General features: G+C 66.3%; 67 protein-coding genes and 8 pseudogenes. 33 read left to right on the top strand and 42 right to left on the bottom strand.

All coding sequences use genetic code 11. The features are described 5' to 3' along the window. From OR16_RS05635 to OR16_RS05615, 5 genes and pseudogenes are all read right to left on the bottom strand, one after another. Positions 1–1,090 (bottom strand): annotated as a pseudogene (locus tag OR16_RS05635) (Hpt domain-containing protein); the annotation flags it as partial. After that, on the bottom strand, positions 1,087–1,737 hold the full coding sequence (locus OR16_RS05630) for a chemotaxis protein CheW (RefSeq protein WP_006157000.1): 651 nt from the start codon (positions 1,735–1,737) through the stop codon (positions 1,087–1,089). The gene OR16_RS05630 and the pseudogene OR16_RS05635, both read right to left, overlap by 4 nt. A 99-nt stretch (positions 1,738–1,836) precedes the next feature. Next, complete coding sequence (locus tag OR16_RS05625; protein WP_006156999.1) at positions 1,837–3,183, bottom strand: CheR family methyltransferase; 1,347 nt, start codon at positions 3,181–3,183, stop codon at positions 1,837–1,839. Next, the gene (locus OR16_RS05620) at positions 3,180–3,662 is read right to left on the bottom strand and encodes a chemotaxis protein CheW (RefSeq protein WP_006156998.1); all 483 of its coding nucleotides are present in this window, start codon (positions 3,660–3,662) and stop codon (positions 3,180–3,182) included. The genes OR16_RS05625 and OR16_RS05620 overlap by 4 nt, the downstream gene beginning before the upstream one ends. A 25-nt stretch (positions 3,663–3,687) precedes the next feature. Next, positions 3,688–5,304, bottom strand: coding sequence for a methyl-accepting chemotaxis protein (locus tag OR16_RS05615; protein ID WP_006156997.1), 1,617 nt, complete (start codon positions 5,302–5,304; stop codon positions 3,688–3,690). 290 nt (positions 5,305–5,594) lie between these two features. Between OR16_RS05615 and OR16_RS05610 the strand changes: the two genes are divergently transcribed. Continuing rightward, positions 5,595–6,920: a putative bifunctional diguanylate cyclase/phosphodiesterase gene (locus OR16_RS05610; RefSeq protein ID WP_006156996.1), complete on the top strand. Its 1,326-nt coding sequence runs from the start codon at positions 5,595–5,597 to the stop codon at positions 6,918–6,920. 295 nt (positions 6,921–7,215) lie between these two features. After that, entirely contained in the window at positions 7,216–9,696 is a 2,481-nt protein-coding gene (locus tag OR16_RS44450; RefSeq protein WP_192816405.1) for a DUF6600 domain-containing protein, read from the top strand. 49 nt (positions 9,697–9,745) lie between these two features. On the opposite strand, the gene OR16_RS05600 is transcribed toward OR16_RS44450, so the two are convergent. From OR16_RS05600 to OR16_RS05580, 5 genes are read right to left on the bottom strand one after another with little or no spacing between them, the layout of a single operon-like run. Continuing rightward, positions 9,746–10,900 carry an ABC transporter substrate-binding protein gene (locus OR16_RS05600; protein ID WP_006156994.1) on the bottom strand — a complete coding sequence of 385 codons (1,155 nt, stop codon included), beginning with the start codon at positions 10,898–10,900 and terminating at the stop codon, positions 9,746–9,748. Between the two features lie 52 nt (positions 10,901–10,952). After that, entirely contained in the window at positions 10,953–11,660 is a 708-nt protein-coding gene (locus tag OR16_RS05595) for an ABC transporter ATP-binding protein (RefSeq protein ID WP_006156993.1), read from the bottom strand. Next, positions 11,647–12,411 (bottom strand): ABC transporter ATP-binding protein, encoded by a 765-nt coding sequence (locus OR16_RS05590; RefSeq protein ID WP_006156992.1) that lies wholly within the window; start codon positions 12,409–12,411, stop codon positions 11,647–11,649. The genes OR16_RS05595 and OR16_RS05590 overlap by 14 nt, the downstream gene beginning before the upstream one ends. Continuing rightward, a complete protein-coding gene (locus OR16_RS05585) occupies positions 12,404–13,450 on the bottom strand; it encodes a branched-chain amino acid ABC transporter permease (RefSeq protein ID WP_006156991.1) in 1,047 nt (348 codons plus the stop codon). The genes OR16_RS05590 and OR16_RS05585 overlap by 8 nt, the downstream gene beginning before the upstream one ends. Positions 13,451–13,460: 10 nt before the next feature. Beyond that, positions 13,461–14,324 carry a branched-chain amino acid ABC transporter permease gene (locus OR16_RS05580; protein WP_006156990.1) on the bottom strand — a complete coding sequence of 288 codons (864 nt, stop codon included), beginning with the start codon at positions 14,322–14,324 and terminating at the stop codon, positions 13,461–13,463. Between the two features lie 439 nt (positions 14,325–14,763). On the opposite strand from OR16_RS05580, the gene OR16_RS05575 reads away from it, so the two are divergent. From OR16_RS05575 to OR16_RS05565, 3 genes and pseudogenes are all read left to right on the top strand, one after another. Continuing rightward, positions 14,764–15,648: an IclR family transcriptional regulator gene (locus OR16_RS05575; protein ID WP_006156989.1), complete on the top strand. Its 885-nt coding sequence runs from the start codon at positions 14,764–14,766 to the stop codon at positions 15,646–15,648. A 97-nt stretch (positions 15,649–15,745) separates the two neighbouring features. Further along, positions 15,746–16,566 (top strand): annotated as a pseudogene (locus OR16_RS05570) (SDR family oxidoreductase). 201 nt (positions 16,567–16,767) lie between these two features. Continuing rightward, on the top strand, positions 16,768–17,655 hold the full coding sequence (locus OR16_RS05565) for a Bug family tripartite tricarboxylate transporter substrate binding protein (protein WP_006156987.1): 888 nt from the start codon (positions 16,768–16,770) through the stop codon (positions 17,653–17,655). Between the two features lie 224 nt (positions 17,656–17,879). Here OR16_RS05565 and OR16_RS05560 read toward each other — a convergent pair whose 3' ends face one another. Beyond that, entirely contained in the window at positions 17,880–19,280 is a 1,401-nt protein-coding gene (locus tag OR16_RS05560) for an MFS transporter (RefSeq protein ID WP_006156986.1), read from the bottom strand. Positions 19,281–19,560: 280 nt separating this feature from the next. Here OR16_RS05560 and OR16_RS05555 point away from each other — a divergent pair, with 280 nt between their 5' ends. The 7 genes from OR16_RS05555 (at position 19,561) to OR16_RS39555 (ending at position 30,160) form a co-directional block, all read left to right on the top strand. Beyond that, positions 19,561–21,099 carry a pyridoxal phosphate-dependent decarboxylase family protein gene (locus tag OR16_RS05555; RefSeq protein WP_050982895.1) on the top strand — a complete coding sequence of 513 codons (1,539 nt, stop codon included), beginning with the start codon at positions 19,561–19,563 and terminating at the stop codon, positions 21,097–21,099. After that, positions 21,096–22,223, top strand: a complete 1,128-nt coding sequence (locus OR16_RS05550; RefSeq protein ID WP_006156984.1) for an ATP-grasp domain-containing protein — start codon at positions 21,096–21,098, stop codon at positions 22,221–22,223. Before OR16_RS05555 ends, OR16_RS05550 begins: the two co-directional genes overlap by 4 nt. Then, positions 22,201–23,637, top strand: coding sequence for a hypothetical protein (locus OR16_RS05545; protein WP_006156983.1), 1,437 nt, complete (start codon positions 22,201–22,203; stop codon positions 23,635–23,637). Before OR16_RS05550 ends, OR16_RS05545 begins: the two co-directional genes overlap by 23 nt. Next, entirely contained in the window at positions 23,634–23,792 is a 159-nt protein-coding gene (locus tag OR16_RS43960; protein WP_158001333.1) for a hypothetical protein, read from the top strand. The genes OR16_RS05545 and OR16_RS43960 overlap by 4 nt, the downstream gene beginning before the upstream one ends. 337 nt (positions 23,793–24,129) lie before the next feature. After that, positions 24,130–25,767 (top strand): methyl-accepting chemotaxis protein, encoded by a 1,638-nt coding sequence (locus tag OR16_RS05540; protein WP_006156982.1) that lies wholly within the window; start codon positions 24,130–24,132, stop codon positions 25,765–25,767. 456 nt (positions 25,768–26,223) lie between these two features. Beyond that, positions 26,224–26,841, top strand: coding sequence for a response regulator transcription factor (locus OR16_RS05535; protein ID WP_237716940.1), 618 nt, complete (start codon positions 26,224–26,226; stop codon positions 26,839–26,841). A 292-nt stretch (positions 26,842–27,133) separates the two neighbouring features. Further along, positions 27,134–30,160, top strand: a complete 3,027-nt coding sequence (locus OR16_RS39555; RefSeq protein WP_237716941.1) for an ATP-binding protein — start codon at positions 27,134–27,136, stop codon at positions 30,158–30,160. A 180-nt stretch (positions 30,161–30,340) separates the two neighbouring features. Here OR16_RS39555 and OR16_RS05525 read toward each other — a convergent pair whose 3' ends face one another. Beyond that, a complete protein-coding gene (locus OR16_RS05525) occupies positions 30,341–30,760 on the bottom strand; it encodes a hypothetical protein (RefSeq protein WP_006156979.1) in 420 nt (139 codons plus the stop codon). A 666-nt stretch (positions 30,761–31,426) separates the two neighbouring features. Here OR16_RS05525 and OR16_RS05520 point away from each other — a divergent pair. From OR16_RS05520 to OR16_RS05510, 3 genes are all read left to right on the top strand, one after another. After that, on the top strand, positions 31,427–32,575 hold the full coding sequence (locus tag OR16_RS05520; RefSeq protein WP_237716939.1) for a response regulator: 1,149 nt from the start codon (positions 31,427–31,429) through the stop codon (positions 32,573–32,575). A 2-nt stretch (positions 32,576–32,577) separates the two neighbouring features. Then, entirely contained in the window at positions 32,578–33,912 is a 1,335-nt protein-coding gene (locus OR16_RS05515) for a cache domain-containing protein (RefSeq protein ID WP_006156977.1), read from the top strand. A gap of 70 nt (positions 33,913–33,982) precedes the next feature. After that, complete coding sequence (locus OR16_RS05510) at positions 33,983–36,424, top strand: hybrid sensor histidine kinase/response regulator (protein ID WP_006156976.1); 2,442 nt, start codon at positions 33,983–33,985, stop codon at positions 36,422–36,424. Positions 36,425–36,460: 36 nt separating this feature from the next. On the opposite strand, the gene OR16_RS05505 is transcribed toward OR16_RS05510, so the two are convergent. Then, the gene (locus OR16_RS05505) at positions 36,461–37,510 is read right to left on the bottom strand and encodes a DMT family transporter (RefSeq protein ID WP_006156975.1); all 1,050 of its coding nucleotides are present in this window, start codon (positions 37,508–37,510) and stop codon (positions 36,461–36,463) included. 119 nt (positions 37,511–37,629) lie between these two features. Between OR16_RS05505 and OR16_RS05500 the strand changes: the two genes are divergently transcribed. After that, positions 37,630–38,157, top strand: coding sequence for a hypothetical protein (locus OR16_RS05500; RefSeq protein ID WP_043418593.1), 528 nt, complete (start codon positions 37,630–37,632; stop codon positions 38,155–38,157). 221 nt (positions 38,158–38,378) lie between these two features. On the opposite strand, the gene OR16_RS05495 is transcribed toward OR16_RS05500, so the two are convergent. Further along, positions 38,379–38,819, bottom strand: a complete 441-nt coding sequence (locus tag OR16_RS05495; protein WP_006156973.1) for a GFA family protein — start codon at positions 38,817–38,819, stop codon at positions 38,379–38,381. Positions 38,820–39,059: 240 nt separating this feature from the next. On the opposite strand from OR16_RS05495, the gene OR16_RS05490 reads away from it, so the two are divergent. Then, positions 39,060–39,737: an alpha/beta hydrolase gene (locus OR16_RS05490; RefSeq protein WP_006156972.1), complete on the top strand. Its 678-nt coding sequence runs from the start codon at positions 39,060–39,062 to the stop codon at positions 39,735–39,737. Between the two features lie 18 nt (positions 39,738–39,755). On the opposite strand, the gene OR16_RS05485 is transcribed toward OR16_RS05490, so the two are convergent. Continuing rightward, on the bottom strand, positions 39,756–41,294 hold the full coding sequence (locus OR16_RS05485) for a DHA2 family efflux MFS transporter permease subunit (RefSeq protein ID WP_043418591.1): 1,539 nt from the start codon (positions 41,292–41,294) through the stop codon (positions 39,756–39,758). A gap of 141 nt (positions 41,295–41,435) precedes the next feature. Between OR16_RS05485 and OR16_RS05480 the strand changes: the two genes are divergently transcribed. Further along, positions 41,436–41,879: a MarR family winged helix-turn-helix transcriptional regulator gene (locus OR16_RS05480; protein WP_043418619.1), complete on the top strand. Its 444-nt coding sequence runs from the start codon at positions 41,436–41,438 to the stop codon at positions 41,877–41,879. A 75-nt stretch (positions 41,880–41,954) separates the two neighbouring features. On the opposite strand, the gene OR16_RS05475 is transcribed toward OR16_RS05480, so the two are convergent. From OR16_RS05475 to OR16_RS47635, 6 genes and pseudogenes are all read right to left on the bottom strand, one after another. Next, positions 41,955–42,308, bottom strand: coding sequence for a DUF1484 family protein (locus OR16_RS05475; RefSeq protein WP_006156969.1), 354 nt, complete (start codon positions 42,306–42,308; stop codon positions 41,955–41,957). A 138-nt stretch (positions 42,309–42,446) separates the two neighbouring features. Next, positions 42,447–43,637: a glycerate kinase gene (locus OR16_RS05470; protein WP_006156968.1), complete on the bottom strand. Its 1,191-nt coding sequence runs from the start codon at positions 43,635–43,637 to the stop codon at positions 42,447–42,449. A 122-nt stretch (positions 43,638–43,759) separates the two neighbouring features. Beyond that, positions 43,760–44,650: a 2-hydroxy-3-oxopropionate reductase gene (gene glxR, locus OR16_RS05465; protein WP_006156967.1), complete on the bottom strand. Its 891-nt coding sequence runs from the start codon at positions 44,648–44,650 to the stop codon at positions 43,760–43,762. A 101-nt stretch (positions 44,651–44,751) separates the two neighbouring features. After that, entirely contained in the window at positions 44,752–45,543 is a 792-nt protein-coding gene (locus OR16_RS05460; protein ID WP_043418590.1) for an HpcH/HpaI aldolase family protein, read from the bottom strand. A 221-nt stretch (positions 45,544–45,764) separates the two neighbouring features. Beyond that, on the bottom strand, positions 45,765–46,460 hold the full coding sequence (locus OR16_RS05455) for a fumarylacetoacetate hydrolase family protein (protein ID WP_006156965.1): 696 nt from the start codon (positions 46,458–46,460) through the stop codon (positions 45,765–45,767). A gap of 34 nt (positions 46,461–46,494) precedes the next feature. Further along, positions 46,495–46,593: pseudogene (locus OR16_RS47635) on the bottom strand (VOC family protein); the annotation flags it as partial. 3 nt (positions 46,594–46,596) lie between these two features. On the opposite strand from OR16_RS47635, the gene OR16_RS05450 reads away from it, so the two are divergent. Continuing rightward, positions 46,597–47,445, top strand: coding sequence for a LysR family transcriptional regulator (locus tag OR16_RS05450; protein ID WP_006156963.1), 849 nt, complete (start codon positions 46,597–46,599; stop codon positions 47,443–47,445). Positions 47,446–47,938: 493 nt separating this feature from the next. Here the strand turns inward: OR16_RS05450 and OR16_RS05445 are convergent, their stop codons facing one another. From OR16_RS05445 to OR16_RS05435, 3 genes and pseudogenes are all read right to left on the bottom strand, one after another. Then, the gene (locus tag OR16_RS05445) at positions 47,939–48,634 is read right to left on the bottom strand and encodes a glutathione S-transferase family protein (RefSeq protein WP_006156962.1); all 696 of its coding nucleotides are present in this window, start codon (positions 48,632–48,634) and stop codon (positions 47,939–47,941) included. 38 nt (positions 48,635–48,672) lie between these two features. Next, positions 48,673–49,789, bottom strand: a pseudogene (locus OR16_RS05440) (MFS transporter). A gap of 384 nt (positions 49,790–50,173) precedes the next feature. Further along, on the bottom strand, positions 50,174–51,181 hold the full coding sequence (locus OR16_RS05435) for an NAD(P)H-dependent flavin oxidoreductase (RefSeq protein WP_006156960.1): 1,008 nt from the start codon (positions 51,179–51,181) through the stop codon (positions 50,174–50,176). A gap of 292 nt (positions 51,182–51,473) precedes the next feature. On the opposite strand from OR16_RS05435, the gene OR16_RS05430 reads away from it, so the two are divergent. The 5 genes and pseudogenes from OR16_RS05430 to OR16_RS05415 all read left to right on the top strand — a co-directional run bounded on the left by OR16_RS05430 (position 51,474) and on the right by OR16_RS05415 (position 56,014). Then, positions 51,474–52,589, top strand: a complete 1,116-nt coding sequence (locus OR16_RS05430) for a porin (RefSeq protein ID WP_006156959.1) — start codon at positions 51,474–51,476, stop codon at positions 52,587–52,589. A gap of 104 nt (positions 52,590–52,693) precedes the next feature. Further along, positions 52,694–53,644: a Bug family tripartite tricarboxylate transporter substrate binding protein gene (locus OR16_RS05425; protein ID WP_158001331.1), complete on the top strand. Its 951-nt coding sequence runs from the start codon at positions 52,694–52,696 to the stop codon at positions 53,642–53,644. 83 nt (positions 53,645–53,727) lie between these two features. Beyond that, positions 53,728–53,967 (top strand): annotated as a pseudogene (locus OR16_RS48105) (AMP-binding protein); the annotation flags it as partial. Positions 53,968–54,020: 53 nt separating this feature from the next. Then, entirely contained in the window at positions 54,021–55,244 is a 1,224-nt protein-coding gene (locus tag OR16_RS05420) for an AMP-binding protein (RefSeq protein WP_237716938.1), read from the top strand. A 32-nt stretch (positions 55,245–55,276) separates the two neighbouring features. Then, complete coding sequence (locus OR16_RS05415; protein ID WP_006156956.1) at positions 55,277–56,014, top strand: enoyl-CoA hydratase/isomerase family protein; 738 nt, start codon at positions 55,277–55,279, stop codon at positions 56,012–56,014. A 29-nt stretch (positions 56,015–56,043) separates the two neighbouring features. Here OR16_RS05415 and OR16_RS05410 read toward each other — a convergent pair whose 3' ends face one another. Beyond that, positions 56,044–56,946, bottom strand: coding sequence for a LysR family transcriptional regulator (locus tag OR16_RS05410; protein ID WP_006156955.1), 903 nt, complete (start codon positions 56,944–56,946; stop codon positions 56,044–56,046). 96 nt (positions 56,947–57,042) lie between these two features. Between OR16_RS05410 and OR16_RS05405 the strand changes: the two genes are divergently transcribed. Then, positions 57,043–57,651, top strand: coding sequence for a hypothetical protein (locus OR16_RS05405; protein ID WP_006156954.1), 609 nt, complete (start codon positions 57,043–57,045; stop codon positions 57,649–57,651). On the opposite strand, the gene OR16_RS05400 is transcribed toward OR16_RS05405, so the two are convergent. From OR16_RS05400 to OR16_RS05390, 3 genes are all read right to left on the bottom strand, one after another. Further along, the gene (locus tag OR16_RS05400) at positions 57,620–58,936 is read right to left on the bottom strand and encodes a cytochrome-c peroxidase (protein WP_006156953.1); all 1,317 of its coding nucleotides are present in this window, start codon (positions 58,934–58,936) and stop codon (positions 57,620–57,622) included. The genes OR16_RS05405 and OR16_RS05400 overlap by 32 nt on opposite strands. A gap of 8 nt (positions 58,937–58,944) precedes the next feature. Continuing rightward, positions 58,945–60,456, bottom strand: coding sequence for a metallophosphoesterase family protein (locus OR16_RS05395; RefSeq protein ID WP_043418584.1), 1,512 nt, complete (start codon positions 60,454–60,456; stop codon positions 58,945–58,947). 117 nt (positions 60,457–60,573) lie between these two features. Continuing rightward, positions 60,574–62,253 (bottom strand): hypothetical protein, encoded by a 1,680-nt coding sequence (locus OR16_RS05390; protein WP_006156951.1) that lies wholly within the window; start codon positions 62,251–62,253, stop codon positions 60,574–60,576. A gap of 185 nt (positions 62,254–62,438) precedes the next feature. Between OR16_RS05390 and blaOXA the strand changes: the two genes are divergently transcribed. The 3 genes from blaOXA (at position 62,439) to OR16_RS05375 (ending at position 65,706) form a co-directional block, all read left to right on the top strand. Further along, positions 62,439–63,248 carry a class D beta-lactamase gene (gene blaOXA, locus OR16_RS05385; protein ID WP_006156950.1) on the top strand — a complete coding sequence of 270 codons (810 nt, stop codon included), beginning with the start codon at positions 62,439–62,441 and terminating at the stop codon, positions 63,246–63,248. Positions 63,249–63,268: 20 nt separating this feature from the next. Next, positions 63,269–64,174 carry a class A beta-lactamase gene (bla, locus tag OR16_RS05380; protein WP_063709568.1) on the top strand — a complete coding sequence of 302 codons (906 nt, stop codon included), beginning with the start codon at positions 63,269–63,271 and terminating at the stop codon, positions 64,172–64,174. Positions 64,175–64,479: 305 nt separating this feature from the next. Next, positions 64,480–65,706, top strand: a complete 1,227-nt coding sequence (locus tag OR16_RS05375) for an RtcB family protein (RefSeq protein ID WP_006156947.1) — start codon at positions 64,480–64,482, stop codon at positions 65,704–65,706. Positions 65,707–65,754: 48 nt separating this feature from the next. On the opposite strand, the gene OR16_RS05370 is transcribed toward OR16_RS05375, so the two are convergent. Continuing rightward, a complete protein-coding gene (locus OR16_RS05370) occupies positions 65,755–66,021 on the bottom strand; it encodes a hypothetical protein (RefSeq protein ID WP_141639846.1) in 267 nt (88 codons plus the stop codon). Positions 66,022–66,203: 182 nt separating this feature from the next. On the opposite strand from OR16_RS05370, the gene OR16_RS40930 reads away from it, so the two are divergent. Then, positions 66,204–66,581: a c-type cytochrome gene (locus OR16_RS40930; RefSeq protein ID WP_202801072.1), complete on the top strand. Its 378-nt coding sequence runs from the start codon at positions 66,204–66,206 to the stop codon at positions 66,579–66,581. Positions 66,582–66,815: 234 nt separating this feature from the next. On the opposite strand, the pseudogene fliR reads toward OR16_RS40930, so the two are convergent. The 7 genes and pseudogenes from fliR to fliL form a co-directional block, all read right to left on the bottom strand. Continuing rightward, a pseudogene (gene fliR, locus OR16_RS05365) lies at positions 66,816–67,599 on the bottom strand (flagellar biosynthetic protein FliR). Between the two features lie 60 nt (positions 67,600–67,659). Continuing rightward, complete coding sequence (fliQ, locus tag OR16_RS05360; protein ID WP_006156943.1) at positions 67,660–67,929, bottom strand: flagellar biosynthesis protein FliQ; 270 nt, start codon at positions 67,927–67,929, stop codon at positions 67,660–67,662. A gap of 34 nt (positions 67,930–67,963) precedes the next feature. Continuing rightward, entirely contained in the window at positions 67,964–68,653 is a 690-nt protein-coding gene (gene fliP, locus OR16_RS05355) for a flagellar type III secretion system pore protein FliP (protein WP_192816406.1), read from the bottom strand. A gap of 149 nt (positions 68,654–68,802) precedes the next feature. Next, positions 68,803–69,324 (bottom strand): flagellar biosynthetic protein FliO, encoded by a 522-nt coding sequence (gene fliO, locus OR16_RS05350; RefSeq protein WP_006156940.1) that lies wholly within the window; start codon positions 69,322–69,324, stop codon positions 68,803–68,805. Further along, a complete protein-coding gene (fliN, locus tag OR16_RS05345; RefSeq protein WP_006156939.1) occupies positions 69,321–69,779 on the bottom strand; it encodes a flagellar motor switch protein FliN in 459 nt (152 codons plus the stop codon). The genes fliO and fliN overlap by 4 nt, the downstream gene beginning before the upstream one ends. Then, complete coding sequence (fliM, locus tag OR16_RS05340) at positions 69,772–70,779, bottom strand: flagellar motor switch protein FliM (RefSeq protein WP_006156937.1); 1,008 nt, start codon at positions 70,777–70,779, stop codon at positions 69,772–69,774. Before fliM ends, fliN begins: the two co-directional genes overlap by 8 nt. A gap of 149 nt (positions 70,780–70,928) precedes the next feature. Then, positions 70,929–71,414 (bottom strand): flagellar basal body-associated protein FliL, encoded by a 486-nt coding sequence (fliL, locus tag OR16_RS05335; RefSeq protein WP_006156935.1) that lies wholly within the window; start codon positions 71,412–71,414, stop codon positions 70,929–70,931. A gap of 699 nt (positions 71,415–72,113) precedes the next feature. On the opposite strand from fliL, the gene OR16_RS05330 reads away from it, so the two are divergent. After that, positions 72,114–72,620 carry a MarR family winged helix-turn-helix transcriptional regulator gene (locus tag OR16_RS05330; RefSeq protein ID WP_081488684.1) on the top strand — a complete coding sequence of 169 codons (507 nt, stop codon included), beginning with the start codon at positions 72,114–72,116 and terminating at the stop codon, positions 72,618–72,620. On the opposite strand, the gene OR16_RS05325 is transcribed toward OR16_RS05330, so the two are convergent. The 5 genes and pseudogenes from OR16_RS05325 to catA form a co-directional block, all read right to left on the bottom strand. Continuing rightward, on the bottom strand, positions 72,570–73,355 hold the full coding sequence (locus tag OR16_RS05325; RefSeq protein ID WP_006156933.1) for a 1,6-dihydroxycyclohexa-2,4-diene-1-carboxylate dehydrogenase: 786 nt from the start codon (positions 73,353–73,355) through the stop codon (positions 72,570–72,572). The genes OR16_RS05330 and OR16_RS05325 overlap by 51 nt on opposite strands. Before the next feature lie 43 nt (positions 73,356–73,398). After that, a pseudogene (benC, locus tag OR16_RS05320) lies at positions 73,399–74,417 on the bottom strand (benzoate 1,2-dioxygenase electron transfer component BenC). Between the two features lie 25 nt (positions 74,418–74,442). Then, the gene (gene benB, locus OR16_RS05315; RefSeq protein WP_006156932.1) at positions 74,443–74,943 is read right to left on the bottom strand and encodes a benzoate 1,2-dioxygenase small subunit; all 501 of its coding nucleotides are present in this window, start codon (positions 74,941–74,943) and stop codon (positions 74,443–74,445) included. After that, positions 74,940–76,319, bottom strand: coding sequence for a benzoate 1,2-dioxygenase large subunit (benA, locus tag OR16_RS05310; RefSeq protein WP_006156931.1), 1,380 nt, complete (start codon positions 76,317–76,319; stop codon positions 74,940–74,942). Before benA ends, benB begins: the two co-directional genes overlap by 4 nt. 119 nt (positions 76,320–76,438) lie before the next feature. Continuing rightward, positions 76,439–77,353 carry a catechol 1,2-dioxygenase gene (catA, locus tag OR16_RS05305; RefSeq protein WP_006156930.1) on the bottom strand — a complete coding sequence of 305 codons (915 nt, stop codon included), beginning with the start codon at positions 77,351–77,353 and terminating at the stop codon, positions 76,439–76,441. A 196-nt stretch (positions 77,354–77,549) separates the two neighbouring features. Between catA and OR16_RS05300 the strand changes: the two are divergent. The 3 genes and pseudogenes from OR16_RS05300 to OR16_RS05290 all read left to right on the top strand — a co-directional run bounded on the left by OR16_RS05300 (position 77,550) and on the right by OR16_RS05290 (position 82,183). Further along, positions 77,550–78,343 (top strand): annotated as a pseudogene (locus tag OR16_RS05300) (LysR family transcriptional regulator). A gap of 175 nt (positions 78,344–78,518) precedes the next feature. Next, the gene (acnB, locus tag OR16_RS05295; protein WP_006156927.1) at positions 78,519–81,104 is read left to right on the top strand and encodes a bifunctional aconitate hydratase 2/2-methylisocitrate dehydratase; all 2,586 of its coding nucleotides are present in this window, start codon (positions 78,519–78,521) and stop codon (positions 81,102–81,104) included. A 605-nt stretch (positions 81,105–81,709) separates the two neighbouring features. Then, positions 81,710–82,183 carry a thioesterase family protein gene (locus OR16_RS05290; protein ID WP_006156926.1) on the top strand — a complete coding sequence of 158 codons (474 nt, stop codon included), beginning with the start codon at positions 81,710–81,712 and terminating at the stop codon, positions 82,181–82,183. 46 nt (positions 82,184–82,229) lie between these two features. Here OR16_RS05290 and OR16_RS05285 read toward each other — a convergent pair. Next, positions 82,230–83,111: hypothetical protein (locus OR16_RS05285; RefSeq protein WP_006156925.1), on the bottom strand; the 882-nt coding region annotated here is incomplete at its 5' end.

Genomic DNA, 83,111 nt, shown 5'->3' with positions numbered 1-83,111 from the left:
CTCCAGGATGTCGCGGTCGACCTTGGTGCTCTCGCCGACCAGTTCGAGGTGCACTGCCTTGCCCAGCGAGCGCCCCAGGTCGCGCACCATGCGCGAGTAGCCGGTGAGGCCGTCGGCGAGGGGCCGCATGCGGCTGGCCAGCGCCCGGTCATAGAGCTGGTGCGGGAAAGCTGGCCGGTGCGGTGGTCATACTGCTCCAGTTCCGAGACCCGTTGCGAGAGCTGCTGGTGGCTTTCGGCCAACAGGCGCTGCGCTTCGCCCAGCGCGGCGTGGGCGGCGGGATCGGCCGCGCTGGCCGCGAGCGTTACCTGCAGGGCGTCGAGCGCCTGCAGGGCGCGCATCTGTACGCGCCGGGTTTGCTGCAAGGCGCCGCCGAAGGCTTGAGCCAGTGCGTCTCCACCATCGCCGCGCCGGACAGCGCCAGCAACTGGTCGAGCGTATCGGCGCTGACGCGCAGCATGCGCTCCTGGACTTCCGGCTGGCGGGGTGCTTCGCCGGGCGGGAACGTGGCCGGTGCCGTGGCCACGCCGGCACCAAGGACCGCGCCGGCCGCGGGGCCTTCGGGTGGCGCAGGGGCGATGGTGTCTGTCGCCGCGGCCTCTGGTGCGGTCTGCGGTGCGTTGCCTGGCGGCGCCGCCGATGGGGCGTGACCCACGGCCCAGTTGTCGGATTCCACCTCCTCGCCGGCCAGCAGCGCGCCCATGCGGAGCACCAGCGCATCGACCTCGGCCTTGCCGGCCTGGTCGGCCCAGTCCAGGTCGCCGCCGGGCGGGCTGCCCAGGCGCAGCAGCAGGTCGGTGCCATGCAGCAGGGTGTCGATATGCACCGGCCGCAGCAGCAGCTCGCCGCGTTGGGCGGCCACCAGGCAGTCTTCCATCACGTGGGCCACGCGCACGCCGCCATCCAGGCCGACGATGCGCGCGGCGCCCTTGAGCGAATGGGCGGCGCGCATGCACGCCTCGAGCTGCTCGGCCGCGGCGGGATCGCGCTCCAGCGCCAGCAGGCCGGTATTGAGGATTTCGGCCTGCGATTGCGCTTCCAGCGCGAACAGCTCAAGCAGGGAGGCGTCGCGCAACTGATCGGGGTTCATGCCAGGCTCCGCTTCAAGGCTTGTTGCAGCAGGGCCGGGTCGAGCAAGCCTACCGTGCGTGCGCCGCTTTTCAAGAGGGCTCGGGTGTAGTGTGCCGAGGCGCGCGACAAGGTGGTCGGCAAAGGCAGCAGGTCGGCTTCGGCGACCCGTTCGATGCCGGTGACCTCATCCACCGGCAGCGCGATGGCGGTGCGGCCCTGGCCCAGCACCAGCAGGCGGGCGCCATGCCCGGCGCTGCCCTTGGCATTGGCGGCGGCGTTGAGTGTGGCGTTGGATGCGGCGGCGGCAGGGTCCTGCCCGAGCAGCCGTGCCAGCGAGATGCATACCAGCAGGTTGCCGCGCACGCTGGCCAAGCCAAGCACCGCGGCGTGGCGGCGGTGCGGCAGCGAGTGCACGGGGCAGGGCGCGGTGACCAGCGCCAGCGCGCCCGCGGGCAGCGCCAGCCATTCGTCGCCGATGCGGAACACCAGGTATGACATGGCGGGCCCGCGCGCGGCCGCATTGGCCTGAACGGCGTGACCATCCGGCAGGCTGACTTCGCCGGTGGGCAGGTTGTCGAGCAGCGTGAGCGCCGCGCGCGAATAGGTTGGGCAGTTGCGGCAATGGATGTGCGTGGCCAGCAGCGGGCAACTGCCATCTCCCAGCACGCCGATGCGGCGCCAGCAATCGTCGATGGCGACCGTGCCAGGGGCAGTGCCCGTGCCCAGCGGCAGGCCAGGCGCGGGGCCGGGGGATGCGATGCGGGCTCAGCCATGGCGGATCGGGGTCTTGCGTTGTGCACGGTTTCTCAGCGGGCCGCGGCCGCGCCGTCGCCTTGCGCTTCCAGGATGGCGGCCATATGGTAGAGCGCCTCCTGGTGAGCCGGGTCGAGGGTACAGCGCGCGGCGATAGGCCTCGCGCGCGTCGCAGGGGCGGCCGGTGGCGTCGTAGAGCACGCCCAGCAGGCAGTAGCCGGCAGCCGACGGGCCCTGCGCATCCAGGTGCGCCACGCAGGCCGTTACCGCGGCGGCCAGTTCGCCCCGATCGGCGAGCCGGGAGATCCCGGACAGTGCGTTGGCGCTGGCCTTGGCCCGCTCGGCCGCCTTGTCGGTCGCGGGGGCGGCAGGCGGCGGTGCGAAGGGCGCCAGCACGCCGGCTGGGCGCGCCTGGCCGCGTGCGGCCGGCGGCCTCGGTGGCTGCGGCCACTGGCGCGGGGCGGCTCCGGCCGGCGCGCTCACGTGCATCGGGTGCGCTGGCTGCGCTGGGTAGAGCGGCATGGCCGGATCGTCGCCGCCTGCGTGGTGCGCGCTGCGCCGGGTGAAGGCAAAGGCGAGCGGCACGCCAGCCGAGACAAAGCCGTGCCGCGTGAGCAGGCTGGCCTCGGCGGGGCCGACAAAGAGCGTGGCATCCGGCCGGCTCAGCCGTTCCAGCATCTTGAGCGAACGGCGCTGGGTCGGCGGATCGAAATAGATCAGGAGGTTGCGGCAGAACACAAAGTGGTAGGGCGGCTCATTGGCCATCAGCCCCGGGTCGAGCAGGTTGCCGTGCACAAGCCGCACCTTGCCGCGCACGTTGGCCTTGAGCGCATAGCCACCCGCGCAGGCGGTGAAATGCCGGTCGCGGAAATCCAGCGGAGTGCCCCGGAAGGAGTTGGTGCCGTATTGCGCGATGCGCGCACGCTCCAGCGAGCGGGCGCTGACGTCCACGGCATCGACCTGGAAGCGGTGCTCTGGCACGCCGGCGTCGAGCAGTGCCATGGCGATCGAATAGGGCTCTTCTCCGGTCGAGCAGGGCGCGCTGAGGATGCGCAATGGTGCGCCGCCGTCCGGTGCGCGATCATTGCCGAAGACCCGCATGGCGGCAAAGCGGCCGAGCGCCAGCAGCGCCTCGCGATGGCGGAAGAACCAGGTCTCGGGGACCACCACGGCTTCGATCAGCGACTGCAGCTCGTCCGGGTGCGAGTGCAGCAGGTTCCAGTAGGCGTGATGGTCGGGCGCCGCGGCGGCTGCCAGGCGCTCGCGCACCGCGCGCTCGACCATGCCAGGTCCGACGGTGGCGGCGTCCAGGCCGATGCGTTCCTTGAGCAGCGCTTCGATATGGGCGGCGGAGGTCATGTGGTCATGGCCTTGGCCGCCGGCAGATCGGGAAACAGCTTTGCGTGCACGTCGTCGGGCAGCAGGGCCTCGATCTTGATCCACTGCACCAGCCCCTGGCTGCCGCTGCGCACTGGCCCCAAGTAGCGGGCCGGGGCGGCGTCCACGCCGCTGTCGACGAATTCGGCGGGCTCGCAGCGCAGCGTCTCGGTGGCGTACTCCAGCCGCAGCCCGAGCAGGCGCGCGGGCGCCTCCGCATGCCGGCGGTAATGCACCAGTACGGTGCGTGTGCTGGTCCGGCTGGCGACCGGCGTGCCGATGGCCAGCGCATTGACGTCGATGACCGGCACCACCTGGCCGTCACGCGCCAGCAGTCCGCTGACCCAGGCGGGCGCCTCGGGCAGGTGCTTGAGCGTGGTCAGCGGCAGCACTTCGACGATCTCGTTCGCGTCCAGCGCGTAGTGGTCGGATCCGATGCGAAAGAGCAGGAAGAGTTTCATGGTGTGGCGTGGGTGCCCGGCGCGCTCAAACCTTGAAGCGCGACACGCCGGTGCGCAGGTCGTTGGCGACCAGCGTCAGCTCGTCGATCGCCTGGCTGGACTGGCGCAGGGATTCCACGGTCTGCTGGGCGGCCTCGGACAACTGCATCAGGGCCTGGTTGATCTGTTCCGCGCCGCCGGCCTGGGCTTGCATGCCCTCGTTGACCATCTGCACGCGTGGCGCAAGCGTCTGCACCTGGCCGATGATCTGGGAGAGCTGGTCGCCCACCTGGGTCACCTCCGACATGCCGCGCCGCACTTCCTCGGAGAACTTGTCCATGCCCATCACGCCCGCCGCCACGGCCGACTGGATCTCGCGCACCATCTGCTCGATGTCGTAGGTGGCCACCGCGGTCTGGTCGGCCAGGCGGCGGATCTCGGTTGCGACCACCGAGAAGCCACGGCCGTACTCGCCCGCCTTCTCGGCTTCGATGGCGGCATTGAGCGACAGCAGGTTGGTCTGGTCCGCCACCTTGGCGATGGTGGTGACCACCTGGTTGATGTTGCCTGCTTTCTCGTTGAGGGTGGCCAGCTTGGCATTGACCGAGCCGGCGGCCTCCATCACGTGGTGCATGGTGGCTTCCATGCGCGACAAGCTTGCCTGGCCGGTGCCGGCCAGGCCCGCGGTCTGCTCGGCGGCGCCGGAGACTTCGGTCATGGTCCGGACCAGGTCGCGCGAGGTGGCGGAGATCTCGCGCGAGGTGGCGCCGATCTCGGTGGTGGTGGCCGCGGTTTCGGTGGCGGTGGCCTGCTGCTGGCGCGCGGTGGCGGCGATCTCGTTGACCGAGGTGGTGACCTGGATGGCCGAGCGCTGGGCTTGCCCGACCAGCGTGGTGAGGTCGCCGGTCATCTGGTTGAAGCCCTGCTCGACTTCCAGGAATTCATCCTTGCGGTTCAGCGACAGGCGCTGCCGGAAGTCGCCGCCGCGCATGTTGCCGAGTTGCTGGACGATCGAGCGCATCGGCACCGTAATGGAGCGGAACAGCAGGTAGCCGGCCACCAGCGACTCCAGGAGGGCGGCAATCAGCGAAACCTCGATGCTGATCTTGGCCGTTTGCACCGCCTGGTTGATGCTGGCGGCGCCGTCCTCGGCCACTTTGTTGTTATCCTCCAACATTATTTGCAGGGCCGCGCGGCCATCGTTCCAGGCGGCGTGGATCGGCCCGCGCAGCTTGGCCTCGGCGGCGGCGGCCTCCGCGCCGGTCGCCGCGAACAGCGACGCCGAGATGTCGTTATATTGCCGGCGCAATTCCCGGTACTTCTCGAAGCGCTCGCGATCGTCGGCGCGCCGGATCGAATCGGCGTACTTTGCCTCCAGGCCGTCCAGCCGCTTGTGCAAGGCCACGTTGGCCTCGGCGTACTGCCGGCGCTCGGCGTCATTGGCCGCGGTCACGTTCTGCCAGGCCAGCACATAGGTTTCACCCCACGCGCCGCGCATCGCGGTGCTGTAGTAGAGTCCCGGGAGTGCATCTTCGCGCAGCGCATTCGCATGGGTCTGGATGGCCGACTGGCGGTCATAGGCGACCACCGCCGTGAGTAAAATGACTGCCAGGATGAAGGCAAAACTTGCCAAAATGCGCGTGCGGATGGTCCAGTGAGTCACGGTGCGGTTTCCCGTTGCTTATTCTTGTCGGTGGGCGCTTCTTGACCGGCCGGGCGCGGCGGAATTGGCGCGTGGGCGCGGGCCGGGCGTGAGCGGCCAGTTTATAGCCGCGTAGGGTACTGTAAGGTTCCGGCCATTTCAATGGCGCCCGCGGAAGGTAATAGTATTCCCCGCGTTGCAACATACTGCCGCAACATATCGTTTAACTTGTCTTGATTTTTTCCTGGTTTTAGTCACACTTGCCAAATAGACAGATCGGACCGATGTCGATAATCACAAACAGGGCAGGCATGGTGGCCAGGTCAGAGGCGAAGGCCGGCGCCCCGCCAAACGCGGATGTCGATCCGCTGACGGGCGTAGCGTCGCGCCAGGCATTCTTGAACACGCTGGAGGACCGCCTGCGCACGGAGGCTTCCCCGCGCTGCGCGCTATTGCTGCTCGGCATCGACGATTTCCGCGCGTTCAACGACATGCATGGCCACGCCGAAGGCGATGAGATCCTGCGCCGGGTGGCCCGCCGCCTGCGCGACGCCTCGCCGCGCGACGCCATCCTGGGGCGTGTCGGCGGCGATGAGTTCGCCGTCCTGCTGCCTTCCATCGCCGATCCCACCCTGGTGCGCCACGTCGCCGCCGCCATCCTTTCGCTGCAGACCGAGCCGCACGAGTACGGCAACCGCCGCCATCACGTGCTGGCCAGCCTGGGCGCCTGCGTGATGCCGGCCGGCGGCGACAATGCCTCCGATGCCCTGGCCTCGGCCAGCCTGGCTCTAGGCCGGGCCAAGCGCGACGGCGGCCGTACCATTCGCTTCTTCAAGCCGCAGATGCGCACCGACGTGACGACCCGCTTGTCGCTGGTGCAAGCGCTGCGCGACGCCTACGCGCAGCGCCAGTTCGAGCTGCTGTACCAGCCCCAGATCGACCTGCGCGACGGGCGCGTGGTTGGCGCTGAAGCGCTGATGCGCTGGCGCCATCCCACCCAGGGCCTGCTGACGCCGGCCAGCTTCATCGATGCGCTGGCCGCCAGCAGCGTGGCGGCGGATGTCGGTGTCTGGCTGCTGCATACCGCCTGCGCCCAAGCGCGCATGTGGTCGCTAGGGTTTGCCGACGCGCCGCGGGTAGCCATCAACCTGTTTGCCGCGCAGCTCAGCGAGAGCCGGCTGCTGACCGAGGTCCGGCACGTGCTGCGCGAGCTGGCACTGGCGCCGGAGCGGCTGGAGCTGGAGATCACCGAGACCATCGCCTTGCAGCAGGGTGACGAGTTCTCCGGGCAGTTGCAGACCCTGCGGCGCGACGGCGTGACCCTGACCTGCGACGATTTTGGCACCGGCTACGCCTCGCTCAGCTTCCTCAAGTCCTTTCCCGTGGACCGCATCAAGATCGACCAGTCGTTTATCCGCAATGTCACGCAGAGTCCCGTGGACGCCGCCATCGTACGCGCCATGGTGAATGTTGGCGGCAGCCTGGGCATCGGCGTGGTGGCGGAGGGCGTGGAAACCGTCGAGCAGCGGGATTTCCTTGCCGAGAACGGCTGCCACGAGGTGCAGGGCTACCTGTATGGCAGGCCCATGTCCGCCGACAAGTTCACCGAGTTCCTGCAGCAGTCCGCCGCTCGCTAAGCCGGGCCGGCCGTGCCTTTCCCCTCGCGCCGGCGGCCGGCGCCGTTGCGCAATTGTTTCCAGCTTTGTCCTGAGCGCGCCTGCCCGCCGTGGCTCCCGCGCGCGCCGGGGGCCACGGCGCGCGGCGCGCGGCCGGATTGTGTCTTACCGACCCAGTCGCGGCAGGGAAATCGGGGAAATATGTACTTACAAAGTCAGGTGCGCCAGTCCGGCGGCCCGGCGTTATCGGAAGTATGGTGACAACAGGGGCGGCAGGTCTTGATCCGCGCGCCTATTCCGATCTAGAGGTATCCCCATGTTTCCTGACCGCAGGCTTGGCCCCCGTGCCCGCGCCGTGCTTTTGGCCGCCAGTCTCGTTTTCGTCACTTGGCAACTGCCGGCGCTGGCGCAGTCCGTCGATCCCTCCGTGCGTATTGCCACCTTGACCGATGCCGCCGGCAACCTGAGTTTTGCCCCGGCGGGTTCCGACGACTGGGCGCGGGCCACGCTGAATCGGCCCATCACCACCGGCGACCGCCTCTGGGTCGACAACGACGGCCGGGCCGAACTGCACGCTGGCTCTACCGCTATCCGGCTGGGCAGCGGCACCGCCGTGACGGTACTCAACCTCGACGACAGCGCGACCCAGGTCAAGCTGACCCAGGGCACGCTGCAACTGCGTGTGCGTGCGCTGCCGCCGGACCAGCCGGTCGAGGTTGATACGCCCAACCTGGCTTTTGTGCCGAGCGAGCCCGGCGACTATCGCCTGGACGTGGCACCCGACGGCAGCAACACGGTGGTCACCATGCGCCACGGTCACGCCGTGGTGTACGGTGACAATCGCTCGCTGGAAATGCGGCGCGGCGATCAACTGCGCTTTGCCGGCACCGACCTGGCCGAGGCTGGCAGCGCCACTAATCCCCCCTTGGATGGGTTCGACCGCTGGACAATGGCGCGGGACGCGCGGGAGGACCGCTCGCCGTCGGCCCGCTATATAGCGCCCGAGATGACAGGCTATGCCGCGCTGGACGACTATGGCGACTGGCAGGAAGACCCCGGCTATGGCGCGGTATGGTTCCCGCGCGTGGTGGCCGCGGACTGGGCGCCTTATAGCGCCGGCTACTGGGCCTGGGTGGCGCCGTGGGGATGGAGCTGGTGCGACGATGCGCCCTGGGGCTTCGCCCCGTCCCACTATGGCCGCTGGGCCCGCATCGGCAACCGTTGGGGCTGGATGCCAGGCCCGAGGTCGGTGCAGCCGGTCTACGCCCCCGCGCTGGTGGGATTCATCGATGGAGGCCACTGGCGCGACCGCGACCATGACCACGACCGAGGCAATGGCCCGGGCGTAGCGTGGTATCCGCTAGGCCCGCGCGAGGCTTATCGCCCGGTCTATGGCGCCAGCCCGGCTTATGTCAATCGCATCAACCACTTCACCGTCAACAACGAGGTGATCAATAACCATATCCGGAACACGTACATCAACCGGGATGTGCCGGGAGCGATCACCGGCATGCCGGCGCGCGCCTTCGTGCAGGGCCAGCGCGTGCCGCCCGGCGCGCACAATGCGGTATGGCGCAACTTGCCCCGGGGCGAGGCCAACGGCGCACCGCCGCTGGCGCCGGTCAAGGCCAGCTTGCATGGTGCGGCACCCGCGCGACCGGCTCCGGCCGAAGTGATGCAGGGCTTCGCGCGTCCGGCCATCGCGGCCCGCGCTCCGGGCCGCCCGGCCAGCGATGAACTGGCACAGCGTTTTGCCCGTGCTGGCGGCACCGTGCCCGGCGCCGGGCCGGCATGGCGTGGCGGCGGCAACGCCCCAGGCGGGAACCAGGCGGCTCCCGCGCCGGTCCGGCTGAGCCAGGCGGCGCCGGAATTTCATGGCCGCAATGGATCGGGCCAGATGCGCGGGGGGCCGGTGACACCGGGGGCTCCTGGCGGCGGAAATTCTGCCTTCGGTCCACAACGTGCCGATGGCGGAGTTCGCGCGCCCACGCCGCAAGGATTGGTTGGCGCCGAGCACGGTGGCCAGATGCCCGTACCGGGCGGCGATCCGCGTACGCGCGGCTGGACCACGCGTCCGGACCAGGCGCGCGGCATGCCGCCGCAAATCGGCCAACCGGCCGCGCAACTCCAGCAGGCTCAACAAGCGCAGCAGGCCCAGCAGTTCCAGCAACGCCAGGCCGAGCAGCGGGCCGCAGCGCAGCAGACCGACCAGCAGGGTCTGGCCCGCCAGCAGCAAGAACGGCAACTGGGGGACCAGCAGCGGGCAAGCAGGGTCTGGCCCGCCAGCAGCAAGAACGGCAACTGGGGGACCCAACAGCGGGCCCAGCAGGCGCAGCAACAGCAGCAGGACATGCAGCGCCAGCAGCAGCGGCAGATGGGAGACCAGCAGCGGGCCCAGCAGGCGCGATGCAGCAACAGCAAGCCATGCAGCGCCAGCAGCAGGATATGCAGCGTCAGCAGCAAGAGCAGGCCCGCCGCCAGCAAGACATGCAGCGCCAGCAACAGGAGCAGCAACGCCAGCAACAGCAGCAACAGGAGCAACAGCGCCAGCAACAGGTCATGCAGCGCCAGCAGCAAGACCAGCAGCGCCAGCAGCAGGAGCAGCAACGCCAGCAGCAAGACCAGCAGCGCCAGCAGCAGGAACAGCAGCGCCGGCAGCAGGAGTTGCAGCGCCAGCAACAGCACGCCGCGCAGCCGCAGCCAGCACAGCACGTGGCTATGCAGCAGCAGCCGCATGCCCAAGGGCAGGCAGGCAACCCGCAGGAGCGCGGGCATGAGGTCCACTGAGCAGGCTTAGGCAGCCGGCGCCCGGATCGGGCGCCGGCTGCGTGGCAGGCCTTGCTGGCTTACTTCGCCAGTTCCGACAAGCGCACCGGCACGATCTTGCCGCTCTGCACCCAGCCCACCACGGTGTCGGCACTGGTGCCGCCCTTGGCATCGATGCCTTCGATCTCGTTGGGGTTGGCATCCTTGGCCAGCGCCTTCACCGCCTCAGGCATCCTGGCCCGGATCGCGGCCACGTCGGAGGTGGTGCCCGCCAGCTTCATGGCGCCCGCCAGCGCATACACCATGGTGTAGTTGAGCGACATCTCGGTGGTGGCATCGCGGCCATCGTGCAGCTTCTTGTATTTGGCGTTGTAGCCCTGCGCGGCCGGGCGGGCATCATTGGCCAGCGGCATCACGCCGATGGCGCCTTCCAGCATGGACAGGCCGTTGGTGACCTTGGCCATTTCGTCGAGCTTGGCCTGGTCCATCACGATGAAACCGCCCTTGAAGCCCAGTTCGCGCGCCTGCTTGACCACCAGCGCGGTCGGCTCGGACGGGCCGCCGACAAACATCACGTCGGGCTTGTCGGCCAGCACGCGCGACACCCCGCTGTAGAAGTCGGTGGCCTTGGTGTAGGACATCGGGTTATTGGCCACCACCTTGCCGCCCGCGCCTTCCCAGACCCAGGCCTTGGCGTAGTCATGGTCGGCCGGGGCCAGCGCCACGTTCTTGCCATAGCGCTTCATCTGCGCCTTGATGAAGGGCTCGATATAACCGGTGTAGGACGGCGGGATGCGAATGGTCAGCTTGTTGCCGGTGTCGGTGATGCGCGGCACGCTGGAGTAGGCCATCACCAGGAATTTCTCCTGCTCGTTGAACGCCTGCAGTGCGAAGATGCCGCCCGAATGGGGCACGAACACGGCGGGCGTCTTGTACTGCTGCACCAGGCGGCGCGCGTTGATGGCGGCCTCGGCGGGCGCGTACTTGTCGTCCAGCGATACCACCTCCAGCTTGACCTTCTTGCCCTTGACCTCAAGGCCCGAGGCGTTGATTTCGTCCACTGCCATCTGGATGCCTGACAGCACGTTCTTGCCGTACAGCGCGGCGCCGCCCGACAGCGGGCCGGTATAGCCCAGCTTGACGACTTCCTGCGCAAAGGCGGCACCCGAGGCCATCAGCGCGGCCACGGCGGTGGCGGCGAGGGGGAAGAAGCGGCGGATCATCTTGGTCTGCATTTGGCTGTCTCCTGTCATGTTTGCACTGCGTTCGTTCTTGCTTCTTGATCGACTAACCGCCGATGTAAGCGCGGCGAATCCCTTCGTCCTTCAGCAGCGTGTCGCGGTCGCCTTGCATCACGATGCGGCCACCCTCGATCACGTACGCGCGGTGGGCGATGCCCAGCGCCGCGTAAGCGTTCTGCTCGGCCAGCAGCACCGTGGTACCCGCGCGGTTGATGCGCTGGATCACCTCGAACATCTGCTTGACCACCAGCGGCGCGAGGCCCAGCGATGGCTCGTCGAGCAGCAGCGTGCGCGGCCGCCCCATCAATGCGCGGCCAAGCGCCACCATCTGCTGCTGGCCGCCTGACAGCGAGCCGGCCGGGTCGTCCTTTTTTTGCCGCAGGATCGGGAACATCTCGAAGACCTCCTCTAGCGAGCGCTTGATGCCGGCTGAGTCGCGGCGGTGCACGTACGCGCCCAGCGTCAGGTTCTTCTGCACGCTCATGGCGGGAAACAGCTTGCGCCCTTCGGGGCAGTGCACCAGCCCAGCCTGCACGATCTGCGAGGGCTTCATGCCGGCCAGCTCGCGGCCGTCAAAGCGCATGCTGCCGCCGCTGGCGCGGTGGATGCCGCTGAGCGCCATGAAGATCGAGCTCTTGCCGGCCCCGTTGGCGCCCAGCAGCACCACCAGTTCGCCGGCCGCGGCGTTCAGCGTGATGTTGTCGAGCGCGCGAAAGCTCCCGTACGAAAGCGAAACGCGTTCAAGCTGCAACATGGTCGGCTCCCAGATAGGCTTCGATGACCTGCGGGTCGCGCTGGATCTGCGCCGGCGAGCCCTCGGCGATCTTCTCGCCGTAGTTGAGGACCATGATCTTGTCGGCCAGCCGCATGATCATGTCCATCTTGTGTTCGATCAGGCAGACCGTCTTGCCGTGGCGGACCATCTTGCGGATCAGCTCGGCCAGGCCCACGGTCTCCTCCGGGTTGACGCCACCCGCCGGTTCGTCGAGCAGCAGCAGTTCGGCGTCGGTGGCCAGCGCCAGCGCAAAGGCCACGCGCTTGCGCTCTTCCTGCGTGATGTCCGCCGCCACTTCATGCGCGAGATGCGCGAGGCCCACGAAGTCGAGTGCCTCCTCGGCCTTGGCGCGGCACAGCCGTTCTTCCTCGCGCAGCCGGCGCGTGTTGAAGATCACGTCGGCCAGCCCCGCTTGCGTGCGCAGCCGATGGCCAACGATCAGGTTGTCCAGCACGGTGGCGCGGTCGAACAAGTGCGTGGCCTGAAAGGTGCGGGCCACGCCGAGCCGGGCGATCTGGTCGGCGCGCAGGCCGGCCACGTCCCGGCCCTTGAGCAGGATCTGCCCGGAGCTGGGCGCATGGGTGCCGGCGATCAAGTTGAAAAAGGTGGTCTTGCCCGCGCCGTTGGGGCCGATGATGGCGTTGATATGGCCGGTCTCGAAGGTGATCGAGACATCGTGCACGGCGCTCAGGCCGCCAAATTTCTTGGTCAGGTTGCGAATCTCAAGCATGGTCGGCCCCAGCATTCGTGGCGTTTGCATTCGGGTTGCCGGCGACGGGCGCGTCGGCCTGCGGTGCGCGGCGCTTGCCGCCGCGGCGCGCGGCTGCGGCACGACGCGCCTGGCGCTTGGCCCACGAGCCCACGATGCCGTCCGGCACGAAGATGATCAGCAGCACCAGCACTGGCCCGAATACCAGCATGCGGTAGTCCTGCAGGAACTGCAGCGTCTGCGTGACCCACGGCACCAGCACCGCGCCCAGCAGCGGCCCCAGCAGCGTGCCGGTGCCGCCCACCAGCATCGCCATTACCATCTCGAAGGTCAGGTCGGTGCGCGCAATGTCCGGTCCGAGAAAACGCACCTGGCCCGCGTACAGCGCACCGGCAAAGCCGGCATAGCCCACCGACAGCACGAACGACAGCACCTTGGTGCGCATCAGGTTGATGCCGAGCGCCTCGGCCAGCGCGTCGCTGTTGCGCACCGCCATGAAGCTGCGGCCCAGCAGCGACGTGACGATCCGATGCATCAGGAAGGTGCCCACCACCAAGAAGAACAGCACCAGGTAATACTGCGCCTGCACGTTGTCGAACGCGAGCGGCCCAATCGCTGCCGGCACCGGGATGCCGATCAGGCCCACGGTACCGTGCGTGAGGCTTTCCCACTTTTCGATCAGCAGGTAGATGATGTAGCCGATGCACAGCGTGAAGATCGAGAAATAATGGCCTTTGAGCCGCAGCGACACCACGCCGACGAAGTAGCCCACCACCATGCACACCATGCCGGACAGCCCGAACGCCGCCCAGAACGGCACCTGGTGATCCACCGTGAGAATGCCCAGCGTATAGGCGCCGATCGCCATGAAGCCGCCGTGCGCCAGGTTGAGCTGGCCGGTGTAGCCCGTGATCAGGTTCAGCCCCAGCGTGGCGATGGCGTAGATGAAGGCCAGCGTCATCACCGTCAGGTAGTAGCTGTTGGGCGTGACCAGCGGGAACGCGATGGCCAGGGCCAGCAACAGGGCCCAGCCGGTCTTGCCTTGCAGTGTGTTTTTCATGGTGCGCTCCTTATGCGGCCTTGCCGGCAAACAGGCCTTGGGGCCGGATCGACAGGATGAGCACCAGCAGCGCGAAGGCGATGATGTCCTTGTAGTCCGTCGAGACGTAGAAGCCGCCGAAGCTCTCGGCCATGCCGATGATCAGCCCGCCCACGATGGCGCCGGGAATGCTGCCCATGCCGCCGAGGATGATGATGACGAAGGCCTTGGTGATGACCAGGTTGCCCATGCTCGGGTAGACCAGGTTGATCGGCGCGTACAGCGTGGCGGCGATCGCGGCGAGCGCGCCGGAGATGGCAAATACCAGCAGCGTGACGCGCGTGGCGTCGATGCCCACCAGCGCCGCGCCCTCGCGGTTCTGCGCCATCGCCACAATGGTGGAGCCGGTCACGGTGCGCGTCAGGAACAGGTGCAGCAGCACCATCAGCCCGAACGCGGCGACGATGATCAGCAGGCGCTGCGCCGGCGCGGTGAGGCCCATCACTTCCACCATCTGGCCGTAAGGCGTCGGCATGCGGTGGAAGTCCGCGCCCCACAGTGCCTGCGCGCCGGCCTCGAGGAACAGCATGATGCCGATGGCGGCGATCATGTCGTGCAATTCCGGCGCGTTGCGCAGGGGATGGAACACCAGCCGGTCGGCCAGCATCGACAGCGCCGCCACCGCGATGGCGGCAGCGCCCATCGCCAGCCAGTAGTTCACGCCCAGCGACGTCATCATGTAGTACGAGACATAGGCGCCAGCCATGTAGAAGGCGCCATGCGCGAAATTGGGCACGTGCAGGATGCCGTAGACCAGCGTCAGGCCCAGCGCCACCAGGCTGTACACGCCGCCCAGCGTCAGGCCGTTCAGGACTTGTTGAAGAAACAATGTCACGGGCTTACCTCATGCGACTTTTCGAATCACGAACGAAGGCACGCAAGCCGCGCTGCGGGCTGCGTGGAATTGACGGCGCCGCGCAAGGAAACAATGCGGGGGCCGCTCGGTCAGGCGGGGCGAGAGTCAGCCGCGGGGTGGTGCGGCCTGGTGAATGGCGTGATGCATGCTTGGTCTCCTGTGCGATGCGGAATGGCCTGCCGTGCAGGCCCCGGGTGCGGTGTCGTCGTGTACCGTGAAGCGCTACGCAGGTCTGCGTAGGTATGTTCCAGCACGATCGTTCGTTTTCATTGACTGTTGCATACGGCCTGAGGCACAGTCAAGAAATACGGAATAGTCTTCCGCACAGCGAAATAGCCGGCTTACCTCTGGTCCGCAGCCTCCGATGGTGGCCTCAGGTCTGCTTTCCGCACCTAGTTGCCAAGCGTCATCGCCACGTATGAAGCGCACCTCGTCGATCCCGCTTTCGCCCACCTCCGCGCCCGGCGGCGCGCATGCTGCGGCCGTGCGCACCGCAGATGCGCCGTACGATGGCGGGCAGCAAGACGCTGAGCGCGACGATCGCAATTTCGTCACCGCGCTGGCGCGCGGCCTGGACCTGTTGCGTGCTTTCGGCCCGCATGACGATTACCTTGGCAATGCCGAGCTGGCGCGCCGCGCCGGCATCCCGCGCCCCACCGTTTCGCGGCTGACCTACACGCTTACCAGCCTGGGCTACCTGATCTATTCCGCATCGCTGGAGAAGTACCGGCTCGGCCAGGGCGCGATGGTGCTCGGCCAGCGTTACCTCGCCGGCTCGGGCATACGCGAGATCGCCCAGCCGCTGATGCAGTCGCTGGCGTTCGCCACCGATTGCACGGTGGCGCTCGCCACATCGGACCGCCATGAGATGGTGTACCTGGAAGTCTGCCAGCCGCGCGGCGCACTGGTGATGCGGCTGGCGCCCGGCTCGCGCCTGCCCACCGCCACGTCCGCCATCGGGCGCGCGTGGCTGTCCGGGCTGGAGCCGGAGCGGCGCGCCGCCGTGCTGGCCGACCTTGAGCGCCACTACGGCGCGCGCTGGCCCGCGATCCGCATCAAGCTCGAGCGCGCGCTGCGCGACTACGCCAAGCGCGGCTTCTGCCTGGCCCACGCGGAGTGGGACCGCACGGTCAGCGGCGCGGCCGCGCCCGTGGTGCTCGAAGGCGGCGCGGAAGTGCTGGCCATCAATATCGGCGGCGCGGCCACGCGGCTGACGCCGGAAATCCTCGACGGCAATCTCGGCCCGCGCATCCGCGAACTGGCCGAAGCGTTGCAGAGCCGTCTGTGGCAGGGACGGGGATAGCAGCGCCACCATCGCCATCGCCACGTATCGCATTCTCACGGCCCCAGGGCCACATATCTAGCTGGCAATACAGACATAGCAAACAAAGGAGACAAAGATGGAGATTCGCAACAAGACCGTAGTGGTGACCGGCGCAGCCACCGGCATCGGGCGCGCGCTGGCGCTGGCCTTTGCCGCCGGCGGCGCGCGTGGCGTGGCCGTGGCCGACCTGGACGGCAACGGCGCGCAAGCGGTAGCCGAGGAAGTGGCCAAGGCCAGCCCGGACTGCCAGGTGTTCGCGCGGCAAACCGACGTGGCCGATGCCGCCGCCGTCCAGGCACGGGGGGGGGTGCCGACGAGGCCACGCAACGCTTCGGCCAGATCGATGTGTTCTGCTCCAACGCCGGCATCATCCTGCGCAAGGGCCTGGATGCCAGCGCCGAGGAATGGCAGCGCATCTGGGAGATCAACGTCATGGCCCACATCCACGCCTCGCGCGCGGTGCTGCCGCAGATGCTGGCGCGCGGCGACGGCTATTTCGTCAACACCGTATCGGCCGCCGGCCTGCTGTCGCAGATCGGCTCGGCGCCTTACGCGGTGACCAAGCACGCCGCCATCGGCTTTGCCGAGTGGCTGTCGATCACCTACGGCGATCGCGGCATCAAGGTCAGCTGCATCTGCCCGCAGGGCGTGCAGACGCGCATGCTGTTCGGGGAGGATGGCGAGCGCAAGGGCTTCCTGCAGGCCGGCTCGGTCACGCCCGAGCACGTGGCGCAGGTCACGCTGGAAGGCGTGAAGGACGAGCGCTTCCTGATCCTGCCGCATCCGGAAGTGCTCGAGTATTACCAGCGCAAGGGACAGGATTACGATCGTTGGCTAAAGGGAATGCGCCGGCTGCACGATAAGGTGATGGCGGAGTTCGGCGGCACGGTGGTCTAAGCGTGGCGTGAAACCCCGCGCAACAATCAGTTGAGCCGCCGCTGCCGGCGGACAGGGGCAAGGCTTCGCGTCTTGACGCCTTAATGCCCTAACGCCCTAACGCCTTAACGCCTTAACGCCTTAACGCCTTAACGCCTTAACGCCGGCAGCGTGCACGATCAGTCCGACACCAGAATAAAACCGATCATCGGGAGACACACCATGCGTTGCAAACCTTTCGCAGCCGCCGTCCTGGCCGCCTGCGCCGCCTTCGCCGTGCCCTCGGCCCAGGCCGACACCTATCCCTCCAAGCCCATCCGGATGGTGGTGGGCTTTCCCAGTGGCGGCGCGCCTGACATCTTGGCGCGCATCTTCTCCGAGAAAATCTCGCCCTCGTGGGGCCAGCCCGTGGTGGTGGACAACAAGCCGGGCGCGGGCGGCAACATCGGCGCCGAAGCCGTCGCGCATGCCGCGCCGGATGGCTACACGCTGGGCCTGGTCGCCTCCACGCCCAACGTGCTGGTGGTCAACCCCTCGGTGCCGGCCAAGAACGTGGCGGAGCTGATCGCGCTGGCCAAGGCCAAGCCGGGCGCGCTGACGTTCGGCACGCCCGGCATCGGCACCTCGCCGCACGTGGCGGGCGAGATGTTCAACGCCCTGGCCGGGGTCAAGCTCACCCACGTGCCCTACAAGGGCCGCGCCATGGCCATTCCGGATCTGCTCGGCGGCCATATCAGCATGATGTTCGACAACCTGCCGTCGGCGTTGCCGGTGATCAAGGAGGGCAAGGTGCGGGCGCTAGGCGTGACCAGCGCGAAACGCTCGCACTCGGCGCCGGATATTCCTACGCTGGCAGAGCAGGGGCTGCCCGGGTTTGACGCGGATTCGTGGTTTGCGATTTTTGCGCCGGCGAATACGCCCAAGGATGTGATTGCCAAGTTGAACACCGAGCTCAACCGGATTTACCAGCTTCCCGATGTGCAGGCCAAGCTTAAGACCTTGGGACTGGATCCTATTCTTGGTACGCCGGAGAAGTTGGCGGGGTATCAGAAGGTTGAGATTGCTAAGTGGGCGAAGGTGGTGAGGGATTCGGGGGCTAAGGCGGAGTAAAGGGGTGTTGGCTTTTGGGACCAAGTGCCTGTGTGCGGGGGCTGTTTGCTGCTTGTTTTTGCGGCGTTGGTTTTGGGACCCAAGAGCCATACGACATCCCCCCCGCAGGGGGATGTCGTATGGCTCTTGGGTCCCAAAACCAACGCCGTAGCAACCAAACCCAAAGCTTGGACAAGAGCCAACGGTTCTGCCCTTGGGTCCAAAAACCAACGCCCATCAAAAAATCACAAATCCGCCTCAGCCGCCACCGCCACCCCCACCCGCACCGCAGGCCCACTCCCACTGCGCAACCGACTAAAACTAACCACCGCCCCCACAAGAGCCACCCCCGCGGCAACAAAAAGCGCCACCCGAGCCGCCCCACTGGCATCAACACTGAACAACAACGCCACAACAGCCGTCCCGGTAGTCTGCCCCAGCAGCCGCGTTGTGGCCTGCGCTCCGCTGGCTCCCCCACTGCGCACCGGCGGCGTAGCGCCAATCATCGCGCGGTTGTTCGGCGACTGGAATAACCCGAATCCCAATCCGCACATGGCCATGCGCCAGCACACGGCAAAGCTCGAGGCTTGCGGCCCAAGCGTCGCCAGGCCGATCAGCCCGCTGCCGAGCAAGGCCAGGCCGATGCCGGCCAGGATGCTGGCGGGATAGCGATCGGACAGGCGTCCCGATACCGGCGCCATGATGGCCACCATCAGCGGCCACGGCGTGATCAGCAGCCCGGTCTCGTGCAGCGAGCGGCCAAGCTGGTATTCCAGGTAGAAGGGCAGCGCCACGAAGGCCAGCATCTGCGCCATGAAGGAGCAGAAGGACGTGCCCACCGCCAGCGTGAAGGCGCGGCTGGCGAACAGGTCCACCGGCACCAGCGGCGCGTGCTTGTCGCGCTGCATGCGTACCAGCCACCATCCCAGCAACGCTGCCACCACCAGCCCGGCCGCGGCGGCGGGGCGCCATTGCGCGTGGCCCGCGCCGTCCACGCCCAGGATGAACAAGGCAAAGACCACGGCCGAGAGCAACGCGCTGCGATAGTCGAAGCTGCGCGGCTGGGGCGGGGTCGCCGGCAGCGCGGTGCGGGCCAGCGCCAGCGCGAAGATCGCCACCGGCACGTTGATGGCGAACAGCCACGGCCAGCTTGCCACCGACAGGATCAGCGCGCCCACCGAGGGCCCCACCGCAATGGTGATGCCCACCACCAGCGCGTTCAGCCCGATGCCCCGGCCCAGCTTGGTGGGCGGATAGATAAAGCGCACCAGCGCCGTGTTCACGCTCATGATGCCGGCGCCGCCGATGCCCTGCAGCACCCGCGCGGCCACCAGCACCGGCAGGTTGGGCGACAGCGCGCACAACAGCGAGCCCACCAGGAAGATCGCCAGGCCGCCGCGGTACACGCGCTTGTAGCCAAGGATGTCGCCCAGCGAGGACAGCGGCAGCAGGCACACCGTGACGGTGAGCTGGTAGGCGTTGACCACCCAGATGGTGCTGGACGGGTCCGCCGCCAGCTCGCGCGAGATCGAGGGCAGCGCGATATTGGCGATCGAGCCATCGAGCACGGCCATGATCAGGCCGCAGAACACAGTGAGGATGGCCCAGGAACGTTGGGGATAGGGTAGGCCTTGGTGTGGCTGCATGAGGGAGGGCGGCTGCTGAAGGAGTGGCGCGAGCAATACTTGAGATGCTTGACGACACAATTATCGTCGCGCGGCGCGGCGCTTGCAAATGATCGGAATGTGGTAAGGCAGCGCCGGCAGTGTTGTTTTTCGGTCGCAGAGAAATAGGGCGGAAAACCCGCCGTCCTCCACCAAATGCCCGGCTGGCCCGGCGCTATGATCCCCGGCACGATGTCCCGCAGACCAGGTCGCGAACAGCGCCTGCCTTGGGGACGCAGCGTTTTCCGGACCGCCATTAGCCATGTCAACACCTACCACCCAGGGCAACTGGCAGCCAGTCCCCACCAGCCTTGACCCCGTCGACTGGAGCGCGCTGAGGGCGCAGGGGCACAGCATGCTCGACGATATGCTGGACCACCTCGAGGGCATCCGCGCGCGCCCGGTCTGGCAGCCGATTCCCGACACGGTGCGCGCTCGCTTTCGCGAGCCCCTGCCGCGCGAGGGCAGCGGGCTGGATCAGGTGCATGAGACTTTCATGGACAGCATCCTGCCGTTCGCCGTGGGCAATGCGCACCCCGGCTTCATGGGCTGGGTGCATGGCGGCGGCACACCGGTCGGGATGCTGGCGGAGATGCTCGCGGCCGGGCTCAATGCCAACCTGGGTGGCCGCGACCATATCCCGGTTGAGGTGGAGTGGCAGGTGCTGCGCTGGGTGATCGAGCTGTTTGGCTTTCCCGACGATGCCAGCGGCCTGTTCCTGACCGGCTCCTCCATGGCCAACCTGTCGGGCGTGCTGGTCGCCCGGACCCGCGCGCTCGGGGCCGAGGTACGGTCAACCGGCATGGCGCAGGCCTCGCGGCGCCTGACGGCGTACACCTCCACCCGGGCGCATGGCTGCATCGCCCAAGGCATGGACCTGGCCGGCCTCGGCAAGGACAATCTGCGCTCGATTCCCGTGGACGAGATGGGGCGCATGGACGTGGCGTGCCTTGCCGCCGCCATTGCGGTCGATCGCGCTGCCGGCTTCCAGCCATTTCTGGTGGTGGGCACCGCGGGCACCGTGGATACGGGCGCCATCGACGACCTGGCCGAGATCGCGCGCATTGCCCGCCGGGAGCGACTGCACTTTCACGTCGACGGCGCCTTCGGCGCCCTGGCCATGCTGTGCCCTCAACTGGCGCCGCGCCTGCGCGGCATCGAGCAGGCGGACTCGATCGCCTTCGATTTTCACAAATGGCTGCAGGTGCCCTACGACGCCGGCTTCTTCGTGGTCCGCGACCGGCAGCTGCACCTGCGCACCTTTGCCACCCACGAGGGCACGTATCTCAGCCGCGGCGAGCGCGGCATGGCTGCCGGCTCCCCCTGGCCCTGTGATTTCGGGCCGGACCTGTCGCGCGGCTTCCGCGCGCTGAAGACCTGGTTCACGATCAAGGTCTACGGCACCGAGCGGCTTGGCGGCATGATCGCCCACACCTGCAGGCTGGCACAGGAACTCGCGCGGCGCATCGAGTCCGAGCCTGAGCTCGAGCTGCTGGCGCCGGTATCGCTCAATATCGTTTGCTTCCGCTTCACCGGCGCCGGCGCCGAGGGCGGATCCGATGCCAGCCGCGCCATGGAACAGGTCAACCGCGATCTCGTCGTCGCCCTGCAGGAGTCCGGCCTCGCCGCGCCGTCGTCGACCGTGCTCGACGGCCGCTTCGCGATCCGCGTAGCCCTGTTCAATCATCGCAGCGCCTCGCAGGATATCGAAGCCCTGCTGAACGCTACCCTCGCTCTCGGCCGGTCGCTGAGCGCCACATTACCCGTCCCCGTCCCCGAAGCCAGCGCCCTACCACAATGAACGCAATCTTTGATCCCGCCACCACGACGCCGGCCCCTGGCACGCTGATCGGCCTGCGCCACCTGCTGCGGGCGGCACATCAGAACGAGGACCTGCGCCCGCTCGGCGCCGAACTGATCAACCACCTGCAGTCGCAGCCGGACGATGCCAACGCGTTGATGGATCTCTCGCTGGTCCTGCAGCTGATCGGCGATCACGCGCTGGCCATGACCATCCAGGCCGAGGCGCTGCAGGCGCGCCAGCTCTATCACTTGCCGACCCTGCATGATGGCCAGGCCCGCCTGCGCGTGCTGGCCATCATGGTCTCGGGCGACCTGATGGCCAACACGCCGCTGGAGTGCTTGCTGGGCAACTCCGACGTGGCCCTCGACGCGCTCTACGTCACGCCGGAAAACCCGCTGCCGCAAGCCGTGCCGGAGCACGACGTGCTGGGCGTATGCATGCCGCCGACGCTGCGCGTGGAGCGCCAGGTACTGGCCGGCATCGCCAGCGGGCAGGCCGCGATCTCGTCGGTGCTGGGCGAAGGCGCCTTCCCGATCATCGTCAGGCCGCTCGGCTCGCATGCCGGCAAGGGCCTGGAGAAGATCGGCGACGCGGCCGAACTCGCCGGCTACCTGGCGCAGACGGACGAGCCGGCCTTCTATGTCTCTTGCTTCATCGACTACCGGGGCGCGGATGGCCAGTTCCGCAAATACCGGCTGGTCCTGATCGAAGGGCGCCCCTATGTGTGCCACGTTGGTATCTCGGCGCACTGGATGATCCACTATCTCAATGCCGGCATGGCCGAGAGCGCGGCCAAGCGGGACGAGGAAGCGGCCATCATGCGCGATTTCGACGACGCCTTCGCGCTGCGCCACAAAGATGCCCTCGCGCAGATCCAGGAGCGGCTGGGCCTTGACTACGTGGGCCTGGATTGCGCCGAGACGGCGGATGGCGAGTTGCTGGTGTTCGAGGCCGATACGGCGATGGTGGTGCACGATATCGATCCGGTCGACCTGTACCCGTACAAGCAGCCGCAGATGCACAAGATCTTCGCTGCGTTCCGGACCATGCTGATCAACGCTAGCCAGGCCGGCCATGCCGGGCAGGCACACGCCCCCGATGCCGCTGCCATCGACGGCTGACCTGCTGGTCAGCGGCGGGGACCACCGCATCGCGCTGGATCCGGCGACCGGCTGTAACAAGTATGGTTGCCAGCCGCTCGCCGCAACGGGGCTGGTTCCCTTTGGCTCTTCCACGTCCTCGGGGATTTCACCAGCGGCGTTCGCCGTGGCGGACGCGCTGCGCAACCGGCTTGCCGCGGCGCTGCCGCGCGAGAGCGCGGCCGAGCTGTATTGCCGCGAACTGGAGCGGCTGCGCGGCGAGTTGCTGGCGCTGTGCGGCATCGGCGATGCGCCTGGCACCGGGCTTGTCTTCTCGGCATCCGGCACGGACGTGCACCTGCTCGCGGCGCGCGTTGCCGCGCGGGTAGCGGCCGATGGGGCTGGCAGCGATGCGGGCGTCCCGGGCCGGCCGCTGGTGATCCTGGCCGGCGAGGCCGAGAGCGGCAGCGGCGTGGCCGCTGCGCTCGCCGGGCGCCACTTCAGCACGTACAACGCACTGGGACGTACCACCATCCCGGGCGAGTCCCTGAGCCAGGCATGCGCTAGCGACATCCTCGATGTGCCGATCCGTAACGCGGACGGCAGCTTGCGCGATGCGAGCGCGGTCGATGCGCAAATCGAAGCGCGCGTCAGCCAGGCCGTGCAAGACGGGCGCCAGGTGCTGCTGGTGCTGATCGATGTCTCCAAGACCGGATGCATCGCGCCGAGCATCGCTTGCGTGACGGCGCTGCATCGCCGCTGGCCCTTGGCGGTGCAGGTCCTGGTCGACGCCTGCCAGTTCCGCATTGAGCCGGGCACCCTCCGGGCCTACTTGCGCAGTGGCTGCATGGTGGCGCTGACCGGCTCCAAGTTTGTGACCGGGCCATCGTTTTCCGGCGCCTTGCTGTTGCCGGCGGCGCTCGGCAAGACGCTGCGCGAGCGTGGCGTTCCGGCGGAGCTGCGCCTGTACTCCGCGCGCGAGGAGTGGCCGCAAGGCTGGGCAAGCGCGCAAGCGCTTGGCACCTATGCGAACTTCGGCTTGCTGCTGCGCTGGCAGGCCGCGATCCACGAATTGCGCGCATTTCTTGCTGTGCCCGCCGCGCAAGCGGCGGGCATTCTGCGGTGCTTTGCCGATGCCGTCCAGCAAAGGCTGGGCCGTGATCCGGCTTTTGCCGCGCTGACGGTACCGGCGCTGGACCGCGCCGCGCTGAACGCCTCGTCCAGCTGGGACGAGATCCAGACCATCCATCCCTTCCTGCTGTACCGGTGCCAGCCCGGGGGCGGCAGGGTTGCGCTCAGCCGGGACGAGACGGCTGCCATCTTTCGCCGGGTGCAGGTGCCCGCGGGCGCTAGGTGCCCGCGGGCGCCGCCGGCGCCGTGGCATACCAGCTTGGCCAGCCTGTGGACAGCGGCTACAGGGCTGGCGTCCCGGTCAGTGCCTTGCGGCTGTGCATGAGCGCCAGGCTGGTGGTCCAGGCCGCGCGCGGCTTTGATCACGAGCAGCACATCGTCGGCCAGGCCATGGCTTGCCTGGATATGGTTTCCGCTCTGGTGCATAGCCCCTCGCGCGGCGTCAGTGCTGCGACGGTGCTGGATACGGCATTGTCTTAAGCGCTGAAGCTGTTCATGCCCGCTCGCGCAACGCGAGCGACGCTTACGTCATGTTTTGCGCTTGCGCCGAAATCCATAAAACCTGCCCCCTCTCCAGGAGGGGGGGCATCTTCCGACTTCTTGCCGTTAGCCATTCTCAAGCGTGGTTCTGAATGTACCTGGAATTGTGCTGTTTAAGCCATAACAATAGAGCGCGACGCGAAGACGGGCGCCTAAGTCATCACATATAAAAAGCGGGAGCGGGATTGCAGCGCAACGGTTCGCCTTGGCGATTCAAACCATGACCCATGGACCATTTCGCAGCGCCAACGTCCCGACGGGACAAGGGGAGTAAGACGTGAACTTCAAAAGCCTGACCATCAAGGGCAAGCTCCTGCTGAGCTTTAGCCTGCTAGCGTTTATCGCAATATTCATCTCCGCTTTGTCGCTACACGCGCTGAGCCAGGCCACGGAGGGCTTTTCCGGCTACCTCCATGGCATCAACGCGCGCGCTGAAGTCGCCGCGCAGGTACGCACCGCCGTCGACCGCCGCGCCATCGCGGCGCGCAACCTGGTGCTTGTCAGCAAGCCCGAGGACGTAGCCGTGGAAAAGGCTGCAGCGCTGCGCGCGCATGACGATGTGCAGGCACGGCTGGGAAAGCTCAAGGACATGGTGTCGGGCAACAGCGACGCCAGTGAGGCCGCGCGCAACCTGGTGCGCGAGATCGACCACGTGGAGTCGCGCTATGGTCCCGTGGCCATCGCCATCGTCGAACTCGCGCTTGCCGCCAAGCACGACGAGGCCATCGTCAAGATGAACGAGGAATGCCGCCCCTTGCTGGCGGCGCTGGTCAAGGCGACCGACGCCTATACCGAGTTCACCAATGCGCGCCAGCTCGATACGGTGCGCAAGCTCGAGGACAACTACGTCGCCGAGCGCAACCTGCTGATCGTGATTTCCATCGCCGCCGTGATGCTGGCCGCGGTGGGTGGGTTACTGATCACGCGCTCCATCACCCGGCCCATGCAAACGGCCGTCGAGGTGGCGCAAACGGTAGCGCGCGGCGACCTGAGCAGCCGGATCGCCGTAGTGGCGCGGGACGAGACCGGCCGCTTGCTGGCGGCCTTGCGTGACATGAACGAACGCCTGACCGAGATCGTGTCCCGCGTGCGCCAGAGCAGCGCAAGCATCGCCGGGGCATCGGCGGAGATCGCTGCGGGCAATGCGGACCTGAGCCAGCGCACCGAAGAGCAGGCGGCCTCGCTGGAGGAGACCGCGGCCAGCATGGAAGAGCTGACCACCACGGTACGCCTGAGCAGCGAGAGCGCCAAACAGGCCAACGAGCTGGCCCGGGAGGCCGCCGATATCGCGCAGAGCGGCAGCACGGCGGTTGGCCGCGTGGTCGATACGATGCACGGCATCAGCGCCAGCTCCACTAAGATTGCCGACATCACCGGCATGATCGAAGGCATCGCCTTCCAGACCAATATCCTCGCGCTCAACGCCGCGGTGGAAGCCGCCCGTGCCGGCGAGCAAGGCCGTGGCTTTGCCGTGGTGGCCAGCGAGGTGCGCAGCCTGGCGCAGCGCTCGTCAAGCGCCGCCAAGGAGATCAAGGAGCTGATCGCGGGCTCGCTCAAGCAGATCCAGGACGGCTCCACGCTGGCGGGCGAAGCCGGGCAGACCATGGACTCGGTGACCAAGGCCGTGGCGCGCGTGAGCAGTATCGTCGAGGACATTGCCAGCGCGTCGATGGAGCAGAGCCGCGGCATCGAGCAGGTGAACCAGGCGATCTCGCAGATGGACCAGGTGACCCAGCAGAACGCTGCCATGGTGGAGCAAGCCGCCAGCGCGTCGCGCGCGCTGGAGGAGCAGGGCAGGGAACTCAACGAGGTGGTGGCATTCTTCCGCCTGCCCGGGGCGGGCGGCGCCGGGCGGCCGCAAGCACTGGCGAGCCACCGGGATGCACGTAGCCAGCACGCCACCGCTGCGGCCTGATCGCACGCCTGCGATCCCGCAATGTGGCTGGCCTGGGCCGGCACCCCGGATGAATCCGGGGTGCCGCTCGGACATTTAAATAATACTAATATTATTATCGTATTTGTTTTATTGTAATTTTATTTAATAGTAATTATGGCGCAGAATATGGCGGAGCACAAAGCAGCACATTCCGAGCGCCGCGCGTTATGGAGGGTTGCGCTATTAAGTTTCTTCTTAAAAAACTAGTGCATAAATTGAGAAACTTAAGGTTCTTTTTTTTAGCGACTCCGGGGATAACCCAATTCCAACTTTGCCATCATGATGGCTTACTGTGCCGGTGGGCGCAGGGCGTGTCGGGAGCCCATTGGTCCGGTTGGCCCCATTGGCCCCATTGGCCCCATTGGCTGTATCGACCCCATCGCGCAGTATGTGAACGTGCGTGCAGACCGACATTCGGTCGCGGGGAGCCAGGAATTGGAGACGTACGCCGTGGTAGTTGAGCGACCCGTAATCTATCTAGTTGACGACGATGAGATTGTGCTCTGGACATACCATGAGTTGCTTCGTGGCCTTGGCGCCGACATAAGGACATTCGTTAGCGCTCGCGCGTTTGTCGAATCGTACCGGCCGGCGCCGGTTGAATGCCTGGTCTGCGATCTGCGCATGCCGGGGATGTGCGGCCTGCAGATGCAGGGTGCGCTGGTCGGCATGGGTGTTTTTCCGCCCACCATCTTTGTTTCCGCTTACTCCGAGGTCCCTTCGGTGGTCAAGGCGATGAAGGCGGGCGCGCTCGATTTCCTGGTGAAGCCCGTCGACGGCGCAATGCTGATGCAAAAAGTGCGGGGCGCGCTGGAACGCAGCCGCCAGATGCACGAGCAGCAGCTGGCCTCGGCCGACAAAAGCTCGCGCCTTGCACTCCTGACCCCGAAGGAGCGGGTAGTTGCCTGGCACGTCACCACCGGCAAGACCAGCAAAGCGATCGCCGGGGAACTGGGAATCAGCACCCGCACCGTGGAAAATCACCGCGCGCACCTGATGGAGAAGCTGCAGGTCAAATCAGCGATTGAATTGACAACGCTGCTTCTCGATTGATCCATCCTGCCAGAGCGTCAATAAAAGACGTCGCGAAACCCGGAAATCGAGGTCTCGTTTGCTGCCGGCACCGGGCAGGAACGCCGCTTCGCCTTTCATAAGCCGCGACCCGTCGCAGGAAATCATGATCAAGCGTTACTTCAGGAGTTTGCGAGGGCCAAGCGGGAGAGAGGTCCGCCTGAATCTCATCATGGCGGCGGTCGCCGTTGTATTGCTGCTGGTCTCGAGCCATGAGGTGCTCCGGGGCCTCGAAAAGCAATTTCACCGGAGTGCCGAAAGCCGCTTGAAATCCGTGCTGCAGGCGATGTCGGACCTGAACTGGACGATGGGAGAGGATTCGGCGGGGCGAGTCGGGACCATTGTCGAGAATCCTGCCCTGATAAAACTGGTGAAACGTATCCTGGCAGATCCCGGCCGCCCCGATTTGCAGACGGAATTCGATCAGTGGATCCTGCCGATCTACCGGAGCCGGGGCTTCGACGGCTATGCCCTGATCCGGCCGGACAACACCATTATCGCGGCGAGCAGCCCGCGCTATGCCAACACCTCGAACCTGACCGAGCAGACCAAACGGACGCTGCGGGGGGCGCAGGCGCTTGGATTTGCCATCTCGCCGCCCACGGTCTCGACGCGGCCGCTCATGCTCCAGGGCGTCGAGCAGCCGGCCGGGATGTTCTATCAGCTTGCGTGCGCGCGTATCGATGCGGACGGACGGATTGCTGGCTTCCTGTGCCTGCGCGTCGATCCCTATGTGAGGCTATTCAAGATTCTCAAGGCGGGCCGGATAGGCGAAACGGGCGAGGCTTACGCGATCGATTCCTCCGCGCGCATTCTCTCCCCGACCCGCGCCTCGGAGCGCCGTGCGGCGCCGGATCGTGCGCGGCCGGAGGACGCCGGGGCGCTGTGGGCGAGAGTGCCAGGCGTGCGGCCTGCCGGCGATGCGCCGGTGCGCGGCGGCGCTGGCGACGCCCCGACTCAACTTGCGTCGCGGCTGCTGGCGGACAGAGGCGAGGAGGTGGTGGCCGTCGATGGCTATGATGGCCATGACGGGCACAAGGTCATCGGGGCTGGCCGATGGCTGGCGAGCCAGGACATGGGGCTGGTCGTCGAGCTACAGGTTGACGAAGCCTATCAGTCGTACTTCCTGGTCCGCACCGCGATCGCGAGCCTCGCCGCGATCGCGATCGGCCTGATCCTCGCGCTGGCGGTGTTCCAGTGGCGCGCGCGCCGCGGCGCGTCCGAGAACGAGGAGCGCATGCGCGCATTCCGCGAGCATGTGCCGACCGGGCTGGCCTACATGAACCCCAAGGGCGTGGGCATCATGGCCAATCGCGCTTACGAGCAAGGCATCGGGGTGGCGCCAGGCGTTGCCGTGGGATGCCGCGTCTGGGACATCATCCCGAATCGCCGCATCGCACAGATCAGCCGCGATATGCACGAGCGGGTATTGGCCAGCGGATTACCCCAAAACCAGGTGCATACGACCAGCCCGCGTGACGGCGAAGAGCGCATCTTCCGCGTGGTCAAGTTCCCGGTGCCCGGGCCGGACGATACGGGCATCATCGGCGTCGGTACGGTGGTCGCCGATATCACCGAGCAGGAGCGCACCCGGCAGGCCCTGGAGCTGCTGACTGACACGCTGGAAGCACGCGTCGAAGAGCGAACGCTGCAGCTGACGGCGGCCCGCGAGGCGGCTGTGGCGGCTGCGCGCGCCAAGGCGAAGTTCCTGGCCAATATGAGCCACGAGATCAGGACGCCGCTGAACGCCATCATCGGCATGTCGCACCTGGCGCTGAACCGGGAGCGCGCGGACAAGCTGGACCGCTATCTGGAGCGCATCGGCACGTCCGCCGAACACTTGCTGGAGATCGTCAACGATATCCTGGATTTCTCGAAGATCGAGGCGGAAAGGCTCACCATCGACGCGCGCGAGTTCTACTTGCCTGACCTGCTGGACCGTGTCACCGGCCTGTTCTGGGAAACGGCGGAAGCCAAGGGCATCAGCTTGTCCATTTCCATGTCGCCCGCGATTCCGCTGCGCCTTGTCGGCGATCCGCAGCGGGTCGGGCAGATCCTGATCAATCTCCTGAGCAACGCGCTGAAGTTCACGGATCACGGTGAGGTATTCCTGCGCGTCAGGGAAACGCTCGTCCGCGGCAACGATATCGCCTTGTGTTTCGAGGTCGAGGACACGGGTGTAGGCATTGCGCCGGATGCGTTGCCGCTGCTGTTCACGCCGTTCCAGCAACTGGATGGCGCGATGAACCGCCGCTTTGAAGGCACGGGGCTAGGGCTGGTCATCAGCAGGAAACTGGCTGAGCTCATGCGGGGGCGCGTTTTCGCGCGCAGCCAGGCCGGCGTGGGCAGTACCTTCTCGTTCGAGGTGTCGCTGGAGATTGCGCGAGGGGATAGGTCGGCCGGGCCTGGCTCCGGGATCTCGCATCCAGCGATGGCGCCGCCTCGTTGCCGCGCGCCCGCGGCGCCGGAGTGGCAGGCATTGCGCGGGCGCACGGCCTTGCTGGTCGAGGACAACGCGATCAACCAGGAGGTCGCGCGCGACCTTCTCGAACTGGTGGGCATGGACGTGCACGTTGCCGGCGATGGTCCGCAGGCGCTGGCGGCGCTCAAGGAACACGCATTCGATATCGTGCTGATGGATATCCATATGCCGGGCATGGATGGCATCGAGACCACCGGCGTGATTCGCCATGGCCTGGGCCTGCAGGCCCTGCCGGTGCTGGCGCTGACAGCCGACGTGATGTCGGCGGACCGCATCCGCTGCATCGAGGGCGGGATGAACGACCATATTTCAAAGCCGATTGACGCAGAAGCGATGTTCCGCACCATTGCGGCATGGTTACCGCCCGTCGCTGCGCCGAGGGGCGCGGCGCGCGGCTTGGCGGGAGCAGGGACGATGATGGCGGTGACGGCGCAGGCGACGTCACCGGCGTCAGCGGTGACGCAGGCCCTGAAGGGCATACCGGGCCTGGACGCTGCCGCGGGGATCAAGCTCTTGTTCGGCCGGGAGGATCTCTATGTCAATCTGGCCAGGCGTGTATGCGCTGAGCGCGCGGACGTGGTCATGCGGATCCATGAGGCCATCGGGGTCGGCGACTTTGGCCAGGCAAGCCTGCATGTCCACGGCATGAAGGCCATCCTTGGCATGCTTGGGGCGGCCGAGCTCGCGCGGGCATGCGCGGCGCTGGACCGTGGCTTGCAGGATGGCAGGGCGGATGCCGCGGCGCTCTCCGCGCTGGGCCGGGACTTCCCGGCGCTGATCGCCAATATGCGTTCGGCTTGTGCCGTGGGCGCGGTATAAAAAGAGTCCAGAGCCATCCCGGCGCGTGAATCTGGCGCTTCATCTGCAGGGGGGGACACAGGGGAGTGCTGTATCCCTGCAAAAATCGGCCATGCTCGTAAGCCTCTCGCGCGAAGCGGGCTCTGGACTACAAAATCGGGGCGACCGCCCATCGCAGCGGCCGCCGGAACCGCCAACGTTTCAGCGGCTCTCCACGCCGACCGCGGCAGCACACAGGTCGAGTCCGGTGGACAGGAGCCTGAGCGTAAGCAGTTCGGCCTGGGTGAATGCACCGTCGATCGTCACCCATGGGTAGCGCACACCGGAGACCGTATGCTCGAAGGCGATCAATGTCACATCGCCATCGACGGCGCACACGAAGCGCCGGACGCCGATCTTCGGATGACGGACCTCATAGCGCGCGCGGTGTTCGAACCGGATCTCGGTCTTGCCCTCGCGGGTCACTATCGATATGGCGTGCTCCGACAGCCCGGGCGCCAGGCCGTTGAGAACGTTGCTTAACCAGTCGTCATACTCCAGCGAGGTTTCCTGGTTGCCCACCGCCATCATCCATTGGTCGATGCGCAAGGTATGGCGAATAGTTTGCTGATGCGTTTCCATGCCTCATGATGGCTTGGCGATGGCTGCCGCGAAAGAGTAGAAGTACTCAGCTTGCGCGTCCTGTATTCGCATCCGTTGCCGAGGGCATGGGGGAGAGTATTTGTACTCTTTCCGATGCCGCGGGAACCCATGACAATGCCGCCGTTGCCTCGATTCAGCGACAGACGGGCCTGGATGCCTGCATGCGTTCGCTGTGGTTCGGGTGACATGCCGGTGCGCCGTGTGGCGGTGCCGGCAATGCGGACACGCCTTGCGGCGTAGTCGGCGAGCATTGAAGCGATCGCGGGGGTGTCAGCGTCAATGCCATGCGACCGATGTCCGTCTCTCTTGGGAAAGCCCACTTCGGTGGGCCTTTTTTTGCCCTGCTTTTTACCACGTCTGCTCGGCGGCGGCGTTAACGGCCACGAGTGCCAATACTTGACCCCCTCCGCAGAAGGGGGTGAATTGCGGCGCAAGATGTCCGTTATGGCAAGACAGGGGCCGGGATGCACCTAGGGTTGTCGCGTCCCGTGCAATCCGTGGCCTAGCCCGGGCGAAAGGCGACCCGGTGCGAGCAATCCGCTATGTCAACGCAATATGACGGCATGTTTTCCGAAGCGCGCCGGAACGCCGTCAAATTGCCTGTCCGGCAAGTATCCCGAACTGAATCTCCCCATGCGCTCTGATATGTCCGACGCCCAGCCCACGATTCTCGTGGTAGACGATCTTCCAGAAAACATCGCGATGATGGCGGCGTTGCTTCAGGATCGCTATCGGGTGAAGGTGGCGACCTCGGGCAGCGCCGCGGTGCGCATCGCCACGGCGGCGCCGCCAAGCCTGATCCTGCTTGACGTGATGATGCCGGACATGGACGGCTACGAGGCGTGCCGCCAGCTCAAGGCCAACCCGGCCACCATGGACGTGCCGGTCATCTTCCTGACGTCCCGTACCGGCGAGCACGATGAGACGCGCGGGTTCCAGGTCGGCGCGGTGGACTACATCATGAAGCCGCTCAGCCCGTTGGTGATGCACGCACGCATCGCCACCCATCTCACCCTCAAGAACGCCAGGGATTTCCTCAGGGACAAGTCGGCTTACCTGGAGCAGGAGGTGCAGCGGCGGCTGCGGGAGATCTCCGTGATCCAGGACGTCACCATCATGGCCATGGCATCGCTGGCGGAGACCCGCGACAACGAGACCGGCAACCACCTGCGGCGCACCCAGCACTACGTGCGCCGCCTGGCACAGGCGCTGCGGCACCATCCCCGCTTTTGCGATGAGCTCAACGACGAGACCATCGAACTGCTGTTCAAGTCGGCGCCGTTGCACGACATCGGCAAGGTCGGCATCCCGGATCGCATCCTGCTCAAGCCCGGCAAGCTGACCGCCGAAGAGTTCGAGGTCATGAAGACCCATACCACGCTCGGGCGCGACGCCATCGCGCATGCCGAGGCACAGTGCGGCACCCCCAACTCCTTCCTGCGCTACGCCCGCGAGATTGCGCACTATCACCAGGAAAAATGGGACGGCAGCGGCTACCCCGACGGGTTGTCGGGCGATGCGATTCCCGTCTCCGCGCGCCTGATGGCGATCGCCGACGTCTACGATGCGCTCATCAGCCGGCGCGTCTACAAGCCCGCATTTCCGCACGAGCAGGCGGTCAGGATGATCGGCGAAGGGCGCGGCGGTCATTTCGATCCGGACATGGTGGACGCGTTCCTGGCCATCGCGCCTGAGTTCCTGGCCATTTCGCAGCGCTACGCGGACACCGCCGCGGACCATGAGCGCGAGGCGGCATTAGTGGCTGCCAACGGCTATCCCGTCGTGACGCCCTGAGCATGATGTCCCAATCTGCCTACGCCTCTAAATTCCTGGCCGCCTGGCGCACACGGGCGGCGACGCGCGCCGGTGTCCGGCGCTACACCTATCCCATGCTGCTGGTGGTGACCGTCTGCCTGCTCGCCGGCGGCGCCGCCCAACTGGTGTACGAGAACGACCGGGCCAACCTGGGCGCGCGGGTGGAGTCGATGCTGGCGACGAACGCACGGTTGCTTGGGCTCTGGAGTGGCGAGCAACAGCGGCGGGCCGAGCGGATCGCGCACCTGCCGGAGGCGCTCAGCCTCGCGCGCCCGCTGCTGTTGGCGCCAGGCCAGCCGTTGCCGGATGGCGAGGCGGTGGCCAGGTTCGAGCGGTGGGCGACACCGGTCCTCCAGAGCAATGGCTACCTGGGTTATGTCCTGGCTACGCCTGAGCTCAAGGTCGTGGCCTCGGAGCTGCCAGGCCGCATTGGCCACGCACTCTTGCCGGAACCCTCCCAGGCTGCCCGGCGGGCGCTGCAAGAGGGCAGCGCGGCCTCGCCGCCTTACCCTGCCCCGAAGCCAACCCGGGACCCGTGGGGCATGCTGGTCGACCTGCCGTTCCAGGTGGTGTGCGTGCGGCTGCTGGACGCGGGACGCGCCATCGGCGTGCTGTGCCTGCGGCTGGATCCCGGCGCCGTGATGCTGCCGATCATCGCGGCCGGCCAGTTCGGCCGCACCGGTGAGCTTTACGCGATCGACGCGCAGGGCAGGCTGGTGTCGCCCAGCCGCTTCGGCCCCGAACTGGAAGCCAAGGGCCGGCTGGCGCCAGGTGCGGCATCCATGCTCAATGTGTTTGCCCGGGTCCCTGGGCAAACAGGTCAGAACGGGGGCAAGGACGGCCCGCTGACCCTGGTTGCCGAGCGCTTGCTGCGCGATCATGCCTCGGTGCTTGCCTACGACTATACCGATTACCGTGGCCTGCCGGCCGCGGGCGCAGGCATCTGGGTCCCCGGCCTGGAGATGGGTTTGATCGTGGAGCAGGACATGGGCGAAGCGTTCGCCCCGTACCTGTTCACCCGCAACGTACTGGCGGCACTGACTGCCATCATCCTGTTGTTGATCGGCACCGCTACGTGGATCGCGAGGCGGGACGGCAGGCGCCTGGCGGAAAGCCAGGAAAGGATGCGCGCGATGCTCGAGCACTCGCCCGCATCATGTCGCTCAAGGACCGCCATCACGTCATGCTGGCATTCAACCCGGCCATGCAGGCGCTGCTGGGCGCGCGCGAGGGGGAGGTGCTCGGCCGCGCCGGCTGGGTTTTCGGCGACCGGCCGGACACCGCCCGGGCGCGCCGGGAGATGGAGGCGCGCGTGATGTCCTCGGGCAAGGCGAGGAGCACGTCTACGCGCTGGAGACGCCCCGTGGCGAGCGCCATCTCCAGGTGATGCGCTTCCCGGTGCGCAACCCGGCTACCCAGGAAGTGGTCGGGGTCGGCGCGGTGGGCATCGATATCACGGAGCAGGTCGAGGCCAACCACCGGCTGACGTTCCTGTCCCAGACGCTGGAGCGCCGGGTCGAGGAACGTACGCGGGAGCTCGCCCAGGCCAATGCCGAACTGGTCGTGGCCAAGCAGGAGGCGGAGAGCGCCGCGCATGCCAAGGCCAGCTTCCTGGCCAATATGAGCCATGAGATCCGCACCCCGATGAACGCGGTGATCGGCATGGCGCACCTGGCGCTGCGCACGCGGCTCGATGACAAGCAGCGCGGCTACCTGGAAAAGATCCAGCATTCCGGCCAGCATCTGCTCGAGATCATCGATGACATCCTCGACCTGTCTAAGATCGAGGCCGGCAAGCTGGAGATCGAGCGGGTCGATTTTTCGCTGGAGCGGATGCTGCGAACGGTGAGCGACCTGGTGGCCGAGCGGGCCGTTGCCAAGCACCTGGAGCTGATCGTGGAGGTCGCCCCGGACGTGCCGGACTCGTTGCGCGGCGATCCGCTGCGCCTGCGGCAGATCCTGATCAACTTTGCCAACAACGCGGTCAAGTTCACCCACCAGGGCGAAATCGTCATCCGCGTCGAGCGCCACGGCGCCGGCGATTCCCAGCCGCGCATCCGTTTGCGCTTCGAGGTGCGCGACACCGGCATTGGCATCGACGCGGCCACCTGCTCGCGCCTGTTCCAGAGTTTCGAGCAGGCCGATGCCTCCACCACCCGGCGCTACGGCGGCAGCGGCCTGGGGCTGGCCATCTGCCGCCGGCTGGTGGAGCTGATGGGCGGCACCCTCGGCGTGCAAAGCACCCTCGGGCAGGGCAGCAACTTCTGGTTCGAGCTGGACCTGCTGGCCGGCAAGCGACGGCCAGCCAGCGCCACGCTCGCGCCGCAGCTGGCCGGATGCCGCCTGCTGGTGGCGGACGATCACGACTACGCCCGCCAGGTCATCATCGCCATGCTGCGCAACTTTGGCTTCCGGGTGGACGAGGCCGCATCCGGCCGGGCCGCGCTGGCAATGATCGCGCAGGCCGATGAGGCCGCCGACCCCTACCAGGCTGTGTTCATCGACTGGAAGATGCCCGGCCTGGATGGCATCGAGACCGCCCGCCATATCGACGCCATGCGCCTGCGCCACCCGCGCCCGCGCCGCGTCATGATTACCGCCCATGGCCGCGAGGAAGTGTTGCGCGAAGGCGAGCGCTCGGGTTTTGACGCGACGCTGATCAAGCCGGTGAGCGCATCGCTGCTGCTGGAGGCGACGGTGCGCACGCTGGCCCCGGACCATGACGCGGCGCCGGAGGCGGCGGAGCCGCACGCGGCGGCGCTGGACGCCACGCCGGAGTTGCCGAGCGCGCGCGTGCTGCTGGTGGAGGACAACGACATCAACCGGGAGGTCGCGGTCCACCTGCTGCAGGCCGCGGGCATCTACCCCGATACGGCCGAGAACGGCGCCGTTGCGCTGAACCTGCTGCAGGCCGGCGCCTATGACCTGGTCCTGATGGATGTGCAGATGCCGGTGATGGACGGGTTTGAAGCCACGCGGCACATCCGCGAGATCCCGGCGTTCGCGAGCCTGCCGGTGGTGGCCATGACGGCGAACGCGTTGCCGGAAGACCGGGCGCGCTGCCTGGAGGCCGGCATGAACGACCATATCGCCAAGCCGATCAGCCCGCCGGCCTTCTATGCCATGCTGCGCCAGTGGCTGGCGGTCCCGGGTGGCGACGACGCGGCCCGCCAGGCCGGCTCCCGGCCGGCCTGGGTGGACGCGTTGGCAACATCTGCGCATCTGGATGTCAGCGGCGGCCTGGGCCGCGTCAGCGGCCGCGTGGAAGTCTACCGGCAGTTGCTCGATCGCTTTGCCAGCGGCTATGCCGACATGCCGGACCGGATCGGCGAGCGGCTGGCCCGCGGTGACCGCGACGGCGCGCTGGCGCTCGCGCACTCGCTCAAGGGCCTGGCCGCCAATCTTGGCGCCATGGCGATCTCGGGCGCGGCGGCTACGCTGGAGGCGAGCCTGCAGCTCCCCCACGCGCCCGGACGCCCCGATCCCGTCACGCTGCTGGCGGCCTTGCGCACCACCTTCCTGCCATTGCTGGCGATCTTGCGCATGCACCTGCCAACCGAGCCCGCCGCAATGGATGCCGGCGCGCCGGATGGGGCCGGCTCCCTTGCGGATCCCGATGTCACGCCGCAAGCCGTGCTTGAGATCCTGCGCGAACAGCTGGAAGAGGGCGACAGCGCGGCCAACCACACGTTTGCCCGCTACCGTGACCGCCTTGCCCGCCTGCTGTCCGCCGATGCCTGCCTGCGCTTGCAGGCGCAGCTCGAGCGCTACGACTACCTGGCCGCGCTGGCCACGCTGGCCACGCGGGAGGGCGGCATCGCGCCATAGGCAAGGCCGCCGGCGCCGCTTTGGTTCACCCGTGCCTCAGTGCGAGTGCCGGTGATGCGTATCCGGATAGTGCGGGTGCTTGTGCACCAGCGGCGCGTGCCGGTGCATGTGCCGGTGCGGCTCCTGCCCGTCCCAAGCGAACGCATGCTCGTGCTGGTGGTGCGCATCGTGGCGATGCGCATGGCTGTGCTCGGTCGCCTCGTGGCTATGCTCATGCTCATGATGCTCGCGCAGGTGAAGCCAGACTCCCAGCGCCATCAGCAGCGCCGCCACGTAGAACACCGGCTGCGGCGCCTGCGGCCACATGCCGAACGCGATCACCACGCCAAACAGCGGCGCCACGGAGAAATACGCGCCAGTGCGGGCGGTGCCCAGCAGCCGCAGCGCGATGACGAACAGCGCCAGGCTCACGCCATAGCCGAGGAACCCGATGATCATGGCCGCGCCCAGCGCGGGCAGCGCCGGCAGGTGATCGCCGCCGGCCAGCGCCAGCCCGGTGTTGCACAGCCCGGCCACCAGCCCCTTGATGCAGGCAATCAGCATGGCGTCATTGCTCGACACCTTGCGCGTCAGGTTGTTGTCGATGGCCCAGCACAGGCACGCGCCGACGATCAGCAAGGCGCCCGCGGACAACTGCAGGCTGCCCGGCTGCCAGGACAACAGCAAGCCGCCCATCACGATGGCAAGCATGCCAAGCACGATGTGGCGGCTTGCGTTTTCCCTGAAGACCAGCCAGGCGATCAGCGCCGTGAAGACCCCTTCCACATTCAGCAGCAAGGAGGCGGATGCCGCGCTCGTGCTGGCCAGGCCGGTCATCAGCAGGGCCGGCCCCGCCACGCCACCGGCCAGGATGGCACCCAGCAGCCATGGCGTCTCGTGGCGTGGCACGGTGAGCGGGTTTGCCGCGGCGCCGGCCATGCTGCGCCGCAGCGCGAGCAGGATGCCAAGCCCCAGCCCGCTGCCCAGGTACAGCAGGCCGGCAAGCAGCAAGGGCGGGATCGAGCCGGCCAGGGCTTTTGCAAGTGGCGTACTTGCCCCAAACAGCAGGGCGGCGGCCAGGGCGGGGGCGGCGGTTCGGATGGACATGGCAAGGGTGGCAAGGGTGGCGATAGCGTATTGTCGCTCTCCGGCGTGGCAGCGGGGAATGCTCTATATTCCAGCCTTGGACGCCGTGCCGGGCATGGCGATTGCCACTCCTGAATGCCATGAAAACAACCTCGCAATATATGGGCGGCTGGCTGATCTGCGCGGCCGCCCTGCTGATGCTGCCTGCCTGCGCCATCCTGCAGCCGGTGCAGGAAGGCCAGAAACTGATCGGCTCCCCGGAAAGCGCCGTGCGCGCGGCCTTTGGCGAGCCCACCGATGTCTACCGGCTGGCAGACGGTTCCGGGCGCTGGATCTACTCCAAGCAACCGCTGGGCTACGAGGCCTACGCGGCCGATTTCGATGCCGGCGGAACACTCACGAACTTCCGGCAGATGCTGGTCGCTTCCGAGATCTACCAGGCCAAGGTCGACAGCTGGACCAAGCGCGACGTGGAAGAGCATTTCGGCAAGCCGCTCGAACCGGTGCAGTACTACCCGCTGATGCAGCGCGATGTCTGGTCCTATCGGTTCCGCCAGGACGGCTACCTGTCGTCGCTGTTCAATTGCTACTTCGACAAGCAGGGCATCCTGCGGCAGGTGCAGATCACGCTGGATCCGCTGGGTGGGGATTCCAGCCGGGCGCCTTGATGCGCGCTGGCGTGGCCTGCAATCCATACTTCGCCGCAAGCTGAAACGTTCTCCCGCCGCGCGCGCCCACCATGGCGGCGCCCTCTTCTGGAGAGAACGCCATGCCAGCCCTGCCCAGCGCGGACACACGCGCAAACCGCGCCCAAGGCGCCAGCGGCCCCGCGCTGGACTTGGCCACGCTTAGGGGGCCTGGCAGTTCCGGCCGCATCAGGGCTCCTGGCTCAGAAACCGGCCTTGTGCACCGGGCCATCCCAGCCGTCGAGGTACTTGGGCAGCGCATCGTCGATCTCCACCACGCGATGGCGGTAGAACAGGTGCATGGCCGGCTGCAGCGCGTCCGGCAGCGCACCGCCGCAGGCCCGCGCGAAGAGGGTGTTCGGGATCACCGACATGCCCAGCCGGTTGATGCCAAAGAGCGTCTCGCCGCACTGCGGGCAAAACTGGCGCTGGAGCTGCCGGGTCGCATGGTGATAGGTGGCAAGGTGTTGCGCGCCGCGCGCCACCACCACGTCCGTCGGCTCCCAGGCGGTGGCGGCGAACACCGGTGTGGCATAGAAATCCCGGCAAGCCAGGCAATGGCAATTGGCGCTTGCCACCGGTTTTCCGGCAATGCGCAGTTGCACCTGGCCGCAAAGGCACTCCAACGTAGCGGGGATCTGCATTGGCGTTGTCTCCTGTCCTGTTGTGTGAATGGCGGAGTGCATTCTACTTGGCAGCGGCGCAGGCTGCAGGGCGGCTCCCCGAGGGCGGTCAGCCTGCGATGGCCGCATCCAGCATGGCGCCGAACAATGCGATCGTCTGCGGCCGTCTCCCCGCATTACAATGCGGCTTCAAAGCCGCAGCGTTGTCCGCAGCGCTGGCTGGCCTGGTTGTCTCGTCCAAGCCTGATCCCCGACCACCCTATGTCCTCGCTTCCTCCCTCAGACAATCGCCGCTGGTTCGATGGCGCCGCCGGCCGCATCGAGGCCCTGACCGATGCGCCGCAAGGCCCGATCCGCGCAATCGCCGTCGTGGCGCACCCGCATCCATTGCTGGGCGGCAGCGCGGAACACAAGATCCCGGTGGCGTTGGCCAGGATCTTCCAGGCACGCGGCTTCCTTGCCGTGCGGCCGAATTTCCGGGGTGTGGGCGGCACGCAAGGCAGCCACGATGCAGGCGAGGGCGAGACGGACGACGTGCAGGCCGTGGTCCGGCAGATCAAGGCGGCGCACCCGGGCCTGCCGCTGGCGCTGGCGGGATTTTCCTTCGGCGCCTATGTGCAGACGCGCGTGGCGCAGCGCCTGCTGGAGAGCGGCGAGCCGGCCGCGCACCTGATCCTGGCCGGCATGCCGGCCGGGCCGGCGGCCGGCGGGCGCAATTACGACACGCCCACGGTGCCCGCCGATGCCTTTGTCATCCACGGCGAGAACGACACCAATGTACCGCTGCAAGCGGTGTTCGACTGGGCGCGCCCGCAGGCGTTGCCGGTCGTGGTAGTGCCCGGCGCGAACCATTTTTTCACCGGCAAGCTGCCGGTATTCCAGCGCGCCGTGGCGCAATATCTCGATACCCGGCTGCGCATCGCCGGGTCCGCCAGCTAAAGGCCAGCTAAAGGCGCGTCAATCCATGGCCGCATGCGCGACGGCATCGTCGCTGGCGTGGCGCGTGGGCTTGATCAGCAGGATGAGCGGCACCACCAGCAGCGTGGCAAGGAACATGACCTTGAAATCGTTGAGGTAGGCGATCATTGCGGCCTGCTGGTTGATCGACTGGTTGAGCATGGCCAGGTCGTAGCGCGAGCCGCTTGCCAGCAGCGATTGCAGGGCCGGGTTGTACACGCTCACATTGGCCGCCAGGTCGGCGTGGGCCACCTGCGTGTTGCGCGTCATCAAGGTCTGGATCACGGAGATGCCGATGCTGCTGCCGATATTGCGCATCAGGCTGTAGGTGGCCGTGCCGTCCGCGCGCAGCGCCGGCGACAGCGTGGAGAACGTCAGCGCGCTCAGCGGCACGAACACCAGCCCCAGGCCAAAGCCCTGGATGATGCCGGGCCAGACGATATCGGACACCGACAGCACCACGGTGTACTGCATCATCTGCCACAGCGCGAACGCGGAAATCAGGAAACCCGCGAGCAGCAGAACGCGCGCGTCGATCCGCTTGAGCAGGCGCCCGGCCAGCAGCATGGAGAGCATGGTGCCGGCACCGCTTGGCGCGGTGACCAGCCCGGTGGTGGCCACCGGATAGCCCATCAGGTTCTGCAACATTGGCGGCAGCAAGGCGCGGGTGGCGTACATGACCGCGCCGATCACGAAGATAAAGCAGGCGCCGGTGGCAAAGTTGCGGTCCTTGAGCAACGGGTACCGGAAGAATGACGTGGGCCCGGCCGTGGCGGTGTGCGCCAGGAAATACAGGAAGCTGACCCCCGCCAGGATGGCCTCGATGCGGATCTCCAGCGAGCCGAACCAGTCGAGCTGTTCGCCGCGGTCGAGCATGGCCTGGAGCGCGCCAATGGCCAGGCCCAGCGTGATGAAGCCGAACGCATCGAACTTCACGGCCCGCGCCGGCGCCCGGTTGGGCAGGAAGGACATCACGCCGAACAACGCGAATGCGCCAATCGGCACGTTGATGAAAAACACCCATCGCCAGTTATAGCTGTCGGTCAGCCAGCCGCCCAGCGTGGGGCCCAGGATGGGCCCCACCATCACGCCCATGCCCCACACCGCCATCGCCTGCCCCTGCTTCTCGCGGGGGTTGATATCCAGCAGGATGGATTGCGATAGCGGCACCAGCGACGCCCCGAAAATGCCCTGCAGCAGCCGCGACGCCACGATCTGCGCCAGCGTGTCCGACATCCCGCAGAACGCCGAGGCAATGGTGAAGCCGGTGATCGAGATGGCCAGCAGGCGCTTGACGCTGAGCCGGTCGGACAGCCAGCCGGTGAGCGGCGTGGCGATCGCGGCAGCAACGATGTACGAGGTCAGCACCCAGGTGATCTCGTCCTGCGACGCCGACAGGCTGCCTTGCATGTGCGGCAGCGCCACGTTGGCGATGGTGCTGTCGAGTGTCTGGATCAGGGTCGCGGCCATGATGGCGATGGTGATCATGGGCCGGTTGAGCGGCAATTCTGCGTGCCCGGCTACCGCTTGCGAAGACATGGATAAGACAACCTGCTGGAGGGGTGGGGTTGGAGCGGCCAGATGATAAGCATGCTTATTATAAGGCTGCGCCGAAGTCTGGCAAGCCGCTTCTTGCTGGTGTGGCGGCTTGCCTGACAGAGATCTTTGTACAATCGCGCCATGGAAACGAAACTGGAAAAACGCTTTGGCTTCCTGGTCTCGGACGTTGGCCGCCTCAATGGCAAGCGCTTCGACGAACTGGCCAAGTCGTCCCTCGACCTCACCCGGGCACAATGCCGCGCACTCGCCTACCTGTCGCACTACGGTGAAGTCAACCAGGTGCGGCTGGCGGAACTGCTCGAAGTCGCCGCGATCTCGGCGGGACGCTTGCTTGACCGGATGGAAGAGGGCGGCTGGATCGAACGCGTGCCCAACCCGGAAGACCGCCGCGAGCGCGTGGTGCGCATGACGCCCAAGGCGGAAAAAGCACTGGACAAGGCCCGGCGGGTCGGCGACGAGGTTGCGGCGGAGGCGCTGGCCGGGCTCAGCGAGCCGGAGCGGGAGCAATTGATCGGCCTGCTCCAGCGTGTGCGGCAAAACCTGGGCACGCTCGTTGATCGTTGATCGTTGATCGTTGATCGTTGATCGGCGTGGCGCCGCCCCAGGACCTGGCCAAGGCCCCAACCTGGCGCAGGCGTCTCAGGCCATGCCAGCCAACTCTCCCACCGCCTCATCGAGCTGCAGCTTCAGCAACTTGAGCAAGCAATACAAGCCGTACGCCTCCTCCGTCTTCTCGCTGTGCAGTTCCGCCAGATGCAGCAGGCTATCGAGCGCGGCGCTGACGCTTTGCAGCTCCGCGCAATGGTCGGCCATGCGCTCGCGCAGGCCGCGGTCCTGCGCGCCGATCTGGTCGATCAGTTCGCGGACGCGGGGTTGTTCCTCGGCATTGGCGGGGCGGGTCATGCCGATCAGCTCGGCGATGAGATCGCCTTGCTTGCTGATGGCGAGGAGGGAGTCAGGCGGGCTGGGACCGGCTCGGGCGCTAGGACGCATGCAAGCTCCTTAGAGAGGGGAGGCAAGAGGAGGCCGCCTGCTTCATGCGAGAGTGGCGGACTCGTAAAAGCATACTGCTTCTGCCGTCATTGGCTTTTAGGAAATTTCTGAATTTGCAGGCGGGCAGCGCCGCTGCGTTCAGGGCAAGGCCTCGCCCGCCTGGCGCGGGCGTCGGTGCTCGAGCGGGTGGGTACTGGTGAAACGCAGCCTTGCCATCTGCTCCGCAGCATCCGCTAGCAAAGCGCTTGCGCTGGCCATGGCCTGCTCGACGGTGATCGGGCCGGGTGCCAGGGAGAAGCAACCGGTGAAATGTGCCCCCAGGGCCGGCAGCGCAGCGGGGTCGATGGCGCCGCAGAGCAGGGTGGCCGGCACGCCGCAGGCGTGGGCGCGCTGGCAGGCGATCAACGGCGCCTTGCCGCTTAGCGTCTGCACATCGCTGCGCCCCTCGCCGGTGATCAGCCAGTCGGCGCCTGCCAGCGCGCCGTCGAGGCCTACGCAGTCCGCGACGATGTCGGCGCCCGGGCGCATCTGCGCACCAAGCATCAGCAAGGCGTAGCCGAGCCCGCCGGCCGCTCCCGCGCCTGCCGCGTCCCTGGCGCAGCGCCCTAGTGCCGGCGCAAGCAGGCTCGCGTAGCGGGCGAGTGTGGCATCGATGGCCGCCACATCCTGCGCTTGGACGCCTTTTTGCGGGCCGAACACGGCGGTGGCGCCCTGCGGCCCGGTCAGCGGGTTGGTGACATCGCACATGGCCACCAGCCTGGTGGATGCCAGCCGCGGGTCGAGCTGGCTGCTATCGACCGCCGCCAGCTGCGGCAGGGCGGCGGGCGTTGGCTCGATGTCGCGGCCGTGTGCATCCAGCAGGCGCATGCCCAGGCCATGCAGCAGGCCGGCGCCGCCATCGTTCGTGCTGCTGCCGCCAAGGCCGATGAAGATCTCGCGCACGCCCAGGTCGAGCAGCGCCTTGATGGCATCGCCGAGGCCGGCGGTGGAGCGTTGTGTCACGGGACAGGCCATGCCCGCCGGGTCGGTGATGCCGACGATCTCCGCGGACTCGATCACGGCGCGGTCGCCCGCAAGCAGCGCTACCGTGGCCGTGCGCGCGACGCCGTGCGCCCCGCGCACGGCCAGGCTGGCGCGCTGGCCGCCGGCGGCCAGCATCGCGTCGATGGTGCCTTCGCCGCCGTCGGCCATCGGGCGTTGCCGGATCGTGGCCTCGGGCAGCGCGCGCCGGATCCCGGCCGCGATGGCGGCGGCGACCTGGTTGGCGCCAAGGGAGCCCTTGAATGAATCGGGGGCAATGACGATAAGGGGATCGGGAAGGCTAGGCATGGGGCAAGGCAGGGTGAACGGCGCTCACCGCAGGCGAACGCCATACCGAGAAAAAGGGAGGGGGCGGCGGGGCGGCCGCAGGTGCCGCCCCGATGACAACGACTGCAGGCAGTGGCGTGCCCTCAGTCCTTCTTGGCCGCTACTTCATGGTTTGCCATCAGCTCCAGCGCGCGGACCAGCGCGGAGTGATCCCAGTCCGAGCCGCCATGGCTTGCGCAGGTATTGAACAACTCCTGGCAAGTGGCCGTGTTCGGCAGCGCCACGCCCATCTCGCGCGCGTTCGACAGCGCAAGGTTCAGGTCCTTCTGGTGCAGCCCGATGCGAAAGCCCGGGTCGAACGTGCGCTTGATCATGCGCTCGCCGTGTACTTCCAGCACCTTGGAGGACGCAAAGCCGCCCATCAGCGCCTGGCGCACGCGCGCCGGATCCGCCCCGGCCTTGGAGGCGAACAGCAGGGCCTCGGCGACGGCCTCGATATTCAACGCCACGATGATCTGGTTGGCCACCTTGGCGGTTTGCCCCGCGCCGTTGTCGCCCACCAGCGTGATGTTCTTGCCCATCAGCTCGAACAGCGGGCGGACGGTCTCGAACGCGGCTTGCGGGCCGCCGACCATGATCGACAGCGTGGCGTTGCGGGCGCCGACCTCGCCGCCAGACACCGGCGCATCCAGGTACTGGCAGCCGAGCGCATTCACGCGCTCGGCAAATCCCTTGGTGGCAATCGGCGAGATCGAGCTCATGTCGACCACGATCTTGCCGGCGCTCAGTCCCGCGGCAATGCCGCCTTCCTGGAACAGCGCGGCTTCCACATGGGGCGTGTCCGGCACCATCAGGAAGATCACGTCGGCGCGCTCGGCCACTTCCTTGCCGGAGTTGCAGGCCACGCCGCCGCTGTCGAGCAGGGATTGCGGCACGCCGCTGCGGCTGGACAAGCTGACTTCGTGCCCGCCGGCGATGAGGTTGGCGGCCATCGGGCCGCCCATGATGCCAAGGCCAATAAATCCAAGCTTCACTTTCGTTCTCCGTTAGTCGATATCATTGGCATCGCCCGCGCCGCCGGATGCCCGCGCAGCGAATACCGCGATGCCGGTGCCTCAAATCCCTGGCATCAGGCTCAGTATCCCGATGCTTGCCCACCAGCCTCCTGCCCGGCGCGCATCTGCGTCACCACCTGCCGGGCGCCGGCCGCCATCAGGCGCGCGTCGGAACCAACGGTGACGAACTGGAAGCCTTGCTCGATCCGGCGCAATGCCGCTTCCGGTGCGCCGTTGTGGATGCCAGCGACCACACCGTGCGCCTTGGCGCGAGCCACCACGTGCGCGATTGCCTGCGCGACGGGCGGGTCGACATCGTCGAAGGTCGGGCGGCAACCGAGCGCCAGCGACAAGTCGGATGGGCCGATATAAACGGCATCGAGCCCCTTGACCGACAGGATGTCGTCCAGGTTATCCAGCCCTTGCTTGGTCTCGATCATCGCGAAGACGACGATGGTTTCGTTGGCGCGTTCGGGATAGTCGGGGCCGCCATACAGCATGCCGCGGATCGGCCCGAAGCTGCGCGAGCCCATCGGCGGGTAGTGGGTGGCGGCGACCAGGCGTTGCGCGTCTTCGCGCGTGTTGATCATCGGGCAGATCACGCCGTACGCGCCGGCATCGAGCACCTTCATCAGGATGCCCGGCTCGTTCCAGGGCACGCGCGCCACCGGCATGGTGTCGGTGGTGGAAATCGCCGTGAACAGGCTAAGGGCATCGCGGTAGTCCAGCGCGCCGTGTTGCAGGTCCACCGTGAGGGAGTCCCAGCCCTGGTGGGCCATGGTCTCCGCGGCAAAGCTGCTGGGGATGGACAGCCAACCGTTGACGACAGCTTGCCCATCCGCCCACATTTTCCGAATCCGGTTCTCGCGCATCGTGTCTCCAGTGGCTTAACTTATAAGTTATCGTACAACATGGGGCAAGTATAACCCTCGCCCGCGTGTCGTCAAGCGAAGGGGCAAGGTTAAGTGCGGTTTGGGAAAAGTTAGTGTGCTCGGAGAGGCCCGCGACAGGCGGGAGTCGCGCTGAGGCCATGACATGGCTCGCGTTGAGCCACGTCATAGTATGTCTGCCAGAGGCAAGACGTTCTAACGTCTTAACGCTTGCCCACGCGGAAAGCGATCTCGCCAACACCGGCCACACCGGCCGTCACTTCGTCGCCGGGCTGCAGCGCGCCGACGCCGGCCGGCGTGCCCGTGAAGATCAGGTCGCCCGGCGCCAGGGTCACGCTTTGCGACACATAGGCAATGACGTCGGCCACAGGCCAGATCAGCTCGTTCAGGTCGCCTTGCTGGCGCGCCTCGCCGTTGACCTTGAGCCACACCGGGCCTGCGCTGGGATGGCCGATGCTGGCCACGGGGTGCAGCGGGCCGCACGGGCCGGAGGCGTCAAAGCTCTTGGACCAGTCCCACGGGCGGCTCATCTTCTTGGCGGTGTCCTGCAGGTCGCGGCGGGTCAGGTCCACGCCCACGCCGTAGCCCCAGACCAGGTCGAGTGCTTGCTCGGGCTTGATGTCCGCGCCGCCCTTGCCGATCGCCACTACCAGTTCGATCTCGTGGTGCAGGTTTTCCGTGAGCGGCGGATACGCTACCGTGCCTTCGGCAGCCACGACGGCGTCGGCCGGCTTGGTGAAGAAGAACGGCGGATCCCGGTCAGGGTCATTGCCCATCTCGCGCGCGTGCGCGGCGTAGTTGCGGCCGACGCAGAACACGCGGCGGATGGGAAAGCGGGCGCTGCTGCCGGCCACGGCGACACTTGCCTGCGCGGCGGGCTGGATAACGAATTCGGTCATGTCTGGGTCCGTCTGGTACGAAAGCGGGGTGGGATTACTTCGCGAAGACCTGGCTGATGTCGCCAAAGGCCTTGAACTCCAGCGCGTTGCCCGACGGATCGAGGAAGAACATGGTCGCCTGTTCCGCACCTTCCTTGTGGCGGCGGAGACCGCGTCCTTTTCCGCCGCCGGCGCGCGCCTTGCCCTTACCCAGTCAGCGGTGAGCACCCAGATACGCCGGCTGGAGGAAGACCTTGGCTGCACGTTGTTCGACCGGGCCGGCAAATCGGTCGCGCTGAGCGAGGAGGGCCGCAAGCTGCTGCCGGAAGCCGTTCGCTTTGTCGAGCTATACGAGTCGATGAAGGGCCGCGCGCATTCGGCCTCCGACATCACGCCGCTGGAACTCGGCGCCGTCTCCACCGTGCAGGCCACGCTGCTGCCCGGTGCGATGAAGCGCTTTCGCGCCGGGTTTCCCCGGACGCACGTCAACATCGTCCCTGGCATGTCCACCCAGTTGCTCACCCAGGTCGACGCCCGCGAGCTCGACGTGGCGGTACTGATCAAGCCGAGGCTGGGCATTCCGCAGGAACTCAAATGGCTGCCGCTGATGCGCGAGCGCTTTGTCGGCATCGCGCCGGCGGGCTCGCCGCACGATCTCAAGGCGGTGCTGGCGGCCATGCCGTTCATCCGCTACAACCGGCATTCCATGGGCGGGCAGCTGGTGGACCGCTATCTGCGCCGGCATCGGTTATGGGTGGAGGAGGGCATGGAGCTGGACGAGCCCGCGGTGATCCTGCGGTTGGTCGATGAAGGGCTGGGCTGCGCGATCATTCCGGCCGCGCTGGTGCCGCTACGGGCCGCGCGTAATGTCATGGAGATACCGTTGCCCGGCGAACCCGTGTTCCGCGAGATCGGCGTGCTGGTCAGGCAGTCGGCGCTCAAGCGCGCGTCCATGGCGGCGCTGATCGATGCGCTGGTCGCCGAGACCGCGCACGCAGCAGGTTGATATTCCTCCCGGGGGCCGCGCGCCGCATTGCCGCGGCGCGCAAAAAAAAGCACCCCGCGCGGCGGGAGCACACGCGGGGCGACCAGGACGACTTGGCAACGCCCGCATGGGCGCGCCGGGCCAGCAAATCTGCATTTCCTCAGAGTTTCGGCTTCAGGCGCACCTCGTCGTGTTTCGTGAGGTGCGGCGGAATATTAAGCAGCGGGAAGGGGGATCAATGCGAAGAGGAGCAGGGCCATTGCGGCCTTATCCCGGCTTTAGGAACGAAGCGGGCCGGCCACGGGCGGAAGAACTGCCGCGTGCATCACCCGGCGGCGGGATGAAGTGTCCATTCGTGACACATTGAGCACATCGCTGTCATGTATTTGCAATGTGCAGTCATTCACTCTGCCCGGCTGGCCAGGCAGATCTGTCGCAAGGCCGCCACGGGCGCAACCCATTGGTCCGGCGTGTCGTAGTTGCCGGCGGTGACGGCCAGCACGAAGTAAAGGGATCAGGCAACCGGCGGCTCGTCCTGCAGAAAGCGCGCCGGGATGGCATCCTTGATCGGGAACATGGTGAAGTAGGGGCGGGCCTCGGCCAGCACGCGCGCAACCGCGGGACGGGCCACCAGCCGTTCGAAATAGGCGGCGAGGCACGGATGCGTCGGCGCGAAAGGCACTACCGCTGCCGCGTAGAACAGCGCTGGTTCCGCGGCGCAGTCCGCCAGCGAGAAGTGCTCGCCGACCATCCAGGTGCGGCTGGCCATGCGCTGCTCGATCATGTCGTAGGCGGTGCGCAGGGCGGCTTGGGCGTCCGCCACGCCGCGCGGGTCGCGCTCTGCCTCCGCCCGCAGCCTGTCGCCGACGATCTTCTGCATCGGCAGGTGCACGTAGAGGTCGAAGATGCGATCCCACAGCCGCGCCTCGCGGCGCTCGTCGTCGTCGGCCGGCAGCAGCGCGCGCGCGCCCGGGTAGTGCTGGTCGAGGTAGTCGATGATGATCGTGGTTTCCGGGAGCGTCGCGTCGCGGCTGTCGTCGCGCAGCACCGGCATCTTGCCGACCGGCCAGAGCGCCAGGAACGCGGCGCGCGAGTCCTTCTCGCCAAGGTTCACCACAACGCCGGAAAACGGCGTCTGGTTCTCGTAGAGCGCGATCAGCACCTTGTGGCAGAACGAAGACAGCGGATGGTAATGAAGCGTCAGGGCCATGATGGTTGCTCCTTGTCGTACAGGTACGGTTGTACCGCCTAGGTCGCGATCAGCTGCGGCGGGCGCGGGCGCGTGGCCACCGCGAAGGCGATCTGCGCCAGCCCGGCGGCCAGCCCAAGTGTCACTCCGATCTGCCATGCCAGGGTGTAGGAGCCCAGCGCATCGTAGACCAGTCCGCCCCCGAACGCGCCGACGAAGCTGCCGATCTGGTGGCTGAAGAACGCCACGCCGCCCAGCATGGCCTGCCAGCGCAGGCCGAAGGTCTGCGCGATCCAGCCCGCCACCAGCGGTGCCACGCCCAGCCACAGGAAGCCCATGACGGCGGCAAATACCAGCGTGCTGCCCGGCGTGGGCGCGGATGAAAAGTACCAGGCCAGCGCGAGCGAGCGCACGCTGTAGATGGTGCCGAGGAGCACGAGCTTGTTGACCCGTCCGCCGGCCCAGCCGAAGAACAGGCTGCCCAGCACATTGAAGCCGCCGATCACGCCAAGCGCCTTGGCGCTGAGCATCGGGTCCATCCCGCAGATGTCGAGATACGAAGGCAGGTGCGTAGTGAGGAAGACCAACTGCATGCCGCACACGAAATACGCGGCGCCCATGACCAGGAACGCCTTGTTCCGCAGCGCCGCGCCAAGCGCCTCGCGCGCATTCTGCTGCACGGCGCCGGGCAATGTGGGCAGCGGCAGGCGATCCACCTTGCCCGCGTACCACGCGGCCGGCAGCATCACCAGCGCAAGCAGGATAAAGGCCGCCAGCCCCACGCGCCAGCCGAACGACTGCGCCACCACCTGCCCGATCGGCGCTGCCACCAGGGCCCCAAGCGAGCCGGCGCCAGACACAATGCCAAGCACCGCGCTGCGCAGCGCCGCAGGCACCGGCCGCGCGGCCACCGCCATGGCAATGGCGCTGCCGGTGCAAGCCATCGACGCCCCGATCGCCACGCCGGCGCCGAGCGTGACGCCTACCATGCCGTGCGACGTGGCCAGCAGCGCCAGCCCCAGCACATAGAGCAGCGAGCCGCTCATCATCAACGGCCGCCAGGTTCTGCACCGCGATCGCGATCGTGAAATCCGACACCGAGATGCCGATGTCCTTGGTCAACGGTGGCATGAAGATGCCAAGGCTCTGGCGCAGGCCCATGGCCAGGCTCAGCATGACGGAAGCGCCGAGCAGGATCGGCAGGACGGGGCGGAGGTCGGACAGGCGAGGGGGCACGGTGGAACGGTCTCTGGCTTTGTATTGTTATTGTTTTCTTCTTTGTCGCGACCAGGCCGGCACACCAGGGGCAACCGTGAAGTCAGGTAGCCGTGAAGCGATGTGCAGGCTTGGTCGGATAACCCGAGCGAGGGTAAGTCCGGGCGCAAGCGCTGTCAATCTGGATACGGCAAAGGCTGGGTTCGGCTGGCCGGCGAGGTCAAGGCTTGTGCGCCGCCTCCCACAGCCCTTCCATCATCACCGGGTAGGCCACTGGCCTGAAGGCAGAGAACCGGATGCGCGTGTCCCTCTCTTATACGGACCACGGCAACCGTATGTCAAACCTCAGGACGTTGACGCGCCCGCCCTGGCCGCCGGGGCGAAGCGCTTGCGCTGCATCTCATCGGCAGCGCGGTGATACCCGGCCTCAAGCGTGGCGATGATGTCCGCCACGTGCTCGCTCGCATCGATGGAGCCGCATCCGTGGCCTGCGCCGCGAACATCGCGCCAGACCTTTACGTTGCCGTCCCCGGTACTGCGGTACTTGCTGGTTTCCTGGCTGAACGGCGGCAGGTTGTCGGGGTCCAGGTTTGCCTTGACCAGGCTTGCCCGCAGGTAATTGCCGTACACCCCGGTGAAGGTGTTGCTGTAGACGATGTCGGCCGCCGTGCTCTGGATGAGTTCTTCCTTGTAGACATCGCTCACGCACGACTCCTGCGCGGCGAGGAAGCGCGTGCCCATGTACGCGAGATCAGCGCCCATGGCCTGCGCGGCCAGGACGTCGCCGCCCGTGGATATGGCGCCGCCCAGCACGACGACGCCATCGAAGAAGCGCCGCACCTCGTTGATCAGGGCGAACGGGCTGCGGTCCCCGCCCTGGCCGCCGGCGCCGGCGGCCACCAGGATCAGGCCATCCACGCCCATCGAGGCGGCTTTCCTGGCATGCCGCACATTGGTCACGTCATGCAAGACCAGGCCACCGTAGGCATGCACTTCCTGGATGACTTCCATTGGCGGGGCCTTCAGGCTGGTGATGATGATGGGGACCTGGTGCTCAACGATGGTGACGAGGTCTTGCTCCCAGCGCGTGTTGAGCTTGCTCATGACCTGGTTCACGGCGAAGGGCGCGACCTTGCGCGCCGGGTCAGTCCGCCGCGCGGCGGCCAGCCGCTCGCGAATCTCCGCGATCCAGTCAGCAAGCTGCGCCTGCGGGCGCGCGTTGAGCGCCGGGAAGGCCCCCACGATGCCGTTGATGCATTGCTGGGCCACCAGTTCGATGCCCGAACTGATGAACATGGGTGACCCGATGATTGGCAGGCGAAGCGTATTGTTCAGCGCCGACGGAATGGCCATGGAATCTCCTTGCGGGATAGAGAGAGGGAGGAAGAACGCTTCGAAAAACTATACGAGCCGTGCGCCCGCCGCGTCCAATGCGCATTCGCGCTTTAATGATGCGAACCTCGCATGAAACGCGCCATACCGCCTGCCCTGTCTCTTTCGCATTGATTCCACTCTCACATCAATAAACCCCGAACCGTCATTGGACGCCCCCGGGGCGATATGAAATAGTCTGCGGCAGGACATCGCGCCGGACGCGATGCTCCCACGACCAGAACAATAACGATGGCAGGAGGAGATTTCGAGCATGAAGCAATCGCTTTTCGCGTTGGCTGCATTCAGCCTGTTCGCCGGTGTGGCGCAGGCCGATTCCAGTGTGACCTTGTACGGCGTGGTGGATACCAATATCGAGTACATCACCAATTTTTCCGGCGTCACGCCATCCGCGGCCAATGGCTTCGCCGCCGGCCCGGCCAGCAACGTGGCACGGATGACAGCGGGTGGGTTGTCCGGCTCGCGCTGGGGCCTGCGCGGCGTGGAGGAACTCGGCGGCGGCATGAAAGCCTTGTTCGTGCTGGAGAACGGTTTTGGCTCCGATGATGGCAAGCTGCAGCAAGGTGGCCGCCTGTTCGGGCGGCAGGCCTACGTGGGCTTGGAGAGCGCGAGCTTCGGCCGCGTTACCTTCGGCCGCCAGTACTCCACGCTGTTCAGCATGCTCGCCGATTTTTCCCCCACGGGCTACGCGAGCCAGTACGAACCCTTCGTGGCGTTGCTTGGCCTTAACGTCAGGTCGGACAACACGGTCAAGTACAACGGTGTCTTTGGGCCTGTCACCGCCATCGCGCACTGGAGTTTCGGCAACGGCGTTGCAGGTGGTGGCGAGGTGCCAGGGCAATTCCGCCGCGATACCGGCTACGGGGCGGGCGTGTCTTACGCAGCCGGCCCGTTCGGCGCGAGCCTTGCTTATGACCAGTTCAACCCCACGCTGAACGCGGCGGGCGGCACCGGCACGTTCAAGAAGGTCGGCGCTGCCGCTAGTTACACCGTGGGTGCCGCAAAGCTCATGGGTGGCTACCGCTGGGGCAAGAGCACTGACGCCAGCGGCGCTGCGATCCTGCGCGACGACTACTATTGGCTCGGCACCAACTACCAGGCCACGCCGGTGCTGGGTCTCACGCTGGCCTACTACTACGACGACGTAAAGAGTCTGGGCAGCGCGAACATCAAGAACCCGTGGCAAGTCTCGTTCATGATGGACTACAACCTGTCCAAGCGCACGGATGTGTACCTGACCACGGCCTATGCAAAGCACGCCGGCCTGGATTTCGATACCTCGGCGATCAGCTTCGCCAATGGCTATTTCCTTGGCGCGGGCAAGGACAGCATGCTGGGCGCGGCCGTCGGCATCCGTCACAAATTCTGATGCCGCGTGCATCCCAAGAGGACTGTATGAACATGATCTCGAATAGCCGGTTCCCAGCTTTCTCATGGACGCGCCGTGCGCGCCTCGCGGCGGCGCCCGCCCTCTTGCTGGGGCTTTCGGCCCTGGCGGCGGGTGCATCGGCGCAGCAGCCCGATGCATTTCCATCGCGTCCCGTCCGGGTCATTACGCCGTTCCCCGCGGGCGGGTCCACCGACAATTTTCTTCGCCCGCTTGCCATCCGGGTCGCCAGGATACTGGGCCAGCCCGTCGTGATCGAGCCCCGGCCGGGCGGCAACACGATCATTGCCACCAGCGCCGTGGCAAAGAGCCCCGCCGATGGCTACACCCTGTTGATCGCGGTCAACACGCTGCTGACCAACTCCGCGCTCTACCGCAAGCTGCCCTACAACACGGCAACCGATCTGGTTCCCATCGCCTACCTGGGCGAAGACGGCTTTGCGGTGGCGGTCAGCGGCACGCTGCCCGTGACGAACCTCGCGGGCTTTCTCGCCCTGGCCAGGACCAAGCCGGGTGGCCTCACCTACGGGACGTCGACGGTAGGCGGCACGACGCACCTGGGCCCGGTGCTGCTCGAACAGATGGCGGGGATCAAGCTGACACAGGTTTCCTACAAAGGTGGGCCGACCCTGCTCAACGACCTGGGCTCCGGCGTCATCGACATGACCTTCGATGGCTACACCGGGATGGCGCCGCTGCTGCCTACCGGCAGGGTCAAGGTGATCGCGCAAACGGGCCCGCGCCGCAGTCCTTCCATGCCGGACATACCATTGGCCTCCGAAACTCCGGGCATGGAGAAGTTCTCCCTGAAATTCCACGTAGGCCTGTACGCGCCGGCTGGCACGCCGGTAGCGGTCCTGCGCAAGCTGAACCTGGCGTTTCGCGAAGCGGTCGACGAAGAGATCAAGGCGAAGTCGCTGGCTTACAACCTCCAGCCGCTCAACCTCAGCGTGGAGGAATCCGCGCGGTACTTCCAGACGGAGCTGAAATTCTGGTCGGACGCGGTGCGCCATTCGGGCATCTCGATCGAAGAATAGAAGCCGTACATGCCGTACATGCCGTACATGCCGTACATGCCGTACATGCCGCAAAGGCACCAAGCCGATTAGCCAACTGAACTATGCATCCATCCTTTTTTGGAAAGACCGCGCCAGACGACGTGTGCGCCATTTTTGCGGACGACAACTCTTCGATGACGTATGGCGAGCTGGAGCGGCGAGCCAATCGCGGCGCGCGCCTGTTGAGGAGCCAGGGACTTCGCGCGGGAGATACGCTGGTCTTCTGCCTGGAGAACGATGCAGTGTTCCTGGCGGTCTGTCTCGCCGCGCAACGCATCGGCGTCTACTTCACGCCGGTCTCGACGCGGGCGACGGCGGAAGAGCTCGCCTACAGTACGTGGATAGCGGCGCCAGCGTGCTTGCCATCGCCGCGGGCAAGGCTGCGGCAATGCCGGGCCTGCCTGGCCTGCTTGATCCCGGTGTACGCCGCATTGCCTGCGCGGGAGAGGTGGCAGGCTACCTGGACTGGGACCACGCCGCCGCGGGATTTGACGACAGCGAACTCTCCGACCCGGCCTGCGGGGAGGTGCTGCTGTATTCGTCCGGGACCACGGGCAAGCCCAAGGGCGTCAAGCGTGCCACGATGACCCGCCCGTACGACAGCGCCGATCCTCGCCTGGCAGCGCTGATGCAGACCTGCACCCGCGACACGGTCTTCCTCTCCACGTCGCCGCTCTACCACAGCGCGCCGTTCCGGTATGCGTGCGCCGTCCTGGCAACGGGGGGGACGCTGATCGTGATGAAGCGTTTCGAGCCGGAGCAGGCGCTGGCACTGATCGAGCGACACCAATGCACGGCCAGCTTGTGGGTGCCAACCATGTTCTCCCGCATGCTGCGCCTGCCCGACGCCGTGAAACGGCGCTACCAGCTCTTGTCGATGACCCTGGCGGTGCACGGTGCCGCGCCTTGTCCGGTCTACGTGAAGGAGGCCATGATCGCGTGGTGGGGCCCGGTTCTCTACGAGGTGTATGCGGGCACCGAAGGTGTCGGCGCATGCGGCATCACGTCCCAGGAGTGGCTGCTGCACAAGGGCTCGGTAGGGCGCTCAACGCAGGCGCCCATCCACATCCTTGACGACGAATGGCATGCGTTGCCGGCGGGACAGGTCGGCATGATCTTCTTCGAGGGCACGGGCAATTTCAGCTATCACGGTGACGCCGCGAAGACCGAAAAGGTGACGAGCCCGCAAGGCTGGCGGACCTACGGCGACCTGGGTTACGTCGATGCCGAAGGCTATCTGTACCTGACGGGCCGCAAGTCATTCACGATCATTACGGGCGGGGTCAACGTCTATCCACAGGAAGTGGAGGATGTGCTAGGTGCCCATCCGGCGGTTGCGGACTGCGCGGTGTTCGGCATTCCGGACGAGGACCTCGGCGAGCAAGTCAAGGCGGTGGTGCAGACCGTAGCGCCGCACGACGCGGGCCCCGAACTTGGCCAGGAGCTGATCGCGTGGTGCCGCAGCAAGCTTTCGGCGATCAAATGCCCCAAGACAATCGATTTCGATCCCGCCCTGCCCCGTGAGCCCAACGGGAAGCTCTACAAGCTGCCGCTGCAACAGCGGTACGCGAGGCGCTAGTTCTACCAGTTTGACCAATCCCAAGGAGGCATATGTCAGATCAGGTCGTGTTGTATGAGGAGCGGGATCGGGTCGCGATCATCACGCTGAACCGTCCAGGCAAGAACCTGTTCAGCGATGAGGTTGTACAGAGGCTGCATGACTCGTTTTGCCGGCTCAACGAGGGCAGCGCGCGGGCAGGCGTCATTTGCGCCAACGGCGAGAACTTCACGATGGGGGCCGATCTCCGGGCCTTCCCCAAGGATATCGCTCGCAGCATCCCCAGCGCGGGCGCCCCGTCTGGCAAGCCGCTCGTGGCGGCCGTCAACGGCTGGTGCCTCGGTGCGGCGATGACACTGGTCCAAATGTGCGATCTGTGCGTGGCCACGGAGACGACCAAGTTCATGTACCCGGAAGCCAAGCTGGGCGTGTCGATGGGCATGATTGCCGGTCTGGCCGCGCGGATTCCGCACAAGGTCGCGATGGAGGTGATGTTGCTCGGTGGCGTGCTGCCGGCCCGGCGCGCTTATGAGGTCGGGCTGGTCAACCGGCTGGTGCCTGAAGGCGAACAGCTGAACGCAGCGCTCGAGTATGCGAGGGCATTGGCGGACAACTCGCCGCTGGTCATCGCGCGGCTGCGCAGGCTGGTCGATGCGGTGGTGCCGGACAGCCCAGCCGTGCAGGCCTATCGCTTGCAGAAAGAGCTGTCCTTCATGCTGGAAAGCGATGACCTGAAGGAGGGCATGGGCAGCATCGCGGAGAAACGCAGGGCGAACTTCGTTGGGCGATAGCAGCCACGGGTGCGGGCGAAGGCCCGCTCTCACGACTTTGCCGCAGCCCCGTCGAAGTACCGCGTCAGCATGCTGACCATGCTGCGGACCAGGGGCGACGTGGTGGATTTTCGCCACACGAACATATTCTCCAGGCAGAGCGCCAGGTCATCGATCTCTCGCAACGTCACGCCCCTGGGCAGCAGGTAGTTCCCGGCCAGCGGGTGGATGCCGACGCGGCCGTTGTCGATGATGTCCCGCAGGACCCGGTCGATGAAGTTGGACTCGTAGGCGACCGCGCCGAGCAGGCCGCATTGCGCCAACAAGGCATCCAGGTTCTCGCGCACCCGCGGCCAGGTCTTGGCGTTCACCAGGCTCAGTTCCTCCCCCCGCAGGTCCGCCATGGCCAGTGACGCGCGCTGTGCCAGCGGATGATCGTCGGGCAGGAGCACGCGGTAGCGGATCTGCTCGATCTGGATGACGCCCAGGCTGTCGTCCGCGATCGGGCCGCCGCAGAAACCGACGTCCAGGTCGCCATTGCGCACATAGAACACCACGTCTTGCGAAGGCATTGACTCGACGCGGCCATTCACGCTGGGAAAGGTCTGAAAGAACAGGTCGCTGAACGTCTGCCACTCGCCAAACCTTGAGGTTGCGCTAACGCCAATCAACAGCGAGCCGGCCAGGTCCGCATCCGTTGCGCCAATCTCCGCAAGCCCGGCTTGATAGCTGACCAGTGCCTCGCGCCAGTGGCGCGCCAGCGCCATGGCAGCGCGGGTAGGACGCACGAAGCGGGTGGTGCGCTCGAACAGCCGTTGATTGACCCGTTCCTCGATGGCGCTGATCTTGCGCGACAGGCCCGACTGGGTCAGGTGCAGTTTCTCCGCCGCGGCGTTGAAGTTGCGCTGCTCCACCAGCTCAAGGAATGCGTAGATGTGATTAATGTTTATCATGTTGAGCGGGCGGTATTGGTTGACTGGCCACCTGACAGACCGAACGCGCACGTTCGCGATCATTGTGCCATGGCACACGCAATTGGCCTCTTGGGGATGTCGAAAGTCCGCAACACCGCCATCCTGCCCGGCGCACTCTGTGTTCTGGCGCTTGCCCTGTCCGGCTGCGTTTCCCACTATCGGGTCGAGACCGGCACGCCCGCCGCCCGCATCCGGCTGGTGACCAACACGGACGACAACACGACCTTCAATGTGGTGGACGCCACCAAGTGCCCGAAGCCACCCAAGCCGCTGCTGCTGGGCGGTACGGGCAAGCAGCTGCCCGCGATGGGCACGGAGCACGACCTGGCCATGGTGGGCGCGTCGCCCGAGCCGCCCAGCCGCACGCGCGAGCGGTGGCTGGTGGCCGGGCAGCGCATCTACCTCACGGCAGCGGCCGCGGCGGCTGCCGCCGGCGAAGATCCCTATCGGTGCGCGGTTGGGGTTTCCTTTGTGCCGCTGCCGGGCTGGCAGTACGAGCTGCGCTACCAGCGCAACGCAGCGGCGAAGCGCTGCAGCGGCCAGGTGCTGCGGCTGGCTGGCAGGGACGGCCGCGAGATCGAGCCAGAGCCGGATCCCACGCAACTGGTCTTTCGCGGGTTCGAGGCCGACGCCGTCTGCGCGGCGCGGGGCCTTAGGGCTTCGCAGCCTTTGCGGCCGGCATGAGGCCCGCATAGGGCGCATCGGTCAGCGTGCGCAGGAATGCCACGAGATCGTCGATCTCCGCGTCGGTCATGGCCGGCGTGGTCCCCGCGCGCCGGTTCATCGGCGTCGAGTTGATATTGATATTGCCCCGATACGCCGCCGGCACGTCGTCGAACGTCCTGGCGCCGTGATACCACTTGCCCGGATCGGTCGAGCGTGTGTTGTAGAACGCCACCGCATCGCGCAGCGTGGTGAACACGCCGTTGTGCATGTAGCTCTGGCGCACCGCCACATTGCGCAGGCCGGGCGTGCGCAGATACCCGCACCACTGCTCCGGCTCGGGCCAGCGCAGGCGGCGGGCGGTGTCGCACAGGCCGTTGTCGAAGCGCTTGGGATCGCGGTTGGCGGCCAGCGCCCGATTGCGCGGCACGGCAATCGCGTCGTAGCCAAAATCCGTGAACAGTGAGCGCTCCGGCCGGCTGGCGGTGTCCGAGAGCGTGTGGCAGGTCATGCAGTTGCCCTTGTCCGGATTCTTGAACAAGGCCAGCCCGCGCCCTTCCGCCGGCGCAAGCGGCGTGCGATGGCGCAGGTAGTCGTCAAAGCGGGAACTGAACGGCGCCATCTCATCGCTCTGCAGGTAAGCCTCCAGCGCCTTGCCGAGCGCCAGCAGCATCTGCTCGGGATCGTCCTGCACGGCGGGGCCGAAGCGCGCCGCCAGCGCGGGCGCGAGCTCGGTCGCCCTGAGCTTGCGCAGCAGGCTGGCCGGGCTGCCATTGTTCATCTCGTTGGGATCGAGCAAGGGGCCGCGCACCTGCTCGGCGAGCGTATCGGCGCGGCCGTCGGCGAACAGGCCGCCAAAGGGCGAGGCGTAAGGCGCGTCGTCGTCCTGGTAGAAGTGCCGGCGCGGGATGTAGCGCACGTAGAGCAGCGAGGGCGCGTTGCGCAGGCTGAAGCGGCCCGACCGGCTGCCCTGCGGCACATGGGGGCCGGCCAGCGCCGCGGGCGACAGCGTCGGCGCGAATGCGCGCGCGGGGTCGTGGCAGCCGGCGCAGGACGTGCCGCGCGGCTCGGACAGGCGTGCATCGAAGAAGATGCGCTTGCCCAGCGCGGCCAGCGCCGGATCGGGGCGGAAGACGGCGGCGGTTGGGTCGACCTTGGCGGTGACCTTCGGCGTGCCGTTGCCGATGGTGCCGACCACGTCCGCGGGCGGAGCGCCGGGCATCAGCGCCAGGCCCGGCGCGGGCGCTGCCAGGACAGCGCCGCCAGCGCCCGCCGCAAGGCAGGTGGCGGCGAGGGCGGCACGCATGGCCCTGATCACGGCGCCAGGAAGCCGGTCTTGTCGCAGGCCAGCGTATTGGAGGTTTGCACGCAGGTAGCCATCAGCTTACCGGCCACGCTGTATGCCTTGAAGGTCCAGCCGGTGGCGGGCGACGCGTTGCGCTCCATCATCACGAAGCCAAAGCTTGCGCTGTGCGTGATCTTGTCGATGACGGTGCCGGGCGCGGGAATCGTGCCGGGCGGCAGCGGATCGGGCAGCGCCACGTCCAGGTTGTCGCCGCCGTTGCCGGAAACGATGGTGGCCGGGTGGCTGGAGGCAAAGTTGATGGCCTGGAAGTCATGCACGTGGCCGTGCAGCGCGACTTGCACGCCGGGCGGGTAGTAAGCCTGGGCGTTGGCGTTGCTCATGACCGACTGCAGCGCAAGGTTGCCCGGCGCCGGGTTGCTGCCCGCCACCGGCGCAAACGCCAGGATGGGATGGTGGTTCGTGAACATGGTGGTGGTCATGCCTGGCTTGGCGGCCAGCCAGCCCACCGTCTGGAACTGCTTCTGGTAGGCAAGGAACTGCGGGTCGGTAGTCGGCAGGGCGGCCTTGCCGGCCTTGGCCGAGTCGAACACGATGACCTGCGAGCCGGTGCCCAGCGCAACGGCATAGGGATCCGAGTAGTTGGCGTTGCCGTCGTTGGCGGGGTCGTTGCACGAGCGCGCGTCCGAGTACGGGCGCGGATCGAGGAAGCGGAACCAGCCCTGGCCGGCACGCGCGCATTCCTCATGGTTGCCGCGCACGACCACCCACGGTGCCTTGGCCATCAGTGCCGCGGCGGGCTTGAAGAGGTCGGCCTGCCAGGTATCCCAGCCATAGCCCCACGGCGAGCCCTGGCAGCCGGCGATGTCAGGCGGGCAGAGGTTCTCGCGGTAATGGTAGTCGCCAATATGCAGCACCAGGTCCGGGTTCATGCCGGCGGCGGTGGCGGCCAGGGCGGCAAACGGCCAGGCGGTGCCGTCGCTGCAAGGCTGGTAGGCGTTGTCCGCCTTCTTCAGGCGGCAACCGGTGTCGGCCAGCACCAGCACGCGTTGCGGCTGTGCCTTGGGCAGCGGCAGCGTCTGGCCGGCCACGCTGGCAGCGGCGGCGCCGGCCGGCAGCGTGGCCTCGCATACGGAGACCGGGAAATCCGACGGTTTGGAGTCGGCCGCGGCGCTGGCGGTGGTGCGCAGCGCCATCGTGCCGGCGCCGACCCGCAGCGCCATGCGTTGCTGCACGCCGTCCACCGTCAGCAGCGGGCAAAGGGCGTTCGAGGGCAACGCGCTGCCTGCGGCGGCGGCTGGCGCCGCATAGCTGGTGATGACGCGAGCGATGGCCTGGTTACCGTCACCGATCTCGACCCACGCGGCCTGGATGTTGGCATTGGCGCTGGGGGCATCGACGGACGGCGTGATCGGCGCGGGGGGCGCTGCGGCCGGCACTGCGTCCGTGCTGTCGCTGCCGCAGCCGTGCAGCACGGCGGCCGCAGCCAGCATGGCGAGGATGGCGCCGGCGCCCACGCGCATGGCCGGGCCGGCTTGCCGGTTCTTTATTCGATTGCCCATTGTTATATCTCCCTGTTATCCCTGATTGCGAGGCGGAAATATACGGTTGGGATGTTTCGGCACGATGAACGTTATGTGTCAGCCTGGCAGGCGCGGCCTTGCCTTGGCCTTGCGGGCAGGGCGCGGCGCGGCGCGGAGGGCTTCGGCCGCGGCCAGTTGCAGCTCGCGTGGCAGCGCGGTGATGGCCGAAAGAAAGAAGCGGCGCTCCGCCGGGCGCAGCTTGCCGAGCAGCCCGGCCAGGCGTTCCACCGTGGCAAACGCGGCAGGCGCCGCGCCATGCTCGAAGGCGTGGAACCAGCTGGCTTCCAGCAGCAGGTTGGCGAGTGGCAGGGTGCCGTAATGCACGTGGCCGGTGTCGTGCTCGTCGAGCGCAAAGCTGGCCAGCGATGACCAGCTGATAAAGCCCTTGGCGCGGGCAAAGGGCGCATGGAAGGGGCGCAGCGCGTCCACCGCCTCAGCCAGCAGCAGCGGCTGTTGCGCGCGAAACGTCTTGAGCGCCCCGCCGCCGTCCTGCGCGCAGTTGCCGCGCGCAATGCGCAGCAGGAAGATGATGTTCCACGCCGAGCCACCACCCACGCCAAAGCGGTCGCAGATCCATTCCGACAAGCCCAGCCAGCGCACGGCCTGGCGCTGCACCTGGCTCGCGGGCCACGCGCGCCCGGTATCGATCAGCGCGTGGTTCCAGAACAGCCACAGGCAAAGGCCGAGGTTGGCCGCCACGTGCTGCGCGGCATCCACCGAGTCCGCCTCGTAGGCGGCCTGCAGCGCGCCGGAGAAGCCTGCCATGGCCGCTTCGGCCGCTTGCCGGGCCGCCTGCGGCTGCGTTGCCATGTCGCGTACGGCCACCGTCTTGTGGATCAGTGCGCCGAGGTTGAGGGTTTCGAAGCGTACGCGCGGGTTGTAGCGCAGCACCGGCTGCAGCGCGGGGTCGGCCGCGAGGCCTTCCAGTTCCGCCTGCGCCGCCGCCATCTGGTTGCCGGCGTAGCGCTCCCAGGCCCGCACCACGCGCGCCATCGCGGCGAAGGTGGGCACCGCCGTGTCCACGGTGCCGGTGCCCACGATGCGATCAAAGCGTTGCAGCGCCGCGCGGCTGCGCGCGAGGTCGTCACCGCGCCGCCAGGCCAGGCTTTCCTTGAGCAGCGCGAAGGCGTGCTGGAAATCGTCGGTGGCGCAGCGCTGGGCGGCGCGCAGGGCATCCGCCACCCCGTTGCCGGCACTGCCGCCTGCAACACCGGCAACGCCCACGCCGTCCTGCATGCCGCGCATGGCTTGCGTGAGATGGCTCCAGTAGCTGATGTCGCGCATCACGTAGTCGACCGCGGGGTGGGCCTCGTCCCCCAGGCGGGCGGCGCGCCTCGTGGCGGCAGTGCCCAGCCCCACGAAGCGCGCCAGCGCCGCATCGTCAGCGCTGCGGCCATCCATGGTGAAGCGCACGCGCTTGCAGGCTGCCGGCTCGATCCAGAATGGCCCGCGGCTGCGGCGCGACGGGTTGAGCCCGGCTGTCCCCTGGTGGCGCTCCGGTCCCCAGCCCACCGGCACGCCCCAGCGCGCGAAGTCGGCAAACGCGCGCGAGACCAGCATGCGGATATTGGCGGCGTCGGGGAAGCGGGTTTGCAGGTGCACCGCCGGCAGGCTGGCCCCGCCGTTGCGTGCGGCCGCGCAGATGGCGGCGAGCAGCCACAGGCTCTGGTAGCGCGCGGGCTCGCCGTTGACGAGATAGGGGGCGGAAAGCGCGACGGTGAGAGCGGGCTGGCGCATGGGGGATGGTGTGGCGGACGTAGGCTGGATTGTGCCATCAGCCACGAGGACGAGGCCGAAGACGCCATGTTACGCAGGTTACAGTGAGTGGGCTTGGCGTCTTGCCGCCGCGCTTCTATGCTCCGGTTCGTGCGCAGGCCTGGCCAGCCATTTCGGCCGCGCTAACAGGAATCACGGAGATAATCTTGAAGCCAATCGGCATCTTCAGCGCGCTCTGCGCGGCGCTGTTCCTCTCAACCGCCCGTGCCGAGGTACTGTGCACGGTCCTGGCCGATGGCGGCACCGGCAAGCTGATCAAACAGGAAGGCACCTGCGACAAGCGCGTGACCGCCGCATCGACGTTCAAGGTGCCGCTCAGCCTGATGGGCTTCGACGCCGGCCTTCTGATGGACGAGCATGCGCCGGCCATGCCGTATCGCGAAGCATATCGCGAGAGCAACCCCGCCAAGCGCGTCACCACGGATCCGCAGCGCTGGATGCAGACCTCCGTCATCTGGTACTCGCGGCAGGTGACGCAACAACTCGGCGAAGCGCGCTTTCGGCGCTACATGAGCGCGTTCCAATATGGAAACGGCGACGTCTCCGGCGACCCCGGCAAGCACAATGGGCTGACGCATGCATGGTTGAGCTCGTCGCTGAAGATCTCGCCGCTGGAGCAGGTCGCCTTCCTGCAAAATGTGGTGAATCGCAAATTGCCCGTCAGCGCGCATGCCTACGACATGACGAGCCGGATCATGGCGCTCGGCGAGTTGCCAAACGGCTGGTCCGTTTACGGCAAGACCGGCACCGGCGCACCGCGCCAGGCCGATGGCGCCGAGGACTGGAGCCACGGCTACGGATGGTTTGTCGGCTGGGCGGCGAAAGACGGCCGGAACGTGGTCTTTGCCCGCTTGATCCAGGATGAAAAGAAGGAGCCGGTCGGCGCCGGCCTGCGCGCGCGTGATGCGTTCTTGCAGGCTCTGCCGGGATTGCTGGGGCCGCTCCAGGCTCGCTGATCCATCACAGGAAAAGACCGATGACACGCTCTCCCATTTCCCCCATTTCCCCCGTTCGCCGCACGTTGTTGCTAACCGCCGCTTCGGTTCCCCTTGCCGCCGCCTGTACTTCGTTGGCTGGCGGAACATCCGGCCACGCTGCGGCGCAAGACCGCCTGGCCGCGCTCGAATCCGCCGCTGGCGGGCGCCTCGGCGTGGCCGCGCTGAACACCGCCAGCGGCGCGCAGCTCAGCCACCGCGCCAATGAGCGCTTTGCGCTCTGCAGTACATTCAAGGTACTCGCCGTATCCGCCATCCTTCGCCGCAGCGCAACGGAAGGCGGCATGCTGCAACGGCGCATCGCCTACACGAAGGCCGAGCTCGTCGCCTATTCCCCGATCACCGAGAAGCATGCCGGCGCCGGCCTGACAGTAGCCGAACTCTGCGCGGCCGCCCTGCAATACAGCGACAACACGGCAGCCAACCTGCTGATGCAGCTGCTCGGCGGCCCCGCCGCAGTGACCGCGTTTGCCCGCGCGATCGGCGACGACACGTTCCGGCTCGACCGCTGGGAGACCGAGCTCAACACCGCGATACCGGGCGACCCCCGCGATACGTCGACCCCCGCGGCCATGGCAGCGAGCCTGCAACGGCTCACGCTGGGCGATGCGCTGGGCGGTGCAGAGCGCGAAAGGCTGGTGGCATGGATGCGCGGCAATACCACCGGCGCCACGCGCATCCGCGCCGGGGTGCCGGCAGACTGGCTGGTGGCGGACAAGACGGGCTCCGGCGACTACGGTACGGCCAACGACATCGGTGTGGCATGGCCGCCCGGAAAACCGCCCATCGTGCTGGCCATCTATTTCACGCAACCCGGCAAGGACGCCGTCTATCGCAACGACGTGCTGGCATCCGCCGCGCGGATCGCGGCCGAGGCGCTAAGCTAGGACTGGCTCGCGGCCGCGAAGGTCAGGCCGAATTTGCCGAGGTACGTGGCCAGCCGCTGCGCATGGCGTCTGCGATATGCGGACTCGCCCCGAATGCTGGCCAGGATACATCTGGTGATTGCCGGTTCAATTCCGGTGCGCTGCGCACGGAACGGCGCGTGAATCCAGCCGATCCTTGTCGCGGCGATGCCGCATTGTTCTACGATTCAAGACGAGTTGATGGGCGAAAGCCCGTGGAACTGCATCACTACGGCTGAGGCGTTTGCGGGTTCGAATCCCGCCGCAAGGCAAAGAGAGAAGACGGCATGAGCAAGGAGAACTACGACGTATTCCAGTCCGGCACCGGCCGCCCGGTCAAGATGTGGACCCGTGGCGTGCCCGTCGATGACGGCGCCCGCGCACAACTCGCCAACACCGCCCAGATGCCGTTCATCTTCAAGCATCTGGCCGTGATGCCGGACGTGCACCTGGGCATGGGTTCCACCATCGGCTCGGTGATCCCGACACGTGGCGCCGTCATCCCGGCGGCGGTAGGCGTGGATATCGGCTGCGGCATGATCGCCGTCAAGACCACGCTGAGCGCCAGCGACCTGCCTGACAGCCTGGGTTCGCTGCGCAGCGCCATCGAGAAAGCGGTGCCGCATGGCCGCTCCAACAACCGCAGCGGGCGCGACAAGGGCGCCTGGGGCGATGTGCCGGATGCGGTGGATGCGAGCTGGGCCGCGTTGGCTGGAGGCTTCGAGCGCATCACGCGGAAGTACCCGAAGCTGGAGCGCACCAACAACCGCAACCACCTGGGCACACTGGGTACCGGTAACCACTTTATCGAGGTCTGCCTGGATGAGAGCCAGTCGGTCTGGTTCATGCTGCACTCGGGCTCGCGCGGGGTGGGTAATGCCATCGGCAACACCTTTATCGAGCTGGCGCAAGCGGATATGCGCCGGCACTTCATCAACCTGCCCGACCGCGACCTGGCTTACCTGGTGGAAGGCAGCGCGCACTATGAAGACTATGTGTTCGCGGTGGAGTGGGCGCAGCAGTACGCACGCCGCAACCGCGAGACGATGATGGCCAACGTGCTGGACGCCGCGCGCGCCGTGATCGGCAAGCCCTTTGCCACGGCGATGGAGGCGGTGAACTGCCACCATAACTACGTGCAGAAAGAGCGCCACTTCGGCGAAGACGTGCTGGTCACCCGCAAGGGCGCGGTCAGCGCCAAGGCCGGCGAGCTTGGCATCATCCCGGGTTCGATGGGCGCGCGCTCCTACATCGTGCGCGGCAAGGGCAATGCGGAATCGTTCTGCTCCTGCAGCCACGGTGCGGGGCGCACCATGAGCCGCAGCGAAGCCAAGCGCCGGTTTTCGGTGGACGACCAGCGGCGCGCCACGCAAGGCGTGGAATGCCGCAAGGACGCAGAGGTGATCGATGAGATCCCGATGGCCTACAAGGATATCGACGCGGTGATGGCGGCGCAGTCCGACTTGGTCGAGGTGGTCCACACGCTCAAGCAGGTGGTGTGCGTAAAGGGCTGAGAGGGCTGCGCCGCAATCCGCCAGTGGCCCCCGCGCAACCGTGTGCGCTCAACGCGGCGCCGTGCCCCGCATCTGTCCGGGCGGCAACAGGTTCCACTCGGGAATGGCGACGAATCCGCCCGTGCGGGAGACAACGAAGCGCTCGCCATCGACGTGGTCTACCATGCCCGGCGGCAGGCTATGCGGTTCGTGCCAGGCGTGGGCGTCGATGACGTGGACCACGTTGCCGTTGATGCGCTCGGGCGTCAGGGAAAAGTCGAGCGTGCGGTCGTCGTCGGTCCAGAAGGGGATGTAGGAGCCCGTACCCTGCGGCACGGCATTTTTCCACAGGGCATCGAGATTGAAGGCCACTTCGTGGGCCAGGATGTCGCCCTGGTCAAAGTCCCTGCTGATCTTGTGGCAGCTTCAAATTTTATCGAGAGAATTGAGTGTTGCAGTGGCACCTCCGGGGTTTGCCATCGATTCAGATCTGATTTATACAACAAGACCACATGAAAATGAAGATATTATTCATCGCTTCGCTGGGAATTTTATCGCTAATTCAAACATCACTATCCTTAGCGGATAATGTCAATGGGAGAAATCTCTATTTACAGAGATGTGCCATGTGCCACGGAATGGATCTCAAGGGAACAGGACCATTGGCTAATAAGAGCAATCCTCTTACGCCTGATCTTACAAAATCCGCTTTCAAAAAACGACTAAATGATTATCCGGGCGTTATTGTGTCATCGATAATACTTCGTCCAAATGGAGACTTGATTCCAAAAACTTTGCAAGAGAATGGTGTAAAGCTATCGCCGTACTCTTGGAGGATTAAGGATCTGCGCGATTTAAATCAATACATGAGTGGTGTGATTTCAAAAAATCGATGATTTTGAGATGAGAGGTGGGCACAGAAATCTAAGAGCCATTTCAGGGTTGGTTACAAACAAATTCTCCAGCACATCGGCCGCAAGGACGGCGCCAAGAACGCCACCGTTGGGGGCAAGACGCTGTCGCTGTTTGCCGATGACGCCGATTTGCAGGCCTGGCGCTACGGGGCCATGCTCACCGATCTGTTGAAACGGATTCTTAAAACCCCGGACGCGTCTCTCGTGACCTGGCCCTCACCGCCCGAACTGCCCCAGCACCGATGCCACCGTACTCAACCCGCCCTCGATCAGCCGCGCCATGAAGGTGCTCATCTGCGGCATGATCAGCATCATCATCAGGATGCCGCCGCCCAGCGTGACCGGAAAGCCGACCGCGAAAATCGACAATTGGGGGGATGCGCGGTTCAGGATGCCCATGGCGAGGTTAAGGGTGAGCAGCGCGGCGATCAGCGGCAGGGCCAGCAGCATCCCGGAGGAGAACACTGTGCCGCCGGCGGCGGCCGCGGCGGCCACCGGCGCCGGTGAGGGGCTGGGCCGCGATGGGCAGGCTGGCGAAGCTGTCGGCGATGGTGGCCAGCAGCATCAGGTGGCCGTCCATGGCCAGGAACATCAGCATGGCGACCACATTGAGAAAGCGCGCCAGCACCATGGTCTGGCCACCGGAGGAGCGATCGTAGAAGGACGCGAACGACAGGCCCATCTGCAGGCCGATGGTTTCGCCGGCGAATTGCACGGCGGAGAACACCAGCCGCATGCTAAAACCCATCGCCAGTCCGATGCCTACCTCGTTGAGGATGATCAGGAAGCCTTCCAGCGAGTACACCGGCACCAGCGGCAGGTGGTCGATGGTGGGCGAGATGATCACCGCGATCAGCGCTGACAGGGCAACCTTGGCGCGCCTGGGGATAGTGGACTCGCCGAACAGCGGGGCGGTGCCGATCAGGGCCAGCAGGCGGAACAAGGGCCAGAGGAAGGCGGCGATCCAGGCGTAGAGCTGGGCGGAGGTGACGGAGAGCACGGCGGCGGATGCGGCGTTAGATGTTGCTGAGCGCAGCCAGGTGCGACGCCAGGCCCGGGCTCAATGCACCAGGGCGGGAATGCCCTGGAACACTTCGCGCATGTAGTCGACGAAGGTGTTGATCATCCACGGGCCGGCCAGCACCATGGTGGCGAAGAGCGCCAGCAGCTTGGGGATGAAGGACAGCGTCATTTCATTGATCTGCGTGGCGGCCTGGAACAGGCTCACCACCAGGCCGGCCACCAGTGCCACCAGCAGCAGCGGCGCGGCCAGCATCAGGGTCATTTTCATCGCCTGGGTGGCGAAGCTCATTACGGTTTCCGGCGTCATGGCGAAGGCCTCGGGTGGGGCAAGCGCCCCGTGATCAGTTCAGGAAGCTCTGCGCCAGCGAGCCCAGCAGCAATTGCCACCCGTCCGCCAGCACGAACAACATCAGCTTGAATGGCAGCGAGATGGTAGCCGGCGGCACCATCATCATGCCCATCGCCATCAGCACGCTGGCTACCACCAGGTCGATGATCAGGAAGGGGATAAAGACAGTGAAGCCGATCTGGAACGCGGTCTTGAGCTCGCTGGTGACAAAGGCAGGCACCAGGATGCGCATCTGCACGTCTTCGGGGCCTTGCATCTCGGGGACCTTGGCCATCTGTGCAAACAGCGCCAGGTCCTTCTCGCGTGTCTGCTTGAGCATGAAGGCCTTGAGCGGCGCGGCGGCCTTGGCGGCGGCGTCTTCCAGGCTGAGCTTGTTTTCGGACAGCGGCTTGTAGGCGTCGGTGTAGATGCGGTCGAACACCGGCGACATGACAAAGAAGGTGAGGAACAGCGACAGCCCCACCAGTACCTGGTTAGGCGGGGAACTGGCCGTGCCCAGCGCGTTGCGCAGCAGCCCCAGCACGATGATGATGCGGGTGAAGCCCGTCATCATCAGCATGGCCGCGGGCAGGAACGACAGCGAGGTGAGCAGGACCAGCGTCTGCACCGACAGCGACCAGGTCTGGCTGCCGCCCGGGCCGGCCTTGCTGGTCAAGCCGGGCAATGCCTGCGCCTGGGCCATGGCCGGCAACAGCACCAGCGCAAGGCAGGCGCTCACCAGCAACGCCGCGAGCGCAAGCCGGGAGGGCTGGCTGGCGTATTCGCGCACGGACTGGAGATGGCGTTGCAGGTGGTGTTGAAACGTGCGCCGGGAGGCGTCGGGCAGAAAATTCATGACTTCAGGTTGTCTTGCATGGCGCGCAGCAGCTTTTGTCCAAAGCTGCCGGCCGAACCCGGGGTCGCCGTGCTGCCGGAGGGTTGGTCCGGCTTGTGCGCGGCTTGCGCGGGCAAAGTGTGGAGCGTGCGAATCTCGCCGGCGCTCACGCCCAGCACCAGACAGGTGTCGCCCACTTCCACCATCACCAGGCGCTGGCGGGGCCCGAGCATGGTGCTGCCGACCACCTTCATCTGGCCGCCCTGGCCGTGCCGGACCAGGCCGGCGCGGCGCGCCAGCCAGGCCAGCAACAGGATCAGGGCGATGACGGCGAACAGGCCAAGACCGGCTTGCGCCAGTCCCGTTGCGCTGCTGACCGGGACATGGCCGCCAGCCGCGGCGTTGCTGCTGGTGCTGCTGGTGTTGCCGATGTTACCGGTGCCGGCGGCACTGGCCTGCGCATACGCGCTTGCCGCATGCGCCAGGGCCACGCCGGCGGCAAGCGCGGCGGTGGCAGTCCGGCGCAGGCTGGGTTTCATCGGTTGAGCTTCCGGATGCGTTCGGACGGCGTGATGATGTCGGTCAGGCGGATGCCGAACTTGTCGTTCACCACGACGACTTCGCCCTGGGCGATCAGGTAGCCGTTGACCAGCACATCCATTGGCTCGCCGGCCAGGCCGTCGAGCTCCACCACCGAGCCCTGGGCCAGTTGCAGCAGCGTCTTGATCGGCACCTTGGTGCGACCAAGCTCTACCGTGAGCTGGACCGGGATATCGAGAATCATCTCGATGTCGTTGTGGAAGCCGCTCGGCGTGTCCTTCTCAAGCGGCTGGAAGACCTTGGAGGCGGCCGGTGTGGCCGTGGCTGGCGTGGCGGCGACAGCCTGGGCAGGCGCGGCGGCAGCGGCGATATCTTCGGCGCTGGTCTGCTCCGCCAGGGCGCTGGCCCAGTCGTCCATCGGGTCGGCCGGCTTGTCGTCTTTGCCGTCAGTCATGGTCGGTTTCCTTGTTGGAATCGCTTTCTTGGTGATTGATCATCCGTTCTACCCGCAACGCATACTGGCCGTTCATGGTGCCGAAGCCGCATTGCATCACGGGCACGCCATCGACCTTGCCGAAAATCTGCTCGGGCAGGTCGATGGGGAGTACGTCGCCGGCGCGCAGCGCCAGCACTTCGGCCACGGTGCTCTGCACGTGGGCAAACTCGGCCACCAGATCCACCTCTGCCGCGCGAATCTGCTGCGACAGCTGGGAGATCCAGCGCTTGTCTACTTCAACCTCATCCTGCAGCGGGTTCATCAGCAGGTCGCGCACCGGCTCGATCATCGAGTACGGGAAGCAGACGTGCAGCTGGCCACCCACCGCGCCAAGCTCGATATGGAAGGCGGTCGTCACCACCACCTCGCTAAGCATGGCGATGTTGGCAAACTTGGTGTGCATTTCCGAGCGGATATATTCCAGCTCGATCGGATGCACGGCATTCCAGGCCTGGCCGTAGCTATTGAGCGCAAGGTCCAGCAGGCGCCGGATGATGCGCTGCTCGGTCTGGGTAAAGTCGCGGCCTTCCACGCGGGTGTGAAAGCGCCCGTCGCCACCGAACAGGTTGTCGACCACCAGGAACACCAGGTTGGGGTCGAACACGAACAGTGACGTGCCGCGGAACGGCTTCATGTGCACCAGGTTCAGGTTGGTCGGCACCGGCAGGTTGCGCACGAAGTCGCCATACTTCTCGATGCGGATCGACCCGACGGAGATGTCGGCGCCGCGGCGGATGAAGTTGAACAGCTGGGTGCGCATCTGGCGCGCAAAGCGCTCGTTGATGATCTCGAGCGTGTGCAGCCGTCCGCGGACGATGCGCTCTTGCGTGGCCAGGTTGTACGGGCGCACGCCATCCTCGGAGACCGGCGCGGCGACCTCGGGCGTATCGGTCTCGCCTGACACGCCTTTCAGTAATTCGTCTACCTCGTCCTGCGAGAGGAACTTGTCGTAGGCCATCTAGTGTCCTGCCCCGTGAGTGCCGTGATGAGTGAAAACGACCATGCGCCGATCAGCGCGCGCGCTGGCGTTGGTGCGCGCGCTGTGAGACGGGCAAGGCAAACAAGTTCGCATTCATATCGGATTTGCTGGTGGGGCAGGGCAAGTGCCTACTGCACCACGAAGGATGTAAATAGGACGTCCAGGATCTGCTGTTTGGGCAGGCTGGGCGCGAACGGCTGGCTGATGGCACTCTGGATTTCCTGGGCCAGCTTGCGCTTGCCTTCCACCGTGGCCAGATCGGGCGGTTGCTTGGCCGACAGCAGCAGCAAGATGCGGCTGCGGACTTCCGGCAGGTATTCGGTGATGCGCGCCTGGTCCTTCGCGTCCGCCACCTTGAGCGACAAACCGGTGTGCAGGAAGCGGTCGCCGTCATCGCTCTTCAGATTGACGGTAAATGCTTCCAGCGGCACAAAAATCGGCGGCGGTACAACCGGTGCCGCAGGCGCGGCCGGTTGGCGGTTGCTCAGGATGTTGCCCAGAAAAAAGCCCCCGGCACCCAGCGCCGCGACGAGCACGACGCCGAGTACCAGCAGCAGTCGCCCGCGCTTGCTCGTGTTGCCGTCAGCCTGGGAAGAAGTGAGCGTATTCGCCATGAGATGCCTGTATCGGAATGCCTTGCCATTCTTGAGGGAATGACCGGCAAGCAAAGGGCCGAAAAAAAGGGTGAAACCCGCTCAGCTTGGCCCTTTGAGCCGAACAGGTCTTGTCATCCGAATTGCGCGGATGGTCTTACAGGGGTTAACGAATGACGGGCACGGAACTTGAGAGGGATGTTTGACGAAAACCCGCATGGCAGGCCGGATGGCGGGCAATGGCAGCGCAATCCGCAGGGGAATCCGGTTGCCCGGGAATGGCGGCGGCATCTCGATGCGCGGTTGCTTCAGCGCGAGAACGGGCGTGGAAGCACCGGCGCTGGTTGCGATGCCGGATGGCTAAGTCATTGATTTTTCGATGGAATGTGTGCCTTCAGGCTGGGCGGGCGCATGGCGCCAGGCACGTGCAGGCTTACGTTATCGTCCTGGGGACAGAACAAGGAGGGTCAATGTGCCGTGTGCTAGCACGCGTCCGTCGCCGGCCATGCCCCGTGCTTGCGAAGCAATGATCTGGCGCCCTTGGCTGGCCACTTTTGCCTCCGCCTGGACGCGGCCGGTGTTGGTTTTGATTGGCCGGGAGACGTTTCCCTTGGTTTCGATCGTGGTGTAGGCAGCGCCCGGCGGCAGCAGGGAGTGGGCGGCGCACTCCGTGAGAATTCATATGCAGATACATTGAATGTATGTGCATATACTAGGGGCATGGATACACAAAGACAAGCGCCAAGAACATTGCGCGCGGACGCCGCGCAAGTGCTCACGTCGGATCTTGGCTGGCTCTCGCGCATGTTGGCTCGGCGTTTTACCGCTGAGCTGGACCTGGCATTGGCACCTGCCGGGCTGTCCAATACCCAGTTCGGGCTGATGTGCCTGATCGCGTCGGCACCGGACGACACGCTGGGCGCGCTGGCGCTGCGCGCTGGCCTGAACCAGTCCACCATGTCGCGCAACGTGGATCAGCTTGCCGGCGCAGGCCTGGTCGAAGTCGTGACCGCCGAGAGCGACCGGCGGCGGCGCGCGGTCTGGCTGACCGAGACCGGGGCGCTGTGCCTGGAGCGGGCCTTTGCGCTCTGGCTGCCGGCGAACCAGGCGCTGTCGGCAAGGCTCGGGCCGGAACTGCTCGGCTTGCTGGGTGACGGGGCAGGCAATGCGCCGGGCTCAGCCCAGGTCGCCGCCGCCCACGGGCAGGACGGTGCCGGTGATGTATGAGGCCTCATCTGACGCCAGGAACAGAATCGCGCGCACCTGTTCATCGATGGTGCCATAGCGGTGCATCAGGCTGGATGCCATGGTCTGCTCGACGATGCCCTGGTACCAGGCGGCTTCCTGCGGGGTCGGCTCCGCCGGGTTGCGGGGCACTTTGCGCGGCGGCGCTTCGGTACCCCCGGTGGCGATCGCATTGACGCGGATGCCATCCTGCGCGTGCTCGAAGGCGAGGCTGGCGGTCAGGGCGTTGACGCCGCCCTTGGCGGCCGCGTAGGGCACGCGGTAGATGCTGCGCGTGGCGATCGACGAGACATTGACGATCACGCCTTGCTTGCGCCCGATCATGCCGGGCAGCACGGCGCGGCAGCACCACAGGGTGGGAAACAGGGAGCGGCGGATCTCGGCTTCGATCTGCGCTTCCTCGTATTCCTGGTAGGGCTTGGCCCAGATGGTGCCGCCCACGTTATTGATGAGCACATCGATGCGGCCATGGGTTCCCAGCGCCGCGCTGGTCATCAGGCGGGCGCCGGCATAGGTTTCCAGGTCGGCCTCCACCGCCAGCGCCTGGCCGCCGTTGGCGAGGATTTGCGCGGCGACCTCGTGCACCAGCGCCGAACGGTCGACCAGCACCAGGCTGGCACCCTCGGACGCGGCGGCGAGCGCCACGCCGCGTCCAATCCCCTGCGCCGCGCCGGTTACCACGGCGATTTTTCCGCTAAAGCGCGCGTTTGTGTTCATGGCATGTCCGTGATTCGTGATTCGTGATCCGTGAAAAGGCTGGTCAGGCAGCGTTGCTGGCCGAGAATTTTTCATAGTGGAAGCTGGCCGGCGTCACCCCGGCCTCCTGCAGCCAGCCGCGCACCGCATCCACCATGGCAACAGGGCCGCACAGGTAGATGTCGACATCGCCGCCGTTGAGCCAGTCCTGCTCCACGTGCTGCGTGACATAGCCCTTGCGGGTTTCGCTGCCGACCGGATCGAGCACGCAGGTGCGGTACTCGAAGCCGGCGAGCTTGTCCTTTGCCTCGTCGAGTTGCGCCAGTGCCACCAGGTCGATCTCGTGCGTCACGCCGTACACCAGGCGGATCGGGTGCTGGCTGCCGCTCGCGGCCAGCACGTCCAGCATGGACAGGAAGGGCGCGATGCCCGTGCCGCCTGCCAGGAACAGCACCGGGCGGCTGACCTCGCGCAGGTAGAAGCTGCCATAGGGGCCGGCGAAGGTCCTTGGCTTGGCGGGTGTGCGTCTTTGCTCAGGAACTCGCTCATGCGGCCGTTGGGCACGTTGCGCACCACGAACGAGGTACGGGCGGCGCCGGGGGCGGAGCAAAACGAGTACGAACGGGTCAGGCCGGTACCCGGGATTTCCACGTTGACATACTGGCCGGGCAGGAAGGCCGGCGCCGCGGTCCCGCCGAGCTCGATCGAGAACGCGATGGTGGAGTCAGACAGCATGTCCACCGCCGCCAGCTTGCCCTGGTAGCTGGCCACGCCGGTCTTGCAGGCGGCCGACGAGGCCGGCACCTTGATCACGCAATCGGAGCGCGGGCGGGTCTGGCAGGCCAGCACGTAGCCCTTGGCAGCTTCCTCGGACGTGAGGGCATCCTCGATATAGCTCGACGCAGGCAGGTCGTACTCGCCGGATTCGCACAGGCCGCGGCAGGTGCCGCAGGCGCCGTCGCGGCAGTCCAGCGGGATATTGATCTGCTGCCGATAGGCGGCGTCGGACAGGGTTTCGTTGGCGGCGCAGGTGATGAAGCGGGTAACGCCGTCTTCAAACTGCAGGGCGATGTTGTATTCCATGGCGTGGTTCCTCCGGCGCGTCCGCTCAGATGTGATAGATGTCGATGACCTGGTTGATGTAGTCGTTCTTCAGCACGACGTACTTGTCCAGGATCTGCGCTTGCTCGCTGGCAAAGTCGATGACGTAGCGCGACATGCCGAAGTAGCTGTAGTTGGTCTTGTAGCGATGGCTCAGCGTGTGCCAGTTGAAGCGCACCGTGCAGACGCTGCCTTCCTGGCGCTCCAGTTCGACGTTGCTGATGTTGTGGCTGGTGCGCGTGTCCGGCATGGTGGCGCTGGAGCGCTCGGTCTTGATGCGGAACACGCGGTCTTCCAGGCCTTGGCGGTCCGGGTAGTAGATCAGCGAGATCTCGCGCCGCGGATCGGTCACCAGCGTGTCGTCATCGTCCCAGGACGGCATCCAGAACGTGGCATCCGGGTGATAGCAGGCCAGCCATTCATCCCATTGCTCGTCGTCAAGCAGGCGGCTTTCCCGGTAGAGGAAGGCCTGGATCCTGGCAAGGCTGATCGTGGCGGTCGTGCTCATGCTTCGCTCCCTGGCTCGCTGGCTTCGGCACCAGTGGCCTTCTTCATCACGTCCAGCCAGTAGCGGTGCTGCACCGTGTACAGGCCTTCGTCCTCGGTCTTGACGCCGCTCATCAACGGCTTGAGGCCAATCTGCTGCGCGGCCTCGTCGGCGCCTTCCACCCAGTGCGTGGCGCCGCGGCACATGTCGTTCCATGCCAGCGCGCTGCCGGCGTAGCCTTGCTGGCAGGCGCGGAATTCTTCCAGGTCATCGGGCGTGGCCATGCCGCTGACGTTGAAGAAATCCTCGTACTGGCGGATGCGGCGCTCGCGCGCGTCGTCGGCTTCACCCTTGGGCGCGATGCAGTAGATGGTGACTTCGGTCTTGCCAACCGACAGCGGGCGCAGCACGCGGATCTGCGAGCCGAACTGGTCCATCAGGTAGACGTTGGGGTACAGGCACAGGTTGCGCGAGTTCTGGATCATCCAGTCCGCGGTCTCGGCGCCGCAGCGCTCGGCGAACTCTTCGCGGCGGCTGAAGTTCGGCCGGTCTTCCGGGTTGGCCCAGCGCGACCACAACAGCATGTGGCCGTGATCAAACGCGTAGAAGCCACCGCCTTGCCGGCCCCAGTTGCCCGCATCCATGGCCCGGATCTTGTCCTCGCGGGCGTTTTCCTGCTTGCGGTGGCTGGTGGTGGCGGCGTAGTTCCAGTGCACCGCGGAGACGTGGTAGCCATCGGCGCCGTTCTCGGTTTGCAGCTTCCAGTTGCCTTCGAAGGTATAGGTGGACGCGCCACGCAGCACTTCCAGGCCGTCGGCGGACTGGTCCACGATCATGTCGATGATCTTGGCCGCTTCACCCAGGAAATCCTTGAGCGGCGCCACATCCGCGTTCAGGCTGCCGAACAGGAAGCCTCGGTAGTTCTCGAAACGCGCCACCTTCTTCAGGTCGTGCGAGGCTTCCTTGTTGAAGCAATCGGGGTAGCCGGCGCCTTCCGGGTCCTTGACCTTGAGCAGCTTGCCGCTGTTGTTGAAGGTCCAGCCATGGAACGGGCAGGTGTAGGTTGCCTTGTTGCCGCGCTTGTGGCGGCACAGCATGGCGCCACGATGGCTGCAGGCGTTGATCAGCGCGTTGAGTTCGCCCTGGCGGTTGCGTGCGATCACGATCGGCTGGCGGCCGATGTAGGTGGTGTAGTAATCGTTGTTGTTGGCGATCTGGCTTTCGTGCGCCAGGTAGATCCAGTTGCCCTCGAAGATGTGCTTCATCTCGAGTTCGAACAGGGCCTCGTCGGTGAACGCGCTGCGATGCAGGCGGTAGTCGCCGGTTTCGCGGTTTTCCACCAGGTAGTCGTCCAGGCGCTTCAGGGCCGGGCTGTGGTCCGGGTAAATGGGGATCATGAGGTGTCTCCTGCATCCGTGGCGGATGCGCCGGGCCGTGAGGGGTCCTCGGCGGCCCTGATATTGCTGCGACGTTGCTGATGCTGTGCGGGCACCTGAGGTGCCTAAGGCGCCAAGGCTTACGCGGCGGCGCGCGTGCGCTCCACTTCCGGCGCCGGCGCTGCCGCGCAATTGGCGTACAGGCGGAAATCGAAATCGATGGAGGCGAACGGCTTGTCCAGGCCGTGCTCGGCCAGTGCCCGCGGGGACTCGATGTGCCTGACCGCCGGCACCAGGCCTTCGCGGCTGGCAAAGGCAAAGTCGTCCCACAGGTATTTGTCGCCGTCGATGTTGATCTGGGTAGTCAGCTTGCGATGGCCGGGCGCGGACACGAAGAAGTGGATGTGCGCGGGGCGGCGGCCATGGCGGCCCAGCAAGTCCAGCAGGCGCTGCGTGGTGCCTTGCGGCGGGCAGCCGTAGCCCATCGGCACGTTGCTGCGGAACTGGTAGCGGCCCTCGCCATCGGTCACGATGGTGCGGCGCAGGTTGAAGTCAGACTGCGTCTTGTCGAAGAACGAGTAGTTGCCGAGCAGGTTGGCATGCCAGACCTCCACCGAGGCGCCGGGCAGCGGCTTGCCGTTGGTGTCGAACACCGTGCCCTGCATGAACAGGACTTCGCCCTGGCCGTCTTCGCTGCCGTCATCCAGCCGCGCGAAGCCTTCGCTCGCGGGCGCGCCGGCCACGTACAGCGGGCCTTCGATGGTGCGCGGCGTGCCGCCGGCGAGGCCGGCCTTTGCCTCGGCTTCATCCGCGCGGATGTCCAGGAAGCGCTCCAGGCCCAGTCCTGCGGCCAGCAGGCCAAGTTCCGGGCCGGCCTCGGCGAAGTATTCGATGCCCTTCCAGACTTCGCTGGCGCTCAGGTCCAGGTCTTCGATGGCCTTGAAGAGATCGGTGGTCAGGCGGACCACCACGCTTTGCACGCGCGCATCGGCGTTGCCGCCGGCGGTGTCGAGGATGAACGCTTTCACCAGCGCTTCGATTTCCGGGTGCGTCATTTGTCTGCTCCTTGTCTCTGGTTTTCTAGGTGGGGTCCGGCTTTGCCGTGGCATTCCGCCAGGGCAGCGTGATTCGAACTAGAATGCCGTAAAGGTATAAAAAGTCGTTGTCACAGCCTGATGCGAAGGATAGGAGTGCCAAAATCGGCGGTCCAACACTGTTTTAGTATTGGCTGAATACTTAAAAGGTATAGTCGTGGACTTGCGTCACTTACGTTACTTCGTCGCCGTCGCGGAGGAGCTCAACTTCACTCGCGCGGCCGAACGGCTGCATATCGCCCAGCCGCCGCTAAGCCGGCAGATCCAGCAACTGGAAGAGGGCCTGGGGGTGCAACTTTTCGAGCGCAACGCGCGCCCGCTCAAGCTGACCGAGGCCGGGCGTTTTTTCTACGCGCACGCCCAGCAGCTGCTGGCGCAAGCCGCGGAACTGGAGTCGATGACACGGCGAGTGGGGCAGATCGAGCGGAAGATGTCGCTCGGCTTTGTCGGATCGACCCTGTACGGCATGCTGCCCAAGATCATCCGGCGCTTTCGCACCGAGTCGTGCTGCGCGAGGAGCGGATGATCGTGGCACTGCCGGTCGGGCACCCGCTCTCGCTGGCCAAGCCCGTGCTGGCCCTGCACGACCTGCTGGGGGAGACCCTGATCATCTTTCCCAAGGCGCCCCGGCCCAGCTATGCCGACCAGGTGCTGGCGGCGTTTCACGACCGGGCCCTGCAGCCAGGGCGCATCCATGAGGCACGCGAGCTGCAGATCGCGCTGGGGCTGGTGGCGGCCGGGGAGGGGATCTCGATCGTGCCGAGCAGCGTGCACGGCCTCAAGCGGGACGACATCAGCTACCGGGAGCTGGACGATCCCAACCTGGTCTCTCCCATCATCATGAGCATGCGCAGGCTCGACGAGACCGAGGAGATCGGCGCCATGCTGGACATGATCTACCGGCTGTATGAGGAGGAAAAGCTGGTTTTCCTGCCGCCGAGCCAGGAGTGATCGTCGGCGACCTGCTGGCGCCGGGAGAACTCTTCTATGCGGCCTGGCCTTGATTTGATTGGGTTTTCTGTTTCCAACTCTTATATAAGATATAAGACGTTTGACCCAAGGGTGCTCTTTATTTTACAATCGCGGCACAACCGGTTTTTGCAACCCTATTACTCCGCAGGTTCCCATGCTTGAAAACTATCGCGCCCATGTAGCCGAACGCGCCGCGCTCGGCATTCCCCCTCTGCCGCTGACCGCCAAGCAGACTGCGGAGTTGATCGAATTGCTGAAGTCCCCGCCGGCTGGCGAGGAGCAAGTCCTGCTGGACCTGATCACGCACCGCGTGCCGGCTGGCGTGGACGATGCCGCCAAGGTCAAGGCCTCGTACCTGGCCGCCGTGGCGCTGGGCAAGGAAGCCTGCCTGCTGATCAGCCGTGCCAAGGCAGCCGAGTTGCTGGGCACCATGCTGGGCGGCTACAACATCTCCCCCCTGATCGAACTGCTGGACGACGCCGAGATCGGCCCCGTCGCCGCTGAAGCGCTCAAGAAGACGCTGCTGATGTTCGACGCCTTCCACGACGTCAAGGAAAAGGCCGACAAGGGCAACGCCATCGCCAAGTCGGTACTGCAAAGTTGGGCCGACGCGGAATGGTTCACCAGCCGTCCGGAAGTGCCGCAAAGCCTGACCGTGACCGTGCTGAAGGTCACCGGCGAAACCAACACCGACGATCTGTCGCCGGCGCCGGACGCTACCACCCGCCCTGACATCCCGCTGCACGCGCTGGCCATGCTGAAGAACGCGCGCCCCGGCATCACCCCGGAAGAAGACGGCAAGCGCGGCCCGGTCAAGTTCATCGAATCGCTGAAGGAAAAGGGCAACCTGGTCGCCTACGTGGGCGACGTGGTTGGTACCGGTTCCTCGCGCAAGTCCGCCACCAACTCGGTGCTGTGGTTCACCGGCGAAGACATCCCGTTCGTGCCGAACAAGCGCTTCGGCGGCGTGTGCCTGGGCAGCAAGATTGCCCCGATCTTCTACAACACCATGGAAGACGCCGGCGCACTGCCGATCGAGCTGGACGTGTCGCAGATGGAAATGGGCGACGTGATCGAGCTGCGCCCGTACGACGGCAAGGCCCTGAAGAACGGCCAGGTCATCGCTGAGTTCACCGTCAAGTCCGACGTGCTGTTCGACGAAGTGCGCGCCGGCGGCCGTATCCCCCTGATCGTCGGCCGTGGCCTGACCGCCAAGGCCCGCGAGGCGCTCGGCCTGGCCCCGTCCACGCTGTTCCGCCTGCCGCACAACCCGGCCGACACCGGCCGCGGCTTCACCCTGGCCCAGAAGATGGTCGGCCGCGCCTGCGGCCTGGAAGAAGGCAAGGGCATCCGCCCGGGCACGTACTGCGAACCGAAGATGACCTCGGTGGGCTCGCAGGACACCACTGGCCCGATGACCCGCGACGAGCTGAAGGACCTGGCTTGCCTGGGCTTCTCGGCGGACCTGGTGATGCAGTCGTTCTGCCACACCGCCGCGTATCCGAAGCCGGTCGACGTCAAGACCCACCACACGCTGCCCCAGTTCATCAGCACCCGTGGCGGCATCTCGCTGCGCCCAGGCGACGGCGTGATCCACTCGTGGCTGAACCGCATGCTGCTGCCCGACACCGTCGGCACCGGCGGCGACTCGCACACCCGCTTCCCGATCGGCATCAGCTTCCCGGCAGGTTCGGGCCTGGTGGCCTTTGCCGCTGCCACCGGCGTGATGCCGCTGGACATGCCGGAATCCGTGCTGGTGCGCTTCAAGGGCAAGATGCAGCCCGGCGTCACCCTGCGCGACCTGGTCAACGCGATTCCGCTGTACGCCATCAAGTCGGGCTTGCTGACCGTGGCCAAGCAAGGCAAGAAGAACATCTTCTCGGGCCGCGTCCTGGAAATCGAAGGCCTGCCCGACCTGAAGGTCGAGCAAGCGTTCGAACTCTCCGACGCATCCGCCGAGCGTTCGGCCGCCGGTTGCTCGGTGCGCCTGAACAAGGAACCGATCATCGAGTACATCAACAGCAACATCACGCTGCTGAAGTGGATGATCGCCGAAGGCTACCAAGACCCGCGCAGCTTGTCGCGCCGTATCCAGGCCATGGAAGCCTGGCTGGCCGATCCGAAGCTGCTGGAGCCGGATGCCGACGCTGAATACGCTGCCGTGATCGAGATCGACCTGGCCGACGTGCATGAGCCCATCGTGGCCTGCCCGAACGACCCGGACGACGTCAAGACCCTGTCGGAAGTGGCTGGCGCCAAGATCGACGAAGTCTTCATCGGTTCGTGCATGACCAACATCGGCCACTTCCGCGCAGCCTCCAAGCTGCTCGAAGGCAAGCGCGACATCCCCGTCAAGCTGTGGGTTGCCCCGCCGACCAAGATGGACGCGAAGCAGCTGACCGAAGAAGGCCACTACGGCGTGTTCGGCACGGCTGGTGCCCGCACCGAAATGCCGGGCTGCTCGCTGTGCATGGGTAACCAGGCACAGGTGCGCGAAGGCGCGACGGTGATGTCGACCAGCACGCGTAACTTCCCGAACCGTCTGGGCAAGAACACCAATGTGTACCTGGGTTCGGCCGAGCTGGCGGCGATCTGCTCGCGTCTGGGCCGTATCCCGACCAAGGAAGAGTACATGTCGGATATGGGTGTGCTGGCTACCAATGGCGACCAGATCTACAAGTACTTGAACTTCGACAAGATTGAAGACTTCAAGGGTGTGGCGGATACGGTGACGGTTTAAGCCGTCCTGGTTTTCTAGCCGTACGTTTGAAAGGCCCCCTTTGCGGGGCCTTTCTTTATGGTTTATCGGCGATGGTTATTGGACCCGAGAGCGTATGACATGCCTCGTGCTGGGGTGGTCGCTATTTGTTTGAGCGGTGATGGCGTCTTGGACCCAAGAGCGTACGACATTCCCCTGCTGGGGTGGTCGCTTGTTTCTTTGTACGGCGGCAGGGTCGGCTTTCTTCTCGTTAGTCTTCTTTGCCGACGCAAAGAAGAGTGACCGGCAGCCCCCGCAGGGGGATGTCGTACGCACTTGGGTCCAAGACGCCATCGCCGATCAAACAAATAGCGACCACCCCGCAGGGGGGATGTCGTACGCCCTTGGGTCCAAGACGCCATCGCCGATCAAAGCAACAAGCAACCACCCCCGCAGGGGGATGTCGTACGCTCTTGGGTTCAACGGTCAACACCGCCCACAAAAAAAACAAAAGATCCCAAATCCCAAATCCACATCGCATAATCCCCAATCGCTGCCAGCCGGCACCAAGCCACTAGCGCCGCACCAGCCCCAACAATCGCACATAGCGCGAATATAAAACCTCACCCAGTTCTCCCCTCCACATCATGGCCCGCCTCAATCTCGAATTCCCCGAAGACCAGTACTGCTACTCCACCCACCTGACGGTACGCGTGACCGATATCAACTCGGCCAACCACCTCGGCAACGACTCGATGATCTCGATGATTTCCGAGGCGCGGGCGCGCTTTCTCTTCGACCTGCATGCGGGAGACGCGGAGGACGGCGAGACCGACAAGGTGGGCATCATCGTGACCGACCTGGCCACCACCTACCGCACCGAAGCCCATGCTCGCGACCAGTTGCTGTTCGAGGTGGGCGTGATGGACTTCAATCGCTATGGCGGGGATATCACCTTCCGCATCACGCGCCCGGCAGACCTGGCGCTGGTGGCCATGGCCAAGTCCGGTTTCGTGTTTTTCAGCTACGAGCGCAAGCAGGTGGTGCCGATGCCGGAGGCGTTCGCGCGCAAGTTTCCCAAGGTCAACTGGGTCGACCGTGGGACGACCAAGGCAGACTAAGGCCGGCCAGGGCTGGAAGGCTGCAGCCCGTGGTTACCGCTCGAAGTTACAGTCCGTAGTAAGGCCGGTTGGATTCGATGCGCGTGCTCTCCGTGGGTGGGAAGCGCACCTCATCGAGCAGTCTCTTCAAGGCAGCCCTGCCTTGATCCAGCGCGCCGATGTAGTACGCGCTGACCGTGAGTTCGTCGAGCGCGCGCCAGGCATAGACCGCGGTATCGACAAACAGGGTATCGGCCGGGCAGGGCATGGACGCGGCTTGCTGGGCGTAGAGATGCGCCTGCGCGAACTCGCCGCGTAGCCGGTGGTAGCGCGCCAGCTCGCACAGTGGCTCGGCGCGCGCCGGGCGCGCCTGGTAGGCCGCGAGGTAGGCGTCGCGCACGGCGCCGGGGGCGTAGGCCGGATTTGCCGCACCAGCCGCACCAGCCGCACCAGCCGCACCGAGGCGCTCGGTCAGCACGGCGACCTGGAACAGGTCCTTTCGCAGGGCGCGTTCCAGCACGTCGATGTCGCGCAGGTAGGTCTGCGGATCCCGGGCGCGGGCGCCGTCGCGCGAGACCACGATGGCGGGGCCGGCCAGGTGCTGCCAGGCGTGCGGCGGGTCCTGCGTCAGGTATTCGTGCAGCACGCCTTCCCAGCGCCAGGGCTGGCGGACCCTTACCAGGGCGTTGCGCTGGTAATGCCAGCCGCCCAGCTCGCACTGGAAACGGTAGCCATCGTCGGCCAGCCCGGGCCAGCGGAAACCCTCCGGCATGCGCAGGGTTTCGTCGGCATCGATGAACAGCACGTAGTCATCGGCACGGGCATGGCCCTCGCTACACGCGCGGGCCAGCGCCAGCGCTTCGTTGCGGTTGTGCGCGAAATCGATCCAGGGGCGCTCATGCAACGTGCCAGGCAGCTTCCCCATCACCTCGCGCACCAGCGCCTGGGT

Source organism: Cupriavidus basilensis OR16, from assembly GCF_000243095.1.
In the GTDB taxonomy this organism is placed as follows: domain Bacteria; phylum Pseudomonadota; class Gammaproteobacteria; order Burkholderiales; family Burkholderiaceae; genus Cupriavidus; species Cupriavidus basilensis_D.
The sequence above is the reverse complement of the archived record's forward strand: the minus strand, read 5'-3'. Positions and strand labels throughout refer to the sequence as shown.

What these genes read in the sequence shown, in the direction of transcription:
- OR16_RS05625 (WP_006156999.1), bottom strand. Translation starts at nt 3,183, where the DNA reads ATGACCTCCGCCGCCCATATCGAAGCGCTGCTCAAGGAACGCATCGGC.
- OR16_RS05620 (WP_006156998.1), bottom strand. Translation starts at nt 3,662, where the DNA reads ATGAAACTCTTCCTGCTCTTTCGCATCGGATCCGACCACTACGCGCTG.
- OR16_RS05610 (WP_006156996.1), top strand. Translation starts at nt 5,595, where the DNA reads ATGGTGGCCAGGTCAGAGGCGAAGGCCGGCGCCCCGCCAAACGCGGAT.
- OR16_RS44450 (WP_192816405.1), top strand. Translation starts at nt 7,216, where the DNA reads ATGTTTCCTGACCGCAGGCTTGGCCCCCGTGCCCGCGCCGTGCTTTTG.
- OR16_RS05600 (WP_006156994.1), bottom strand. Translation starts at nt 10,900, where the DNA reads ATGCAGACCAAGATGATCCGCCGCTTCTTCCCCCTCGCCGCCACCGCC.
- OR16_RS05595 (WP_006156993.1), bottom strand. Translation starts at nt 11,660, where the DNA reads ATGTTGCAGCTTGAACGCGTTTCGCTTTCGTACGGGAGCTTTCGCGCG.
- OR16_RS05590 (WP_006156992.1), bottom strand. Translation starts at nt 12,411, where the DNA reads ATGCTTGAGATTCGCAACCTGACCAAGAAATTTGGCGGCCTGAGCGCC.
- OR16_RS05585 (WP_006156991.1), bottom strand. Translation starts at nt 13,450, where the DNA reads ATGAAAAACACACTGCAAGGCAAGACCGGCTGGGCCCTGTTGCTGGCC.
- OR16_RS05575 (WP_006156989.1), top strand. Translation starts at nt 14,764, where the DNA reads ATGAAGCGCACCTCGTCGATCCCGCTTTCGCCCACCTCCGCGCCCGGC.
- OR16_RS05565 (WP_006156987.1), top strand. Translation starts at nt 16,768, where the DNA reads ATGCGTTGCAAACCTTTCGCAGCCGCCGTCCTGGCCGCCTGCGCCGCC.
- OR16_RS05560 (WP_006156986.1), bottom strand. Translation starts at nt 19,280, where the DNA reads ATGCAGCCACACCAAGGCCTACCCTATCCCCAACGTTCCTGGGCCATC.
- OR16_RS05555 (WP_050982895.1), top strand. Translation starts at nt 19,561, where the DNA reads ATGTCAACACCTACCACCCAGGGCAACTGGCAGCCAGTCCCCACCAGC.
- OR16_RS05550 (WP_006156984.1), top strand. Translation starts at nt 21,096, where the DNA reads ATGAACGCAATCTTTGATCCCGCCACCACGACGCCGGCCCCTGGCACG.
- OR16_RS05545 (WP_006156983.1), top strand. Translation starts at nt 22,201, where the DNA reads ATGCCGCTGCCATCGACGGCTGACCTGCTGGTCAGCGGCGGGGACCAC.
- OR16_RS43960 (WP_158001333.1), top strand. Translation starts at nt 23,634, where the DNA reads ATGAGCGCCAGGCTGGTGGTCCAGGCCGCGCGCGGCTTTGATCACGAG.
- OR16_RS05525 (WP_006156979.1), bottom strand. Translation starts at nt 30,760, where the DNA reads ATGGAAACGCATCAGCAAACTATTCGCCATACCTTGCGCATCGACCAA.
- OR16_RS05520 (WP_237716939.1), top strand. Translation starts at nt 31,427, where the DNA reads ATGTCCGACGCCCAGCCCACGATTCTCGTGGTAGACGATCTTCCAGAA.
- OR16_RS05515 (WP_006156977.1), top strand. Translation starts at nt 32,578, where the DNA reads ATGATGTCCCAATCTGCCTACGCCTCTAAATTCCTGGCCGCCTGGCGC.
- OR16_RS05510 (WP_006156976.1), top strand. Translation starts at nt 33,983, where the DNA reads ATGCGCTTCCCGGTGCGCAACCCGGCTACCCAGGAAGTGGTCGGGGTC.
- OR16_RS05505 (WP_006156975.1), bottom strand. Translation starts at nt 37,510, where the DNA reads ATGTCCATCCGAACCGCCGCCCCCGCCCTGGCCGCCGCCCTGCTGTTT.
- OR16_RS05500 (WP_043418593.1), top strand. Translation starts at nt 37,630, where the DNA reads ATGAAAACAACCTCGCAATATATGGGCGGCTGGCTGATCTGCGCGGCC.
- OR16_RS05495 (WP_006156973.1), bottom strand. Translation starts at nt 38,819, where the DNA reads ATGCAGATCCCCGCTACGTTGGAGTGCCTTTGCGGCCAGGTGCAACTG.
- OR16_RS05490 (WP_006156972.1), top strand. Translation starts at nt 39,060, where the DNA reads ATGTCCTCGCTTCCTCCCTCAGACAATCGCCGCTGGTTCGATGGCGCC.
- OR16_RS05485 (WP_043418591.1), bottom strand. Translation starts at nt 41,294, where the DNA reads ATGTCTTCGCAAGCGGTAGCCGGGCACGCAGAATTGCCGCTCAACCGG.
- OR16_RS05480 (WP_043418619.1), top strand. Translation starts at nt 41,436, where the DNA reads ATGGAAACGAAACTGGAAAAACGCTTTGGCTTCCTGGTCTCGGACGTT.
- OR16_RS05475 (WP_006156969.1), bottom strand. Translation starts at nt 42,308, where the DNA reads ATGCGTCCTAGCGCCCGAGCCGGTCCCAGCCCGCCTGACTCCCTCCTC.
- OR16_RS05470 (WP_006156968.1), bottom strand. Translation starts at nt 43,637, where the DNA reads ATGCCTAGCCTTCCCGATCCCCTTATCGTCATTGCCCCCGATTCATTC.
- OR16_RS05460 (WP_043418590.1), bottom strand. Translation starts at nt 45,543, where the DNA reads ATGCGCGAGAACCGGATTCGGAAAATGTGGGCGGATGGGCAAGCTGTC.
- OR16_RS05455 (WP_006156965.1), bottom strand. Translation starts at nt 46,460, where the DNA reads ATGACCGAATTCGTTATCCAGCCCGCCGCGCAGGCAAGTGTCGCCGTG.
- OR16_RS05445 (WP_006156962.1), bottom strand. Translation starts at nt 48,634, where the DNA reads ATGGCCCTGACGCTTCATTACCATCCGCTGTCTTCGTTCTGCCACAAG.
- OR16_RS05435 (WP_006156960.1), bottom strand. Translation starts at nt 51,181, where the DNA reads ATGGCCATTCCGTCGGCGCTGAACAATACGCTTCGCCTGCCAATCATC.
- OR16_RS05430 (WP_006156959.1), top strand. Translation starts at nt 51,474, where the DNA reads ATGAAGCAATCGCTTTTCGCGTTGGCTGCATTCAGCCTGTTCGCCGGT.
- OR16_RS05415 (WP_006156956.1), top strand. Translation starts at nt 55,277, where the DNA reads ATGTCAGATCAGGTCGTGTTGTATGAGGAGCGGGATCGGGTCGCGATC.
- OR16_RS05410 (WP_006156955.1), bottom strand. Translation starts at nt 56,946, where the DNA reads ATGATAAACATTAATCACATCTACGCATTCCTTGAGCTGGTGGAGCAG.
- OR16_RS05405 (WP_006156954.1), top strand. Translation starts at nt 57,043, where the DNA reads ATGTCGAAAGTCCGCAACACCGCCATCCTGCCCGGCGCACTCTGTGTT.
- OR16_RS05400 (WP_006156953.1), bottom strand. Translation starts at nt 58,936, where the DNA reads ATGCGTGCCGCCCTCGCCGCCACCTGCCTTGCGGCGGGCGCTGGCGGC.
- OR16_RS05395 (WP_043418584.1), bottom strand. Translation starts at nt 60,456, where the DNA reads ATGCGCGTGGGCGCCGGCGCCATCCTCGCCATGCTGGCTGCGGCCGCC.
- OR16_RS05390 (WP_006156951.1), bottom strand. Translation starts at nt 62,253, where the DNA reads ATGCGCCAGCCCGCTCTCACCGTCGCGCTTTCCGCCCCCTATCTCGTC.
- bla (WP_063709568.1), top strand. Translation starts at nt 63,269, where the DNA reads ATGACACGCTCTCCCATTTCCCCCATTTCCCCCGTTCGCCGCACGTTG.
- OR16_RS05375 (WP_006156947.1), top strand. Translation starts at nt 64,480, where the DNA reads ATGAGCAAGGAGAACTACGACGTATTCCAGTCCGGCACCGGCCGCCCG.
- OR16_RS40930 (WP_202801072.1), top strand. Translation starts at nt 66,204, where the DNA reads ATGAAGATATTATTCATCGCTTCGCTGGGAATTTTATCGCTAATTCAA.
- fliQ (WP_006156943.1), bottom strand. Translation starts at nt 67,929, where the DNA reads ATGACGCCGGAAACCGTAATGAGCTTCGCCACCCAGGCGATGAAAATG.
- fliP (WP_192816406.1), bottom strand. Translation starts at nt 68,653, where the DNA reads ATGGCCCAGGCGCAGGCATTGCCCGGCTTGACCAGCAAGGCCGGCCCG.
- fliO (WP_006156940.1), bottom strand. Translation starts at nt 69,324, where the DNA reads ATGAAACCCAGCCTGCGCCGGACTGCCACCGCCGCGCTTGCCGCCGGC.
- fliN (WP_006156939.1), bottom strand. Translation starts at nt 69,779, where the DNA reads ATGACTGACGGCAAAGACGACAAGCCGGCCGACCCGATGGACGACTGG.
- fliM (WP_006156937.1), bottom strand. Translation starts at nt 70,779, where the DNA reads ATGGCCTACGACAAGTTCCTCTCGCAGGACGAGGTAGACGAATTACTG.
- fliL (WP_006156935.1), bottom strand. Translation starts at nt 71,414, where the DNA reads ATGGCGAATACGCTCACTTCTTCCCAGGCTGACGGCAACACGAGCAAG.
- OR16_RS05330 (WP_081488684.1), top strand. Translation starts at nt 72,114, where the DNA reads ATGGATACACAAAGACAAGCGCCAAGAACATTGCGCGCGGACGCCGCG.
- OR16_RS05325 (WP_006156933.1), bottom strand. Translation starts at nt 73,355, where the DNA reads ATGAACACAAACGCGCGCTTTAGCGGAAAAATCGCCGTGGTAACCGGC.
- benB (WP_006156932.1), bottom strand. Translation starts at nt 74,943, where the DNA reads ATGAGCACGACCGCCACGATCAGCCTTGCCAGGATCCAGGCCTTCCTC.
- benA (WP_006156931.1), bottom strand. Translation starts at nt 76,319, where the DNA reads ATGATCCCCATTTACCCGGACCACAGCCCGGCCCTGAAGCGCCTGGAC.
- catA (WP_006156930.1), bottom strand. Translation starts at nt 77,353, where the DNA reads ATGACGCACCCGGAAATCGAAGCGCTGGTGAAAGCGTTCATCCTCGAC.
- acnB (WP_006156927.1), top strand. Translation starts at nt 78,519, where the DNA reads ATGCTTGAAAACTATCGCGCCCATGTAGCCGAACGCGCCGCGCTCGGC.
- OR16_RS05290 (WP_006156926.1), top strand. Translation starts at nt 81,710, where the DNA reads ATGGCCCGCCTCAATCTCGAATTCCCCGAAGACCAGTACTGCTACTCC.